Raw genomic sequence first — 89791 nt, forward strand, 5'->3', positions numbered from 1 at the left:
TTTTTTGCCACTCCCCGTACCACCACGTATGCACCGTCCACCCCGCACGGCCTGGCGGGGGGGGGGGGGGGGGTGGAGGGGGGGGGGGGGGGGGCGGGGTGGGCGGGGGGGGGGGGGGGGGGGGGGGGGCGGGGGGGTGGCCCCGCCGGACGGCGGGGCGACGGGGGCTAGCGGGTCGGCTCGATCGCCGCCATGTAACGCTCGACGAACTCTTCGAAGCTGCCCTGCTGCCCGGCTTCCAGTTCGGCCTGGGCGGCCAGCGAGGCGCTGGCGGACTGTTCGAAGACGGTCAGTTGCGCGGCGTCCAGCGGCCGGCCGCGGAACCAGGCGGCGTGGCGCTCGGACTGGCGCAGGGCGAAGGCGTGGAAGCTCAGCCGGTCCTCGCGCAGGCTCTGCAGCACCCGCGCCGACGGGGTCAGGCGGGCGTCCTCCAGCTTGGCGCGCTGGCTGGCCAGTGCCTGGCGGTGCAGGTCGTCGCCATGGGCGGCGTCGAGCAGCTCGGCGCAGGCGGCGATGCGCTCCAGCAGTTCGAGGCCCCAGTCCTTGAGGGCGATCTCCTGGCCGCGGCGGCTGAGCTGCAGGCCGGGCTTGCGACCCTGCTTGACGGTCAGGGCGAAGTTGCCGGTGCAGGCGCGGCACTCGTCGCCGGACAGCAGCGGGCTGTCCTCCAGGGCGCAGAACAGCAGGAAGGCGTCGAGGAAGCGCGCGGTGGGCAGGTCGATGCCCAGCGGCAGGAAGGGGTCGATGTCCAGGCAGCGCACCTCGACGTACTGCACGCCGCGCGCGGCGAGCGCCTGGATCGGCCGCTCGCCGCGGTTGACCACGCGCTTGGGGCGGATGCTCGAGTAGTACTCGTTCTCGATCTGCAGCACGTTGGTGTTGAGCTGCAGCCATTCGCCGTCCTGATCGTGCAGGCCGATGGCCTCGTAGGGCGGATAGGGCGTCGATACCGCCTGGCGCAGGCTGGCCAGATAGCTGTCGAGGTCGTTGTAGCAGGGGCGCAGGCTGGCCTGGGCGTTGTTCTGGTAGCCGAGGTCGCTCATGCGCAGGCTGGTGGCCCAGGGCAGGTACAGGGTGCCCTCGCCGAGCGTCTCCAGGCCGTGCTCGCGGCCCGCGAGGAAGCCGGCGTCGACTGCCGGCGAGGCGCCGAACAGGTACATCAGCAGCCAGCTGTAGCGGCGGAAGTTACGGATCAGCGCGATGTAGCGCGCCGACTGCCAGTCCTGCGCCGCACTGGTGTCGCTCTCCGCCTCCTGCAGCAGCGGCCACAGCGCCTCGGGCAGCGAGAAGTTGTAGTGGATGCCGGCGATGCACTGCATGGCCTTGCCGTAGCGCACCGCCAGGCCCTTGCGGTAGACGTGCTTGAGGCGACCGATGTGGCTCGCGCCGTATTCGGCGATGGGGATGCTCGCCTCGTCCGGCAGGTGGCAGGGCATCGAGTGGGTCCACAGCTGCTCCGCGCCCATCCGCGCGTAGGCGAAGCGGTGGATGGCGTCCAGCTCGTCGAGGGTGCGCGCCGGGTCTTCCCAGGCGGCGGTGATGAATTCCAGCAGCGCCTCGGAGTAGTCGGTGGTGATCTGCTCGTGGGTCAGCGCCGCGCCCAGCGCGGCGGGGTGCGGGGTCAGTACCAGGTGGCCGGCGGGGTCGACGCGCAGGCTCTCCTTCTCCAGGCCGTGCCGGCAGTGGCGCAGCAGGTCGAGCTGCTCGGCGCTCGCGAGCAGGGCCAGGCGGCGGGAAAGTAGGTCGCTCAAAAGTCGGATTCCTGTTGGCAAATATGCCGCACTATGGGGGCGACAGGCGGTGGTCTCAAGGGGGCAGGAGCGTGTCGCGCTGCCGGCGCAGCCCGTAGGATGGAAACTCGCGCCGCGATTTTCCACCGCTACCGCGCAGGCGGCGGGAAAGGCCTGCGGCCGTTTCCCGCCCCTACGGGAGCAGCCTAGACCAGCATGAAGGTGCCCTGGGCGCGGGCGACCAGCGCCTCGCCCTGGCGCACCTCGGCGTCCACCACCAGGGTGCGGCTGCCATGGTGGATCACCTTCGCGCTGCACAGCACCTCGCCGTCGTCGATGGCGCGCATGTAGTTGATCTTGCACTCGACCGTGACGCTCTTGCGCTCGAAGCCGTGGGCGCTGGAGCAGGCCAGGCCCATGGCGATGTCGACCAGGCTGAAGATCGCCCCGCCGTGCAGCTTGCCGGCGCGGTTGCGCAGCTCGGACTTCAGCGGCAGGCGCACCTCGGCCTCGCCGCCGTCGATGCGCACGGGCTCGCAGCCGAGCAGGTGGCTGAAGGCGCTGGTGGTCACTTCGCGGACGTCGGTCATCTCAGCGCTTCTTGATCTGCTTGGCGTTGGCGAACAGCGCGGCCATGCCGGGGTTGCTCGGCGCCGGCTTGTCCTGCCTGGAGTGGCGCTCGCTGCGCGGTGCGTTGCCGCGGTTGCCGCCGCGTGCGCCCTCGACCTTCTCGCCGGGGGTGTCGGACATGCGCATGGACAGACCGACGCGGTTGCGCGGGATGTCCACTTCCATGACCTTGACCTTGACGATGTCGCCGGCCTTGACCACCTCGTAGGGATCCTTGACGAACTTCTCCGACAGCGCGCTGATGTGCACCAGGCCGTCCTGGTGCACGCCGATGTCGACGAAGGCGCCGAAGTTGGTGACGTTGGTCACCACGCCTTCCAGCACCATGCCCGGCACCAGGTCCTTGAGGCTCTCGACACCTTCCTGGAACTCGGCGGTCCTGAACTCCGGACGCGGATCGCGGCCGGGCTTGTCCAGCTCCCTGAGGATGTCGGTGACCGTGGGCAGGCCGAAGCTCTCGTCGGTGAATTTCGCCGGGTCGAGGCGCTTGAGGAACGCCGAGTCGCCGATCAGCGAGCGGATGTCGCGGCCGGTGGCCTCGGCGATGCGCCTGACCAGCGGGTAGGTCTCCGGGTGCACCGCCGAGGCGTCCAGCGGGTTGTCGCCGTTCATCACGCGCAGGAAGCCGGCGGCCAGCTCGAAGGTCTTGTCGCCCAGGCGCGGCACCTTCTTCAGCTCGGCGCGCGACTTGAACGCGCCGTTGGCGTCGCGGAACTGCACGATGTTGCCGGCCAGGGTGGCGTTGAGGCCGGAGATGCGCGCCAGCAGGGCGGCGGAGGCGGTGTTGACGTCGACGCCGACGGCGTTCACGCAGTCCTCGACCACCGCGTCCAGCGAGCGGGCCAGCTTGAGCTGGGAGACGTCGTGCTGGTACTGGCCGACGCCGATGGCCTTGGGCTCGATCTTCACCAGTTCGGCCAGCGGGTCCTGCAGGCGGCGGGCGATGGACACCGCGCCGCGCAGCGACACGTCCAGCTCGGGGAATTCGCGGGCGGCCAGTTCGGAGGCCGAGTACACCGAGGCGCCGGCCTCGGAAACCATGATCTTGGTCAGCCTGAGTGCGGGCAGTTGCCTGATCAGGTCGGCGGCCAGCTTGTCGCTCTCGCGGCTGGCGGTGCCGTTGCCGATGGCGATCAGCTCGACCTGGTGCTTGGCGCACAGGCGGGCGAGCACGGCGAGGGTGCCGTTCCAGTCGTTCTTCGGCGCGTGCGGGTAGACGGTGGCGGTGTCGAGCAGCTTGCCGGTGGCGTCGACCACCGCCACCTTGCAGCCGGTGCGCAGACCGGGGTCCAGCGCCAGCACGCTGCGCGGGCCGGCCGGGGCAGCCAGCAGCAGGTCGTGCAGGTTGCGGGCGAACACGTTGATCGCCTCGGTCTCGGCCGCCTCGCGCAGCTCGCCGAGCAGGTCGGTCTCCAGATGGGTGTAGAGCTTGACCTTCCAGGTCCAGCGCACCACCTCGGCCAGCCAGCGGTCGGCGGCGCGGCCACGCTGCTCGAGTCCGAAGCGCTCGGCGATCATCACTTCGCACGGGTGCAGGGTGCCGGACGTAGCGACGCCCGGCAGTTCCTCGCCGACCTTGAGGCTGGCGCTCAGCACGCCCTCGTTGCGGCCGCGGAAGATCGCCAGCGCGCGGTGCGACGGCACGCCCTTGAGCGGCTCGTCGTGCTCGAAGTAGTCGCTGAACTTGGCGCCTTCCTGTTCCTTGCCGGCGACCAGGCGCGCGCTCAGGGTGGCGTTGTCCTTGAGGAAGGAGCGCAGCTTGTCGAGCAGGCTGGCGTCCTCGGCGAAGCGCTCCATGAGGATGTACTTGGCGCCGTCGAGCACCGCCTTGACGTCGGCGAAGCCTTTCTCGGCGTCGACGAAGCGTGCGGCTTCCGCCTCGGGATTCAGTTCCGGGTTGCCGAACAGCGCGTCGGCCAGCTCGCCGAGGCCGGCCTCCAGGGCGATCTGGCCCTTGGTGCGGCGCTTCTGCTTGTAGGGCAGGTAGAGGTCTTCCAGGCGCGTCTTGGTGTCGGCCAGCCTGATCTCGCGGGCCAGCTCGGGCGTCAGCTTGCCCTGTTCCTCGATGCTGGCGAGGATCGCCGTGCGCCGCTCCTCCAGCTCGCGCAGGTAGCGCAGACGCTCTTCCAGGGTGCGCAGCTGGGTGTCGTCGAGGCTGCCGGTCACCTCCTTGCGGTAGCGGGCGATGAAGGGCACGGTCGAGCCTTCGTCGAGCAGCGCCACGGCGGCGGCGACCTGCTGCGGGCGGACGCCGAGTTCCTCGGCGATGCGGGCGTTGATGCTGTCCATATGACTTCCTGCGACTGCGGGAGAAGGTGGCCGACGGGCGGCCGCAAAGGGCTGGATTATAACCATGGCGCGCGGCCGCGCAGGGGGCGCCGCCGATGGCGGTCCCTGCGCGGGTGAGGGTGTTTGCGGCATTGCAAGGGACTGGTCGTCATTTTTTCGACATCGTCTGGATCGAGCAAACAAATTGCGATTTAATGCCGGTGTTAGCGTGATGCTTTTCGCATAAAAATCGTCAATAAAGTGGCGTCTGCCGAGCGTTAGGCAGGCGGCGCAGGCCTTGCAGTCATGCGCAGCGCACGACGGTCGTTCGTGCGCGAGATGCGCCGTTTCACATTTTCATCGAGTTGCGCTGGTTTGGCGGACTTGGCGGTGCCCGTCGCGAGCAGGCGAGGGCGCACCGCCGGAGTCGGTGCAGGGAGTTTCGTGAGGGGGTTGCGGCAGTGGGCATGATGTCCCTGGCTGTTCCGGGTCTGCGGGACGAATGGATGCAGATGCGGCAGGGAGCGCTTTACTGGCTGGCGGGGGAGCGGGCGGAGGATTCCGTGCTGCTCGCCCGCCAGGTTCTGGCCGGGATGGCCGACGAGGCACAGGCGATCCTGGTGGTCTGCGGCGACTCGCCGGACGGCGTGCTCGACGGGCTGGCCGCCGACCGCGGCCCCGGCACGCTGTGGCCCTATGCCTTCGCCGAGGAGGACGCCGCCGGCGTCCTGCGCGTGCTCGGCCGCGAGCTGCGCCGCCTGCGGGCGCCGCGCGGCATGGCGATCCTGCTGCTGGCGCCGGCGAGTATCTGGGATTCCTTCGACGCCGGCCGCCTGGAAGCCTGGTGCGCCGCCCAGCATGCCTGGCTGGCCGAGCACGGCTGCACCCTGCTGGTGCTCAGCCACGCCGGCGCGCCGACGCTGTGCGAGCGGCTGCAGGGCTGCAGCGAGCCGCTGGCCGGGCTGGCGCAGCTGCTGCACAGTCGCGGCGCCCCGCATTACCAGCTGCACTACTGGCGCAACGCGCTCGGCGTCCAGGGCGCCGGCGAGATGCCGCTCGCGCGCCGGCCGGACGGCTTCGTCGCCCGGCCGGCGGCGGATGCTGCCGGTGTGCCGGCGGCGGATGCTGCCGGTGTGCCGGCGGCGGCCAGCGACCAGTACCGTCACCTGGCCCGCCGGGCGGTGCTCGAAGGCGCGCCGCCGTTGTCTGCGCACTGGCGGCTGTTCGACGACGATGCGGCGCTGCTGGCGGCCGCCGAGGGCGCCACGGCCGCCTGCGTGATCTTCAGTCTCGACGACAATGCCCGCGTCGGGGCGCTGGCCGAGCACCTCCACCACCTGCGACGGCGCCGCGGCCGGGAACTGCGCCTGGTGGTGCGCGAGATGGCGCCCTGCCTGCGCTATCTGGACGAGCAACTGCTGCTGGCCTGCGGTGCCAGCCTGATCGTGCCGTGCGGCACCAGCCTGTCGCGCTTCCTCACCCTGCTGGACAGCCTGCACGGCCACCGCTGGACGCGCACCCTGCCGGAGGATCTGCCGGCGATCCTGGCGCGCCTGCGCCCGCCAGCGCAGCGCGGCCTGCTGCCGCGCCGCGAGTTCGAGGCCCTGGTCGGCGGCATCCTCGCCGCCGAGCGGCACGGCGAGGTCAGCCACCTGCTGCTGCACCTGCGGGTGGCCGAAGGCCTGAACCTGACCCAGGTGCTCGGCCAGTGCCGTCTGCGCCGTGCCGGCGACCTGGCCTGTGCCAGCGGCGGGGACCTGTGGCTGTTCCTCTTCGGCTGCCGGCTGGACGCCCTCGAGCGCGCCCTTGGCAACCTGTTCCGCCTGCCGTGGCGCGAGCTGTTCGCCGCCCGGCGCCTGCTCGCCGGTGTCGACGAGATGGCGCCGGGCGCAGACGACGCCGAGCTCCTGCCGGCGCTGCTCGCGGCGGAGCGCGCGCCGGCGCCGGCCGCACGGCTGACGCCGGTGCGCATCGGCCGGCCGGCCCTGGAGTCGGTGGCATGAGGGCGGAGCAGCTCTGGCAGCTGCTGGGCGTCACCGCCCTGCTGAGCGTGCCGCTGGCGTTGCTGGCCTTCGTCCTGCTGCGCCGTCTCGCCGTCCGGCTGTTGCGCTTCCTGCCGTCGCGCCATCTGCGTGCCTATCCGCCGCGTCGGCGGCGGCCGGCAGGGGAGGGGCGCCGGTGAGCGGCGGCGATGTGACCACGGCGGCGCTGCGCTGGCCGGGGCTGGGGGCATGGAACCTGTATTTCCTCGGCAAGTTCGTCCTGCTCTGGCAGGGCATGCTCAACTTCCAGGTGCTGCCCAACCTGCTGCTGGCCGCCGTGCTGCTGCTGCCGCTGCCGCGCGGGGCGGCGCTGCTGCGCGCCTCGCTGGCGCTGCCGGCAGGGCTGGCGCTGCTCTACCACGACTCCTGGCTGCCGCCGGTCGGTCGGGTGCTGGAGCGCCTGCAGGCGCTGCTGGACTTCTCGCCGGCCTACCTGCTCGAGCTGGGCGGGCGCTTCCTCGACTGGCGGTCGCTGGCCGGCGTCCTGCTGGCCTTGCTGGCCTACGGGCTGCTGGCGCCCTGGCTGCGGCTGACCACCGTCAGCCTGGCCGGTCTGCTGTGGCTGGGCGCGCAGTCGCTGGCGCCGCTGTGGTCGCCGCCGGTCCGCCCGCTGCCGGCCGTCGCCGGCGCCCCCGCCGCGCCGGCGAGCGCACCGGCGCTGGCCAGCAGCGGCCCGCCGGACAACGCCACCCTCGACAACTACCTGCAGGACTTCTACCGCAGCGAGAGCGAGCGCCGGGTCGACCTGGGCGCTGCCGCCAAGGGCGCGCCCTTCGACCTGCTGCTGCTCAACGTCTGCTCGCTGGGCTGGAGCGACCTGCGTGCGGTCGGCCTGGAGCGTCATCCGTTCCTCGAGCGCATGGACATCCTGTTCGACAACTTCAACTCGGCCACCGCCTACAGCGGGCCGGCGGCCCTGCGCCTGCAGCGCGCCAGTTGCGGCCAGACCTCGCACTCGGCGCTGTACCAGCCGGCGCCGGAGCAGTGCCAGCTGTTCGACAGCCTGGCCCGCCTGGGCTATCGCGTCGACCTGGCGCTCAACCACAACGGCCGCTTCGACAACTACCTGCAGTCGATCCGCACGGCCGGCCGGTTGCCCGAGCCGCTGTTCCCGGCCGAAAGCCTGCCGCGCACCTGGGTCGGCTTCGACGCCTCGCCGATCAATCGCGACCGCGACCAGCTCGAGGCCTGGTGGCGTCTGCGCCGCGACAAGCCGGCCGAGCGGGTTTCCCTGCTCTACCAGACCATCACTCTGCACGACGGCAACCGCGAGATCCTCGCCGACGGCCGCACGCGCAGCGCCGGCTACGGGCCGCGGGCGCAGCACCTGCTGGACGACTTCGATGCCTTCATCGGCGAGCTGGAGCGCAGCGGCCGGCCGACCGTGGTGGTGCTGATCCCCGAGCACGGCGCCGCGCTGCACGGCGACCGCATGCAGATCGCCGGCATGCGCGAGATTCCCTCGCCGTCGATCACCCACATCCCGGTGGGCGTCAAGCTGGTCGGCCTGCCGCTGGACAGCGCCACGGGCCGGCAGCGGGTGAGCGCGCCGAGTAGCTACCTGGCGCTGGCCGAGCTGCTGGTGCGTCTGCACGGCGGGCCGCCGGCGGATGGTCGCGGCTTCGACCGCGCCGCGCTGGCGCGCGACCTGCCGCAGACGGCGAAGGTCGCGGAGAATTCCGGCAGCGTGCTGCTCGAATACGGCGGGAGGCCCTACGTGCGCCTGCAGGAGCGTGGCCAGTGGTTGCCCTATCCGCAGGAGGAACGCTGAACATGACCCCACCCGACGGCGCCACGGCGTTCGCCGACAACGACATCGCCGCGCTGCGCCGCAGTCTCGGTCTGGCGCAGCTCGGCTACCGCGACCTGGCGGCACGGCGCGAGCTGGAGCAGGTGCTGCAGCGTTGGCCGCTGCTGGCGGAGCTGGCCGCGCCCGTCCGGGACAGCACGGAGCAGACGCCATGACCACGCTGGGCCTGGTCGGCCTGCGCGGCGGCTGCGGCGTCAGCAGCCTGGTGGCGGCGCTCGGCCAGGCCCTGCACCGTCTCGGCCAGCGGGTGCTGCTGGTCGACCTGTGCCCGGAGAACCTGCTGCGCCTGCATGTCAGCCTGCCGTTCGCCGACGGCAGCGGCTGGGCGCGTGCGCTGCTCGATCAGCAGGGCTGGAGCGGCGCCCTGTGGCAGCTGCAGGAGGGCTTCTGCCTGCTGCCCTACGGCCGCCTGTCGGCCGACGAGCAGGAGCGCATGGAGCGCTTCCTGCGCGGCACGCCGGACTTCTGGGCGAAGCGCCGGCCTGGGCTGGCGGCGCGTTTCGACTGGCTGCTGTTCGACCTGCCGCAGCGCCTGCCCGGCCATGCCCGCACCGGCCGCCGCGACCTGACCCTGCGCGTGCTGGAGGCCGACGCCGCCTGCCATGCGCTGCTGCAGACGCCGCGCGCCGCCGACGAATGGCTGCTGGTCAACCGCTTCGATCCGACCCGCCCGCTGCAGCGCGACCTGCTGCTGCTCTGGCAGCAGACCCTCGGCCCGCGCCTGGTGCCGCAGTGCGTGCACGCCGACGAGGCGCTGGCCGAGGCGCTGGCGCACAAGTTGCCGGTGGGCCTGCATGCGCCGCACAGCCTGGCCGCCCAGGATGTGCTGAGCCTGGCCACCTGGTGTCTGGCTGCGCGCGCGGCGCGGCCAGCGTTGCACCGCGAGGTGGGTGGATGAGGCGTGCCGTGCTGGCCGCACAGACCTGGCGTACGCGGCTGTGGCCCTACCGCCGGCTGCGCCGCGTGCGCGGCGCCAGCCGGCCGACGGCGCTGCTGTTCAGCCTGCTGCAGCTGCTCGGCTGGCTGCTGCTGCGTCTGGAGAGCCCGGCCTGGCAGGCGCTGCTGAGCCGCCACGATCACTGGTATCCGCATCTGGCCGAGCGTCCGCCGCGCATCGGCGATCCGCTGCGCTACCTGACGCAGACCCTCTGGCTGCTGCTCTGGCGCGGTGCGGACGCCCGTCCGCGCCGGCTCGTCCGCCTGCACGGCTGGCTGCAGGGACGACGCGCGGCCATGCGCGCGCTGGCCGAGCGTGGCTGGACGCGGCTGAGCGCGCGCCTGCCACGCCCGCGCACGGCGCCCTGGCAGCGCGCCGAGGCCGGCCTGCTGCGCGCCGCCAGCTGGCAGCGGCGCACCCTGCTCGGGCTGGTCGGCCTGGTCGCCGGCGTGCTGGCCCTGCTGTGCATCACCGCGCCTTTCGACTACGCCGCCCAGGTGGCGTTCGTCCTGCTGCTGTGGAGCCTGGCCATGCTGGTGCGCCGGCTGCCGGGGCGCTTCGCCCTGCTGCTGCTGGTGCTGCTGTCGGTGCTCGCCTCCTGTCGCTACCTGTGGTGGCGTTACACCGCGACCCTCAACTGGAACGACGGCATCGACCTGACCTGCGGCCTGATCCTGCTGCTGGCGGAAACCTACGCCTGGCTGATCCTGATGCTCGGCTACCTGCAGACCAGCTGGCCGCTCAACCGCGAGCCGGCGCCGCTGCCGGACGATCTCGCGCGCTGGCCGACGGTGGACCTGATGATCCCCACCTATAACGAGGATCTGGCGGTGGTGCGCAACACCGTGCTCGCCGCCCTCGGCCTCGACTGGCCGGTGGACAAGCTGCGCGTGCACATCCTTGACGACGGCCGCCGCGACAGCTTCCGCCGCTTCGCCGCCGAGGTCGGCGCCGGCTACATCGTCCGCCCGGACAACCGCCACGCCAAGGCCGGTAACCTCAACCACGCGCTGACCTGCACCGACGGCGAACTGGTGGCGATCTTCGACTGCGACCACGTGCCGGTACGCTCCTTCCTGCAGCTCACCGTCGGCTGGTTCCTGCGCGATCCGCGGCTGGCGCTGGTGCAGACCCCGCACCACTTCTTCTCCCCCGATCCGTTCGAGCGCAACCTCGGCATCTTCCGCCGCCGGCCCAACGAGGGCGAGCTGTTCTACGGCCTGGTGCAGGACGGCAACGACCTGTGGAACGCGGCCTTCTTCTGCGGCTCCTGCGCCGTGCTGCGGCGCAGCGCGCTGGAGGAGGTCGGCGGGGTGGCGGTGGAGACCGTCACCGAGGATGCCCACACCGCCCTGCGCCTGCACCGCCGCGGCTGGAACTCGGCCTACCTGCGCATCCCCCAGGCCGCCGGCCTGGCCACCGAGAGCCTGTCGGCGCACATCGGCCAGCGCATCCGCTGGGCGCGCGGCATGGCGCAGATCTTCCGCACCGACAATCCGCTGCTGGGCCGCGGCCTGAGCTTCTTCCAGCGCATCTGCTACGCCAACGCCATGCTGCACTTCCTCGCCGGGCTGCCGCGGCTGGTGTTCCTCACCGCGCCGCTGGCCTTCCTGCTGCTGCACGCCTACATCATCTACGCGCCGGCGGCGATGATCCTGCTGCAGGTGCTGCCGCACATGGTCCACGCCAGCCTGGCCAACTCGCGCATGCAGGGCGCCTGGCGGCACAGCTTCTGGGGCGAGGTCTACGAGACGGTGCTGGCCTGGTACATCGCCTGGCCGACCACGGTGGCGCTGTTCGCGCCGAAGAAGGGCAAGTTCAACGTCACCGCCAAGGGCGGCCTGATGCCGGAGAACCAGTTCGACTGGCGCATCGCCCGGCCCTACCTGGTGCTCGCCGGCCTCAACCTGCTCGGCCTCGGCTTCGCCGTCTGGCGCCTGCACCACGGCCCGGCCGAGGAGGTCGGCACGGTGCTGGTCAGCGTCCTGTGGGTGCTCTACAACCTGCTGATCATCGGCGGCGCCGTGGCGGTGGCGGCCGAGGCGCGACAGCTGCGCCAGAACCACCGGGTGCCGGCACGCCTGCCCGCGGCCCTGCGCCTGCCCGACGGCCGGGTCTACGGCGGCGTGCTGGTCGACTACTCCAGCGGCGGCGCCGGCATCGAGCTGCCCCTGGAGCTGGGCCTCGACGCGCAGACGCCGGTGCGCCTGCTGCTGCGCCGCGGCGCGCGCGAGTTCGCCTTCGCCGGGCGGCTCAGCCACTGCCTCGGTCGCCACGTCGGCGTACGCTTCGAGGAGCTGTCCCTGCAGCAGCAGATCGACCTGGTGCAGTGCACCTTCGCCCGCGCCAACGCCTGGCTGGGCTGGAACGAGGGCTACCTCGAGGAGCGCCCGCTGCGCAGCTTCCTCGACGTGCTGGCGCTGGGCCTGAACGGCTACGTGCGCCTGCTCGAACACGCTCCGCCCGGCCTGCGTACCCTGCTCGGCGGCCTGCTGCGCCTGCTGCGCTGGTGCGCCAGCTTCCTGCCGCATCCGCCGCGCCCCCTTTCCCAACCTTCCGTGCGAGCCCTGTCCGTATGACCCTGTCGTTCAAGCCCTGGCTGGCTGCCCTGATCCTGTTCGCCTCGACCCGGGCCGCGCTGGCCGTCGCCGCGGCGGATGCCGGCGCGCTGCCCGCCGCCCCGCTGGAGGCGCCGGCGGCGCTCGCGCTGGCCGAACCGGTCGAGCCACCGGTGCCGGCCTGGCAGGACAGCCGGCGCTTCGCCGAGCTGGGGCGCAGCGCCGACGTGCTGCTGCTGGGCATCCGCAACAGTGAGCAGATCGAGTTCGGCCTGCGCCGCGACCGCCTGGTCACCGCCGCGCGGCTGAGCCTGGAGTACACCCCGTCGCCGGCGCTGCTGCCGACCCTGTCGCACCTGCGCGTCTACCTCAACGACCGCCTGATGGGCGTGCTGGCCATCGACCACGACCAGCCCGGCCAGCAGGTGCGCCGCGAGCTGCCGCTCGACCCGCGCCTGCTCGGCGACTTCAACCGCCTGCGCCTGGAGTTCGTCGGCCACTACGCGGAGATCTGCGAGGACCCGGCCAACAGCGCGCTGTGGCTGAGCCTCAGCCGCGACAGCGCGATCCATCTCGACGAGCAGGCGCTGAGCCTGCCCAACGATCTGGCGCACTTCCCGGCGCCGTTCTTCGATCCCCGCGACAGCGGCCCGCTGGAGCTGCCGGTGGTGTTCGCCGGCGCGCCGACGGTCGGCGAGCAGCGCGCCGCGGCGGTGCTCGCCTCGCACTTCGGCCGCCTCGCCGACTGGCGCGGCGTGCGTTTCCCGGTGCTGTTCGACCGCTTGCCGGCGGTCGCCGGGAAACGGCCGCCGCAGCCGACCCTGGTGTTCGCCACCAACGCCCGGCGGCCGGCGTTCATGGCCGACCCCGAGCGCTTCCCTGCGGTCGAGGGCCCGGTGCTGGAGCTGATCGACCACCCCGACAGCCCCTACGGCACCCTGCTGCTGGTGCGCGGGCGCGACGAGGCCGACCTGCAGCGCGCGGTCGAGGCGCTGGCGCTGGGCAGCCCGCTGCTGCGCGGCACCCGCGTGACGGTCGGCGAGCTGCCGCCGCCGACGCCGCGCCGCCCCTACGACGCGCCGAAGTGGGCGCCCACCGACCGTCCGGTGCGCCTCGCCGAGCTGCTCGACTACCCGCAGCAGCTGCAGGTCAGCGGCCTGCAGCCGGCGCCGATCAACCTCGACATCCACCTGCCGCCGGACCTGTTCGTCTGGCGCAACCAGGGCATCCCGCTGCGCACCCAGTTCCGCTACAGCGTGCCGGGCAACAGCGACGAGTCGCGGCTGGACGTCCACCTCAACGACCAGTTCATCGCCAGCCTCGCGCTGCCCGGCCGCGAGCAGCGCAGCGGCGTCGAGGAGATGCGCCTGGCGGTGACCGGCGAGGCCGAGGGCCTGCGCGAGAAGCTGCTGGTGCCCGCGCTCAAGGTCGGCGACCGCAACCGCCTGAGCTACGCCTTCAACTTCGCCAGCGTGCAGGGCAGCGCCCAGCGCGACCGCTGCCAGACCATGCTGCCGGTGGCGGTGCACGGCAGCATCGACGAGGCGTCGACCATCGACCTGTCCGGCTACCACCACTATCTGGCGATGCCCGACCTGCGCGCCTTCGCCCGCAGCGGCTTCCCGTTCAGCCGCATGGCCGACCTTTCCGAGACCCTGGTGCTGGTGCCCCGCCAGGCCAGCGAGGCGCAGGTGGCGACCCTGCTCGAGACGCTCGGCGGGCTGGGCGCGCAGATCGGCTATCCGGCCCTCGGCGTGCGCCTGAGCGACGACTGGCAGGCGGCCCGCGCGGCCGACGCCGACCTGCTGCTGCTCGGCGACTGGCCGGCGGAGCTGCGCGAGCGCGCCGACTTCGGCGTGCGTCTGGCGGCGCCCTACGACCGCCTGCTGGCCGGCCAGCCGGTGCGCGCGCAGCCCACCGGCCGGCAGGTGCTGGGCACGGTGACGCCGCAGGCGACGGTACAGATCGCCGCCAGCGCGCCGATCGCCGCGGTGGCCGGCCTGCAGTCGCCGTTCCATGCCCAGCGCAGCATCGTCGCCCTGCTCGCCAGCGGGGCCGAGGACTACGCCCTGCTGCGCGACACCCTGGCCGACCCCGGCGCGCGCGAGGGGATGGCTGGTTCGCTGGCGCTGATCCGCAGCAGCGGGGTGCACAGCCAGTTCGTCGGCGAGCCCTACTACGTCGGCGAACTGCCCTGGTGGCTGCTGCTGTGGTTCCACCTCTCCGAGCATCCGCTGCTGGTGGCGGCGCTGAGCGCGCTCAGCGTGGTGCTCGGCGCCTTCCTGGTCTGGTACCTGCTGCGCGGCGTGGCCCGCCGCCGGCGCGGGGAGGCCTGAGCATGCGGCTTCTGTTCCGTGCCCTGCTGCTCGCCGCGCTGAGCCTGCCGGCGGCCGCCGCCGATTGCGCCTGGCCGGCCTGGGACGCCTTCCGCGCGGCGCTGGTCAGCGCCGACGGCCGGGTGATCGACCCGTCCTCGCCGCGGCGCATCAGCACCTCGGAGGGCCAGGCCTACGCGCTGTTCTTCGCCCTGGTGGCCGACGATCGCGACGGCTTCGCCCGCCTGCTGCGCTGGACCGAGAACAACCTGGCCGGCGGCGACCTGCGCCGGCACCTGCCGGCCTGGCTGTGGGGCCGGGCGGACGACGGCCAGTGGCAGGTGCTCGACGCCAACAACGCCAGCGACGCCGACCTCTGGCTGGCCTACAGCCTGCTGGAGGCCGGGCGCCTGTGGCAGCGGCCGGACTACGCCCGCCTGGGCCAGGACCTGCTCTGGCGCAGCGCCGCGCAGACCCTGCAGCCGCTGCCGGGGCTCGGCCTGATGCTGCTGCCGGGCGACCAGGGCTTCGTCGAGGAGGCCGGCTGGCGGCTCAATCCCAGCTACCTGCCGCCGCAGCTGCTCGAGCGTTTCGCCGCCATCGCCCCGGTGTGGGCCGAGCTGGCCGGCAACGCCCGCCGCCTGCTGCGCGAGGGTTCCCCGCACGGGCTGGCGCCGGACTGGCTGCTGTGGCGGCGCGCACAGGGCTGGGCGGCCGACCCTGAGCACGGCCGCGAGGGCGACTACGACGCCATCCGCGTCTACCTGTGGGTCGGCATGCTGGCCGCCGACGCTCCCGGACGCGCCGAGCTGCAGCGCCATTTCGCGCCCATGGCGGCGCTGACCGCCGCGCACGGCGCGCCGCCGGAGCGCATCGACGCCGGCGACGGCCGCGCCGAGGGGCAGGGCGGTGCGGGTTTCAGCGCCGCCCTGCTGCCGCTGCTGGCCAGCCTCGATCCGGCCGCGCACGCCAGCCAGCGTGCGCGGCTGGCGCAGCAGCCGGCGGCGGCGCAGGCCTACTACGATCAGGTGCTCGGCCTGTTCGGCGGCGGCTGGGACGCCGGCCGCTTCCGCTTCGCCGCCGACGGCCGGCTGCTGCCGGCCTGGGAGCAGCGATGCGCGGATTGACGGCTCTGCTGTTGTGCGGCGCGCTGCTGCCGGGAGCGGCGGCGGCGCAGGCCCTGCCGGTCGAGCAGCAGCGCGCCTGGCTGCTCGGCCAGGTGCGCCTCGGCGAGGCGCTGGAGCGCGACGATCTGGTCAGCGGCGCCCTCGAGCGCCTGCAGCTGCTGGAGCCGGACAGCCCCGAGGCCCAGGCCGCCGCGGCGCGCCTGGCGCTGCGCCGCGGCGAGCCGCGCGCGGCCGGGCGCTATCTCAATCGCCTGTACCGCCAGGCGCCGGACTCGCCGCTCGCCCTGCAGACGCAGGTCCTGCTCAAGCTGTCGCTGGCCCAGGGCCAGCAGGCGCTGCAGGGAGCCCGTCTGCTGGCCGCCAGCGGCCGGGTGGACGAGGCGCGTGCGGCCTACGACCGCCTGCTCGGCGGAGCGCCGCCGACCCTCGAGCTGGGCCTCGAATACTGGCGCCTGCGCAGCCGTCAGGACGGCCAGCGGGCGCAGGCGATCGCCGCGCTGGATGCGCTGGCGCGCCACTATCCCGAGCACGTCGGCCTGCGCCAGACCCTCGCCGACCTGCTGTTCGACGAGGGCCGCGGCGACGAGGCGCGGCGCCTGCTGCACCAGCTGGCCGCGGAGCCGCAGGCCAGCCAGGCGGCGGCGCAGCGCGAGTTCCAGTACCTCGCCGAGCTGCCGCTGGGCCACGCCAGCGTCGCCGCCTGGCAGGAGTTCGTGCGCCGCTACCCGGACTCGCCGCTGCAGGCCGAGGCGCAGCAGACTCTCGCGGCGCAGCGCCGGCAGGTCGCCGACCCGGCCTGGCAGGCCGGCCAGCGCGGCGAGCAGCTGCTGGAGCAGGGCGATGTGGCGGGCGCCGAGGCCGCCCTGCGCCGTGCCCTGCGCGGCCGGCCCGCGGACGCCGGGCTGCACGCCACGCTGGGCCTGGCGCTGCTGCGCCAGAGCCGCCACGGCGAGGCGCTGGCCGCCTTCGCCGCGGCGCAGCGCCGCGAGCAGGATCCGCGGCGGATCGGCAAGTGGCGCGACCTGCATGAGGCCACCCGCTACTGGGCGCTGCTCGAGCAGGCCGAGGCCGCCGCCGGGGAGCGGGCCGGCCAGCTCTACCGGCAGGCGCAGCGGCTGCGCCCGGAGCGTCCGGAGGGCGCGCTCGGCCTGGCCGCGCTGGCCGAGGAGGCGGGCGACCTGGCCGAAGCCGAGCGCCAGCTGCGCCATGCCGAGCGCCTGGCGCCGGACAGCGGTGCCGTGCAGTGGGGGCTGCTCAAGCTGTATCGCCGGCAGTCGCCGGAGCGCGCGCTGGCCTATCTCGAGGCGCTGCCGGCGGCGCAGCAGCCGGCCTTCGCCGGGCCGCTGCGCGAACTGCGCGTGGCGCGCCTGCAGCAGCAGGCCGAGGCTGCCGCGCAGCACGGTGATGCGGCGGCGGCCGTGACCCTGCTGGCCAGCGCGCGGCGCCTGGCGCCGGACGATCCCTGGCTGGCCTACCGGCTGGCCGAGCGCCTGCGCGAGCAGGGCCGCACGGAGGCCGCCGACGCCGCCTTCGCCGACCTGCTCGGCCGCCGCGGAGCCGATCCGCAGGTGCGCTACGCCCATGCCCTGCACCTGTCCGCCAGCGAGCGCGACGGCGCCGCCCTGGCCAGCCTGCGGGCCTTGCCCGCCGCCGCCTGGAACGACGACATGCGCGCGCTGGCCGTGCGCCTGGAGCGCCGCCGCCTGCTGGCGCGCGCCGAGAAGCTGCGCGCCGCCGGCCGCGAGGCGCAGGCGGTCGCCCTGCTCGAAGGGCAGGCCACGCTGCCTGCCGAGGATCTGCTGCGCCTGGCGGCCTGGGCCGGCGAGCACGGCGACCATCCGCGGGCGCTGGGCTATCTGGGGCGCATCGACGCCGACGCGCCGGAGTGGCCGCAGGCCCGCCTCGGCCAGATCGAGAGCTGGCTGGCCCTCGGCCAGGCCGGACCGGCGCGCGCCGCCCTGGCGGCGCTGCCGGACTTCCCCGCCGAGCAGCGCCAGGCCCGCCGGCGGGTCGCCGCCGCCTGGCTGGCGCTGGGCGACGCGGTGCGCGCGCGCGCGCAGCTCGAGCGGCTGCTGGCCGAGGGCGGCGCGGAGGACGCGCAGCTGCTGCGCGATACGGCCCGCCTGCAGGCGGCGAACGCGCCGCAGGACGCCCTCGACCTGTATGCCCGCGGCCTGCACGCGCTCGGCGAGCTGGACGCCGGAGCGGTGGCGCCGCGCGACGACCGCGCGCTGACCCGCGCCAGTCGCCCGAGCGACGAGGACGACTGGCTGGCGCGCAGCCTGCGCGGCGAGACCGCGGCGCTGTACCAGCAGCACAACCCGAGCCTGCGCCTGCAGCACGACCATGCCTGGCGCAACGACGACGTCACCCCGGGCCTGTCCGATCTGCGCATCGACACCAGCATGCTGCACTACGCGCAGCCGCTGGCCGGCGGCCGCGCGTTCCTGCGCGTCGAGCAGGTGGCGATGGACGCCGGGCGTTTCGAGAGCGAGGACGGCGGCGGGCATGTCGAGAACTTCGGCAGCTGTGCCCTGGCTGGCGCGGCGGGCGGCTGCCCGCTCGACCGTCAGCAGGCGAGCGGCACCGCGCTGGCGCTGGGCTGGAACGACGAGCGCTGGGCCTTCGATCTCGGCCGCTCGCCCGACGGTTTCGAGATCGGCAACTGGCTGGGCGGACTGAGCCATTCCGGCGATCTGGCGGGCATCGGCTGGACGCTGACCGCCTCGCGCCGGCCGCTGTCCAACTCGCTGCTGTCCTACGCCGGCGCCGTCGATCCCGTGACCGGCATCCGCTGGGGCGGGGTCACCGCCAGCGGCGTCAGCCTCGGCCTGAGCCATGATCGCGGCGGCGACCATGGCGTGTGGGCCGACCTGGGCCTGCACCGCCTGCGCGGCGAGAATGTCGCGGACAACCGGCGCCTGCGCCTGATGGCGGGCTACTACTACCGACTGATCGAGCGCGCCGACGAGCGTCTGCGTGTCGGCCTGAACGCCATGCACTGGCGCTACGAGCGGGACCTCGGCGGCTACAGCCTCGGCCAGGGCGGCTACTACAGCCCGCAGCGCTACTCCTCCCTCGGCCTGCCGGTCAGCTACGCCTGGCGCAGCGCCGACTGGTCGCTGGCGCTGGAGGGCTCGCTGGGCTGGTCGCAGTCGCGCAGCGACGACAGCCCGGTCTACCCGCTCGGCGTGCCGGCCGCGGGCGCCGCGGTGGTGCAGCGCGGCAGCAGCGGCAGCGCCGTCGGCTACCGCCTGGGCGGGCTGCTCGAGCGGCGCCTGGGCGATCACTGGGCGCTCGGCGCCGGCTTCACCTGGCAGCAGAGCGAGGACTACGCGCCGAGCTACGCGCAGCTGCAGCTGCGCTACCTGTTCGAACCCTGGCAGGGGGCGCTGACGCTGGGCGGCGAGCCGCTGGAGCCCTACAGCGAGTTCAAGTGACCCCGAGAGGGCGGATGGCCGGGCGCCCGTTCGCGTAAAATCTGCTAACAAAGGCCGTCCGGCCGGGGGCGGCCGCTGCGTCATAATCCCCGGACATTTGCGAGGACCCCCGATGAACAGCACCGCCAGCAGCCAGCCGGAAGGCGAAAAGATCCTCATCGTCGACGACGACGTGCGCCTGCGCCGCCTGCTCGAGCGCTTCCTCGACGAGCAGGGCTACCGGGTCAAGACGGTGGAGAACGTCGAGCAGATGGACCGCCTGCTGGCGCGCGAGCTGTTCAACCTGGTGGTGCTCGACCTGATGCTGCCGGGCGAGGACGGCCTGTCCGCCTGCCACCGCCTGCGCGCGCAGGACAACCGCATCCCGATCATCATGCTCACCGCCAGGGGCGACGAGGCCAGCCGCATCCAGGGCCTGGAGCAGGGCGCCGACGACTACCTGGCCAAGCCGTTCAATCCCCGCGAGCTGCTGGCGCGCATCCGCGCCGTGCTGCGCCGCCAGGCACCGCTGGTGCCCGGTGCGCCGGGCGTCGAGGAGGAGACGGTGAGCTTCGGCGACTACGAGCTGAACCTCGGCACCCGCGAGCTCAAGCGCGGCGGCGAGGTGCACATGCTGACCACCGGCGAGTTCGCCGTGCTCAAGGCGCTGGTCCAGCACGCCCGCGAGCCGCTGACCCGCGACAAGCTGATGAGCCTGGCGCGCGGCCGCGAGTGGGATGCCCTGGAGCGCTCCATCGACGTGCAGATCTCGCGCCTGCGCCGGCTGATCGAGCCCGATCCCTCCAAGCCGCGCTACATCCAGACGGTGTGGGGCGTCGGCTACGTGTTCGTGCCGGACGGCAGCGCGCGCAAGTGAGAACCCCGGTCTGGTTCCCGCAGAGCGTGTTCGCCCGCATCCTCTGGCTGGTGCTGATCGTCGTGCTGTTCTCCAAGGCGCTGACGCTGGTCTACCTGCTGATGAACGAGGACATGCTGGTCGACCGCCAGTACAGCCACGGCACGGCGTTGACCATTCGCGCCTACTGGGCGGCCGATCCTGCCTCGCGCGAGGCGATCGCCGCCGCCGCCGGGCTGCGCCAGCTCGGGGCCGACGAGGTGCCGGCCGGCGAGTACCACTGGCCGTACACCGAGGTGCTGCAGGAGCAGATGCGCCAGGAGCTCGGCGCCGACGCCGAGCTGCGCATGCGCGCGGCCCGTTCGCCGCGCCTGTGGGTGCTGGCGCCCAGGCTCGGCCCGGACTGGGTCGAGGTGCCGCTGTATCCCTATCCGCTGAAGATCCAGCGCATCTGGAGCGTGCTCGGCTGGTTCCTCGCCATCGGCCTGCTGTCCACCGCGGCGGCCTGGCTGCTGGTGCGCCAGCTCAGCCTGCCGCTCAAGCGCCTGGTGTTCGCCGCCCGCCAGATCGGCCGTGGGCGCAGCGTGCGCCTGCCGGTGGGGGACACGCCGAGCGAGATGACCGAGCTGTACCGCGCCTTCAATCAGATGTCCGAGGACGTCGAGCAGGCCGCCCGCGAGCGCGAGCTGATGCTCGCCGGGGTGTCGCACGACCTGCGCACGCCGCTGACCCGCCTGCGCCTGTCGCTGGAACTGCTGCCGGCCGACAACGAGCTGACCGAGGACATGGTCCGCGACATCGAGGACATGGACGCCATCCTCGACCAGTTCCTCGCCTTCATCCGCGACGGCCGCGACGAGCCGCTGGAGGAGCTCGATCTCAACGAGCTGGTCCGCGAGGTGGCCGCGCCGCTCAACCAGAACCAGGAGCAGGTGCGCCTGTGCCTGGAGCCGCTGCCGGCCATGCCGCTGCGCCGGGTGTCGGTCAAGCGTCTGCTGGCCAATCTGATGGAGAACGCCCTGCGCCACGGCGGCAGCGGCGTCGAGGTGTCCTCCAGCCTGTCCGGCAGCGCGGCGGCGCCCTACGTGGTGCTCAGCGTGCTGGACCGCGGTCCGGGCATCGATCCGGCCGAACTGGACAGCATCTTCAACCCGTTCATCCGCGGCGACCGCGCGCGCAGCAGCAAGGGCACCGGCCTGGGCCTGGCCATCGTCAAGCGCATCGCCGCCCAGCACGGCGGCAGCGTCGAGCTGCGCAACCGCGCCGGCGGCGGGGTGGAGGCGCGGGTGTGCCTGCCGATCGGGTTGCTGTTGCCGCGGGATGCGGCGTAGGGCGGGTTGGCCGCGCAGCGGCGTAACCCGCCAGGGATGCCGTCAGGCATCGCCATGGCCGGCCTGGCGGCCGGTCGGTGCGGCCTGACCCACCCTACCCATGCCCGGGCGGCGCGGCCCGGCTCAGCCGCGCCCCTTGGTGCGCGTCTGGTTCGGCCGGGCGTGCTCCTCGATGTGCTGGATGATCATCGCCGCCACGTCCTGGCCGGTGGTGGTCTCGATGCCCTCCAGGCCTGGCGAGGAGTTGACCTCCATCACCAGCGGGCCGTGGTTGGAGCGCAGGATGTCGACCCCGGCCACGCCCAGACCCATGACCTTGGCGGCGCGGATCGCGGTCATGCGCTCCTCGGGGGTGATCTTGATCAGGCTGGCGGTGCCGCCGCGGTGCAGGTTGGAGCGGAACTCGCCGGGCTTGGCCTGGCGCTTCATCGCCGCGATCACCTTGTTGCCGACCACGAAGCAGCGGATGTCGGCGCCGCCGGCTTCCTTGATGTACTCCTGGACCATGATGTTCTGCTTGAGGCCCATGAACGCCTCGATCACTGACTCGGCGGCCTTTTCGGTCTCGCACAGCACCACGCCGATACCCTGGGTGCCTTCCAGCACCTTGATCACCAGCGGTGCGCCGTTGACCATCTGGATCAGGTCGGGGATGTCGTCGGGGGAGTGGGCGAAGCCGGTCACCGGCAGGCCGATGCCCTTGCGCGACAGCAGCTGCAGCGAGCGCAGCTTGTCGCGCGAGCGGCTGATCGCCACCGACTCGTTGAGCGGGAACACGCCCATCATCTCGAACTGGCGCAGCACCGCGCAGCCGTAGAAGGTCACCGAGGCGCCGATGCGCGGGATCACCGCGTCGAAGCCCTCCAGCGCCTGGCCGCGGTAGTGGATCTGCGGCTTGTGGCTGGCGATGTTCATGTAGGCGCGCAGGGTGTCGATCACCACCATCTCGTGTCCGCGCTGCTGGCCGGCCTCGACCAGGCGGCGGGTGGAATACAGGCGCGGGTTGCGCGACAGCACGGCGATCTTCATCGGACACCTGAAAGAGAGAGACTGGCGGGCAGCGGCAGTTGCGGCTTGCCCTGGACATAAGTGAGCGCGGGATTGACCACCAGTTGGCCGGCGATCAGGGCCTTGGCGCCGAGCAGCACGCGGTAGCGCATGGTCTTGCGGCAGGCCAGGGTGAATTCTACAGGCCAATGGCGGTCGCCGAGCACCAAGTTGGTGCGAATCACGTAACGGGTCTGGGTATGGCCGGTGGAGCTGCGGATGGTCTTCATGTCCACCAGCGGCGCCTCGCGCTGGCGGTGCCGGCGCTGCACCAGGCTGCCGAGGTGGGCGGTGAAGCGCACCCAGGGCTGGCCGTCGCGCTCGAAGGGCTCGATGTCGCTGGCATGCAGGGTGGAGGTGGCGGCGCCGGTGTCGATCTTGGCGCGCAGGCCGGCCAGGCCCAGCTCGGGCAGGGCGATCCACTCGCGCAGGCCGATCACGGCCAGATGGTCGAAGGTCTTCACGTCGGCTCGACTTCCCCTGGTGGAGGCCGCTGCGTGGGCGCTCAGTCGGCGCAGGTGCACTCGAGCGGCTTGATTCCCACGCGGTCGCGGCCGTGGTGCTTGGCATCGTACAGCGACTCGTCGGCGCGCTGCATCAGGCGGGCCACCGTGTCGCCGCGCAGCACCGTGGCCACCCCGGCGCTGGCGGTGAGCCGCCGCGGACAGGGGAAGACGTGCGAGCGCACCCGTTGCAGAAGACGCCCGGCCAGCAGGGCGGCCTGCTCGAGATCGGTCTCGTGGCAGATGATCAGGAACTCCTCGCCGCCCCAGCGGCATACGGTGTCGACCTCGCGCAGGCCGTCGCCGAGCAGGCGGGCGAACGCCTCGAGCACCTTGTCGCCGGTGAGATGGCCGAAGTCGTCGTTGACCAGCTTGAAGTGGTCGATGTCCAGCAGGATCACCGACAGCGGCCGGTCGTAGCGCTGGGCACGCAGGATATCCAGGGAAAATGACGGATTGAGGGCGTTGCGGTTGGGCAGCCCGGTCAGCGCGTCGGTCTCGGCCAGCGCCTTGAGCTGGCGGTTGAGCTTGCGCAGGCGGGTCATCCACAGCAGGCTGGTGCCGGCGATGGCGGTCAGCACCAGGCCGACCCACAGGGCCAGGCTGTAGTCGGTGACCACGCCGGTCACCACGTCCAGGCGCACGTGGCGGTCGACGATCTGGTGGCGTTCGCCCGGCGTGAGGGTGGCGATGCCCTTGTCGAGGATGTCGCGCAGGGTGGTTTCCGACTTGAGCACGCCCATGCGCAACTGGTTGTCGTAGCCGGGGATCTGCCCGGAGATCTTCAGGTTGAACCAGCCCTCGTGCTTGATGGTGGCGGCGGCGACGATCAGCGAGCGCAGGGTCATGTCGGCCTTGCGCTCCGACACCAGGCTGAGCGCCTCGCGTTCCGACTCGGTCGGCACGATGCGCAGCTCGGGGAAGTCGCGGGCGATGCGCTCGGCCATGGCGGTGCCGCGCGGCAGGGCGATGCTCTTGCCCTTCAGGGCGCCGATGTCGGAGACGAACGGATGCTCCTCGCGGGTGATGATCACGTTGGGGTCGACCAGCAGCGGCTCGGTGAAGATCAGCCACTGGTCGCGGTCGGGGGTGCTGTTGAGGAAGCTCAGCGCCAGACACTCGCCGCGTTGGGCGGCGGCCAGGCTTTCTTCCCAGGTGCGGGTGGCGTGCAGCCTGAGCGATGCGCCGCTGCGCTGGATCACCAGGGCGATGAGGTCGGCGGCCATGCCGACATGCTGGCCGCTCGGGTCGATCTGCTCGAACGGCCACCAGTCGGGATCCACGCACAGCGGGATCGACGATCGCGCCTGCAGGTAGGCGCGCTCCGACTCGCTCAGCTCGACGCTCGCCGCGACCGCCGCCAGCGGCAGGCAGGCGAGCAGCCCGGCGAGCAGCAGCGCTGCCAGCCGGCGCCCCAGCCCCGATGTGGCGTGGCGCGGCGAAGGGGCGTGGGCCTCGGGCATGATGAACTTCCTCATTGTTCGGCGGCGGCCGGATCGCCCGGGTGGGCATCGAACCATTATGATCAAGCCTCGGCGGGCCCGCCATCTGCCGTGACGCGGTCGACAGCGCCGCCGGGCAAGTGCGGAGCGAGGAGAGCAGGGCATGAGCGACAAAGACGACGACAGGGCGCGCCTGGACAAGTGGCTGTGGGCGGCGCGCTTCTTCAGGACCCGCGCGCTGGCCAAGGCGGCCATCGAGGGCGGCAAGGTGCATTGCCGCGGCGAGCGCTGCAAGCCGGCCCGGGAGCCGAAGGTCGGCGACGAGCTGACCATCCGCGCCGGCTTCGACGAACGCACGGTGATCGTCCGCGCGCTGTCCAGCGTGCGCCGCGGCGCGCCCGAGGCGCAGTCGCTCTACGCGGAGACCGCCGACAGCATCGCCCGCCGCGAGCAGGCCGCGGCGCTGCGCCAGGCTGGCGCGCTGGGCGTGCAGAGCGACGGGCGGCCGACCAAGAAGCAGCGTCGGCAGATCCACCAGTTCCGCGACGGCCACTGAGCATCGATAGATTCCACCCGCAGCGGCGATAGACGGGCGCCCCTTGGTGATGCCTGCCGTTTGCGCCTAAAATTGGCCCTCACGAGCGAACCCAGCGGGTCTGGCATGTCCGATTTTTCCCAACGTTTCCTGTTCGAAGACACCGATGTGCGCGGCGAACTGGTCGAGCTCGACCAGAGCTTCGCCGAGGTGCTGGCCAAGCACGCCTACCCCGAGCCGGTCGCCGAGCTGCTCGGCGAGATGCTCGCCGCGGTGACCCTGCTCAGCGACATCCTCAAGTACGACGGCCTGCTGGTGCTGCAGGCGCGCTCCAGCGGCCCGGTGCCGCTGCTGATGGTCGAGTGCTCCAGCGACCGCGAGATCCGCGGCATTGCCCGCTACGACGCCGAGGCCCTGGGCGAGGCGCACACGCTGCGCGAGCTGATGCCCGAGGGTGTGCTGGCGATGACCGTCGATCCGAAGGTCGGCAAGCGCTACCAGGGCATCGTCAGCCTCGATGGCGAGACCCTGGCCGACTGCCTGTCCGGCTACTTCGAGATGTCCCAGCAGCTGCCCAGCCGCTTCTGGCTGAATGCCGACGGCCGTCGTGCCCGCGGCCTGCTGCTGCAGCAACTGCCGGCCGACCGCCAGACCGACCCCGACGAGCGTGCGGCCAACTGGGAGCACCTGCTGACCCTGGCCGATACCCTGACCGCCGAGGAGCTGCTCGGCCTCGACAACGAGACCCTGCTGCGCCGCCTGTACCATCAGGAAACGGTGCGCGTGTTCGACGCCGAGCCGCTGCGCTTCGGCTGCAGCTGCTCGCGCGAGCGCTCGGCCAATGCCCTGGCCAGCCTGGGCGAGGCCGATGCCGTGCAACTGGTCCAGGAGCAGGGTGGATCCGTGCAGATCGACTGCCAGTTCTGCAACCACAGCTACCGTTTCGACGCCGCCGACATCGCCCAGCTGTTCGCCGGCGGCGGCAGTGCCGAGCCGTCGCCGACCCGGCACTGACTGAGTGTTTTTTGCCCAGAGGCCGTTTTCTCTGGCATAATCGCGCGCAATTTTTTCGCTGTAGCGCGCTTCAAGAACCGCTACAACAATGATTGGAGGACTCGGCCACAGGCCGACGGGGACCACATGACGCAAGCCAACACTGCCGTGTACACCGACATCAGCACCGCCGAACTGATCGAGCAGGCCATCCGCCGTGGCGAAGGCGAGCTCGCCGCCAACGGCTCGCTGGTCGTGCGTACCGGTCACCGTACCGGCCGCTCGCCGATGGACCGCTTCATCGTCCAGGAGCAGAGCACCGAGGCCAAGATCGCTTGGGGCAAGATCAACCGTCCGTTCCCGGAAGACAAGTTCGACGCCCTGTGGGATCGCGTCGAAGCCTACCTGGCCGAGCGCAGCCACTTCGTCTCCCACGTGCATGTCGGCTCCGCCGCCGAGCACTACCTGCCGGTCAAGATGACCACCGAGACCGCCTGGCACAACCTGTTCGGCCGCTGCCTGTTCATCAACCCGGAAACCTTCAATCCGGCCGGCAAGGGCGAGTGGCGCATCCTCAACGTGCCGTCCTTCGTCTGCGAGCCGGAGCGTGACGGCACCAACTCCGACGGCTGCGTGATCCTCAACTTCGCCCAGAAGAAGGTGCTGATCGCCGGCATGCGCTACGCCGGCGAGATGAAGAAGGCCATGTTCTCGGTGCAGAACTTCCTGCTGCCGGAAGCCGACGTGCTGCCGATGCACTGCGCCGCCAACATCGGCGAAGAAGGCGACGTCACCCTGTTCTTCGGTCTGTCCGGCACCGGCAAGACTACCCTGTCCGCCGACCCGAGCCGCTACCTGATCGGCGACGACGAGCACGGCTGGGGCGAGGGCGTGGTGTTCAACATCGAGGGCGGCTGCTACGCCAAGTGCATCGACCTGTCCGAGAAGAACGAGCCGGTGATCTGGAAGGCCATCCAGTTCGGCGCCGTGCTGGAGAACGTGGTGCTCGACGAGCGTTCGCGCCAGCCGGACTACGCCGACGCCAGCCTGACCCAGAACAGCCGCGCCGCCTACCCGCTGGAGCACGTCGAGAAGCGTTCCGAGAAGAACCTCGGCGGCGAGCCGAACGCGGTGATCTTCCTGACCTGCGACCTGACCGGCGTGCTGCCGCCCGTGTCGATCCTCAACAACGAGCAGGCCGCCTACCACTTCCTGTCCGGCTACACCGCGCTGGTCGGTTCCACCGAGATGGGCAGCGGCACCGGCATCAAGTCGACCTTCTCCACCTGCTTCGGCGCGCCGTTCTTCCCGCGTCCGGCCGGCGAGTACGCCGAGCTGCTGATCAAGCGCATCAAGGCGTTCGGCTCCAAGGTCTACCTGGTCAACACCGGCTGGACCGGCGGCGGCTACGGCGTCGGCAAGCGCTTCAACATCCCGACCACCCGTGCGGTGATCGCGGCGATCCAGAGCGGCGCGCTGGTCGGTGCCGAGACCGAGCACCTGCCGATCATCAACCTGGACGTGCCGAAGGCCGTGCCGGGCGTCGAGACCGAGCTGCTCAACCCGCGCAACACCTGGGCCGACAAGTCCGCCTACGACGAAGCCGCCCGCGGCCTGGCCAAGCTGTTCATCGAGAACTTCACCAAGTTCGAGGTGTCCGACGCCATCCGCGCCGCCGGCCCGCAGCTGTAATCAGCCGCGACCGTGCATGAAAAAGCCGCCTTCGGGCGGCTTTTTCGTTTCTGGCGAGGATGGGTCGGGTAGGGTGGATGGCCACGTCGAAAGCTCGTGCAGCGATTTTCTGCCGCTGCCCGCTGCCCGCTGCCCGTGCTGCCTACTCGCCGGCGCCCTCCAGGCGGGCGAGGCGCGCCTCCAGCTCGGCGATGCGGGCCTCCAGGGCAGCGAAGCGCTCGTCCTGGGCGGCGGCACCGGTCAGGGTGGCGCTCTCCTGCGGGCGGGCGGCGAGCAGCGCCTCCTGTTCGGCCGGATCGCCCAGCTGGTGGGCGTAGCGCTCCTCGCGCTGGCCGCTCTGCCGCGCCAGCTGGCGCACCAGGCCGCGGCCGGCCAGGCGCTCGAGGTGGTGGCGCACTTCCTCGGTGTCGTCGAAGGCGTGCAAGCGGCCGCTGCGCGCCAGCAGCTCGCCGAGGGTCTGCGGGCCGCGCAGCAGCAGCAGGGCGAGCAGGGCCAGCTGGGGCTGCACCAGCTCCAGCGACTTGTCGGCGCGCTGTTCCCAGCGATCGGCGCGGCTGCCCATCACCAGGCGGACCAGGCCGCGCTGCTCCAGGCTGCGCAGGGCCTGGCCGGCCTCGCCGGGCGTGAGGTTCATCAGCGGTTCGCGGCTGGTCTTCTGGTTGCAGGCCAGCTGCAGGGCGTTGAGGGTCAGCGGGTAGCTTTCCGGCGTGGTGGCCTGCTTCTCGATCAGGCAGCCGAGGGCGCGGGCCTCGGCGGCGGACAGCGGCGCGTCGGCGAACGGCGAGGGGAGGGGGGAGGATTCGCTCATGGACTGGGGCGCTCAGCGGGGAAGAGAGGGCCCTAGTGTCCCCAAGCGGCGCCGGCATTTCCAGCGGTGCGGGCGCAGCAATGCAAACGGGCGCCCTGGGGCGCCCGTTGCGTGGGGGTCAGTCGTCGTGACGATGGCGATGCTTGCGGTGGCCGTAATGGCGGCCGTTGTCATGCCAGTGCTTGCCGCGATAGCGGCGGCCGTCACGGTAACCGTCCCGGTAGTAGTCGCGCTCCCGTTCGGCCTGGCTGGCGTCGCCCATGTGGTTGCCCAGCGCGCCGCCCGCCGCACCGCCGAGGCCGGCGCCGATCAGGCCGCCGGTGGTGCCGCCGACCGTCTTGCCGATCACGTTGCCGCCGGCGGCGCCCAGACCGCCGCCGATGGCCGCTTCGGTCTTGTTGCCGCGCTTGGCGCCGACTGCGCCGCCGGCCGCGCCGCCGACGCCGGCGCCGATGGCCGCGCCGGTGCTGCCACCGACCGCCTGGCCGACCACCGAGCCCAGCACCCCACCGAGGGCGCCGCCGACGGCTGCGGTGCCATTGCCGTCGGCCGCCCAGGCGGAGCTGCCGACCAGGGTCAGGGACAACAGGAACAGGGGGGCGTATTTCATTGCGGTTATCACTCAGTGGGGATGACGGGGCCGATCCTGCTTAGGCCCGAAGGCTTTGGCAAGGCCTGTTCCGACAATCGGCAGCGTTTTGCAAAATTCTGCACGTTGCCGCCTTTTGTCCGGAACTTTGCCGGATATGCCTCGGTCAGAGGGTTCTTGCTCAGGCCGTCGGCAGGCCTGCGCAGAGCGCCAGATAGCTGTCGACGGCGGCGAACTCCTCGGTGTCCTTGGGCGTGCCGCGGCTGTCCGGCTGGCGCACGCCGAGCAGGTGGGCGATGCCGTACTGGCGGGCGCTGCGCAGGATCGGCAGGCTGTCGTCGATGAACAGGCTGCGCGCCGGGTCGAAGCCGAAGTCCTGCTGCAGGGCGAACCAGAACTGCTGGTCCTCCTTGGGGAAGCCATAGTCGTGGGAGCTGATCAGGCGGTCGAAGAACGGCGCCAGCTCGACCCGCTCCAGCTTCAGCGACAGCGAATCGCGGTGGGCGTTGGTGATCAGCGCCACGCGCTTGCCGGCGGCGCGCAGGGCGGCGAGGAAGCGGTCGGCGTCCGGGCGCAGGGCGATCAGGTGGGCGATCTCCTCCTTCAGCGCGCGCACCGGCAGCGCCAGCTCGCGGCTCCAGAAGTCCAGGCAGTACCAGCTCAGCTGGCCGGCATGCTGCTGGAACAGCGGCAGCAGCTCGGCCAGCGCGGCCTCGAGGGCGATGCCGTGCTTGTCGGCGTAGCGCTGCGGCAGGTGGTGCAGCCAGAAATGGTTGTCGAAGTGCAGGTCGAGCAGGGTGCCGTCCATGTCGAGCAGGACGGTGTCGATCTGGTTCCAGGGCAGCTGGGGCATGGGGGCGGGCGGCTCGGGCTGGGCGGCAGCCGCTGCAGCCGCCGGGCGGCGCGGCATTCTGCCGGGAGTCGAAAAAAGGGCGCGTTATGATAACGTGTCGGCCACGCCAAGGAGTCCAGCTTATGCGCCAGAAACCCGATGTTCTCGCCCGCGCCATCGTGGCCAAGAGCCGCCTGTTCACCGTCGAGGAGCTGCAGTTGCGCTTCAGCAACGGCGTCGAGCGCACCTACGAGCGGCTGCTCAGTCGCGGGCTGGGCTACGGGGCGGTGATGGTGGTGGCCATGGAGGACGCCGAGACCGTGCTGCTGATCGAGGAGTACTGCGCCGGTACCGATGGCTACGAGCTGTCGCTGCCCAAGGGGCTGATCGAGCCGGGCGAGGACGTGCTGGCGGCGGCCAACCGCGAGCTGAAGGAGGAGGCCGGCTTCGGCGCCCGCCAGCTCGAGCACATCACCGGCCTGTCGCTGTCGCCGGGCTACATGAGCCAGCGCATCCAGGTGGTGCTGGCCCGCGACCTCTATCCCGAGCGCCTGCCCGGCGACGAGCCGGAGGCGATCCGCGTCGAGCGCTTCAGCCTGCGCGACATCTCGCGCCTGGCGATGGCCGACAACTTCAGCGAGGGGCGCGCCCTGGCGGCACTGTACCTGGTGCGCGACCTGCTGACCCAGCGCGGCGACTACCAGCCGTGAGCCCGGCCATGACTCATCCGCTGCTGCCCGCCGTGGTCGAGCTGGTGCGCCAGGCCGGCGCCGCGACCCTGCTGTTCTGGCGCGACGACGTGGCCATCGAGATCAAGGCCGACGCCTCGCCGGTGACCGCCGCCGACCTGGCCGCCCACCGCCTGCTGGCCGACGGTCTGGCGCGGCTGGCGAGCGATATCCCGGTACTGTCCGAGGAAGACTGCGAGATCGGCCTGGCGGTGCGTCGCCACTGGTCGCGCTGGTGGCTGGTCGACCCGCTGGACGGCACCAAGGAGTTCATCGCCGGCAGCCCGGAGTTCACCGTCAACGTGGCGCTGGTCGAGCAGGGCCGGGTGCTGTTCGGCGTGGTCGGCGTACCCGCGCGCGGGCTGTGCTACTACGGCGGCGCCGGCCTCGGCGCCTGGCGCCGGGACGATGCCGGCGAGCAGCCGATCGGCGTGCGCATCGCCCCGCCCGAAGCCTTCACCGTGGTCGCCAGCCGCCGCCATTCCAGCCCGGCCCAGGAGCGTCTGCTCGCCGGCCTGAGCGCGCGCTTCGGCGACCTGGCGCTGGCCAGCGTCGGCAGCTCGCTGAAGTTCTGTCTGCTCGCCGAGGGCAGCGCCGACTGCTATCCGCGTCTGGCGCCCACCTCGCAGTGGGACACCGCGGCGGCGCAGGGCGTGCTGGAAGGCGCCGGCGGCGAGGTGCTCGACCTGCATGGCCGGCCGCTGGCCTACCCGGCGCGCGAGGACTACCTCAACCCGCACTTCCTCGCCCTGCCGCAGGCCGCGGAGTGGCGCGAGGAACTGCTGCAGCTGGCCCTGGCGCTGGATTGAGTGCGGGGCATCTAAGCTCATCGGTGCGCATGGCGCACCCTGCGTCGTACCGCCGCGCTGCTTAGCCGTAGGGTGCGCCATGCGCACCCAGAGCCCTGGGTTCGGGCGCTGCCTACTTGTGCAGCACGTACTCCCCATGCAGATGCACCGCCGTCTCGCCGCTCGGCGCGGGGATGCGGATGTCCAGGTACAGGCGCGCGCGGCCGCGGCGGCGGTACAGGGTCTCGAACTTCTTCCAGTCTTCCTCGGCAGGCGCTGCGCAGATCGCCACGGCCTCCTCGACCACCGGCAGCGGGTAGTCGATCTGCCCGCCCTTGATCACGATGTGGCCGTCGTCGATGCCGGCCTCGCGCAGGCGCAGGGTCAGCCAGCCCCAGCCGGCCAGCACGCTGATGCTGTACAGGCTGCCGCCGAACATGCTGCCGGTGTGGTTGCTGTTGGGCGCCAGCGGCATGGCCAGGCGCAGCTCATGGTTCTCCCAGCCGGCCACGCGCAGCTGCATGGCGCGGGTCAGCGGGATGTCGCGGTGGAGGAGGTCTTGCAGGTATTGGCAGTCGGGATGCATGTCCGGGGGGATCCAGGTGCGCTGACAACAGGTGGCCAATGATCCTGCGTCGCGGCGGCCAGTGCAATCGCGCTGCCGCTTCGGCCGGTCATCGGCTGGTGGCTGGCCGCAGATGCCAGCGTTTCCAGCGGGAGTATAGTGAACGGATGCCGGCGCCTGCAGGGCGGCGAGGCGAGTCTGCTGCCGTTGCTGCCGGGCGGGGCTGAACGTACCTGCGGAGGTACTCGCCATGAAAATGCATTCCTTCAATCAGTACTCGCACGACCTGGGGATGGCGGTTCACGACCTCTGGCTCACCGCCAGGGTGAAGTCCGCCCTGGAAATGGCCAAGCCGACCCGTGGTCAGCACATCCACGTCAGGACCCATGCCGGGGTGGTGACCCTGAGCGGTCGGGTCGAAACCCACCGGCAATGCGAGCAGGCCATCGAGCTGGCCCGTGCGGTGCACGGCGTCAGCGAGGTGGATGCCCAGCAGCTGGAAATCTGGATGGTCGCTCCCGGCCATCTGCCCGAAGCGGGCAATGCCGAGGAAGGCGCCGACCACGAGGTCGAGATCGCCAGGCGCCGGGAACGGATCCGCGGGCCTCATGGTGGCGACACGCCCTGATGAAAAAAGCCCCGCCAGCGCAAGCTGGCGGGGCTTTTTCGTGCTGCGGAGGAATTACAGACCGGCAGCGGCGCGCAGCGCCTCGGCCTTGTCGGTCTTCTCCCAGGTGAAGGCGGTGAAGGTGTCGTCGCCGACGGTCATCTCCACCGGGGTGCGGCCGAAGTGGCCGTAGGCCGCGGTCGGACGGTACATCGGGTGCAGCAGGTCGAGCATCTTGGTGATCGCGTACGGACGCAGGTCGAAGACCTCGCGGACCAGCTTGATGATGGTGTCTTCGCTGACCTTGTTGGTGCCGAAGGTGTTGATCGAGATGGAGGTCGGCTGGGCCACGCCGATGGCGTAGGACACCTGGATCTCGCAGCGCTCGGCCAGGCCGGCGGCGACGATGTTCTTGGCCACGTAGCGGCCGGCGTAGGCGGCCGAACGGTCGACCTTGGACGGATCCTTGCCGGAGAAGGCGCCGCCACCGTGGCGGGCCATGCCGCCGTAGGAGTCGACGATGATCTTGCGGCCGGTCAGGCCGCAGTCGCCCACCGGGCCGCCGATGATGAACTGACCGGTCGGGTTGATGTGGAACTGGGTGTCCTTGTGCAGCAGCTCGGCCGGCAGGGTGTGCTTGATGATCAGCTCCATCACCGCTTCCTGCAGGTCGGCCTGGCTGATCTCCGGGCTGTGCTGGGTGGACAGCACCACCGCGTCGATGCCGACCACCTTGCCGTTCTCGTAGCGGCAGGTGACCTGCGACTTGGCGTCCGGGCGCAGCCACGGCAGCAGGCCGCTCTTGCGCGCCTCGGCCTGGCGCTCGACCAGACGGTGGGAGAAGCAGATCGGCGCCGGCATCAGCACGTCGGTCTCGTTGCTGGCGTAGCCGAACATCAGGCCCTGGTCGCCGGCGCCCTGGTCTTCCGGCTTGGCGCGGTCGACGCCCTGGTTGATGTCCGGGGACTGCTTGCCGATGATGTTGACGATGCCGCAGGTGGCGCCGTCGTAGCCGACGTCGGAGCTGTTGTAGCCGATGTCGACGATCACGTCGCGCACCAGCTGCTCGAGGTCGATCCAGGCGCTGGTGGTGATCTCGCCGGCGACGATGGCCACGCCGGTCTTCACCAGGGTCTCGCAGGCCACGCGGGCGTGCTTGTCCTCGGCGATGATGGCGTCGAGCACCGCATCGGAGATCTGGTCAGCGATCTTGTCCGGATGGCCTTCGGACACGGACTCGGAGGTGAAAAGGGAATATTCGCTCATCTATCGGTTCCTGTTATTACCGGTGGGTGAGTCGGCCTCGCGGCCGTGTCATACAGCAGTGTTCAATTCTGATCCGGGCGGGCGAAGTGCCGTACCTGGATCTGGAAGCCGTTGCGCAGGCCCAGATAGAGGCTCTCGCCGCTCTCCAGCCCCGCCTCCGCGGCCCAGCGCGCCAGTTCGTCCTGGTCGAAGCCCAGCCACAGATCGCCGCACGCCTCGCGCGCCCAGCCCTGGGCATGGCTGCACAGCTCGGTCAGCAGCAGGCTGCCGCCCGGCCTGACCAGCCGCGCCAGCTGGCGCATCGCCATGGCCGGCTCGGCGAAGTGGTGCAGCACCATGTTCAGCACCACGCAGTCGGCCGGCGCCTGTTCATCATGCAGCGCGTCGGCCAGCTTCAGCTCGACGTTGGCCAGTCCCTCGGCCTGGCAGCGCTGGCGGGCCAGCTCGAGCATCGCCGGGCTGCTGTCCAGCGCGGTGACGGCGGCGAAGCGCCGCGCCAGCTCGGGCAGGAAGGCGCCGTCGCCGGGACCGACCTCCAGCGCCGTGGCGCTGGGCGGGAAGTGCAGGGCGTCGAGCAGGGCCAGCAGGCTGTCGCGGTACTGCGGCAGGCCGGCGATCAGGTCCTGCTGGGCGCGGAACTTCTCCACCGTGCGGGCGAAGAAGTCGTGCGCCGCGGCGGCGCGCTGCGCCTGCACCTCGGCGATGCGCGCCTGCACCGCGTCCGGCAGCTGCAGTTCGTCCACTTCCTCGAGCAGCGCCGCGTGCAGCGCGCTGCCGGTCTCGCCGCCGTGCGCCAGGGCGCGGCGGTAGAAGATCGCGGTGCCCTCGCGGCGGGTGGCCACCAGGCCGGCCTGGGCCAGCACCTTGAGGTGATGGCTGATCCCCGACTGGCGCATGGCGAAGATCCGCGCCAGCTCCAGCACGCCGAACGAGTCGCTGGCCAGCGCGCGCAGCACGCTCAGGCGCAGCGGGTCGCCGGCGGCCTTGCACAGGGCGGCCAGTTGCTCGCTCGGGGCGTGGCGGAAGGCGGGCTGCGTACTCATAAGGGGGCGAAGTCTAGTCGGCGCGTCGCGGTGGCGCAATGCCTGTATCAAAAAGTTTTGATATTGGCGCTCGGTCACGCTGCGGACGGTGGGCCGATTCGCGCGGATCGACCATCTGTGATTGCCCGTTCCCCCGCCTGTGGGCGAAAATGGCGGCCTTTTTTCGTCAAGCCCCCCTGCAGGAGACCAGCGATGCCCAGCCGTCGTGACCGAGCCAATGCCATTCGTGCCCTCAGCATGGATGCCGTGCAGAAAGCCAACAGCGGCCATCCCGGCGCACCCATGGGCATGGCGGACATCGCCGAAGTGCTGTGGCGCGACTTCCTCAAGCACAACCCGCAGAACCCGCAGTGGGCCGACCGCGACCGCTTCGTGCTGTCCAACGGCCACGGCTCGATGCTGATCTACTCGCTGCTGCACCTGACCGGCTACGACCTGTCGATCGACGACCTGAAGAACTTCCGCCAGCTGCACAGCCGCACCCCGGGCCACCCGGAATACGGCTACACCCCGGGCGTGGAGACCACCACCGGCCCGCTCGGCCAGGGCATCGCCAACGCCGTCGGCTTCGCCATCGCCGAGAAGGTGCTGGGCGCGCAGTTCAACCGTCCGGGCCACGACATCGTCGACCACCACACCTACGTGTTCCTCGGCGACGGCTGCATGATGGAAGGCATCAGCCACGAAGTCTGCTCGCTGGCCGGCACCCTGGGCCTGGGCAAGCTGGTCGCCTTCTACGACGACAACGGCATCTCCATCGACGGCGAGGTCGAGGGCTGGTTCACCGACGACACTCCGGCGCGCTTCGAGGCCTACGGCTGGCAGGTGATCCGCAACGTCGACGGCCACGACGCCGACGAGATCAAGATGGCCATCGAGACCGCCCGCGCCGAGACCGAGCGTCCGACCCTGATCTGCTGCAAGACCGTGATCGGCTTCGGCTCGCCGAACAAGGGCGGCAAGGAAGAGTGCCACGGCGCGCCGCTGGGCGATGCCGAGATCGCCGCCACCCGTGCCCAGCTCGGCTGGAACCATGGCCCGTTCGAAATCCCCGCCGACATCCAGGCCGAGTGGGACGCGAAAGAGGCCGGCGCTGCCCGCGAGGCCGCCTGGAACGAGCGCTTCGCCGCCTACGCCGCCGAGTTCCCGGAACTGGCCGCCGAGTTCCAGCGCCGCCTGGCCGGCGAGCTGCCCGCCGACTTCGCCGAGAAGGCCGCCGCCTACGTGGCGGAAGTCGCCGCCAAGGGCGAGACCATCGCCAGCCGCAAGGCCAGCCAGAACACCCTCAACGCCTTCGGCCCGCTGCTGCCCGAGTTCCTCGGCGGCTCGGCGGACCTGGCCGGCTCCAACCTGACCCTGTGGAAGGGCTGCAAGGGCCTGGCCCATGACGACGCCGGCGGCAACTACGTGCACTACGGCGTGCGCGAGTTCGGCATGAGCGCGATCATGAACGGCGTCGCCCTGCACGGCGGCTTCATCCCCTACGGCGCCACCTTCCTGATCTTCATGGAATACGCGCGCAACGCCGTGCGCATGTCGGCGCTGATGAAGCAGCGCGTGCTCTACGTGTTCACCCACGACTCCATCGGTCTGGGCGAGGACGGTCCGACCCACCAGCCGATCGAGCAACTGGCCAGCCTGCGCGGCACCCCGAACCTCGACTGCTGGCGCCCGGCCGACGCCGTGGAATCGGCGGTGGCCTGGAAGTACGCCATCGAGCGCAACGACGGTCCGTCGGCGCTGGTGTTCAGTCGCCAGAACCTGCCGCACCAGGCGCGCAGCGAGCAGCAGATCGCCGATATCGCCCGTGGTGGTTATGTCCTGAAGGACTGCGCCGGCGAGCCGGAACTGATCCTGATCGCCACCGGCTCGGAAGTCGGCCTGGCCGTGCAGGCCTTCGAGGCGCTGACCGCCCAGGGCCGCCAGGTGCGCGTGGTGTCGATGCCGTCGACCAACGTGTTCGACCAGCAGGACGCCGCCTGGAAGCAGGCCGTGCTGCCGCTGGAAGTGTCGGCGCGCATCGCCATCGAGGCCGCGCATGCCGACTTCTGGTACAAGTACGTCGGCCTGGAAGGCCGCATCATCGGCATGACCACCTTCGGCGAATCCGCGCCGGCCGGGCAGCTGTTCGAGGAGTTCGGCTTCACCCTCGACAACGTGCTGGCCACCGCCGAAGAGCTGCTGGAAGACTGATGCCGTCAGGGTGGATGGCTGCGGCCATCCACCGATCCTCGGGTAGGGTGCGCCGTGCGCACCGCCGGTTCGTCTGTGGTGCGCATGGCGCACCCTACGAGGTGCTCCCCCGAGCCGAGCGACAGACACTGCGAGATCCCATGCCCAACCGTCCCTACAAAGTCGCCCTCAACGGCTACGGCCGCATCGGCCGCTGCGTGCTGCGCGCCCTCTACGAGCGCGGCGCGGATGCCGGCCTGGAAATCGTCGCCCTCAACGATCTGGCCGACCAGGCCAGCATCGAGTACCTGACCCGCTTCGACTCCACCCACGGCCGCTTCCCCGGCGAGGTGAAGGTCGCCGGCGACTGCCTGCACCTCAACGGCGACTGCGTGAAGGTGCTGCGCCAGGCGACGCCGGAGGGCATCGACTGGGCCGCACTGGGCGTCGACCTGGTGCTGGAGTGCTCGGGCGTCTACCACAGCCGCGCCGACGGCGAACGCTTCCTCGCTGCCGGGGCGCCGCGGGTGCTGTTCTCGCAGCCGATGGCCAGCGAGCAGGACGTCGACGCCACCATCGTCTACGGCGTCAACCAGGCCAGCCTGAGCGGCGCCGAGCGGCTGCTGTCCAACGCCTCCTGCACCACCAACTGCAGCGTGCCGCTGCTCAAGCTGCTCGACGAGGCGGTCGGTCTCGACTACGTGACCATCACCACCATCCACTCGGCGATGAACGACCAGCCGGTGATCGACGCCTACCACCACGAGGACCTGCGCCGCACCCGCTCGGCGTTCCAGTCGGTGATCCCGGTGTCGACCGGCCTGGCCCGCGGCATCGAGCGCCTGCTCCCCGAGCTCACCGGGCGGGTCAAGGCCAAGGCGATCCGCGTGCCGACGGTCAACGTGTCCTGCCTGGACATCACCCTGCAGACCCGCCGCGACACCAGCGTGGCCGAGATCAACCGCGTGCTGCGCGAGGCCGCCGAAAGCGGCCCGCTGCAGGGCCTGGTGGCCTACACCGAGCTGCCCCACGCCAGCTGCGACTTCAACCACGATCCCCACTCGGCCATCGTCGATGGCAGCCAGACCCTGGTTTCCGGCCCGCGGCTGGTCAACCTGCTGGCCTGGTTCGACAACGAGTGGGGCTTTGCCAACCGCATGCTCGACGTGGCGGAACACTTCCTGCGCGTCGCCCATCGCCCACAGCCCATGTAAAGGACTGAGCCCATGACTGTTTTGAAGATGACCGACCTGGATCTCGCCGGCAAGCGCGTGCTGATCCGCGAAGACCTCAACGTTCCGGTGAAGGACGGCGTGGTCAAGAGCGACGCGCGCATCGTCGCCTCCCTGCCGACCATCAAGCTGGCGCTGGAGAAGGGCGCGGCGGTCATGGTCTGCTCGCACCTGGGTCGTCCGACCGAGGGCGAGTTCTCCGCCGAGAACAGCCTGCAGCCGGTCGCCGACTACCTGTCCAAGGCCCTCGGCCGCGAAGTGCCGCTGGTCAGCGACTACCTGGGCGGCGTCGACGTGCAGCCGGGCCAGGTCGTGCTGTTCGAGAACGTGCGCTTCAACAAGGGCGAGAAGAAGAACAGCGACGAGCTGGCGCAGCAGTACGCCGCGCTGTGCGACGTGTTCGTCATGGACGCCTTCGGCACCGCCCACCGCGCCGAGGGCTCGACCCACGGCGTCGCCAAGTTCGCCAAGGTCGCCGCCGCCGGCCCGCTGCTGGCCGCCGAGCTGGACGCCCTGGGCAAGGCCCTCGACAAGCCGGCCCGGCCGATGGTCGCCATCGTCGCCGGCTCCAAGGTCTCCACCAAGCTCGACGTGCTCAACTCGCTGGCCGAGATCTGCGACCAGTTGATCGTCGGCGGCGGCATCGCCAATACCTTCCTCGCCGCCGCCGGCTACAAGGTCGGCAAGTCGCTGCACGAGGCCGACCTGCTGGATACCGCCAAGGCCATCGCCGCCAAGGTCGCCGTGCCGCTGCCGGTCGACGTGGTGGTCGCCAAGGAGTTCGCCGAAACCGCCGAAGCGACGGTCAAACTGATCGGCGACGTGGCCGACGACGACATGATCCTCGACATCGGCCCGCAGACCGCCGCCATGTTCGGCGAGATGCTCAAGGCCTCGCAGACCATCCTGTGGAACGGCCCGGTCGGCGTGTTCGAGTTCGACCAGTTCGGCAACGGCACCAAGGTGCTGGCCCAGGCCATCGCCGAGAGCCCGGCGTTCTCCATCGCCGGCGGCGGCGACACCCTGGCGGCCATCGACAAGTACGGCGTGGCCGAGCGCATCTCCTACATCTCCACCGGCGGCGGCGCCTTCCTCGAGTTCGTCGAGGGCAAGGTCCTGCCGGCCGTGGCGGTGCTGGAAGAGCGCGCCAAGGCCTGATGCCTGATGGCTCCCACGCTCCGGCGTGGGAGCTGCGCCCGGGACGCTCGGCGTCCCGGTGCATGGACGCCGGAGCGTCCGGGGATGCATTGCCACGCGGGAGCGTGGCAACGATCGTCCGCCAGCATATTGCGCCCGACCTGCCCCTGCGGCAGGCTGGGCACCGATCAAACGACCCTTACTGGGAGCTACACAGATGGCACTTATCAGCATGCGCCAGCTGCTGGACCACGCCGCCGAATACGGCTACGGCGTGCCGGCCTTCAACGTCAACAACCTCGAGCAGATGCGCGCCATCATGGAAGCGGCCGACAAGACCGACTCCCCGGTGATCGTCCAGGCTTCCGCCGGCGCCCGCAAGTACGCCGGCGCGCCCTTCCTGCGCCACCTGATCCTCGCCGCCATCGAGGAATTCCCGCACATTCCGGTGTGCATGCACCAGGACCACGGCACCAGCCCGGACGTCTGCCAGCGCTCGATCCAGCTGGGCTTCAGCTCGGTGATGATGGACGGCTCGCTGATGGCCGACGGCAAGACCCCGGCCGACTACGACTACAACGTGCGCGTGACCCAGCAGACCGTGGCCATGGCCCACGCCTGCGGCGTGTCGGTGGAAGGCGAGCTGGGCTGCCTGGGCAGCCTGGAAACCGGCCAGGCCGGTGAGGAAGACGGCGTCGGCGCCGAGGGCACCCTCGACCACAGCCAGATGCTCACCGATCCGGAAGAAGCGGCGGCCTTCGTCAAGGCCACCCAGGTCGACGCCCTGGCCATCGCCATCGGCACCAGCCACGGCGCCTACAAGTTCACCAAGCCGCCGACCGGCGACGTGCTGGCCATCGAGCGCATCAAGGAAATCCACAAGCGCATCCCCAACACCCACCTGGTGATGCACGGCTCCAGCTCGGTGCCGCAGGAGTGGCTGGCGATCATCAACCAGTACGGCGGCGACATCAAGGAAACCTACGGCGTGCCGGTCGAGGAGATCGTCGAGGGCATCAAGCACGGCGTGCGCAAGGTCAACATCGACACCGACCTGCGCCTGGCCTCCACCGGCGCCATGCGCCGCATGATGGCCGAGCAGCCGAGCGAGTTCGACCCGCGCAAGTTCTTCGCCAAGACCATCGAAGCCATGCGCGACATCTGCATCGCCCGCTACGAAGCCTTCGGCACCGCCGGCAATGCCTCGAAGATCAAGCCGATCTCCCTGGAAGGCATGTTCCAGCGCTACGCCAAGGGCGAGCTGGCCGCCAAGGTCAACTGATCCGGCGCGTTCGCTTCAGCTAGTCCCACAAGGCCCGCCGCGTGCGGGCCTTGTGCTGTCTGGGCGGCTGAGTCAGAGTTCGACTGAGTAATCGAGCACGGTCAGTCTTAATCAATCAAGTTACCGGAGATACACGGAAGTGCCTGTCAAGCCACTGCGACAGTGAGGCAGGTAGCCGGCAACCATTATGCTTAGCCCCACCAGTCACGATATCGCCTGCCATTTCTGCGCCAGCCACGTTCCTGATGCAGCCAGCCCTGGCAGCCGCCTGAACAATATCCTCAGTACTCTGTATTACGGGCGTCCGCTCACGAACATGGCCAAGAGCCAGTTGCTGCAGTGGAACCTTACAGCCCTACACCAGCTGGCCAGTGGGGTGATTACCTATGAGGCTTATATCGCCGCCTTGGATCCGGGCTTAGTAGCCCGTGAGCGGGAAAGCCAGATCAGGGCAGCAGAGGATCTGGCCCGGCGAGCTGAGGCATTCGCAGAGTATCGGCGCAGGCACGTGCAAGTGAGAGAGGCACGTGCAGAGCAGACAATGCCGCGCAAGAAAACAGTGGCACCCCCTATAGATCACCGGGCAGAGGATGAGCGGCGCAAGCGTGAGCGCGATGCAGAGCAGGCTGAATTCGCCGCCCGTTTCGCCGAGCAGTGCCAACACAATCGCGCGGCTGCTGCGGCACTCTGCAAGGCACGCCTGAGCGAGTGCGGGGAGATGCCTGGCCCAGAAGAAATCGCCCGGCACTTCCACATGCAGCATGTGCCGAATGCGCTGCAGAGGCCTCTGGCCAATATCCTGGAGGTGCTCTACCGAGGGCAGCCAGTGGCCATCGCCTATCTCAACTATCTCGAGGCCAAGGGGTTTCACGGGCTGTATCAGCTCGCCATAGGGCAGACCACCTATGAGCGTTACATTGCCAATCCTTCGGCCTTCCAGATGCGCATTACAGCCAAGGAAACTGAGCGGCTTGCCAGACTCGAAGCATACAGGCGCGAGCGCGAGGAAGCCGAGGCTGCTCAGCTTGCGCAGCGCGAAGTGTACAGACGCCAGCGACAGGAAGCCGAGGCCGCCAGGATTGCCCGTGAGAACGATCCGGCCTATATCCTGCGCAGAAAGTATGGCGTGGCTGAAATCGAGCAGCCCCTGCAGCAGCGGATGATGGGTATCCTCCAGCACATCGATGCCGGCAACCGCATGGGGCAAGTCGATTTCGCTTGGTTGACTACCGAGGCCAAGGACTTTTTCAGTGAGAAGCTACGGCAGGCCTACCATCGGCTGGAGGCGGAGTTTTGCGCAGGTGAATACCGCCGTACCCAGGATCCGTGGAGTGCGGTGAATGCCAGCGGTCACTACCGCAAGTGCGATGGGCAGCATGCAGCTCTCGAGCTGCTCGACAGCGTTCCGGACGCTCGCCTGAAGCAGCCCAAGCTGAAGTCCGCCCTGCTGACCACTCGTGGCGGCGTCCTGCGTGATCTGGGGCGGAGACGCGAGGCAATGCAGCTAGGTGAGCAGGCGCATGTGCTGCAGCCGCGGAATTTCCACCCTTGCACCCTGCTCGGTGCGCTGCACATGGAGTCTGGCAACTTTGCCAAAGGACAGGAGTGGTATGCCAAGGCCGAGGAGCGCGGCGTCAGCCAGCAAAGCATCGACAGCGAGCTGCGCAGTATCTTTCTGCGTGCCAGCAAGGAGCAGAGGGAGCAGCTCCGGGCGTTCCTGCTGGCTGACGATCCCATCCGCTACCGCTGGGTGGATGGCAAGAAATCCCGGACTGCCTGAGTCGCCCGGGCTGTGCGGCGGATGGTCCGGTGCATTGGCCATCCGCCGACACTCCTCTCACTCGTCGCGGGTCAGCACTTCCAGCAGCTCGATCTCGAAGATCAGGTTGGAGTTGGGCTTGATGTGCGCGCCGATCTGCCGCTCGCCGTAGGCCAGGTGCGCCGGCACGAACAGCCTGCGCTTGCCGCCGACCTGCATGCCCATCAGCCCCTGGTCCCAGCCCTTGATCACCCGGCCGGTGCCGATCACGCACTGGAACGGGCGGCCCTTGGCGTAGGAGGAGTCGAACTCGGTGCCGTCTTCCAGCCAGCCGGTGTACTGGGTGGTGATCAGGGCGCCCTTGACCACGGCCTTGCCGTCGCCCGGCCGGATGTCCTCGATCTGCAGTTGCTCGCTCATCGCTCGTCTCTCGCTGGCTGCGCCGGTCGTGGCCGGCAGGGTGCGGCGTTTTCGCAGGAAACGCGCGGTCGCGCAAGTTCCGGGCGGGTTGCCGGCGGCCTGCCGTGGCTGCGCCAGCGCCGCGTCCGGCGCTATAGTCGGGGGCACCTCCGCCACCAGATCCGTACTCATGGATGAGTTCAATCCCTACGCCCCGCCGCGCTCGCGGGATCCCGCTCCCCTCCGCATGTCCGGCGAGCCACCCGGTTTCGCCACCTATCGGCTGCTCAATGGACTGTATGCCGGCTTCATGCTGCTGGCGCTGCTCATTCTGCTGCTCAACGGCACGTTGCAGGCGGAGTTCTCCGACCTGCTGGTGCTGGCGATTTTTCTCGCGCCGCTGCTGAGCTTCGCCCTGGTCCTCGGCCGGCGCCGGCAGGCCTTTCGGCGCTGGCGCTGGTTCCAGACGGCCGGCAGTGGCGTCCTGCTGCTGTTCTGTCTGCAGGACATCGTCGGCAGCGGGGGGCTCAATCGCGCCGGCCTGTTCATGACCCTGGCCAACCTGTTCTCCCTGGGCGCCGGCCAGTACTTCCTGGCGCGGCGGCTGTCGCCCGGCGCGGCTGGCGAGGCGGCGGGCTGAGCGCAACGGGGCCGGGCAGCGGGTAGAATGCCGACTGTTCTTCCGTCCAGAGCCGCCCGATGACCCCGCTCAAATACCTCGCCGCCTACCCGCCCCACCTGCAGGAGCAGGTGCGCCGGCTGATCGCCGAAGAGCGCCTCGGCGACTACCTGGCCAAGCGCTACCCCGAGCGCCATGCGGTGCAGAGCGACAAGGCGCTGTACGCCTACGTGATGGAGCGCAAGCAGCGCTTCCTGCGCAACGCGCCGGGGATCGACAAGGTGCTCTACGACAGCAAGCTCGACGTGGTGCGCAACGCCCTCGGCCTGCACACCGCGGTCTCGCGGGTGCAGGGCGGCAAGCTCAAGGCGAAGAAGGAGATCCGCGTGGCCGCGCTGTTCCGCGACGCGGCGCCCGAGTTCCTCGACATGATCGTGGTCCACGAGCTGGCGCACCTGCGCGAGTTCGACCACAACAAGGCGTTCTACCAGCTCTGCGAGCACATGCTGCCGGGCTACCAGCAGCTGGAGTTCGACCTGCGCCTGTACCTGACCTGGCGCGAGCTGGGCTGAGACAGGCCGCGCTTACTGCGCGGCCATCACCACCTTCAGCACCTTCTTGAAGGCCTCGAGGTCCTCGGCGCTGACTCCGGCGAACACCGCCTCCTGCTGGCGGCGGGAAATCTCCCACAGCGCCTCGGTCTGCGTGCGGCCGGCCTCGGTCAGCGCGTGGCCGGCCGCGCTCTCGCTCACCAGGCCCTTCTGCCGCAGGTTGGCCAGCGCCTCCTTGATCTCGCGGGTCGGCATCGCCACCTCGCGCTGCAGGGCGACCAGGTCGAGCTGGGCACTGTCCTCCAGCACCATCAGCATGCGTGCCTCGCTGGTGCTCAGGCCGGTGGACAGCTGCTTGGGCGCGTAGCTGGCCTGGTAGGCGTTGACCGCCTGGATCATCAGGTAGAACAGGTTGCTGCCCATCAGCCGGCCGTGCATCGCCGGCGCCGGCGCGGCGTTCGGGTCGCTCCTGCGCGGCGCGCGCGGGTGGGGCAGGACCATCGAGTAGGCGCCCTGGTGGTAGAGCAGCGGCGAGCGGCCGAAGTCGTCGAAGGCCACCACCTTGCCGATCAGGATCCAGTGGTCGCCGCCGTCCACCTGCTGGTGGCACTCGCACTGGAAGCGGGCCGCGCAGTCGGGCAGCAGCGGCGCGCCGCCGAGGCCCGCCTCGTAGCTGATCCCGGCGAACTTGTCCTCCTGCGGGCGGGCGAAGTGGTTGGACAGCTCGATCTGGTCGGCGGCGAGGATGTTCACCGTGAAGTGGCTGGCGGCCTCGAACACCGCGTGGCTGGCGGAGCGCTTGTCGATGCTCCAGAGAATCAGCGGCGGGTCGAGCGATACCGAGTTGAAGCTGTTGGCGGTGACGCCGACCTGCTCGCCGCTCGGGCTGCGCGCGGTGACTATGGTGACGCCGGTGGCGAAGTTGCCCAGCGCGCGGCGGAACACGCGGGGGTCGAAGGCGGTTTCACTGCTGGTGGTCATCGCGGACTCTCCGGTCGTGGCGTCTGGGGCGCGCCCGCGGGCGCGTGTGGAATTCAGTCTAGGGCGGCTGGGCGGGCAGGACCAGCGGGCGGGGGCCTCAGGGCGCCGGCGGGGCCTGCTCCGGCGCCGGCGCGTGGCGCGGGCGGGACGTGCCGAACAGGCGCAGGGCGGCGACCAGCAGCGGCAGGTAGGGGCGGACCTCGCGCAGCCAGCGGCCCACGCGCCTGCCGCCGGTGCCGCCGAGAAAGCCGAGCAGGGAGGCGCCGGCCAGCCCCCACAGCGGCGCATGCGGCAGGTCCAGCCGCTCCGGCCAGGCGCGCATCTGCTGCAGCGGCTGGGTCAGGCGCAGGCTTTCGTAGCGCAGCTCCTGGCGGTGCAGCTCCAGACGCATGCGCACCAGCGCCTTGCGCATCTGCTGCGGCGAGGCGTGTCCGGGCGGCTGCGGCGGGGTCATGGCAGCAGTTGCTCGCGGTCGCGCGCCAGCTCTTCGAGGCTGGCGCTGAAGGGCGGGGGCTGGCGGTGCAGGGCGGTGCGCAGGCGCCAGAGCGCCAGCAGGCAGCCCGCGCCGTGAAACAGGCACAGGGCGACGATCGCCTGCAGGCGGTGGCTGTCCCAGCACAGCAGCAGGACCAGCACGCTGAGGGCGAACAGCAGGAGCAGGCCGAACACCAGGGCCAGGCCGGCGCACAGCAGCTGGTGCAGGCCGGCGGCCTTCTGCTCCTGCAGTTCGATGCCCAGCAGCTCGAGGTGGCCATGCAGCAGGCCGAGGGCGGCGGCTCCTGCGCCGCGCAGGGCCGAGCTGCCGGCGTCGGTGGCGGGGGCGTCCTGCGTGCCCGCGCTCATGGGCTCAGCGCCGCGCTACCAGCAGACCGAGGAGAAAGCCAAGGCCGGCGCACAGGCCCAGCGACTGCAGGGGGTGTGCCTGCACGTAGTGCTCGGTCGCCTCGACGCCGGCCTTGCAGCACTGCTCCAGCGACTCCTCGTTGGCCTGCAGGCTGCGGCGCGCGCGGCCCAGGCTGGCCTGCAGCTGCGCGCGCAGCCCTTCGGCCTGTTCGCCGGCCAGGCTGGCCGACTGCTGCAGCAGTTTCTCGGTGTCCTGAACCAGCGCCTGGAAGTCGGCCAGCAGCGGATCCATGGAGGGGTTTTTACGGGCCATGGACGGCTCTCCTCGGGTGGGTGAGTCCTGAGTGTAGGACGCCAGCGCGGAATTCTCCCGGGTCGCCCTTCAGGCCGCCGCGGGTCGTGCGTCCTCGCCCGGGCGCAGCAGGCGCGCCGCCAGGTCTCGCAGCGGCTGGAGTTGGCGGCAGATCAGCGCCAGCTCGGTACGCAGCAGGCGCTGGCGTTCGTCGCCGTCCTCCGGCAGCTGCTCCAGCTCGCGGGCCAGCGCCTCCTCGTCGCGCGTTGCGGGCTCGGGCGGCTGGCGCGCCTGCAACCCGCGGGCGATGCTCTCGAGGCTGTCGGCCAGGAGGGCGGCAGCCTGTTCGACCAGGCTGCCGCGCAGTTCGAGGGGCTCGCCGGGGCGATGCGCGCCGAGTGCCGACAGGTAGCCGAGCAGGGTGTGCGACAGCGCCAGGCCACGAAAGCCCACGTCCGCCTCGCGGCGGAAGTGGCCCGGCTCCAGGCGCATGCTGGCCAGGCAGGCGGCCAGCGCGGCGTCGGCGTTGTGCGCGTTGCGCCGGGCCAGGCGGTAGGCGAGGTCGTCGCGCTTGCCGCCGGCGTACTGCTGGAGGATCTGCCGCAGGTAGCTGGCATGGCTGTGCAGGGTGCTGGCCATCACGCTTGGCAGGCGGCGGCCCTGCCAGTCGGGGAGGATCAGGAACACCGCGAGGCCGGCGATCAGGCTGCCGAGCAGGGTGTCGACCAGCCGCGGCCAGATCAGCCCGTAGCCGTCGCCGACCTGGTTGAAGCAGAACAGCACCATCAGGGTGATCGCCGCGGTGGCCAGGGTGTAGCGGCTGGCGCGGGTGGCGAAGAACACCACTCCGGCGGCCACCGCGATCAGCGACTGCACCAGCGCGCCGGGGAACAGGTCGAACAGCGCCCAGCCGGCCAGCAGGCCCAGCATGGTGCCGCCGATGCGCTGGACCAGCTTGGTGCGCGTGGCGCCGTAGCTCGGCTGGCAGACGAACACGGTGGTCAGCAGGATCCAGTAGCCCTGGGTCGGATGGATGGCGTGCAGCACGCCGTAGCCGGCGGCCAGCGCCGCGGCCAGGCGCAGGGCGTGGCGGAACAGCAGGGCGGTGGGGGTGAGCTGCAGGCGCAGGCGCTGCCAGACCTCGGCGAGGCTGTGCGGGTCGCGGTCGTGCAGGGTGCTGTCCTGCTCCTCGGCCAGGGTATCCGGGTCGCTCGCCGCGCCGAGCAGGCGCTCGAGGGTGCCGAGGTTGTCGGCCAGCGCGCGCAGGGCGCGCAGCAGCTCGCGCCACTGCGGGTTGTCCTGCGCCTGCAGGTAGGCCAGCGAGGCCTCGAGGTCGTCGCGGGCCTGGGCGCTGGCGCGCTGGTACTCGAACGGCTGGCGCAGCTCGATGGCGCGGGCCAGCGCCCGGCAGGCCTTGCCCTGCTGGCGCAGCAGCAGGCGGCAGCGGAACAGCACGTCGCTGTGGAAGAACGCCTCGGCCAGCGCGGTATAGGGGTAGTGCGAAGAGCTGGCGCGTTCGTGGATGTCCTGGGCGAGGAAGTACAGCTTCAGGTAGCGGCTGACCTGCGGGTTGGCGCGGCCCTTGCCGACGCGGTGCAGGATGATCTCCTTGGCCGCGTTGAGCGCCGCCACCAGGCGGCCGTTCTGCTGCGCCAGTTCCAGGCGCCGGCGCTCGACGTCCAGCTCGCGCACCGGCTCGAACAGCGCCGCCTTCAGGCGCAGGTACTGGTCTAGCTCGCGGAACACCCGGGCCAACGCCTGCTGCACCGGCTGCTGGCTGAACAGCGCCTGCCAGAGCACCGAGAGCGCGCCGTACCAGGCGGCGCCGGCCACCAGCAGCAGCGGCTCGCGCCACAGGTCGGCGACCTCGCCGCCGCGCTGGTCGACGCCGATCATGGTGTAGATGGACAGGATCAGGGTGGCCGAGGCGATGGTGCCGTAGCGCTCGCCGACCGCGCCGAGCATGGTCAGGGCGAAGGTCGACAGCGCCAGGGCGGCGACGAACAGCCAGGGATAGGGGAACAGCAGCTCGACGGCGAAGGCCGCCGTGGCGAAGCACGCCAGGGTCACCAGCAGCGCGCGCAGGCGGCCGCGCCAGCTGTCGTCGGTCTCGGCCAGGGCACTGGCGACGATGCCGAGGAACAGCGGGATGAGCAGCTCCATGCGCCCGAGGGTCCAGCACAGCGCCATGCTGCCGGTGAGGGCGACGAACACCCGCAGGCTGTAGCTGAACTTGTCCAGCGCCCACAGGCGGCGCAGGGAGTGGCGGAGCGAGGTGGCGGGCATGGAGCGTCCTGCAGGCAAGGGGCGGGCGCGGAACCGGCCGGGCCGGCGACCGCTTGGCGAGCATTCTAAACACAGCCGCCCGTCGCGGTGCAGCTCCGGCCCGGCCGGGGGGCGTTCACAGCTCGTCGGGCGCCGCCGGCTCGTCCAGCGTCTCGCCCTCGGCCAGCCGGCGCCCTAGGTGCATGCAGTTGCGTCCGGCGGCCTTGGCCCGGTACATGGCCTGGTCGGCCTCGCGCAGCAGGTCCTCGCAGCACTGGCAGCCGAGGCCGAAGCTGATGCCGATGCTGGCGCCGATGCGGATCTCCACGCCGTCGAGGCGGAAGGGCCGGGCCAGTTCCTCGAGGATGCGCCCGGCCAGTTGCTCGGCCTGCAGTTCGCTGCCGATGCCCTCGCAGACCAGCACGAACTCGTCGCCGCCCAGGCGCGCCACCAGGTCGCTGCTGCGCGCGCTGGCCTGCAGGCGGTGAGCGACCTGGACCAGCAGCCGGTCGCCGGTCTCGTGGCCGTGGCAGTCGTTGACCGGCTTGAAGCCGTCGAGGTCGAGGAGGATCAGCGCGAGCATCTCGCGGCGCCGGCGCGCGCGCTGCCAGGCCTGCTCGAGGTGCTGGCGCATGGCCGTGCGGTTGGCCAGGCCGGTGAGCGGGTCCTGCAGCGCCAGCTCGCGCAGGCGTTCGTTGGCGGCGGCCAGCGCCTCGGTGCGCTCGGCCACCCGCTGCTCGAGGATCCGCTCCTGCTCCTGCAGGGCGCGCAGGTCCTGCTGCTGGGCGTCGAGGGTGACGGCGGCCTGGCGCTGGCGCAGCACGCTGAGGCGCTGCGCGAGGCCGAAGGACAGCAGCAGCAGCTCCAGCGCCGAGCCGAGCAGCAGGGCGTTGACGGTGAAGGCGTTGGACGCCGCCACGCCGAAGTTGCGCAGCGCCAGCAGCAGCGAACCGCCCAGCAGCATCAGCCCGGCGGCGACGAACACCCGCGCCGCCGGCACCTGGCGGCGCGCACAGGCCAGGCCGCAGCCGAGCAGCAGGACGATGTTGGCCAGGCTGGCGTGGGCCAGCACCTGCAGCATCAGCGGGGCGGCGAGCAGCAGGGTGGCGAGGGTGATCGGCAGCTGCACGGCGAGGGCGATGTTCAGCAGGCGATGCCAGCGTGGCACATGACGTGCGCTGTCGAGGAAGCTGCGGCTGAACAGGATGGCGCCGAGGTTGGCCAGGCCGAGGAAGCAGGGCAGGGCGCGAGTGCCCCAGGCGCCGCCCTGCGGCCACAGGTACTGGGCGCCGAGGCCGGTGAGGGCGAGCATGGCCAGGCCGCCGCTGGCGGCGAACAGCACGTAGAGCAGGAAGCTGCGCTCGCGCAGGGCGAGGAACAGCAGCAGGTTGTAGCCGGCCAGACCCAGCAGGGTGCCGAAGTACAGGGCCAGCAGCAGGCTGGCGTTCTGGTTGTCGTGCAGGAAGGCTGCCGCCGTCCACAGGCGGGCATCGAGGGACAGGCTGCCCGAACTGTGCGCCAGGAAGTACAGGGTGCGCCGCTCGCCGGGCGCCAGGTGCACGGCGAACAGCGGCGCGCGATGGTCGAGGCTGCGTTGCGTGCGCGGCAGGCTGTCGCCGGCGCTCTGCCGCTGCAGGCCGTCCGCGCCCAGGCTGAACAGCTCGATGCGATCGAGCGCCGGATAGCTGAAGGCGATGCGCCACTCGGCGGGCTGCGCGGCCTGCGACTGCAGCTCCAGGCGCAGCCAGACGCGGTCCGCGGTGTAGCCGAGGTTGAGCTCGCTGCGCCGGAGCAGCGGCTGGAAGTGCGCCTGCAGCGGCGGCGCCGGGTCGCCCGGCCGGACATCGTCGGTCGTGCGGTACAGGGCGAGGTAGGGGTACAGGTCGAGGGCCCGCTCGTGGCCGTCGAGGCGCAGCAGCGGCCTGGCCTCTTCGGCGCGCACCGCCAGGGCGAACAGTGTCAGCAGGGCGAGCAGCAGGACCCGCGCCGCGACCGTGCCGCGGGCAGCCCGCCGCGTTGCCTGCACGCGGTGCCGGCTGGAGTCCTGTGGCATGGGAGCCTCGCGAATTCCGTGGACAGTCGCCCGCGTGCCTGGCTGGCACGCGGCCGTCTTCCAACTGTAGCCACTGGCGGCGCGGCCGGCCGCGGGCAGGGGTGCCGTCAGTCGGCTGGCGCGGGCGTCCGCCGGCGCCTGCGCCTCAGAGGATCCGCGCCTTGAAGTGGCGGCCCTTGACCTTGCGTTCGCTCAGGCGCTGCAGCGCCTCGCGGGCCAGCTCGCGCTCCACCGCCACGTAGGCGTTGTAGTCGTAGAGGGCGATCTTGCCGATGCGTGCGCCCGGCAGGCCGTCTTCGCCGGTGAGGGCGCCGAGGATGTCGCCGGGGCGCAGCTTGTCCTTGCGCCCGCCGTTGATGCACAGGGTGGTCATCGGTGGCAGCAGGCGCGCGTCGTCCAGCGGCTTGAGGTTGTCCAGCCTGGCCCAGTTCAGCGGCGTCTGCTGCAGCGCTTCGATGGCGCTGGCGCGGCTGGCCTCGCTCGGCGCCACCAGCGACAGCGCCAGGCCCTTGGCGCCGGCGCGGCCGCTGCGGCCGATGCGGTGGATGTGCACCTGCGGGTCGCGGGTCAGCTCGAAGTTGATCACCGCCTCCACGGTGTCGATGTCCAGCCCGCGTGCGGCCACGTCGGTGGCTACCAGCACGCAGCAGCTCTGGTTGGCGAACATCGCCAGCACCTGGTCGCGCTCGCGCTGCTCCAGGTCGCCGTGCAGGGCCAGCGCGGAGATCTTGCGCGCGTTGAGCGCGGCCGCGACTTCCTGGCACTGCGCCTTGGTCTGGCAGAACACCACGCTGGAGGCCGGGCGGAAGTGCAGCAGCAGGCGCGCCACCGCGTCCAGGCGCTGGGCGGGATCGACCTCGTAGAAGCGCTGTTCGATCTGGCTGTCGTCGTGCAGCGCCTCCACCTCGACCCGCTGCGGCTGGCGCAGGAAGCGCGCGGCCAGTTGCTCGATGCCCTCGGGATAGGTGGCGGAGAACAGCAGGGTCTGCCGGCGCGCCGGGGTCTGCTCGATGATCGCGGCGATGGCGTCGACGAAGCCCATGTCGAGCATGCGGTCGGCCTCGTCGAGGACCAGGCGGTTGAGGCCGTCGAGCCTGAGGCTGCCGCGGTTGAGGTGCTCGAGCACCCGCCCCGGCGTGCCGACCACGATGTGCGCGCCGTGCTCCAGCGAGCCGATCTGCGGGCCGAAGGGCACGCCGCCGCACAGGGTCAGCACCTTGACGTTGTCCAGGCCGCGGGCCAGCAGGCGGATTTCCTTGGCCACCTGGTCGGCCAGTTCGCGGGTCGGGCACAGCACCAGCGCCTGGCAGCCGAAGTAGCGCGGGTTGAGCGGGGCCAGCAGGCCGAGGGCGAAGGCGCAGGTCTTGCCGCTGCCGGTCTTGGCCTGGGCGATCAGGTCGCCCCCGGCGAGGATGATCGGCAGGCTGTGCGCCTGGATCGGCGTCATCTGCCGGTAGCCGAGGGCATCCAGGCTGGCGAGCAGGGGGGCGGGCAGGGGCAGGGTGGCGAAGGCGTCGGTCACGGGGCGGGCCTGGGTGGAAACAAGGCCGGACAGTCTAGCAGGTTGGCGTGTGGGTGCCGCAGAGCGCCGGTTGAGTGGCTCTTGCATCGGGTCCAATGCCGGTTTCGCTGTCGTGCCTGCGGCTGTCGCGATCCGCTCGTTCGGTTGCCGGTGTGCGCAGTCGTGAATGAAAAGATTCTTTCCTGAGCCGAAAGGGTGCCGTCGGAGCAGGGGACTTTCGGCACGCTGATTTGTCGCCAAATATTGCTGTGGCTGCCCTGGCATCCAGCACACTCGGCCTATCCGCCGGGCCTGAAATCGGGATTGCCGTTTCCATCGCCGGGGATTGCCGGGGCCGGCGCGACGCCCGCGCCTTGCCGCTGATCCCGGGTGCGGAGGTTTGCCGCTGCGGCAAGCCCGGGAGCCTGGCGGGATGTGCCGGGAGTTGCGCTTGTCGAGCACATGCCCCGGACAACGCACCATGACCTGTCCGTCCGCGCCGGTCGAGGGGCTCGCCATCGCCGTGAGCCGGCGGAGCGGGAGGCGTCTGGGACGGGCTTCAGACTAAAGTCGGGGATTACTTTTGTCGCAGCCCCTTTGTTAGATTCAGGATGTGGTTCTTTCACCTGCAATAAAAACAATACGGAGAAAGGTAATGGCAGACGATAAGAGCAATTCTGCTGCGTACTGGAAGGCAAACGTTCGCCTTATCACATGGAGCCTGGTGGTCTGGGCTCTGGCTTCATATGGTATCGGCATTCTTCTACGCCCGGTGCTGATGGGTATTTCAGTCGGCGGAGCGGACCTGGGCTTCTGGTTCGCTCAGCAGGGATCCATCATCACGTTCATCGCGCTCATCTTCCACTACGCGTGGAGGCTGAACAGGCTGGACAAAGAATTCGGCGTCGAGGAGTAAGCCAGCATGAGCCAATTTGTAATCAATATGCTGTTCGTAGGGGCGTCCTTCGCTCTCTACTTCGGTATCGCGGTCTGGGCTCGCGCCGGATCGACCAAGGAGTTCTACGTCGCCGGCGGTGGCGTGCATCCGGTAACCAACGGCATGGCCACGGCGGCTGACTGGATGTCCGCGGCTTCCTTCATTTCCATGGCTGGTCTGATCGCTGCCGGCGGCTACTCCACCTCGGTCTACCTGATGGGCTGGACCGGTGGCTACGTGCTGCTGGCCATGCTGCTGGCGCCCTACCTGCGCAAGTTCGGCAAGTTCACCGTACCGGACTTCATCGGTGACCGCTTCTACAGCCGTGGCGCGCGCCTGGTGGCGGTGATCAGCCTGCTGCTGATCTCCCTGACCTACGTGATCGGCCAGATGGCCGGTGCCGGTATCGCCTTCTCCCGCTTCCTCGAAGTGAGCAACTCGGCCGGTATCTGGATCGCCGCTGGCGTGGTGTTCGCCTATGCGGTATTCGGCGGCATGAAGGGCATCACCTACACCCAGGTGGCCCAGTACGTGGTGCTGATCATCGCCTACACCATCCCGGCGGTGTTCATCGCCTTCCAGCTGACCGGCAACCCGATTCCGTCGCTGGGCATGATCGGTACCCACGTCGAGTCCGGCATGCCGCTGCTGGCCAAGCTGGATGCCGTGGTCACCGATCTGGGCTTCGCCGCCTATACCGCCGACGCCAGCAACAAGCTGAACATGATCCTGTTCACCCTGTCGCTGATGATCGGTACCGCCGGTCTGCCGCACGTCATCATCCGCTTCTTCACCGTGCCGAAGGTGGCCGATGCCCGCTGGTCCGCCGGCTGGACCCTGATCTTCATCGCCCTGCTGTACCTCACCGCTCCGGCCGTGGCTTCCATGGCGCGCCTGAACCTGATGACCACCGTGTATCCGCAGGGTACCGAGGCTCCGGCCCTGTCCTATGAAGAGCGTCCGCAGTGGGTGAAGACCTGGGAAGAAACCGGTCTGATCAAGTGGGAAGACAAGAACAGCGATGGCCGCGTGCAGTTCTACAACGACGCCAACGCCCAGTTCACCCCGACCGCTACCGAGCGCGGCTGGAACGGCAACGAGCTGACCGTCAACAACGACATCATCGTGCTGGCCAACCCGGAAATCGCCAACCTGCCGTCCTGGGTCATCGGTCTGATCGCCGCGGGCGCCATCGCCGCTGCGCTGTCCACCGCTGCCGGTCTGCTGCTGGCCATCTCTTCCGCCGTGAGTCATGACCTGATCAAGACCCTGATCAATCCGAAGATCAGCGAAGCGAATGAAATGAAGGCCGCACGGATCTCCATGGCGGTATCGATCCTGCTGGCCACCTGGCTGGGTCTGAATCCTCCGGGCTTCGCGGCACAGGTAGTGGCACTGGCATTCGGTCTGGCGGCAGCGACCCTGTTCCCGGTCCTGATGATGGGTATCTTCTCCAAGCGCGTGAACGACAAGGGCGCGATCGCAGGCATGGTCGTCGGCCTGCTGGTCACCATCGTCTACATCTTCATGTACCTGGGCTGGTTCTTCATTCCGGGCACCGCGACCTTCGCCAACACTCCGGACAACTGGCTGTTCGGCATCTCCCCGCAGGCCTTCGGTTCGGTGGGTGCGATCATCAACTTCGCCGTGGCCTACGCCGTGTCGCTGGCTACCGAGGCTCCGCCGAAGGCAGTCCAGGATCTGGTGGAGAGCGTGCGTACTCCGAAGGGTGCTGGTGCCGCACTCAGCCACTAAGCAATAATGCGACCAGAAGCCAGATTAATAATCTGAGCCATGGTTGAAGCAAACATCGGGCTTCCATTTGGAGGCCCGATGTTTTTTGAGGAGGCTATATATGATCTGGCATCTGATTGCCGCAATCTGCGCAGCCCTGGCGGGTGCGGGAATCGCATTGGTATTACGCAGCCTGACGCGCAAGCGGCTGCCGAAGTGGATCATTCCGGCATTCGCGGGTCTGGGGATGCTTTCCTATACCATCCACTATGAATACACCTGGTTCGATGCCAAGCAGGTGCGCCTGCCGGAAGGTTCCGTGATCGTCTCGAGCGAAAAGGGCGACATGCTCTGGCGCCCCTGGACGGCCCTGTTCCCGATGCCGCTGGCCTATACGGTGCTGGATTCCGCCAATGCGCAGATCGAGGAGACCAGTCGCGGGCGCATGGGCCGTTTCGTGCTGTATCGCTTCGAGAAGCAGCACCTGATGTCCACCGTGACCAGCGCCACCTATCAGCTGCTATGCAGCGAGCAGGCGATGTTCAGGCTCAATGAGGCCGGTCAGGCGAAGTTCGAAACCATGACCAGGCTGGAGCAGGACGCGCCGCTGTATCGGGCCATCTGTGCCGCCAACGGCTGAGCGGCCGCTGCGGACTTCGCGCCCCCGGTCGAATCGATGCATCCGGGGACCGGGCTTGCCGCTTCGAGCGTCTGACAGGAACAACAATCAGGACGGAGAGCTTGTCATGTCGGTTTCGTTCAAGATGGATAACCTGCCCTTCAGTCTGCTGGATGCGCGGGAGCAGGCCTTGCTGAGCGACAGCCTGGAGATTGCCAGCTTCCACAAGGGCGAGGCGATCATCGAGGCGGGCAAGCCGCCGCAGGGCGTATTCGTCATCGCCAGAGGCCGCGTCGCGGAAAGCGATGTGGCCGAGCCGGATGCCGATGGCAAGCCGCTGGCCAGCCACGTTTTCGTGCATTACGAGGACGAGGACTATTTTGGCGGCTGGTCCGCGATCAATGGCGTGGCGATCCACAACTTCATCGCGGTCGAGGAAACCATCGGCCATGTGCTGCCGACCAGGATCCTGCTGGAGCTGATGGCCAGCAACCCGCGGTTTGCCGACTACTTCCAGCAGAGCCTGGCGGCCAAGCGGGAGATCGTCGCGCAGCACGGGCAGAGCCAGGACATGACCGAGTTCATGCTGGCTCGGATCAGCGATGGCATGGTGCGCGAGCCGCCGATCGTGGCGGGCGGCACCAGTCTGCACGAGGCGACCCGTCTGATGCGCGAGATGAAGTCGGACTGCCTGCTGGCGAGGAAGGGCAACCGCTACGGCATGGTGACCCGCACCGACCTGCTCGATGCGGTGGTGCTGAAGGGGATGCCGCTGGCCACGGATGTCGCCGAGATCGCCAGCTACCGCCTGGTCACCGCGGAGCCCGACGACTACCTGTTCAATGCACTGATCCTGATGACCCAGCATCAGATCGAGCGGGTCGTGGTCATGGGCGAGGACGGCGCCCTGGTCGGGGTCGTCGAGCTGACCGATGTGCTCAGCCACTTCTCCAGCCATTCCCACGTCATCGGCCTGCGCGTCGAGCGCGCCAACACCGTCGAGGAACTGCGCGAGGCGGCGCTGGGGCTCACCGACCTGATCCGCGCGCTGATCTCCACCGGGGTGAAGATCCGCTTCACCATGGAGCTGCTGGCCGCCATGAACGGACGGATCATTTCCAGGCTGTTCGATCTGCTCATTCCCCAGGACATGCGCCCGCACGTCTGCCTGATCGTGATGGGCTCCGAGGGGCGCGGCGAGCAGATCATGAAGACCGACCAGGACAATGCGCTGCTGGTGCGCGACGGGCTGGAATGGCCCGGGATGATGGACACCATGCGCCACTTCAGCGAGACCCTGATCAGCTTCGGCTTCCCGCCCTGCCCGGGCAACATCATGGTGTCCAATCCCGAGTGGGTGAACTCGATCGACGAGTGGGCGCGCAAGCTGACGCACTGGAGCCACAGCTACGATGGCGCGTCGGTGATGAACCTGGCCATCGCCGTGGATAGCAAGCCGATCGCCGGCAACATCGCCCTGTTCAAGGTGGCGAGGAACGCCTTCCTGCGCCGGGTGCAGAGCAACGACATCTTCTTCTCGCACTTCGCCAAGGCCGCGCTGAACTTCGATACGCCGCTGACCATCTTCGGCAACCTGCGCGACAAGGAGCAGCTGGACATCAAGAAGGGCGGCATCTTCCCCATCGTCCACGGGGTCAGGACCATGGCGCTGGAGCAGCGCATCCTGGAGACCAACACCTTCAGGCGCATCGAGGCGCTGGTGGCGATGGGCCGGATGGACAAGGCCATGGGCGAGAACCTCGGCGAGGCCCTGTCGATCTTCATCCAGTTGCGCCTGAACCAGCAGATGCAGCGTATCGAGGCCAGCGCGAAGGGCCAGGACCGGACCCCCAACCTCATCGACCTGCAGAAGCTGAACAAGCTCGAGCGCGACCTGCTGCGCGATGCCCTGCACGTGGTGAAGGACTTCAAGAAGCTGTTCGCGTTGCGTTACCACATCAACGCCTGAGGCGCGCCCGCGAGGCCGCGCTCAGATGGAGCGCTGCGCGGCCTCGCGGGCGCGCTGCCAGTACCTGACCCGCTCGGCCAGTTCGTCGACCCGCTCGATGCCCATGCGCCGGGCGCGGTTGAACAGGATCAGGGCGATTTCCGCAGTGGCCAGGGCATCCGCCGAGGCGTGGTGGCGCTGGGCGATGTCGAGGCCGAAGTAGTCCATCCAGAAATCCAGGCTGCCGCGCCGGGTCAGCACCTCGGGGAACAGCATGGGCGCCAGATCGGCGACGTCGAGGAAGGGGTTCTCCAGGCTGTAGCCCAGTTCGTGCTTCAGCGCGCGGGCCAGCATGCGCTGGTCGAAGGGCGCGTGGAAGGCCAGCATCACGCTGTCGGCGGCGAACTCCATGAAGCTGAGCAGGGCCTCGGCCGGCGGCTGGCCGGCGGCCAGCTCGCTGGGCGCGATGCCGTGGATCAGCACGGCCTCGTTGACCTTGACCTGGCGGCGCAGGGTGCATTCGAACTGCTGCGCCATGTCGATGGCGCCACCGTCGATGGCGACCGCGCCGATCGAGATGACGATGTCGCGGCTGAGGTTCAGGCCGGTGGTTTCCAGGTCGAGCACCACGAAGCGCTGCCGGTGCAGCGGGGTCGCCAGCGCGGGCGGCGGAGGCGGCGGCAGCGCCCGCAGACGCTGGCGCTGCTGGTCGTCGAGTTCCAGGTGGCGGCGCTGCAGGCGGGACAACAGGGCGCGGATCGGATTCATAGCTGGTAGCGCACGCTCAGGCTGCTCTGCAGGCGCTGGGCCTGGCGGAAGGACTCGCGCAGGATGCGCCGGTCCAGTTGATTGAGGGTGTCGGGATCGAGGCGGTTGCTCAGCGGCTGGCCGGCGCGCTCCTGGCGCTGGTGCAGCTGCATGCGCGTCATCTGGATGAAGTGGTAGGCCTCCTCGTAGGCGGCGGCGTCCTGGGCCTTGAGCACGCCGCGCGCGCCCAGCTGGCGCAGGCGTTCGAGGGTGTTGCACTCGCCGATGCCATGGGCGAGGGCGAGGATGCGCACCCCTTCGACGAAGGGCATCAGGCCTTCCACCTTGATGTCCAGGGTGTCCTTGTCGTCACCACGGCTGGCGACGATGAAGTCGCGGAAGCGGCCGATGGGTGGCGGATGGCGCAGGGCGTTGGCCGCCATCATGTGCTGGAACAGGCTGTTGCCCTCGATCATCCCGAGCAGCGCTTCCTGGAGCTGCCGGCAGCCTTCGCTCGGCCCCCAGACCGGGCGCAGGTCGAAGAAGATCGACGAGTGCATCAGGTTGTCGCGGGTCGGACTCTGGATCATCCCGCTGAAGCGGCGCAGCCACTCCTGGCGCGACAGGCACAGCTCCGGGTTGCCGGCCATGATGTTGCCGTTGCACAGGGCGAAGCCGCAGCGGTCCAGCGCGGCGTTGATCGCTCGGGCCAGCGGCAGCAGGCGCCCCTCGCTGCCGAACACCAGCCAGGTGAAGGGCACGCCGGGATCGCCGTGCGCCTCGATCATCAGCTCGATGACCCGCGCCACGGTGTGGTCGTTGAGCAGGGTGATGATGTGGGTCAGCTGCTCCGGGTTGGCGCCATGGGCGAGCATGTTGTCGATCAGGTGGGCGATTTCCTCGCGCAGCTCGACCAGGGTGTCGATATGCGGCGCCGCGCTGATGGTGCGCGCCAGATGCACCAGGTCGACGCGCTGCAGGGAGAACAGGTCGCGCTCGGACAGCACGCCGACCAGCCGGCCCATCTCCACCACGCAGATGTGGGCGATGCGCCGCCGGGTCATGGTCAGCGCCGCCTCGAAGGCGGTGGCGGTCGGCGGCAGGTGGATGGGATCGGGGGTCATCAGCTCGTCGAGCGGCTGCTGCAGGTCGCCGCTGCCGTCGGCGATCACCCGGCGCAGGTCGCGCAGGGTGAAGATGCCGATGGGGTAGTGGCGGTCGTCGATCATGATCAGGCTGCCGACGTGCTTCTCGTGCATCAGCTTCACCGCATCGCGCAGGCTGATGCCGCTGCGGCAGGTCACCGGCTCGGGGGCGGCGAGGATGTTCAGGCGGGTCTCCAGCGAATAGCGGGCGCCGAGGCTTTCCGCAGCCTGCATCTGCACCTGCTGCTGCACCTGGCCGACCAGGCTGCTGACCCCGCGCAGGGCGAAGTCGCGGAAGGCCTCCGACTGGTTGTAGGTGTGGACGAAGGCGGCGCGGCCGAGCTGCAGGCAGAAGGTGTCCTCGGCGGCGATGTAGTGACTGCGGGTGGCGCGCTCGCTGACCATGGCCGCCACCGGGAAGCATTCGCCCGGGGCGATCTCCTGGGTGGTCTCCATGCCGTCGCCGCTGAGGGTCGGCCGCTGGCCGAGCACCAGCCCCTGCTTGACGATGTAGACATCCTCGATCTTGCCGTCGCTCGGGCCGACGATCGGATCGCCGGCGGCGTAGAAGCGCAGGCGGCACTGCTCGACCATCTGCGCCAGGTGGCTGAGTTCCATCTGGTTGAACGGGGCATAGCGCAGCAGGAAGTGCATGGTGCCCTGGATGTTCTGCAGGACGGCGGTCTTGCCGACCTCCGCGAAACCATCGTTCTTGCTCATCTTGCGGTTCTCCGGGGGCGTCCGTTGATGATTCGCGCGGCACCCTGGCGCAGCCCCTGATCTGCGCCAGGCTGGCTGCACTCAGGGCTGCGACGCGATGGCCTGTTCCACGGCCGCGAGCAGTTTCGCATCATCCGGTCCGGTCATGCTGGAGAAACTGGCCACCACCTTGCCCTGGCGGTCGATCACGTACTTGTAGAAGTTCCAGCGCGGCGGCCCGCTCTGCGCGGCGAGGTTGCGGAACAGCGGGATGGCCTCCTGGCCGGTGACCTTCTGCACGGCGCTCATGCTGAAGGTGACGCCGTAGTTGACGTAGCAGACCGTGGCGGTTTCCGCGGCGTCGTCGGCCTCCTGGCGGAAGTCGTCGGACGGCACGCCGAGCACCTCGAGGCCCTGGCCACGGTAGCGCTGGTAGAGCGCCTCCAGGCCCTTGAACTGGCCGGTGAAGCCGCAGTGGCTGGCGGTGTTGACCACCAGCAGCGGCTTGCCGGCGAAGCGGCACAGGTCGATGGGTTCCTTGCCGCGCAGGGGCGGCAGGCTGCCTTGCAGCAGCGGGCCGCAGTCGGCGGCCTGGACACCGAGGCCGCCCAGCAGCAGGGGCAGGCCGAGGAGAAAACGTAAACGGCGCATGGCTGTCTCCGGAGTGGGTCTGTCAGGTACCCATCGGGCCACGCTAACCGCCCGTCGTGTCGCTGGCAATCGGCCATTGGCCGTGTCCGGCCGGTTTTTGCCGGGCCACAACGCACGACGCGCCGCCTCCCGGGGGAGCGCGGCGCGTCGTGGACGGGAGCGCAGGACACTCCCGGGTTGCCGGCAGGCCGGCGGGGTATTACTGGGCGTTGCGAGCCTTGAACTCGCGACGACGGCGGTGCAGCACCGGCTCGGTGTAGCCGTTGGGCTGCCTGGTGCCTTCGATGCACAGTTCCAGGGCGGCCTGGAAGGCGATGTTGTCGTCGAAGTTCGGCGCCATCGGCCGGTACAGCGGGTCGTTGGCGTTCTGGCGGTCCACCACCAGGGCCATGCGCTCGAAGGTCTCGCGTACCTGGGCCTCGGAGCACACGCCGTGGCGCAGCCAGTTGGCGATGTGCTGGCTGGAGATGCGCAGGGTGGCGCGGTCTTCCATCAGGCCGATGTCGTTGATGTCCGGCACCTTGGAGCAGCCGACGCCCTGGTCGATCCAGCGCACCACGTAGCCGAGGATGCCCTGGGCGTTGTTGTCCAGCTCGTTCTGGATCTCCTCGGCGCTCCAGCTGATGCTCGGCGCCAGCGGGATGGTCAGGATGTCGTCCAGCGAGGCGCGCTCGCGCTTGGCCAGCTCCTGCTGGCGGGCGAACACGTCGACCTTGTGGTAGTGCAGGGCGTGCAGCGCGGCGGCGGTCGGCGACGGTACCCAGGCGGTGTTGGCGCCGGCCATCGGGTGGACGATCTTCTGCTCGAGCATGCCGGCCATCAGGTCGGGCATGGCCCACATGCCCTTGCCGATCTGCGCGCGACCGGACAGGCCGGTGGCCAGGCCGATGTCGACGTTCCAGTTCTCGTAGGCCTTGATCCAGGCGGCGTTCTTGATGTCGCCCTTGCGGATGAAGGCGCCGGCCTCCATGGAGGTGTGCAGCTCGTCACCGGTGCGGTCGAGGAAGCCGGTGTTGATGAACACCACGCGCTCGCGGGCGGCCTTGATGCACGCCTTGAGGTTGACGGTGGTGCGGCGCTCCTCGTCCATGATGCCGACCTTGAGGGTGTTGCGCGCCAGGCCGAGGACGTCCTCGATGCGGCCGAACAGCTCGTTGGTGAAGGCGGCTTCTTCCGGGCCGTGCATCTTCGGCTTGACGATGTACACGCTGCCGGTACGGCTGTTCTTGCGGCTGGTGTTGCCGCTGAGGTTGTGGATGGCGATCAGGCTGGTGACCAGGCCGTCCATGATGCCTTCCGGCACCTCGTTGCCGTCCTTGTCGAGGATCGCGTCGTTGGTCATCAGGTGACCGACGTTGCGCACGAACAGCAGGGAACGGCCGTGCAGGGTCAGCTCGCCGCCATTGGCCGCGGTGTAGACGCGGTCCGGGTTCATGGTGCGGGTGAAGGTGGTGCCGCCCTTGGCCACTTCCTCGGCCAGGTCGCCCTTCATCAGGCCCAGCCAGTTCTTGTAGGCGATGACCTTGTCTTCGGCATCGACCGCGGCGACCGAGTCCTCGCAGTCCATGATGGTGGTCAGCGCGGCTTCCATCAGCACGTCCTTCACGCCCGCCGCGTCGGTCTTGCCGATCTGGCTGTTGCGGTCGATCTGGATCTCGAAGTGGATGCCGTTGTTCTTCAGCAGCACGGCCTTGGGCGCCGCGGCCTCGCCCTGGAAGCCGATCAGCTGGGCCGGGTTCTGCAGGCCGGTGCTGCCATTGGCCAGGCTGACGACCAGCTTGCCGCCGTCGATGGCGTAGCCGGTGGCGTCGACGTGGGAGGCGCCTTCCAGCGGCGCGGCCTCGTCGAGGAAGGCGCGGGCGAAGGCGATGACCTTGGCGCCGCGCAGCGGGTTGTAGCCGGCAGTCTTCTCGGCGCCGTCGGTTTCCGGGATGGCGTCGGTGCCGTACAGGGCGTCGTACAGCGAGCCCCAGCGGGCGTTGGCGGCGTTCAGGGCGAAGCGCGCGTTCATCACCGGCACCACCAGCTGCGGGCCAGCCATGCGGGCGATCTCGTCGTCGACGTTCTCGGTGGTGGCCTGGAAGTCTTCGGCTTCCGGCAGCAGGTAGCCGATTTCCTGCAGGAAGGCCTTGTAGGCCACGGCGTCGTGGCCCTGGCCGGCGCGGGCCTGGTGCCAGGCGTCGATCTTGGCCTGCAGCTCGTCACGCTTGGCCAGCAGGGCGCGGTTCTTCGGCGCCAGGTCGTGGATCACGCTGTCGGCGCCAGCCCAGAACTGGTCGGCGCTGACGCCGGTACCGGGAATGGCTTCGTTGGTGACGAAGTCGTAAAGGGCTTTGGCGACCTGCAGGCCACCGACTTGCACGCGTTCAGTCATTGCTTGCCTCACTCTGCTTGGCAGCCGCCTGGGACTGCGGCCACGCCGTTCATGTAGTGCTCGGTCGCTGGATACTACATGAAGCCGGATGAGAAATGTATGAAGGGCAGGGCGCACTTCGACAAAAGTCGTGGAAAACCGCGACCCAAGGCCGATGCCGGGTGGTTGTCCACAGCGTCGGCGGGGCTGTGGCCGGAGGTGCCCGGCGCTTGTCCCCGTTTGGCGTGGATGGGGCTGTGGACAAGCATGGGGCACAGTGCTGCAGGCCAGGCGTGGCGCGGTCTGCAGGCGATCGATCGATTCTTGATCAGCGCCGCCGGGGTTATGCACGGCGGACGTGGATGCGCCTGTGGACAACCTCTGGAGCGCTGGCTGCAGCCCAGTGCTGGCGGGCCCTGGCGGCGTCTGGCTGTTTTTTGAGCAGGATTTTTTCCACAAGCTGTGGAAAAGCCTTCCTCGCGGCCCTGTGCACAGGCCGTTGTTGTCCACACGGGAGGTGGATCAGGGTGTGGACAAGCTGCGCGCAGCTGTCTGCAGGCCACGGCTGGCGTGGCCTGCAGGTGGTTGGTCGAATCTTGAGCAGCAGCCGGCGAGCGCGTCGGCACGGGGTTTTCCACAGTGGCGGGGGATCAGCCTGTGGATAAGCTCGGGATGGATCGCCAGGCCGCGCCAGCCGCGGGCTGCGCAGGGGGGCTGGCGATTTTCTGCACAGCCCGGCCGGCGGCGCTTGTGCACAGTGGAGGTGAACCACCCTGTGGACAACCTCGGGGCAGTCGGCTGCAGGCCGCGGTTGGCGCGGCCTGCAGGGAGTTGATCGAAAAACGATCAGGCGGGGCTGGTGGCGCGGCGCAGCCCGCGCAGGCTGTCGAGGCTGAACACGGCGAGACCCAGCCAGATGCAGGCGAAGGCCAGCAGTTGCGGGCCCTGCAGCGGCTCGCCGAACAGCAGTACCGCCTGCAGCAGAACCAGGGTCGGCGCCAGGTACTGCAGGAAGCCGAGGCTGGCGTAGGACATGTGCCGCGCGGCGGCGTTGAAGCAGACCAGCGGGATCAGCGTCACCGGCCCGGCGGCGGCCAGCCACAGGGCGTCGCTGCCGCTCCAGAAGCCGGGCTGGGCGCTCTGCGCGGCCGGATGCAGCAGCAGCCAGCCGAGCGCCGCCGGCAGCATCAGCCAGGTCTCCACCACCAGGCCGGGCAGCGCCGCCACCGGCGCCTGCTTGCGGATCAGGCCGTAGAAGGCGAACGACAGCGCCAGCAGCAGGGAGATCCACGGCAGGCTGCCGAGCTGCCAGACCTGCTGGGCCACCCCGGCGGCGGCGAGCAGCACCGCCAGCCACTGCAGCGGGCGCAGGCGCTCGCCGAGCAGCAGCATGGCCAGCAGCACGTTGAGCAGCGGATTGATGTAGTAGCCGAGGCTGGCCTCGACCATGTGGCCGTTGTTCACCGCCCACACGTAGGTCAGCCAGTTGGTGGCGATCAGCGCGCCGCTGGCGGCGAGGATGCCCAGCCGGCGCGGATTGTCGCGCAGCTCGCGCCACCAGCCGGGATGCTTCCAGGCCAGCAGCAGCAGGCTGCCGCACAGCGCCGACCAGAGCACGCGGTGGACGATGATCTCGAGGGCGGGGATCTGTTCGATGGCCTTGAAGTACAGCGGGAACAGGCCCCAGATGAGGTAGGCGGTGAGGCCCAGGACAAGCCCCCGGCGCGGGGTGGCGGTGCTCATGGCGGCTCCAATTCTTAGGAAGCTAAGTAAATGAGTGCACCATTCTAGGGCCTGGCCGGGTGGCTGTCTGTGGCGGCGGCGTGCCGGCACGGGCCGCCCGGCACGCCGCCGTCAGCTTTTCCTGACAGTTCAGTACAGGCGCAGCGGTTCCTCGTCGAGTGCCGCCAGCTGCTCGCGCAGGATCAGCACCTGCTCGCCCCAGTAGCGCTCGCTGCCGAACCAGGAAAAGCTCATGGGAAACGCCGGGTCGTCCCAGCGCCGCGCCAGCCAGGCGCTGTAGTGGATCAGGCGCAGGCTGCGCAGGCCCTCGATCAGCGCCAGCTCGCGCGGGGCGAAGTCGTGGAACTCCTGGTAGCCGTCGATCAGCTCGCTGATCTGGCGCAGGCGCTCCTGGCGCTCGCCGGCCAGCAGCATCCACAGGTCCTGCACCGCCGGGCCCATGCGGCAGTCGTCGAGGTCGACGATGTGGAAGCGCTCGTCGCGGTACAGCAGGTTGCCGGGGTGGCAGTCGCCGTGCAGGCGGATCGCCTGGTAGGGCGTGGCGGCGAACAGCGCATCCAGGCGCGCCAGCAGGTCGCGCGCCACGGACTCGTAGGCCGGCAGCAGGCTGCGCGGGATGAAGTTGCCGTCGAGCAGGGTGGCCAGCGACTCGTGGCCGAAGTTGGCCACCGTCAGCGCCTCGCGATGCTGGAACGGCCGGCTGGCGCCGATGGCGTGCAGGCGGCCGAGCAGCTGGCCGAAGCGGTACAGCTGGTCCAGATCGCCCGGCTCCGGGGCATGGCCGCCGCGGCGCGGGAACAGGGCGAAGCGGAAGCCGGCGTGCTCGAACAGGCTGTCGCCGCCGACCAGCAGCGGCGCCACCACCGGCGCCTCGTGGGCTTCCAGCTCGAAACTGAAGGCGTGCTCCTCGCGGATCGCCGCATCGCTCCAGCGCCCGGGGCGGTAGAACTTGGCGATCAGCGGCACCTCGCCCTCGATGCCGACCTGGTAGACGCGGTTCTCGTAGCTGTTCAGCGCCAGCACGCGGGCGTCGCTGAGGAAGCCGAGGCTTTCCACGGCGTCCAGCACCAGGTCGGGGGTGAGGGCGGAGAAGGGGTGGCTCATGGCGGGCTCCAGTCGGTGAGCCCGCAGTGTACCCCCTGCCGGTCGAGTCAACCGCCGATGAAGTTGAACAGGGCGTACATGAGAGCGCCGAGGATCACGAAGAACAGGCAGTACTTGGCGAGCAGCAGCAGCTTGCCCTCGCCGGGGATCTCCGCGTTGCAGTGCGGGCAGCGGCGGGCATGGCGCTCGACTTCCCGGTGACACTCGCGGCAGTGGGCGATGCTCATGGCTTTTGTTCCCCCGACCTGATGTGGTTGATGCGTTCCCTCTGCACACAGCGTAGCCCTTCAGTCCGGCGCCGGGGTGCGCGCCAGGCAGTAGACGTCGACCCGCGTCGCGCCGGCCCGGCGCAGCAGGCGCGCCAGCGCCTCGGCGGTGGCGCCGGTGGTCAGCACGTCGTCGACCAGGGCGACATGGCGGCCGGCGACGAGCTGCGCCTCGGCCACGGTAAAGGCGCCGCGCAGGTTGCGCCGGCGCGCCGCGGCGTCCAGGCCCTGCTGGGCCGCGGTGTCCTGCGGGCGCAGCACGAGATCCTCGCGCACCTCGATGCGCAGGGCCTCGCCCAGCCAGCGGGCCAGCAGCGCCGCCTGATTGAAGCCGCGCCGGCGCAGGCGCGCACGGGCCAGCGGCACCGGCAGCAGCAGCTCGGGGCGCGGCAGGCCTTCCAGATGGGCGTGGCGCAGGTGCTCGGCGAGCAGTGCGCCGAGCAGGCGGCCGAAGGGCCAGGCGCTCTGGTGCTTGAAGCGGGTGACCAGCGCGTCGACCGGGAAGGCGTAGCGCCATGGCGCCTCGACCCGCGCGAAGCTCGGTGGACGCCGCAGGCAGGCGGCGCAGGTCAGGCCCGCCGCCGGCAGCGGCAGGGCGCAGACGCTGCAGTGCGGCCCCAGCCAGGGCAGCTCGTCCTGGCAGGCGCTGCACAGGGCGTGGGTGGTGTCGGCGGGGCCGTCGCAGAGCAGGCAGGCGCCGGGGCGGCGCAGGGCGGCAGCCTGGCTCTGCAGGATCTGTATGAATTTCGTCCAGATGTAAACCATGCCTTTCCCTGCGGTTGACAGCCTCTCCGCTACCCGGAGAAGATGCGGCATCCGTGCCGCCCCGCCACTCTAGCAGGGGTGTGCTGTCCCCATAACAAGGAACACCGCCCGATGAGTGCCAACGCTTCCCTGCGCCACGACTGGACCCTCGACGAGGTCCGCGCCCTGTTCACCCAGCCGTTCAACGACCTGATCTTCCAGGCCCAGGGCGTGCACCGCCAGCACTTCAATGCCAACGAGGTGCAGGTGTCGACCCTGCTGTCGATCAAGACCGGCGCCTGCCCGGAAGACTGCAAGTACTGCCCGCAGTCCGGCCACTACAACACCGGCCTGGACAAGGAAAAGCTGATGGAGGTGCAGAAGGTCCTGCAGGCCGCCGCCGAGGCCAAGGCCATCGGCTCGACCCGCTTCTGCATGGGCGCGGCGTGGAAGCACCCGAGCGCCAAGGACATGCCCTACGTGCTGGAGATGGTCAAGGGCGTCAAGGCGCTGGGCCTGGAGACCTGCATGACCCTCGGCACCCTCGACCAGGAGCAGACCATGGCCCTGGCCGACGCCGGCCTCGACTACTACAACCACAACCTCGACACCTCGCCGGAGTTCTACGGCAACATCATCACCACCCGCACCTACAGCGAGCGCCTGCAGACCCTGTCCTACGTGCGCGAGGCGGGGATGAAGATCTGCTCCGGCGGCATCCTCGGCATGGGCGAGTCGCTGGACGACCGCCTGGGCCTGCTGATCCAGCTGGCCAACCTGCCGGAGCACCCGGAGTCGGTGCCGATCAACATGCTGGTCAAGGTCCAGGGCACCCCGCTGGCCGAGGCCGAGGACGTCGATCCGTTCGACTTCATCCGCACCCTGGCGGTGGCGCGCATCCTCATGCCGCAGTCGCACGTGCGCCTGTCCGCCGGCCGCGAGCAGATGAACGAGCAGATGCAGGCCCTGGCCTTCCTCGCCGGCGCCAACTCGATCTTCTACGGCGAGAAGCTCTTGACCACCGGCAACCCCGAGGCCGAGCGCGACATGCGCCTGTTCCAGCGCCTGGGCATCAAGCCCGAGGCCCGCGAGGAGCACGCCGACGAGGTGCACCAGGCCGCCATCGAGCAGGCGCTGGTCGAGCAGCGCAATTCGCAGCTGTTCACCGACGCCGCCGCTTCCGTCTGATTCTGTAGGGGCGAATTCATTCGCCTGGGCGCGCCCTGGGCGAATGAATTCGCCCCTGCATGCCGTTTGTCGCCTGGAGCCACGCCGTGCCCTTCGACCTCGCCGCCCGTCTCGCCGCCCGCCGCGCCGACAACCTGTTCCGCCAGCGCCCGCTGCTCGAAAGCCCGCAGGGCCCGGAGGTGGTGGTCGACGGCCAGAAGCTGCTGGCCTTCTGCTCCAACGACTACCTCGGCCTGGCCAATCACCCCGAGGTGATCCGCGCGCTGCAGCAGGGTGCGGAAAAGTGGGGCGTCGGCGGCGGCGCCTCGCACCTGGTGATCGGCCACAGCCAGCCGCACCATGAACTCGAAGAGGCGCTCGCCGAGTTCACCGGCCGGCCGCGCGCACTGCTGTTCTCCACCGGCTACATGGCCAACCTGGCCGCGGTCACCGCGCTGGTCGGCCAGGGCGATAGCGTGCTGGAGGATCGCCTCAACCACGCCTCGCTGCTCGACGCCGGCCTGCTGTCCGGCGCGCGCTTCTCGCGCTACCTGCACAACGACGCCGCCAGCCTGGCCAGCCGCCTCGCCAAGGCGAGCGGCAACAGCCTGGTGGTGACCGACGGCGTGTTCAGCATGGACGGCGATCTCGCCGACCTGCCGGCGCTGTGCGCCGCGGCGAAGCAGAAGGGCGCCTGGCTGATGGTCGACGACGCCCACGGCTTCGGCCCGCTGGGCGCCAGCGGCGGCGGCATCGTCGAGCACTTCGGCCTGGGGCTGGACGACGTGCCGGTGCTGGTCGGCACCCTCGGCAAGGCGTTCGGCACCGCCGGCGCCTTCGTCGCCGGCAGCGAGGAGCTGATCGAGACGCTGATCCAGTTCGCCCGCCCGTACATCTACACCACCAGCCAGCCGCCGGCGGTGGCCTGCGCCACGCTGAAAAGCCTCGAACTGCTGCGCACCGAGGGCTGGCGCCGCGAACACCTGAGTGCGCTGATCGCCCGCTTCCGCGCCGGCGCCGCCGAACTGGGCCTGACCCTGATGGACAGCCCGACGCCGATCCAGCCGCTGCTGATCGGCGACAGCGCGCGCGCCGTCGAGTTTTCCCGCCTGCTGCGCGAGCGCGGCCTGATGGTCGGCGCCATCCGCCCGCCCACCGTGCCGGCCGGCACCGCGCGGCTGCGGGTGACCCTGTCCGCCGCGCACAGCTTCGCGCAGCTCGAGCGCCTGCTCGAAGCGCTGGGCGAATGTCAGGCGCTGCTGCCGCCGCTGGAGAAATGAACGCCATGACCCGACTGATCCTGCTGCCCGGCTGGGGCCTCGGCCCGGCCGCGCTGCAACCGCTGGTGGCCGCCCTGAACGAGCTGGGCCTGCCCACCGAACTGGCCGAGCTGCCGGCGCTGGAATCCGCCGATCCCCAGGCCTGGCTGGACGAGCTGGACGCGCGCCTGCCCGCCGACTGCTGGCTGGGCGGTTGGTCGCTGGGCGGCATGCTCGCCGGCGCGCTGGCCGCACGGCGCGGCGCGCGCTGCAAGGGCCTGCTGACCCTGGCCAGCAACGCCTGCTTCGTCGCCCGCGCCGACTGGCCGGGCGCCATGGCCGCGGCGACCTTCGCCGCCTTCCGCGCCGGCTGCGCGGCGGATGCCGCCGCCACCCTCAAGCGCTTCGCCATGCTCTGCGCCCAGGGCGGCGCGGAGGCCCGCGCGCTGGCCCGCCAGCTGCAGCAGGGCCTGCCGGCGCAGACGGCGGCGCAGCTGCTGGCCGGCCTCGACGTGCTGGCCGCGCTGGACAACCGCGTGGCGCTGGCGAGCTTCGCCGGCCCGCAGCTGCACCTGCTGGCCGAGGCCGATGCCCTGGTGCCGGCCGAGGCGGCCGCGGCCCTGCTGGCGCTGCTGCCGGCCGGCGAGGTCGACCTGCTGGAGGGCAGCGGCCATGCCTGCGTCCTCGAGCAGCCGCAGGCGCTGGCCGAGATGCTCGCCGAATTCGTCCGCGAGGCCAGCGATGACTGACGCCGCCCTGCCCGACAAGCGCCAGGTCGCCGCCTCCTTCTCGCGCGCCGCGGCCAGCTACGACAGCGTCGCCGAGCTGCAGCGCGCGGTCGGCGCCGAGCTGCTGGCGCGCCTGCCGGCCGATTTCGTGCCGCAACGCTGGCTCGACCTGGGCAGCGGCACCGGCCACTTCAGCCGCGCGCTGGCCGCGCGCTTCCCGCAGGCCAGCGGCACCGCGGTGGACATCGCCGAGGGCATGCTGCGCCACGCCCGCCCGCTCGGTGGCGCGACCCAGTTCGTCTGCGGCGACGCCGAGCGCCTGCCGCTGGCCTCCGCCAGCCAGCAGATGATCTTCTCCAGCCTGGCCCTGCAGTGGTGCGCGGACTTCGCCGCCGTGCTGGGCGAGGCGCGCCGCGTGCTGGCGCCGGGCGGAGTCTTCGCCTTCAGCAGCCTGTGCGTCGGCACCCTGCAGGAGCTGCGCGACAGCTGGCAGGCGGTGGACGGCTTCGTCCACGTCAACCGCTTCCGCCGCTTCGAGGACTACCGGGCGCTGTGTGCCGCCAGCGGTCTTGAAGTGGTCGAGTTGGCGACGGAGCGCCGCGTGCTGCACTACGCCGACCTGCGCCAGCTGACCCACGAGCTCAAGGCCCTCGGCGCCCACAACCTCAACCCCGGCCGCCCCGGCGGCCTCACCGGCCGCGCGCGGGTGCGCGCACTGGTCGAGGCTTACGAGCGCTTCCGCGACGACCACGGCCTGCCGGCCAGTTGGCAGGTGGTGTACGGGGTGCTGCGGCGGGTGTGATGCATGATGGCTCCCACGCGCCTGCGTGGGAGCCAGACTCTACGGATGCTCCGGCGTCCGGGACGCGGGAGCGTCTCTGGCTGCGTGCCCACGCAGGAGCGTGGGCACGCTCACTACCGAGGACCACCACCATGACCGCCGCCTTCTTCATCGCCGGCACCGACACCGAGATCGGCAAGACCACCATCGCCGCCGGCCTGCTGCACGCTGCCCGCTCGCGCGGGCTGTCCACCGCGGCGGCCAAGCCGGTGGCCTCCGGCTGCGAGCGCACCCTCGCGGGGCTGCGCAACGGCGACGCGCTGGCGCTGCTCGGCGAGTGCTCGCTGGCGCTCGACTACGCCGAGGTCAACCCGTTCGCCTTCGAACCGGCCATCGCCCCGCACCTGGCGGCGCGCGAGGTCGGCGTCGAGCTGACTGTCGATGCGCTGCTGCCGCCGGTGCGCCAGGTGCTGGCGCGCGGCGCCGACTTCGCCCTGGTCGAGGGTGCGGGCGGCTGGCGGGTGCCGCTGGCCGGTCGCGAGAGCCTGTCCGATCTGGCCGTGGCCCTGCGGCTGCCGGTGATCCTGGTGGTCGGCGTGCGCCTGGGCTGCATCAATCACGCCGTGCTGACGGCCGAGGCGATCGCCCGCGACGGACTGACCCTGGCCGGCTGGGTGGCCAACCTGGTCGATCCGGCCACCTCGCGGCTGGAGGAAAACCTCGCCACGCTGGCCGAGCGCCTGCCGGCACCCTGCCTGGGCCGCGTGCCGCGTCTGGCCGAGGCCTCGCCGGCGGCGGTCGCCGCGCATCTCGACCTGGCGCCGCTGCGGCTCTGAGTCGTCAGCGCGCCGGCACCTGCTGGCGCTGGATCTCGCGGCGCTTCATCTGCAGGTAGTCGTCCAGTGCGGGCTCCTGCAGCTGGCGCGGATAGCGGCTGACTCCGGCGTGCCACAGCTGCAGGCGCCGCTCGGCCTGCACGGCCGGCGGCGCTGCCAGGGCATCGAGGTAGGCTTCGATGGCCAGGTAGTAGCGCATCACGTTGCGCTCGACCACGCCGCGCAGGCCGTCGACGTGGATCGGCTGGCCGTGCTCGTCGCGGCCGACGACGCTGAAACCCAGCTTGTCGCGGCCGAGGGTCATCAGGTAGCCCTGCATGGCCAGGCGCGCGCGCAGGCCGTAGGCATGGGCGTAGGACAGGTGCAGGAAGCTGCGCTGTGCGTCGAGGGCCGCCAGCTCCACGCGCATGCGGTGCTCGCTGGTGCCCAGCGGCCCGCTGTCGGCATCCAGCGCCAGCGCCAGGTAGTCGGGGCGCGCGCTCAGCACGCGGAAGCGGAAAGCGAACGGCTGGGTGTCGTCCAGCGGCTGCTCGAACTTGCGCCCGAGGTTGAGTTCGAGCCGATCGCCGGGCCGCACCCGGCAGCCCTTGACGTTGGGATGCAGGATGAGGATGTCGCACCAGTGGCCGACGTCCTGCAGCGCCGCGCCGAGCACGGCGAAGGGCTGCCCGAAGCGGGCGTGGACGTCGCCCTGCAGGGTGCCGTCGCCGACCTGCGAGGCGATGTGCAGCGGGCGCCGGTACGGGTTGCTGTCCAGCTGCTCGCGCAGGGCGGCATGGCGCGCCTGCAGGCTGGCGGCATCCTGCGCCGCCGCCAGCGAGGCGAACAGCAGGGCGACCAGCAGCGCCAGCCACCGTTTGTCGGCGCCCCCGCGAGGCGCCCGGTCCGCGACCATGGGTGTGCCTCCCCCGCGCCGTGCCGCCCGGAAAGCATAGGTGCCCGCCGCGGCCGGAGCGGCCGCCGGCGCCGAACGGCTTGCCGAGCGGGGCGATCGGCCATACTGTCGAGCAACGACAGACGGTTTCAGAGGACGATCACCATGCCCGACTACAAGGCCCCCCTGCGCGACTTGCGCTTCGTCCGCGACGAGCTGCTCGGCTACCCGCAGCACTACCAGAGCCTGCCCGCCTGCCAGGACGCCACTCCCGACGTGGTCGACGCCATCCTCGAGCAGACCGCGCAGTTCTGCGAGGAGGTGCTGGCGCCGCTCAACCGCGTCGGCGACCTCGAGGGCTGCACCTGGACGGCGGAGGGGGTGAAGACCCCGAGCGGCTTCAGGGAGGCCTACCGCCAGTATGTCGCGCTGGGCATGCCGAGCCTGGCCCACGAGCCGGAGCACGGCGGCCAGGGCCTGCCGGAGTCGCTCGGCCTGGTGGTCAGCGAGCTGGTCGGCGAGGCCAACTGGGCCTGGGGCATGTACCCGGGGCTGGCCCACGGGGCGATGAACACCCTGTCGGCGCACGGCACGGAAGAGCAGAAGGCGGCCTACCTGCCCAGGCTGGTGAGCGGCGAGTGGACCGGCACCATGTGCCTGACCGAGCCGCACTGCGGCTCCGACCTCGGCCTGTTGCGCACCCGCGCCGAGCCGCAGGCCGACGGCACTTACAAGATCAGCGGCACCAAGATCTTCATCTCCGCCGGCGAGCACGATCTGGCCGACAACATCGTGCACATCGTCCTCGCCCGCTTGCCCGATGCGCCGCCTGGGACTAAAGGTATTTCGTTGTTTATCGTGCCCAAGTTCCTGCCCGCGGCGGATGGCGGAATCGGCCCGCGCAACGCGCTGTCCTGCGGCTCGCTGGAACACAAGATGGGCATCCACGGCAACGCCACCTGCGTGATGAACTTCGACGGCGCCACCGGCTGGCTGATCGGCCCGGCCAACGAGGGCCTCAAGTGCATGTTCACCTTCATGAACACCGCCCGCATCGGCACCGCCCTGCAGGGCTTGGCGCACGCCGAGGTGGCCTTCCAGGGCGCGGTGAGGTACGCCCGCGAGCGCCTGCAGATGCGCGCGCTGAGCGGACCCAAGGCGCCCGACAAGCCGGCCGACCCGATCATCGTCCACCCCGACGTGCGGCGCATGCTGCTGACCATCAGGGCTTTCGCCGAGGGCAACCGCGCGCTGATCTACTACGCCGCCAGACTGGTCGACGTGGTGCGCTACAGCAGCGACGAGGCGGCGCGCAAGGAGGCGGACACCCTGCTGGCCTTCGTCACCCCGATCGCCAAGGCCTTCGCCACCGAGACCGGCTTCGAGAGCGCCAGCCTCGGCATGCAGGTGTTCGGCGGCCACGGCTACATCGCCGAATGGGGCATGGAGCAGAACGCCCGCGACAGCCGCATCGCGCTGATGTACGAGGGCACCACCGGCATCCAGGCCCTCGACCTGCTGGGGCGCAAGGTGCTGCTGACCCAGGGCGAGACGCTCAAGGCGTTCACCAGGGTCGTCCACAGGTTCTGCAAGGCCCACGAGGGCGATGCGGCGCTCGCCGAGTTCGTCGCCCCGCTGGCCCAGCTCAACCGGGAGTGGGGCGAGCTGACCCTGCAGATCGGCATGAAGGCTGCGCAGGACCGCGAGGAGGTCGGCGCGGCGGCGGTGGACTACCTGATGTACTCCGGCTACGCCTGCCTGGCGTACTTCTGGGCCGACATGGCGCGCGTGGCGCAGGAGCAGCTGGCCGCCGGCACGGAGGAGGCCGCCTTCTACCGCGCCAAGCTGCACACCGCGCGCTTCTACTTCCAGCGCATCCTGCCGCGCACCCGCAGCCACGTGGCCTGCATCCAGGCCGGCGCCGGCAGCCTGATGGCGATGGCCGAGGAGGAGTTCGAACTCGGCCATTGAGCATCGCCCGGCCGCTGCGCCGGTCGATGCTGGCCATGCGTAAGCATAGGCTTACACAACGTGGGGGCTAACCGCCCTAGGAACTCCCCGGCCCGGCAACTAACCTAAGCACATCTGGACTTGGCGCAGGAAGCGCGAATCAGAACATGGATAACAGGGATCCCATCAGGATGGTGGGGCGATCACGGATGTCAGGACACGGTCTGCAAGAACCCCGCTTCGGCGGGGTTTTCTTTTGCCCGCGATTTTTCCGCCCGCCGCCTCTGCGCCTGCCGCTGCACCCGCTGCTGCACCCGCTGCTGCACTCGCTGCTGCACCCGCGCGGAGCGTCGGCAGGACGTCTCAGATCCCGCCTTCCAGCACCGAGCGCAGCAGCTCCAGGGTCGCCTGCTGGCGCTGCGCGTCGCGATACACCAGGCCCACCTGCAGCGGAATGCGCGGCTCGCTGAGCGGCTTCCACAGCAGTTGCTCGTGGCCCTGCACCTGGCGTGCGCGGCCGGGCAGCACCGAGGCCAGCCGGGTGTGCGCCAGGCTGTCGAGGATGCCGCCCATCTGGTTCAGCTCGGCCTGCACCCGCGGCCGGCGGCCGATGGCGCTGAGCTGCTCCTGCCAGATCTGGCGGATGCGGAATTCCTCGCCGAGCAGCAGCATCGGCAGCTCGGCGGCCTGGGCCAGCGACACCTTGCGGAACTCGCGCAGCGGATGGTCGGCGGCGATCACCAGCTGCAGCTCGTCCTCGTACAGCAGCAGGCTGTGCAGCCCCGGCTGGCGCGGCGGCAGGAAGCCGATGCCGACGTCCAGGCTGCCGGTGAGCAGGCGCCGCTCGATGTCGATCCCCGACAGCTCGTAGATCTGCACCACCAGCTGCGGCTGCAGGGCGCGCAGGCGCTCCAGCAGCAGCGGCACCAGGCTGGCGTTGACCGTCTGCAGCACGCCGATGGCCAGGCTGCGCGGCGCCTGGCCGCGGAAGGCGCGCATGGCTTCGCGGCAGCGCTCCAGGCCGTCGAGCAGCGGCAGTGCGTGGTGGTAGAGGGTGTGCGCCGCCGGCGCCGGCAGCAGGCGCTTGCCGCCGCGCTGGAACAGCGCCACCTCCAGCTCACCCTCCAGCTGGCGGATCTGCTGCGACAGCGCCGGCTGGGAGATGCTCAGGCGCTCGGCGGCGCGGCCGACATGGCCCTCCTCGTAGACCGCGACGAAGTAGCGAAGCTGGCGGAAATCCATAAGGAAAACCTATTTCAAATGCTGGCAAATCGAAATGGCCCGCAGGCCGGCCGAGCCCTAGTCTAGCGTCCATCAAGCGCCAACAGGGGATTGCAGGACCATGCACAGCCTGCGGATTCGGGAAGTTTTCATAGGCAAAGTCGAAGAGGCTTCCAGCAGCACCGAGGTGCGCCGGCTGGACGGCGAATGCTGGCTGGCCGGCGACGGCCTGCCGGGCGACGAGCTGGCGCGCCGCCGCCACCCCGGCGCGGCCGATTGCGCCCTGCTGCACTACCCGGCCGAGCACTACCGCCACTGGCGCAAGCGCTTCCCGCTGCACAAGTGGCGCCCGGCGGCCTGCGGCGAGAACTTTTCCACCTTCGGCGTCGGCGAGGCCGAGATCTGCATCGGCGACCTGGTGCGCTGGGGCGAGGCGCTGCTGGAGGTCAGCCAGCCGTGCCTGCCCGACTATCGCCTGGCGCAGCGCTGGAACCTGGCCGAGCTGCCGCCCCTGCTGCAGGACAGCGGGCGCTGCGGCTGGTTCTACCGGGTGCGGCGCCCCGGCCTGATCGACACCCGGGCGCCGCTGCAGCTGGTGCAGCGCCACTACCCGGAACTCAGCGTGGCGCGGCTGCTCGCCTGGTTCGTCCACGAACCGCTGCAGCGCAGCGCCCTGCGCCAGATGCTGGCCTGCGACGCGCTGGGCAGCGAGTGGCGGCGGATCGCCGCGCGGCGCCTGGCCAGCGGCGAGCTGGAGGACTGGCAGCCGCGCCTGTACGGCCGCGCCAGCGCGCAGCCGGCCGCCGAGGGCGCCGACCATGCGTGACGATGCCCTCGCCAGCCTGCGCCTGATGCCCAGCGTGGTGCGTCCCGAGCAGGTCTTCGTGCGCGGCCAGGGCTCCTGGCTGTGGGACAGCGAGGGCCGCGCCTACCTCGACTTCACCCAGGGCTGGGCGGCCAACAGCCTCGGCCACAGCCCGAGCGTGGTGGTCGAGGCGCTCAAGCGCCAGGCCGAGCGGCTGCTCAACAGCGGTTCGGCCTTCCAGCATCCCGGTCTGCTCAAGCTGGCCGGCCGCCTGTGCGAGGCCACCGGCAGCGACCAGGCCTACTTCGTGGGCAGCGGCGCCGAGGCCTGCGAGGGGGCGATCAAGCTGGCACGCAAGTGGGGCCAGCGCCACCGCGACGGCGCCTTCACCATAGTCACCGCCCGGCACAGCTTCCACGGCCGTACCCTCGGCGCCATGTCCGCCTCCGGCAAGCCGGCCTTCCAGCAGCTGTTCGAGCCCAAGCTGCCGGGCTTCGAGAAGGTGCCCTACAACGACCTGGAGGCGCTGGCCCAAGCGGTCGATGCGCATACCGTGGCGGTGATGCTGGAGCCGGTGCAGGGCGAGGCCGGGGTGATCCCGGCGACCCTCGACTACCTGCAGGGCGCCGAGCGCCTGTGCCGCGCGCGCGGCGTGCTGCTGATCCTCGACGAGGTGCAGACCGGCATGGGCCGCTGCGGCGCGCTGCTCGCCGAGGAGCTGTACGGCGTGCGCGCCGACATCGTCACCCTCGGCAAGGGCCTGGGGGGCGGCGTGCCGCTGGCCGCCGTGCTGGCGCGCGGCAACGCCTGCTGCCTGGAGCCGGGCGAGCAGGGCGGCACCCACCACGGCAACGCGCTGATGCTGGCGGCGGGCCTGGCGGTGCTGAAGACCCTGCTGGAGCCGGGCTTCCTCGAGCAGGTGCGCGAGCTGGGCGAGCACCTGCGCGACGGCCTGGCGCAGCTGGCGCGCCGCCATGGCCACGGCCCGCTGCGCGGCCAGGGCCTGCTCTGGGGGCTGCCGCTGCAGCGCCTGGCGGCGCCGGCGGTGGTGCGCGCGGCGCTGGATGAGGGCCTGCTGCTCAACGCGCCGCAGTCGCACGTGCTGCGCTTCTCGCCGGCGCTGACGGTCAGCCACGCCAACATCGACGAGATGCTGCGCCGCCTGGAACGCGCGCTGGTGCGGGTCAGCCAGGCGCGCCTGCGCGAGGAGCTGGCGAGCGCCTGACCACGAGCTTTCCCTGAAGGGGCTCCGCGCGGGCTCCTGTTCGCCCGGCACCCGCCCTGTGCCGGGTGATTTTTATTCCCGCCCGGCGCTCAGTGCGTGGTCTGGCGCTGTAGCCGGTAGTCCTTGGGCGACAGCTCGAACTGCTTCTTGAACGCGCGGCTGAAGTGCGCCGAGTCGGCGAAGCCCCACTTGAAGGCGATCTGGGTGATCGACTCGTGGCGCAGCTGGGGGTTGCCGAGGTCCTCGGCGCTGCGCTGCAGGCGCTGGCGCTGGATGTAGCGGCAGACGCTGTCGCCCTGTTCCTCGAACAGCCGGTACAGCTGGCGGATGGAGATGTGCAGGCGCTCGGCCAGGTACTGCGGGGAGAGCTGCGCCTCCTGCAGCAGCTGGCCGATCAGGCGCTGCGCCTGGTCGCGCAGCAGCGCGGCGTGCGGCGTCTCGCCCAGCTCGCTGCGCGCCGGCGCGCTGCCGCGCAGGGTCGGCAGCAGCAGGGCGATCAGCGCTTCCTGGAGGGCGCTGCCCTCGTCGGCGGCGGTCTGCCCGCTGTCGTCGGCGAGGATCTGTCCGGCCAGGCTGGCCAGCAGGCGGCCGCTGGTCGAGCCGAGGTCGAGCTTGCCGAACAGCCGCTGGTTGGGCGCGAAGTGGCGGCACAGCGTCTCGCGCGACAGGTGGAAGGACACGTGGTCGATCAGGTCGCCGCTGGTGATCTCGCTGGCGCGGGTCGAATCGAACAGCGCCATGTCGCCGGGCGCCAGCTGGATGCGGCCGTTGTCCTGGCGCACCTCGGAGTGGCCGCTGCGGTTGACCACCAGGAAGCAGTGGCGGTCGTCGCCGCGGTCGCTGCGGCACTGCTGGCGGGCGATGCGCCCCGCGTTGGTGCGGATGTGCGCCAGCTCCAGGCCGCCGTGGTCGTGGCGGGCGATCTCGCCGACGAAGCGCTCGCCGCGCCCGGGCGGGCTGGCCTCGAAGTGGCCGCACACGCGGTGCAGGTCCTGCAGCCAGTGGTCGAACGTCGCTGATGTGCTGTGGAAGCCGTTCACGCTGCACCTCATGGGGACTGTGGGCGGTGGCCGCCACTCGGGATGGTTGGCGGTAACATTGTTAACATGTTAGCCATTTTCGTGCCAACGCCCGGTCAGCATCCTTTGGTATGGGGCAAAGCCGCGTCCCAGAGCCGTTGCCGAGGTCTTCACGGAAGCGTGCGAAAACGCGAAGGGCGCCCGCGGGCGCCCTTCGGTAACACTTTCTGGGGTGTGGCGACTCAGCCCCTGGGCATCTCCGGCTGGAACAGCCCGCGCTTCATCACCAGCTTGACCCACAGCGCGGCGATCGCGCCGACGATCAGCAGCACCACGCCGGTCAGGCTGTAGACGGTCTGGGTCATCTCCGGCGACGGCGAGTTGTTCAGCGCCACGTAGCCCATGCCGAGGATGCCGAGCAGCTGCGGCAGCGGGTAGAACGGCGTGCGGAACGGCCGCGCCAGGTCGGGCTGGCGGCGGCGCAGGACGATCACGTCGAGGTGGGCGATGATGTAGGCCAGCAGCCAGCTGGTCGAGGCGGCGATCAGCAGCGGGATGATCGAGTCGATGCCCAGCAGCAGGAACGGCAGGGCGATGATCGCGGCCATGAACAGGATCGCCACCCACGGCGTGTTGAAGCGCGGGTGCAGGCGCTTGAGCTGCGGGAACGACTGGCCGTTGAGCGCCATGCCGTGCAGCATGCGCGGCACCGAGGCGAGCACGGTGTTGACCGTGCTGCAGGTGGCGGTCACCGCCATCACGGTGGCGACGATCAGCCCGGCCTTGCCGAACACCGCGTCGACGTAGTCGAGGTAGGGCAGCGGCGAGGTGGTCAGGGTGTCCAGCGTCAGGTAGCGGCTGGCGCCCCAGCAGAACAGCAGGAAGATGGCGAAGATCAGGCACAGCGACAGCATCATCGCCCGCGGCACGTTGCGCTCGGGGTTGCGCACTTCCCCGATCAGCGGGCAGATGAACTCGACGCCGACCAGCAGCCACATGGCCAGGGCCACCAGGCCGAGGAAGCTGCCGTCGAGGATGCCGTCCCAGCTCCACTGCACCGCACCGGGGAGTTCGGCCGGCGCCGGGTTGGCGCTGCCGGTGACCGCGGTCAGGCCGACCAGCAGCAGGGCGGCGACCATGGCGAAGGTGAAGACGTTCTGCAAGCGGGCGAACACGTCGGTGCCGAGGATGTTGAGCAGGGTCAGCACGCCGAGAATGCCCAGCGGCACCACCATCTCCGGCACCATCCCCGGGAACAGCTGGCCGATCACCGCATCGACCAACAGCAGCTCGGCCGACAGGCCGAACATCGCCACCACCACGTAGCCGGCGTACACCGCGACTATCGCCGGGAACGGGCCGAGCGCCGCCTCGGTGTAGCTGCCGAGGGTGCCGCCGGCGCGCGGGAACATCAGCGACAGCTCGGCGAAGCTCAGCGCGTTGCACTGGGCGAGCAGGAAGGCGACCACGGCGGCGGCGAGGAAACCGGCGCCGCCGAAGCCGATGCCCTGCAGGGCGCTGACCATGCTGCCCTGCACCACCACCACGCCGATGCAGATGGCGATCATGGTGGCGAAGCCGAGGCCGCGTTTCAGTGCCGGGCTGCCGGCTGCGTCGGGGAGAAGAGTGTCTGAGGCACTCGCGGTGCTCTTGTTCATGTGCGTATCTCGTTCCGGGTGAGGGGGCGGCGCCTGGCGCCGGTCGTGTCCCGTCGGCCGCGTTGCTGCATCGCTGCAGACGGTGGGGTCGAACGAAGTCGGATCGATCATTGAGCAGCACCGGGCGGGCCGTCTTGCCCCTGCCTGCCGAGCTTCTTGACTGTGCTTGCCGGACGGGCGCGCTGGCAGTCTCGGGCAAGAAATCTGGCAGCGCCGGGCAAGACGCCCGGGTGGGCGGGCGGCCTAATAGGTTCACGAAACGAGGCGGCAATCCGGATGCGCGATCCCAGCGCTCCGGGCCGGCAATCCCAACGCCCCCTGGTAATGCGCCATGATCAACATCGAAACGCCGACCTACTACACGGCGACCAAGAAATACGACCTGAGCTTCCCGTCGCTGGCGGCCGATCTCGACGCGGACGTGGTGGTGATCGGCGGCGGCTTCTCCGGCATCAACACCGCGCTCGAGCTGGCGGAAAAAGGCATCAGGAACATCGTCGTGCTGGAAGGCCGCTACATCGGCTTCGGCGGCTCCGGACGCAACGGCGGCCAGGTGATGGCCGGCATCGGCCACGATCTGGAGGCGATCAAGGCGGACGTCGGCGAGGATGGCCTGCGCCGCATCTTCGAGATCAGCGACCAGGGCGCGCAGATCATCAAGGCGCGCATCGACAAGTACGGCATCGACGCCGACTTCCGCCACGGCTACGGCTACATGGGCTTCAACGCCCGCCAGGAGAAGACCCTGCGCGCCTGGGAAAGCGAGTTCAGGAAACTCGCCCCGCACCAGGAGATCGGCCTGCTCACTGGCAGCGAGGTCAGGCGCATCGTCGGCTCCGACGCCTACAGCTGCGGCCTGCTGCACATGGGCGGCGGCCACGTGCACTCGCTCAACCTGCTGCTCGGCGAGGCCCAGGCGCTGGCCGGGCACGGCGTGAAGATCTTCGAATACAGCCCGGTGCTGGAGGTCCGCTACGGCGAGCGCATCGAAGTGCGCACCGCCAAGGGCTCGGTCAGGGCGAGCAAGCTGCTGTGGGCCTGCGACAGCTTCCTCAACCAGCTGGAGCCGGAACTGCACCGCAGCACCATCAACACCTACGCCTTCCAGATCATGACCGAGCCGCTGTCCGACGAGCTGATCGAGCGCATCAGCCCGATCCGCGGCGCCTACAGTGACATCCGCCCGGTGATCGACTACTACCGGGTGACCAACGAGAACCGCCTGCTGTTCGGCTCGGCCACCCCGCTGGTCGAGCATATCCCCAGCGACCTCAAGGCCTGGAACCGCAACCTGATGCTGAAGATCTTCCCCTACCTCAAGGACGTGAAGATCGACCTGGCCTGGGGCGGGCCGATGGCCTGCAGCGCCAACCTGTTCCCGCAGATCGGCGCGCTGCCGGGGCGGCCCAACGCCTTCTTCGTGCAGGGCTACTCGGGCTTCGGCGTCACCCCCAGCCACATCGTCTGCAAGGTGCTGGCCGAGGGCATGAGCGAGGGCTCGGCGCGCTACGACCTGATCAGCTCGGTGCGCCGACCGAGCATTCCCGGCAAGGACCGCTTCCGTTCCCTGCTGCTGACCGGCGGCAAGTGCTGGCACCAGGCCTCCGGCTACTGGACCGGCCGCCGCTGACAGTTGAACCATTCATTGTGTGAGGACCGACTGATGTATCCGATCAAGCAAGGCACCACCATCGCCGAACTGGACGCCTGGGGCACCGTGGCCGACCTCGGCTCGGAGATTCTCGAGGGCGAGGGCAAGGCCTTCGGCAAGATGACCTTCGGCGCGCCGACCGACCCGGTCAGCTCCGCCTACTTCGGCGTGACCAGGAGCAAGTTCCGCATGGTCTACCCGTTCAACGAGCAGGCCACCGTGGTCAGCGGCGAGGTGACCCTGACCGACGAGGCCAGCGGCAAGACCACCACCTACAAGGCCGGCGACAGCTGGTTCGTCGAGAAGGGCACCCCGGTGCTGTGGGACGTGACCAGCGAGGCCTTCGTCAAGCACTACCTCGCGGTGGTCTGAGCCATCCCGGGCCGTCCGCGCGGGCGGCCCGTTTCCTGTTCGCCGGGGAGGACGCCATGACTCCCAGCACCTTCGGCCTGCACTGCCTGCAGGCCGTGCAGGCCGTGCCGGCGCGCTGCGCCGTGTTCTACCGCATCGACGGCGACTTCCTGTTGCAGGGCATGCACGCGCCGATGCAGATGGCCGCCGCGACCCTGCCCGGCGTGCCGGCGGACGAACCGCCCCAGCTCACCGCCCGCGAGCGGCAGATCGCCCTGCTGCTGCGCGACGGCGCCAGCAACAAGCTGCTGGCGCGGCAACTGGGCATCGGCCTGCCGACGGTGAAGACCCATCTGCTCAACCTGTTCCGCAAGGTCGGCGCACGCAACCGCACCGAGCTGGTCGCCCGGCTGTTCCTCTAGGCGCGACTCAACCATCCGGTTGATGTCGCGCGGGCGAACGCTCCGCCAGCATGGCGACGTCCTTCGCCCACCGAGGCAACCTCCCATGAGCAGCAACTCCGACTGGATCACCGTAGGCGCCCTGGCCGAGGGCTTCGCCCCCGAGGCCTTCATCCTCCCCGCCCTGGCCGACCTGGCCGGCCGGCGCCTGACCCTGAACTTCGCCAACGGCTGGACGATCGAGCACCGCTTCGAGACCGACCGCCTGCACTGGCACGCCGCCGACGGCCACTCTTGCCAGGGCGCCCTGGCACGCTCAGCAAAGTCTGCTGGCAGGGAGGTGCAAGCTGGCGTAGCGCGAGCATGGGTTAATGGCATCGTGCAGGGATAACGCGAACCCGCAGCGAAGTGCTTCGAGGTCCATGCCTGGGGACCGGGAGGGATTTCCGTGCAAGCGACGCTGGGCATTTTAACAATAAGAACAGAGGTAAGCATGATCATGGGCAAGGGCCTGCACGGCTCGCTACTGGCCGCGGCGATCGCCATGGCGTCGGTCGGCGCGTCGGCCTACGAACTGCACTCCGCCGACGGCCTGACCGTCAATCTCAACGTCCAGGGCGCTTTCGGCGTGTTCCACAGCGACGAGAGCTACAACCAGGGCGGGCCCATCGCGCCGGGTTCGGTTAGCTGGCAGGAGGGCTTCCTGCGCTACGGCCTGAGCGGCGAGCAGCGCTTCGCCGGCGCCGCCGACTCCTCGCTGTACGGCGAGTTCAACGTGGTGAGCAACGCCACCTGGGGGCGGGGCGATGCCGCCGGCTACACCGACGGCAGCGAGCGGCGCACCGCGGTGGACCGGGCCTACGCCGGCTGGCGCTCGGGCGAGCTGTTCCCGGCGCTCGGCAAGGACGGCATCGACTTCTCCGCCGGCAGCCAGAAGGTCAAGGTCGGCGATGGCTTCATCATCAACGGCGACGGCCTGAGCGTCGGCAAGAACTTCGGCGACGGCAGCCGCGATCGCGGCGGCGCCTACTACCTGACCGCGCGCAACGCCTTCGATCAGACTGCCTGGCTGCGCCTGGGCGGCAAGCAGGGCTGGCGCGGCGACCTGATCTGGATCCAGTCGGACAACGAGGTGAAGGCCAAGCCGGAGCTGGGCGTGGCGGTGCTCGAGCACGTCGCCGAGGCCGGCACCCTGGGCCTCACCTACGTCAAGGGCCTGGACGTCGACGACAAGCTGGCCAACCCGTTCAGCGCCCAGCGCGACGGCCTGGAGGTGGTCAGCCTGCGCGGCCAGGGTAACGCCGGGGTCAAGGACCTGTTCCTCTCCGGCGAGTACGCCCGCCAGGACAAGAAGCTGGGCGACGAGAGCGCCTGGTACCTCGAGGGCGGCTGGACCTTCTCCGATGTCGCCTGGCAGCCGCGCGTCGGCTACCGCTACACCCGCTACTCGGAAGGCTACGACCCGCTGTTCAGCGGCTTCAGTCGCGGCTACGGCACCTGGTTCCAGGGCGAGGTGGCCGGCAACTACGCCGGTCCGTTCCAGCGCAACGCCGGCATCCACATGCTCAGCCTGGGCCTGACCCCGCGCCCCAACGTGGCCATGGGCCTGCTGTACTTCGACTTCGACACCCTCGACCGCAGCCAGGGCGACCTGCGCGGCAAGGAGCTGGACCTCTACCTGGACTGGACCGTCGGCCACTTCACCATCAGCCCGCTGGTCGGCCTGTACCAGCCGGAGAAGAGCGACGCCGAGGGCGGCTCGCAGCAGGGCAGCGACGACCTCAACCTGTACAGCCAGCTGGTCGTGTCCTTCGGCTTCTGAGCCCGCGCCGCCGGCAGAACCGCCGGCGGCCTGCCGCCCCCACATCCCCAGTGCTCTTCCCATTCGCAGGAGACGCCAAGATGCGCAAACCACTGTCCGCCCTCGCGCTGGCCGTAGCGCTCGCCATTCCCGTGCTTTCGCTCAGCCTGCCCGCGCAGGCCGCTTCCACCGATCCCGCCCGCCCCAACATCCTGCTGATCGTCGCCGACGACATGGGCCAGGCCGACCTGGGCAGCTTCGGCGGCGAGATCGACACCCCCAACCTCGACTCCCTGGCCGCCTCGGGCGTGCGCATGAGCAACTTCCAGGCCGCGCCTGCCTGCTCGCCGACCCGCGCCGCGCTGCTCACCGGCGTCGACCCGCACCTGGCCGGGCTCGGCAACATGGCCGAGGAACTGGCGCCCAACCAGGAGGGCAAGCCGGGCTACGAGGGGCACCTCAACGAGCGGGTGGTCACCGTCGCCTCGCTGCTCAAGGACGCCGGCTACAACACCTACCTGGCCGGCAAGTGGCACCTCGGCAAGAGCGAGGACACCGGCCCCGACGACCGCGGCTTCGAGCGCTCCTTCACCCTGCTCAGCGGCGGGGCCAGCCACTGGCCGGACATGCGTCCCGCCTACGCGCCGACTCCGGACGCCAAGGCGCCCTATGCCGAAGACGGCAAGATGCTCGACAGGCTGCCGGATAACTTCGAGTACTCGTCGCAGTTCTACGCCGACAAGATCATCGACTACATCGCCGCCGACAAGGACAGCGGCAAGCCGTTCTTCGGCATGCTCAGCTTCACCGCGCCGCACTGGCCGCTGGCGGCGCCGGACGAGGCGATCGCCAAGTATCGCGGGCGCTACGACGCCGGCTACGACGCCCTGTTCGCCCAGCGCCTGCAGAAGCAGAAGGAGCTGGGCCTGATCCCCGCCGATGCCGAAGGCGCGGCGCGGCCGCCCAAGGGACAGGCGTGGGACAGCCTGACGCCGGAGCAGAAGAAGGTCGAGGCGCGGGCGATGGAGGTCTACGCGGCGATGATCGACCAGATGGACGCGCATACCGGGCGGGTCTTCGACTACCTGAAGAAGAACGGCCTGTACGACAACACCATCGTGGTGTTCATCTCCGACAACGGTGCGGAAGGCCACGACCTCGACGAGACCTGGCCGGCCGAGCTGTTCCCGCAGATCCGCAAGGTGGTCGACGAGACCCACGACTTCAGCTACGCGCAGATGGGCCGTCCCGGTTCCTACACCCTGTACGGCCCCAACTGGGCGCGGGTGTCCGCCCCGGCGCTCAGCCTGCACAAGGGCTTCGCCACCGAGGGCGGCACCCGCACCGCCGGCATCCTGCGCATCCCCGGCGTGACCCGTAGCGGGCAGGTCGTGCGCGAGCTGGTCACCGTCAAGGACTTCACGCCGACCCTGCTGGAGCTGGCCGGCGTCAGGCATCCGGGCAACCGCTACCAGGGGCGCGCGGTCGAGCCGATGTCGGGGGTGTCGATCCTGCCGCTGCTCAAGGGCGAGAAGGTCGCCGAGCGGGTGCACGGCGGCGAACTGTTCGGCAAGCGTTTCGTCCGCCAGGGCGACTGGAAACTGGTGCACATGCCCAAGCCCTGGGGCAGCGGCGACTGGCAGCTGTTCGATCTGCGCAGCGACCTGGCCGAGCGCCACGACCTGAGCGGCAAGCACCCGGAAAAGGTGGCCGAGCTGCAGCAGCTGTGGGCACAGTACGCCCGCGACAACAACGTGATCCTGCCCGACCAGGTCAGCGGTTACTGAGGGCGGCCAGCCGAGCGGGGCGTTGCCGGCCCGCTCGGCTGAAGAACAAGAGAGAGGAGCGATGCTCGCGCGGACTAACCCGAGACCCGGCTGGCGGGAACAGTGGCTCGGCCTGCTGTTGCTGCTGTTGCCGCTGCTGACGCTGGCCGCGCCACAGCCGCAGCTGGCCGACGGCTACGTCGAGCAGGCGCGCTGCAGCGCCTGCCATGCCGAGGCGGCCAAGGCCTGGGCCGGCTCGCACCACAGCTGGTCGCTGCGCGCGGCCACGGCCGGCAACGTGCTCGGCGACTTCGCCGACGCCGAATACCGCGACGAGGCCGGGGTGAGCATGCGCTTCTTCCGCCGCGGCGAGCGCTTCTTCGTCAATGCCGAGGGCGAGGACGGCCAGCGCGCCGACTTCCCCATCGCCTACACCTTCGGTTTCGCTCCGCTGCAGCAGTACCTGATCGAACGTCCCGGCGGTCGCCTGCAGAGCCTCACCGTGGCCTGGGACAGCCGCCCGCGCGAGGCCGGCGGGCAGCGCTGGTTCTCCCTGTACCCCGGCCAGCGCTTCACCCCCGACGACGCCCTGCACTGGACCGGGCGCTACCAGAACTGGAACGCCATGTGCGCCGACTGCCACTCCGGCAATCTGAAGAAGGGCTACGACCCCGCCGCCGACAGCTTCCGCACCACCTGGAGCGAGATGGCGGTGGGCTGCCAGAGCTGCCACGGGCCGGGCGAGCAACATGTCGCCTGGGCCGAGCGGCGCGGCGCGCAGCCGGCGGCCGGGCTCAAGGCCGCCGACATGGGCCTGGCGGTCGACTTCCGCGGCGGCGGCCACGGCTACGAGGTGGAGCAGTGCGCGCGCTGCCACAGCCGGCGCGAGAGCCTGGGGGTCGGCAGCGCACCGGGGCGGCCGCTGCTCGACGCCATGCGCCCGACCACGCTGTCCGCCGGCCTCTACCATGCCGACGGGCAGATCCTCGACGAGGTGTTCGAGTACGGCTCCTTCGTGCAGAGCAGGATGTTCGCCATGGGCGTGACCTGCCGCGACTGCCACGAGCCGCACTCCGCCACCCTGCGTGCCGAGGGCAACGCGCTGTGCGCCGGCTGCCACAACCCGCAGGGCAACCCGCGCTTCCCCAGCCTGCAGAAGAAGCGCTACGACGATCCGTTCCACCACTTCCACCCGGCCGGCAGTCCCGGCGCGCAGTGCGTCAACTGCCACGCCCCGGCGCGCAACTACATGGTGGTGGACGCCCGCCGCGACCACGGCTTCCGCATCCCGCGACCCGATCTGGCCGCCAGCAGCGCTGCGCCGGATGCCTGCACGGCCTGCCACCAGGAGCGTGACCCGGCCTGGGCGGCGCAGGTGATCGAGGCGAAGTTCGGCCAGCCCAAGCGCCCGCCGCATTACGGCACGGTGCTCGCCGCCGCGCGCCGCCACGACCCGCAGGTGACCGGCGAGCTGGCCCGGCTGATCGAGGACCGCACCCGCCCGGCCATCGTCCGCGCCAGCGCCGCCGAGCTGGCCGCCGGCTACGGCGCGCCGCTGGTCGACAGCCTGCAGCGCGCGCTGGACGACGCCGATGCCCAGGTGCGCATGCTCGCGCTGCGCGGCCTGGAGAGCCTGCCGGCCGAGCAGCGCCTGGCACGTCTGGCGCCGCTGCTCGACGACCCCAGCCTGGCGGTGCGCGACCAGGCCGCCCGCGCCCTTGCCGACCTGCGCGGTGTCCCGCTGGCCGATGACGTGCATGCGCGCCTCGACGCCCGGCTCGCCGACCTGGAGCGGCGCCTGGCGGCCAATGCCGACCTGCCCGGCGCGCGCCTCAACCTGGCCGTGCTGCGCGAGCGTCTCGGGCGTCCGGCCGAGGCCGAAGCCGACTACCGCATGGCCCTGCGCCAGGACGCCCGCCTCGCCCCGGCGCGGCTCAACCTGGCGCAGCTGCTGGCCGGTCAGCAGCGCCTGGCGGAGGCCGAGCCCCTGCTGCGCGCCGGTCTGGCCCTGGAGCCGCAAGGCGACGCCCTGGCCGACCAGGCCTACGCCCTCGGCCTGCTGCTGGCGCAGCGCGGCCAGGGCGCGGAGGCGGCCGACTGGCTGCGCCGCGCCGCCGAGGCCGCGCCGCAGCGGGCGCGCGTCCACTACAACCTCGGCCTGCTGCTCGGCCGCCTGGGACGCATCGACGAGGCCAATGCCGCGCTGCTGCGCGGTCTCGACCTGGCCGGCGAGGATCGCGACCTGCTCTACGCGCTGGCCCATCTCAACTACCGCGCCGGGCGCTATCCGCTGGCGCTCGGCTACAGCGAGCGGCTGCTGCGCCTGCAGCCGCAGGAGGCCGCCTACCGGCGCCTGCACCAGCGCATCCTGCTCGAGTCGCGGCAGGCGGCGCCATGAGTTGGCAGTCAGGGGCAATCGCTTGGCAGTCAGGCACAAGACCGCCGGTCGGCGGGCATGGGATTAATGTCACCGACGCCGGCCGCCCGTAGCCGGCACCGACCCAGAAGAACAACGGAGTCTGCCCCCGATGATTTCCACCCGACACGGATCGCGCCGCGCGCCGCTCGCCCTGGCGCTGGCGAGCGCCTTCGCCGCCCTGGCCGCCGTCCCGGCCAGCGCCTACGAGCTGTACAACCAGGATGGCAGCGTGCTGAACGCCGACCTCGAGGCGGTGTTCGGCCTGATGCACAGCGAGGAAAGCTACGAGCTGGGCTTCGGCAACCGCAGCGCCGGCAGCTCGAGCTGGCGCGAGGGCTACGTCAAGTACGGCCTGAGCGGCAGCCAGGCCCTGGGCGGCGCCGGCAGCCTGTACGGCGCGGTCAACCTGGTCAGCTCCGGCACCTGGGGCGACGGCGACGCCGCCGGCTTCAGCCTGGGCAGCGAGCGCATGACCGACATCGAGGACGCCTACCTCGGCTGGCGCTCGGGCGACCTGTTCCCGGCGCTCGGCGAGAACGGCGTGGACATTTCCGGTGGCCGGCAGAAGGTGGTGGTCGGCGACGGCTTCCTGATCAACGGCGACTCGCTGAACTTCGGCGACGTCGACCTCGGTGCCGACTACGACCGTGGCGGCGCCTACTACATCGCCGCGCGCAAGGCCTTCGACCAGACCGCGGTGCTGCGCCTGGGCGGCGAGCAGGGTCTGCGCGGCGACCTGATGTGGCTGAAATCCGACAACCGCGCCCAGGCCGAGACCGAGCTGGCCATCGCCACCCTCGAGCACGTCGGCGCACCGGGCACCCTGGGCCTGACCTGGATTCGCGGCCTGGACGTCAACGAGCGCTACGCCAGCCCGGCGCAGCTCGAGCGCGACGGCATGGACACCGTCAGCCTGCGCGGCGCGGGCGGGCTGGGCGTGGAGAACCTCAACCTGGCCTTCGAGTACGCCAGCCAGGACAAGGACAGCGGCACCGAGAACGCCTGGTATGTGGAAGGCAGCTGGACCTTCGCCGGCCTGCCGTGGTCGCCGACCGCCACCTACCGCTACAGCCGCTTCTCGGAGACCTTCGACCCGCTGTTCTACGGTTTCAACCGCGGCTACGGCACCTGGTTCCAGGGTGAGGTGGCGGCCAACTACGCCGGCCCGTTCAACAGCAACACCCGCGTCCACCACGTCGGCCTCAAGGCCGCGCCGCTGGAGAACGTCACCGTCGGCGCGCTGTACTTCGACTTCGACACCCTCGACACCGATCTCGGCAACCTGGGCGGCCGCGAGCTGGACCTGTACGCCGAGTGGATGGTCAACGACCACCTGATGATCAGTCCGGTGGTCGGCTTCTACCAGCCCGAGCGCAGCGCCGCCGAGGGCGGCACCCAGCTCGGCGGCGACGACACCAACCTGTACAGCCAGCTGATGTTCGTCACCTTCTTCTGATCCCCTGTCACCCTCCGGCCGGCCCGACCCGCGGCAACGGGCGGGCCGGCCTTTTTCTTGGTTCATCGCATTTTCCCGGGGAAGGCGGCCTTGATTTTCAGGAAAAAGTAATCGGCGTCCCTGAAGCCATAGGCCATGCGCTTGATCACCTTGATCCGGTTGTTCACCCCCTCCAGCAGGCTGGTG

Annotated in this window: 75 protein-coding genes and 2 pseudogenes; 44 read left to right on the forward strand and 33 right to left on the reverse strand. The window is 70.3% G+C overall.

The genetic code is table 11. The features are described from left to right. Positions 1–167: 167 nt before the first annotated feature. The 3 genes from gshA to RA210_RS10545 all read right to left on the reverse strand — a co-directional run bounded on the left by gshA (position 168) and on the right by RA210_RS10545 (position 4649). Positions 168–1751, reverse strand: a complete 1584-nt coding sequence (gene gshA / locus RA210_RS10535; RefSeq protein WP_201486400.1) for a glutamate--cysteine ligase — start codon at positions 1749–1751, stop codon at positions 168–170. Between the two features lie 185 nt (positions 1752–1936). After that, a complete protein-coding gene (locus RA210_RS10540) occupies positions 1937–2320 on the reverse strand; it encodes a PaaI family thioesterase (protein ID WP_136489803.1) in 384 nt (127 codons plus the stop codon). A 1-nt stretch (position 2321) separates the two neighbouring features. Continuing rightward, positions 2322–4649 carry a Tex family protein gene (locus tag RA210_RS10545; RefSeq protein ID WP_201486401.1) on the reverse strand — a complete coding sequence of 776 codons (2328 nt, stop codon included), beginning with the start codon at positions 4647–4649 and terminating at the stop codon, positions 2322–2324. A gap of 449 nt (positions 4650–5098) precedes the next feature. Between RA210_RS10545 and bcsE the strand changes: the two genes are divergently transcribed. The 11 genes from bcsE to RA210_RS10600 all read left to right on the forward strand — a co-directional run bounded on the left by bcsE (position 5099) and on the right by RA210_RS10600 (position 21023). Beyond that, positions 5099–6631 carry a cellulose biosynthesis protein BcsE gene (bcsE, locus tag RA210_RS10550; RefSeq protein ID WP_268932782.1) on the forward strand — a complete coding sequence of 511 codons (1533 nt, stop codon included), beginning with the start codon at positions 5099–5101 and terminating at the stop codon, positions 6629–6631. Continuing rightward, positions 6628–6810 carry a cellulose biosynthesis protein BcsF gene (locus RA210_RS10555; RefSeq protein WP_201486403.1) on the forward strand — a complete coding sequence of 61 codons (183 nt, stop codon included), beginning with the start codon at positions 6628–6630 and terminating at the stop codon, positions 6808–6810. The genes bcsE and RA210_RS10555 overlap by 4 nt, the downstream gene beginning before the upstream one ends. Continuing rightward, positions 6807–8441, forward strand: coding sequence for a cellulose biosynthesis protein BcsG (bcsG, locus tag RA210_RS10560; protein WP_201486404.1), 1635 nt, complete (start codon positions 6807–6809; stop codon positions 8439–8441). Before RA210_RS10555 ends, bcsG begins: the two co-directional genes overlap by 4 nt. 2 nt (positions 8442–8443) lie before the next feature. Next, positions 8444–8635 (forward strand): cellulose biosynthesis protein BcsR, encoded by a 192-nt coding sequence (gene bcsR, locus RA210_RS10565; RefSeq protein WP_201486405.1) that lies wholly within the window; start codon positions 8444–8446, stop codon positions 8633–8635. After that, positions 8632–9378: a cellulose biosynthesis protein BcsQ gene (gene bcsQ / locus RA210_RS10570; RefSeq protein ID WP_201486406.1), complete on the forward strand. Its 747-nt coding sequence runs from the start codon at positions 8632–8634 to the stop codon at positions 9376–9378. The genes bcsR and bcsQ overlap by 4 nt, the downstream gene beginning before the upstream one ends. Next, a complete protein-coding gene (gene bcsA, locus RA210_RS10575; RefSeq protein ID WP_201486407.1) occupies positions 9375–11996 on the forward strand; it encodes a UDP-forming cellulose synthase catalytic subunit in 2622 nt (873 codons plus the stop codon). The genes bcsQ and bcsA overlap by 4 nt, the downstream gene beginning before the upstream one ends. Continuing rightward, positions 11993–14311: a cellulose biosynthesis cyclic di-GMP-binding regulatory protein BcsB gene (gene bcsB, locus RA210_RS10580; RefSeq protein WP_201486408.1), complete on the forward strand. Its 2319-nt coding sequence runs from the start codon at positions 11993–11995 to the stop codon at positions 14309–14311. The genes bcsA and bcsB overlap by 4 nt, the downstream gene beginning before the upstream one ends. Before the next feature lie 2 nt (positions 14312–14313). Further along, entirely contained in the window at positions 14314–15417 is a 1104-nt protein-coding gene (gene bcsZ, locus RA210_RS10585) for a cellulose synthase complex periplasmic endoglucanase BcsZ (protein WP_201486409.1), read from the forward strand. After that, positions 15405–18857: a cellulose synthase complex outer membrane protein BcsC gene (bcsC, locus tag RA210_RS10590; protein WP_201486410.1), complete on the forward strand. Its 3453-nt coding sequence runs from the start codon at positions 15405–15407 to the stop codon at positions 18855–18857. Before bcsZ ends, bcsC begins: the two co-directional genes overlap by 13 nt. 112 nt (positions 18858–18969) lie before the next feature. Further along, the gene (gene ompR, locus RA210_RS10595) at positions 18970–19713 is read left to right on the forward strand and encodes an osmolarity response regulator transcription factor OmpR (protein ID WP_136491367.1); all 744 of its coding nucleotides are present in this window, start codon (positions 18970–18972) and stop codon (positions 19711–19713) included. Continuing rightward, complete coding sequence (locus RA210_RS10600; protein WP_201486411.1) at positions 19710–21023, forward strand: ATP-binding protein; 1314 nt, start codon at positions 19710–19712, stop codon at positions 21021–21023. The genes ompR and RA210_RS10600 overlap by 4 nt, the downstream gene beginning before the upstream one ends. Positions 21024–21146: 123 nt before the next feature. Here the strand turns inward: RA210_RS10600 and rimK are convergent, their stop codons facing one another. Genes rimK through RA210_RS10615 form a run of 3 tightly spaced genes read right to left on the reverse strand, consistent with a single transcriptional unit; the run spans position 21147 to position 24036 of the window. Further along, complete coding sequence (gene rimK / locus RA210_RS10605; protein ID WP_201486412.1) at positions 21147–22052, reverse strand: 30S ribosomal protein S6--L-glutamate ligase; 906 nt, start codon at positions 22050–22052, stop codon at positions 21147–21149. Continuing rightward, positions 22049–22534: a retropepsin-like aspartic endopeptidase RimB gene (rimB, locus tag RA210_RS10610; RefSeq protein ID WP_136491363.1), complete on the reverse strand. Its 486-nt coding sequence runs from the start codon at positions 22532–22534 to the stop codon at positions 22049–22051. Before rimB ends, rimK begins: the two co-directional genes overlap by 4 nt. Positions 22535–22575: 41 nt before the next feature. Beyond that, positions 22576–24036, reverse strand: coding sequence for a diguanylate cyclase (locus RA210_RS10615; RefSeq protein WP_201486413.1), 1461 nt, complete (start codon positions 24034–24036; stop codon positions 22576–22578). Positions 24037–24178: 142 nt separating this feature from the next. On the opposite strand from RA210_RS10615, the gene RA210_RS10620 reads away from it, so the two are divergent. The 3 genes from RA210_RS10620 to RA210_RS10630 all read left to right on the forward strand — a co-directional run bounded on the left by RA210_RS10620 (position 24179) and on the right by RA210_RS10630 (position 27235). Next, the gene (locus tag RA210_RS10620; RefSeq protein WP_136491361.1) at positions 24179–24571 is read left to right on the forward strand and encodes an RNA-binding S4 domain-containing protein; all 393 of its coding nucleotides are present in this window, start codon (positions 24179–24181) and stop codon (positions 24569–24571) included. Between the two features lie 105 nt (positions 24572–24676). Further along, positions 24677–25564: an Hsp33 family molecular chaperone HslO gene (gene hslO / locus RA210_RS10625; RefSeq protein WP_201486414.1), complete on the forward strand. Its 888-nt coding sequence runs from the start codon at positions 24677–24679 to the stop codon at positions 25562–25564. Positions 25565–25690: 126 nt separating this feature from the next. Beyond that, positions 25691–27235, forward strand: a complete 1545-nt coding sequence (locus RA210_RS10630; protein WP_136491359.1) for a phosphoenolpyruvate carboxykinase — start codon at positions 25691–25693, stop codon at positions 27233–27235. A gap of 142 nt (positions 27236–27377) precedes the next feature. Here RA210_RS10630 and RA210_RS10635 read toward each other — a convergent pair whose 3' ends face one another. The 3 genes from RA210_RS10635 to yrfG all read right to left on the reverse strand — a co-directional run bounded on the left by RA210_RS10635 (position 27378) and on the right by yrfG (position 29485). Beyond that, positions 27378–28043: a YceH family protein gene (locus RA210_RS10635; protein WP_201486415.1), complete on the reverse strand. Its 666-nt coding sequence runs from the start codon at positions 28041–28043 to the stop codon at positions 27378–27380. A gap of 118 nt (positions 28044–28161) precedes the next feature. Continuing rightward, positions 28162–28653 (reverse strand): glycine zipper domain-containing protein, encoded by a 492-nt coding sequence (locus RA210_RS10640; protein WP_201486416.1) that lies wholly within the window; start codon positions 28651–28653, stop codon positions 28162–28164. 160 nt (positions 28654–28813) lie between these two features. Further along, positions 28814–29485: a GMP/IMP nucleotidase gene (yrfG, locus tag RA210_RS10645; RefSeq protein WP_201486417.1), complete on the reverse strand. Its 672-nt coding sequence runs from the start codon at positions 29483–29485 to the stop codon at positions 28814–28816. Positions 29486–29607: 122 nt separating this feature from the next. On the opposite strand from yrfG, the gene nudE reads away from it, so the two are divergent. Beyond that, entirely contained in the window at positions 29608–30174 is a 567-nt protein-coding gene (nudE, locus tag RA210_RS10650; protein WP_136489403.1) for an ADP compounds hydrolase NudE, read from the forward strand. Between the two features lie 8 nt (positions 30175–30182). Next, positions 30183–31001, forward strand: coding sequence for a 3'(2'),5'-bisphosphate nucleotidase CysQ (gene cysQ, locus RA210_RS10655; RefSeq protein ID WP_201486418.1), 819 nt, complete (start codon positions 30183–30185; stop codon positions 30999–31001). A gap of 112 nt (positions 31002–31113) precedes the next feature. Here the strand turns inward: cysQ and RA210_RS10660 are convergent, their stop codons facing one another. After that, positions 31114–31566, reverse strand: a complete 453-nt coding sequence (locus tag RA210_RS10660) for a thioesterase domain-containing protein (protein WP_201486419.1) — start codon at positions 31564–31566, stop codon at positions 31114–31116. A 229-nt stretch (positions 31567–31795) separates the two neighbouring features. Between RA210_RS10660 and RA210_RS10665 the strand changes: the two genes are divergently transcribed. Next, positions 31796–32173 carry a BON domain-containing protein gene (locus tag RA210_RS10665; RefSeq protein ID WP_201486420.1) on the forward strand — a complete coding sequence of 126 codons (378 nt, stop codon included), beginning with the start codon at positions 31796–31798 and terminating at the stop codon, positions 32171–32173. Positions 32174–32227: 54 nt separating this feature from the next. Here RA210_RS10665 and metK read toward each other — a convergent pair whose 3' ends face one another. Next, positions 32228–33418 carry a methionine adenosyltransferase gene (metK, locus tag RA210_RS10670; RefSeq protein WP_201486421.1) on the reverse strand — a complete coding sequence of 397 codons (1191 nt, stop codon included), beginning with the start codon at positions 33416–33418 and terminating at the stop codon, positions 32228–32230. A gap of 62 nt (positions 33419–33480) precedes the next feature. Further along, positions 33481–34461 carry an ArsR/SmtB family transcription factor gene (locus RA210_RS10675; protein WP_201486422.1) on the reverse strand — a complete coding sequence of 327 codons (981 nt, stop codon included), beginning with the start codon at positions 34459–34461 and terminating at the stop codon, positions 33481–33483. A 192-nt stretch (positions 34462–34653) separates the two neighbouring features. Here RA210_RS10675 and tkt point away from each other — a divergent pair, with 192 nt between their 5' ends. From tkt to RA210_RS10700, 5 genes are all read left to right on the forward strand, one after another. Further along, a complete protein-coding gene (tkt, locus tag RA210_RS10680; protein ID WP_136489397.1) occupies positions 34654–36654 on the forward strand; it encodes a transketolase in 2001 nt (666 codons plus the stop codon). Between the two features lie 140 nt (positions 36655–36794). Beyond that, complete coding sequence (gene epd, locus RA210_RS10685) at positions 36795–37847, forward strand: erythrose-4-phosphate dehydrogenase (protein WP_136489396.1); 1053 nt, start codon at positions 36795–36797, stop codon at positions 37845–37847. Positions 37848–37859: 12 nt separating this feature from the next. Further along, positions 37860–39023, forward strand: a complete 1164-nt coding sequence (locus tag RA210_RS10690; protein ID WP_136489395.1) for a phosphoglycerate kinase — start codon at positions 37860–37862, stop codon at positions 39021–39023. A 196-nt stretch (positions 39024–39219) separates the two neighbouring features. Then, positions 39220–40284, forward strand: coding sequence for a class II fructose-bisphosphate aldolase (gene fba / locus RA210_RS10695; RefSeq protein ID WP_136489394.1), 1065 nt, complete (start codon positions 39220–39222; stop codon positions 40282–40284). Between the two features lie 187 nt (positions 40285–40471). Next, positions 40472–42064 carry a hypothetical protein gene (locus RA210_RS10700; protein ID WP_201486423.1) on the forward strand — a complete coding sequence of 531 codons (1593 nt, stop codon included), beginning with the start codon at positions 40472–40474 and terminating at the stop codon, positions 42062–42064. Positions 42065–42121: 57 nt separating this feature from the next. Here RA210_RS10700 and RA210_RS10705 read toward each other — a convergent pair whose 3' ends face one another. Continuing rightward, positions 42122–42463, reverse strand: coding sequence for an FKBP-type peptidyl-prolyl cis-trans isomerase (locus tag RA210_RS10705; RefSeq protein ID WP_201486424.1), 342 nt, complete (start codon positions 42461–42463; stop codon positions 42122–42124). Positions 42464–42632: 169 nt separating this feature from the next. On the opposite strand from RA210_RS10705, the gene RA210_RS10710 reads away from it, so the two are divergent. Both RA210_RS10710 and RA210_RS10715 read left to right on the forward strand, forming a co-directional pair. Continuing rightward, positions 42633–43082, forward strand: a complete 450-nt coding sequence (locus RA210_RS10710) for a hypothetical protein (RefSeq protein WP_201486425.1) — start codon at positions 42633–42635, stop codon at positions 43080–43082. A 59-nt stretch (positions 43083–43141) separates the two neighbouring features. After that, positions 43142–43633, forward strand: coding sequence for a M48 metallopeptidase family protein (locus RA210_RS10715; RefSeq protein WP_201486426.1), 492 nt, complete (start codon positions 43142–43144; stop codon positions 43631–43633). 12 nt (positions 43634–43645) lie between these two features. Here the strand turns inward: RA210_RS10715 and RA210_RS10720 are convergent, their stop codons facing one another. From RA210_RS10720 to dbpA, 7 genes are all read right to left on the reverse strand, one after another. Further along, positions 43646–44593, reverse strand: coding sequence for a p-hydroxyphenylacetate 3-hydroxylase reductase component (locus tag RA210_RS10720; RefSeq protein ID WP_201486427.1), 948 nt, complete (start codon positions 44591–44593; stop codon positions 43646–43648). A gap of 97 nt (positions 44594–44690) precedes the next feature. After that, a complete protein-coding gene (locus RA210_RS10725; RefSeq protein ID WP_201486428.1) occupies positions 44691–45047 on the reverse strand; it encodes a hypothetical protein in 357 nt (118 codons plus the stop codon). Further along, positions 45044–45436 carry a phage holin family protein gene (locus tag RA210_RS10730; RefSeq protein ID WP_201486429.1) on the reverse strand — a complete coding sequence of 131 codons (393 nt, stop codon included), beginning with the start codon at positions 45434–45436 and terminating at the stop codon, positions 45044–45046. Before RA210_RS10730 ends, RA210_RS10725 begins: the two co-directional genes overlap by 4 nt. Before the next feature lie 4 nt (positions 45437–45440). Then, entirely contained in the window at positions 45441–45749 is a 309-nt protein-coding gene (locus RA210_RS10735; RefSeq protein WP_201486430.1) for a DUF883 family protein, read from the reverse strand. Positions 45750–45818: 69 nt separating this feature from the next. Next, positions 45819–48014 (reverse strand): YccS family putative transporter, encoded by a 2196-nt coding sequence (gene yccS / locus RA210_RS10740; protein ID WP_201486431.1) that lies wholly within the window; start codon positions 48012–48014, stop codon positions 45819–45821. 115 nt (positions 48015–48129) lie between these two features. After that, positions 48130–50046 (reverse strand): diguanylate cyclase, encoded by a 1917-nt coding sequence (locus RA210_RS10745; protein ID WP_201486432.1) that lies wholly within the window; start codon positions 50044–50046, stop codon positions 48130–48132. A 145-nt stretch (positions 50047–50191) separates the two neighbouring features. After that, a complete protein-coding gene (gene dbpA, locus RA210_RS10750) occupies positions 50192–51655 on the reverse strand; it encodes an ATP-dependent RNA helicase DbpA (RefSeq protein WP_201486433.1) in 1464 nt (487 codons plus the stop codon). Positions 51656–52202: 547 nt separating this feature from the next. Between dbpA and RA210_RS10755 the strand changes: the two genes are divergently transcribed. The 4 genes from RA210_RS10755 to RA210_RS10770 all read left to right on the forward strand — a co-directional run bounded on the left by RA210_RS10755 (position 52203) and on the right by RA210_RS10770 (position 56806). Continuing rightward, complete coding sequence (locus RA210_RS10755; protein WP_201486434.1) at positions 52203–52463, forward strand: DUF4212 domain-containing protein; 261 nt, start codon at positions 52203–52205, stop codon at positions 52461–52463. A gap of 6 nt (positions 52464–52469) precedes the next feature. Continuing rightward, complete coding sequence (locus tag RA210_RS10760) at positions 52470–54239, forward strand: sodium:solute symporter family protein (RefSeq protein WP_201486435.1); 1770 nt, start codon at positions 52470–52472, stop codon at positions 54237–54239. A 100-nt stretch (positions 54240–54339) separates the two neighbouring features. After that, positions 54340–54858 (forward strand): hypothetical protein, encoded by a 519-nt coding sequence (locus RA210_RS10765; protein ID WP_136489381.1) that lies wholly within the window; start codon positions 54340–54342, stop codon positions 54856–54858. A 106-nt stretch (positions 54859–54964) separates the two neighbouring features. After that, positions 54965–56806, forward strand: coding sequence for a putative nucleotidyltransferase substrate binding domain-containing protein (locus tag RA210_RS10770; RefSeq protein WP_201486436.1), 1842 nt, complete (start codon positions 54965–54967; stop codon positions 56804–56806). A gap of 21 nt (positions 56807–56827) precedes the next feature. On the opposite strand, the gene RA210_RS10775 is transcribed toward RA210_RS10770, so the two are convergent. The 8 genes from RA210_RS10775 to RA210_RS10810 form a co-directional block, all read right to left on the reverse strand. Beyond that, a complete protein-coding gene (locus RA210_RS10775; protein ID WP_201486437.1) occupies positions 56828–57553 on the reverse strand; it encodes a 3'-5' exonuclease in 726 nt (241 codons plus the stop codon). After that, on the reverse strand, positions 57550–59397 hold the full coding sequence (locus tag RA210_RS10780; protein ID WP_201486438.1) for a putative nucleotidyltransferase substrate binding domain-containing protein: 1848 nt from the start codon (positions 59395–59397) through the stop codon (positions 57550–57552). The genes RA210_RS10775 and RA210_RS10780 overlap by 4 nt, the downstream gene beginning before the upstream one ends. Positions 59398–59478: 81 nt before the next feature. Next, positions 59479–60027 (reverse strand): glutathione peroxidase, encoded by a 549-nt coding sequence (locus RA210_RS10785; protein WP_201486439.1) that lies wholly within the window; start codon positions 60025–60027, stop codon positions 59479–59481. 199 nt (positions 60028–60226) lie between these two features. Continuing rightward, entirely contained in the window at positions 60227–62401 is a 2175-nt protein-coding gene (locus RA210_RS10790; RefSeq protein ID WP_201486440.1) for a malate synthase G, read from the reverse strand. Between the two features lie 825 nt (positions 62402–63226). Then, a complete protein-coding gene (rarD, locus tag RA210_RS10795) occupies positions 63227–64123 on the reverse strand; it encodes an EamA family transporter RarD (protein ID WP_201486441.1) in 897 nt (298 codons plus the stop codon). 129 nt (positions 64124–64252) lie between these two features. Further along, a complete protein-coding gene (locus tag RA210_RS10800) occupies positions 64253–65227 on the reverse strand; it encodes a serine/threonine protein kinase (RefSeq protein ID WP_201486442.1) in 975 nt (324 codons plus the stop codon). Positions 65228–65274: 47 nt separating this feature from the next. Beyond that, positions 65275–65454 (reverse strand): hypothetical protein, encoded by a 180-nt coding sequence (locus RA210_RS10805; protein ID WP_136489373.1) that lies wholly within the window; start codon positions 65452–65454, stop codon positions 65275–65277. A 60-nt stretch (positions 65455–65514) separates the two neighbouring features. After that, entirely contained in the window at positions 65515–66258 is a 744-nt protein-coding gene (locus RA210_RS10810) for a ComF family protein (protein WP_201486443.1), read from the reverse strand. Between the two features lie 111 nt (positions 66259–66369). On the opposite strand from RA210_RS10810, the gene bioB reads away from it, so the two are divergent. The 5 genes from bioB to bioD all read left to right on the forward strand — a co-directional run bounded on the left by bioB (position 66370) and on the right by bioD (position 71008). Next, positions 66370–67425: a biotin synthase BioB gene (bioB, locus tag RA210_RS10815; RefSeq protein WP_201486444.1), complete on the forward strand. Its 1056-nt coding sequence runs from the start codon at positions 66370–66372 to the stop codon at positions 67423–67425. Positions 67426–67511: 86 nt separating this feature from the next. Continuing rightward, on the forward strand, positions 67512–68684 hold the full coding sequence (gene bioF, locus RA210_RS10820; protein ID WP_201486459.1) for an 8-amino-7-oxononanoate synthase: 1173 nt from the start codon (positions 67512–67514) through the stop codon (positions 68682–68684). 5 nt (positions 68685–68689) lie between these two features. Next, on the forward strand, positions 68690–69412 hold the full coding sequence (locus tag RA210_RS10825; protein WP_201486445.1) for an alpha/beta fold hydrolase: 723 nt from the start codon (positions 68690–68692) through the stop codon (positions 69410–69412). Further along, complete coding sequence (bioC, locus tag RA210_RS10830; RefSeq protein ID WP_201486446.1) at positions 69405–70193, forward strand: malonyl-ACP O-methyltransferase BioC; 789 nt, start codon at positions 69405–69407, stop codon at positions 70191–70193. Before RA210_RS10825 ends, bioC begins: the two co-directional genes overlap by 8 nt. Before the next feature lie 131 nt (positions 70194–70324). Next, positions 70325–71008: a dethiobiotin synthase gene (gene bioD / locus RA210_RS10835; RefSeq protein ID WP_201486447.1), complete on the forward strand. Its 684-nt coding sequence runs from the start codon at positions 70325–70327 to the stop codon at positions 71006–71008. A 4-nt stretch (positions 71009–71012) separates the two neighbouring features. On the opposite strand, the gene RA210_RS10840 is transcribed toward bioD, so the two are convergent. Continuing rightward, entirely contained in the window at positions 71013–71903 is an 891-nt protein-coding gene (locus RA210_RS10840) for a hypothetical protein (protein WP_201486448.1), read from the reverse strand. A 144-nt stretch (positions 71904–72047) separates the two neighbouring features. Between RA210_RS10840 and RA210_RS10845 the strand changes: the two genes are divergently transcribed. Continuing rightward, a complete protein-coding gene (locus RA210_RS10845; protein WP_201486449.1) occupies positions 72048–73853 on the forward strand; it encodes an acyl-CoA dehydrogenase C-terminal domain-containing protein in 1806 nt (601 codons plus the stop codon). Positions 73854–74195: 342 nt separating this feature from the next. Here the strand turns inward: RA210_RS10845 and RA210_RS10850 are convergent, their stop codons facing one another. Then, positions 74196–75074 carry a LysR family transcriptional regulator gene (locus RA210_RS10850; protein ID WP_201486450.1) on the reverse strand — a complete coding sequence of 293 codons (879 nt, stop codon included), beginning with the start codon at positions 75072–75074 and terminating at the stop codon, positions 74196–74198. Between the two features lie 100 nt (positions 75075–75174). Between RA210_RS10850 and RA210_RS10855 the strand changes: the two genes are divergently transcribed. Beyond that, complete coding sequence (locus RA210_RS10855; protein ID WP_201486451.1) at positions 75175–75879, forward strand: MOSC domain-containing protein; 705 nt, start codon at positions 75175–75177, stop codon at positions 75877–75879. After that, positions 75872–77083: an aspartate aminotransferase family protein gene (locus tag RA210_RS10860; protein WP_201486452.1), complete on the forward strand. Its 1212-nt coding sequence runs from the start codon at positions 75872–75874 to the stop codon at positions 77081–77083. Before RA210_RS10855 ends, RA210_RS10860 begins: the two co-directional genes overlap by 8 nt. A gap of 89 nt (positions 77084–77172) precedes the next feature. Here the strand turns inward: RA210_RS10860 and feaR are convergent, their stop codons facing one another. After that, positions 77173–78123, reverse strand: a complete 951-nt coding sequence (gene feaR / locus RA210_RS10865; RefSeq protein WP_236574705.1) for a transcriptional regulator FeaR — start codon at positions 78121–78123, stop codon at positions 77173–77175. A 221-nt stretch (positions 78124–78344) separates the two neighbouring features. Continuing rightward, positions 78345–79760, reverse strand: a complete 1416-nt coding sequence (locus RA210_RS10870) for an APC family permease (protein ID WP_201486454.1) — start codon at positions 79758–79760, stop codon at positions 78345–78347. Between the two features lie 331 nt (positions 79761–80091). On the opposite strand from RA210_RS10870, the gene RA210_RS10875 reads away from it, so the two are divergent. From RA210_RS10875 to RA210_RS10910, 8 genes and pseudogenes are all read left to right on the forward strand, one after another. Further along, positions 80092–81390 (forward strand): NAD(P)/FAD-dependent oxidoreductase, encoded by a 1299-nt coding sequence (locus RA210_RS10875; RefSeq protein ID WP_201486455.1) that lies wholly within the window; start codon positions 80092–80094, stop codon positions 81388–81390. Between the two features lie 33 nt (positions 81391–81423). Continuing rightward, entirely contained in the window at positions 81424–81783 is a 360-nt protein-coding gene (locus RA210_RS10880) for a cupin domain-containing protein (RefSeq protein WP_136489359.1), read from the forward strand. A gap of 227 nt (positions 81784–82010) precedes the next feature. Then, positions 82011–82184: pseudogene (locus tag RA210_RS10885) on the forward strand (helix-turn-helix domain-containing protein); the annotation flags it as partial. 85 nt (positions 82185–82269) lie between these two features. Further along, positions 82270–82482: pseudogene (locus RA210_RS10890) on the forward strand (MoaF N-terminal domain-containing protein); the annotation flags it as partial. 174 nt (positions 82483–82656) lie between these two features. Next, the gene (locus RA210_RS10895; protein ID WP_442963395.1) at positions 82657–83985 is read left to right on the forward strand and encodes a hypothetical protein; all 1329 of its coding nucleotides are present in this window, start codon (positions 82657–82659) and stop codon (positions 83983–83985) included. An 80-nt stretch (positions 83986–84065) separates the two neighbouring features. Next, positions 84066–85751: an arylsulfatase gene (locus tag RA210_RS10900; RefSeq protein WP_201486456.1), complete on the forward strand. Its 1686-nt coding sequence runs from the start codon at positions 84066–84068 to the stop codon at positions 85749–85751. A 61-nt stretch (positions 85752–85812) separates the two neighbouring features. Next, complete coding sequence (locus RA210_RS10905) at positions 85813–88128, forward strand: cytochrome c3 family protein (RefSeq protein WP_201486457.1); 2316 nt, start codon at positions 85813–85815, stop codon at positions 88126–88128. Between the two features lie 130 nt (positions 88129–88258). Then, positions 88259–89605 carry a hypothetical protein gene (locus RA210_RS10910; protein ID WP_201486458.1) on the forward strand — a complete coding sequence of 449 codons (1347 nt, stop codon included), beginning with the start codon at positions 88259–88261 and terminating at the stop codon, positions 89603–89605. Positions 89606–89667: 62 nt separating this feature from the next. Here the strand turns inward: RA210_RS10910 and RA210_RS10915 are convergent. Beyond that, positions 89668–89791: transposase (locus RA210_RS10915; RefSeq protein WP_201485414.1), on the reverse strand; the 124-nt coding region annotated here is incomplete at its 5' end.

Source organism: Pseudomonas sp. OF001 (assembly GCF_904426495.1).
GTDB lineage: Bacteria > Pseudomonadota > Gammaproteobacteria > Pseudomonadales > Pseudomonadaceae > Geopseudomonas.

Bases quoted from the DNA above. Each gene is read 5' to 3' on its own strand.
- metK (WP_201486421.1), bottom strand. From the start codon at position 33,418: ATGAGCGAATATTCCCTTTTCACCTCCGAGTCCGTGTCCGAAGGCCAT.
- RA210_RS10540 (WP_136489803.1), bottom strand. From the start codon at position 2,320: ATGACCGACGTCCGCGAAGTGACCACCAGCGCCTTCAGCCACCTGCTC.
- cysQ (WP_201486418.1), top strand. From the start codon at position 30,183: ATGACTCATCCGCTGCTGCCCGCCGTGGTCGAGCTGGTGCGCCAGGCC.
- ompR (WP_136491367.1), top strand. From the start codon at position 18,970: ATGAACAGCACCGCCAGCAGCCAGCCGGAAGGCGAAAAGATCCTCATC.
- RA210_RS10900 (WP_201486456.1), top strand. From the start codon at position 84,066: ATGCGCAAACCACTGTCCGCCCTCGCGCTGGCCGTAGCGCTCGCCATT.
- bcsC (WP_201486410.1), top strand. From the start codon at position 15,405: ATGCGCGGATTGACGGCTCTGCTGTTGTGCGGCGCGCTGCTGCCGGGA.
- RA210_RS10665 (WP_201486420.1), top strand. From the start codon at position 31,796: ATGAAAATGCATTCCTTCAATCAGTACTCGCACGACCTGGGGATGGCG.
- dbpA (WP_201486433.1), bottom strand. From the start codon at position 51,655: ATGCAAGAGCCACTCAACCGGCGCTCTGCGGCACCCACACGCCAACCT.
- RA210_RS10895 (WP_442963395.1), top strand. From the start codon at position 82,657: ATGATCATGGGCAAGGGCCTGCACGGCTCGCTACTGGCCGCGGCGATC.
- RA210_RS10705 (WP_201486424.1), bottom strand. From the start codon at position 42,463: ATGAGCGAGCAACTGCAGATCGAGGACATCCGGCCGGGCGACGGCAAG.
- RA210_RS10785 (WP_201486439.1), bottom strand. From the start codon at position 60,027: ATGCGCCGTTTACGTTTTCTCCTCGGCCTGCCCCTGCTGCTGGGCGGC.
- RA210_RS10760 (WP_201486435.1), top strand. From the start codon at position 52,470: ATGAGCCAATTTGTAATCAATATGCTGTTCGTAGGGGCGTCCTTCGCT.
- RA210_RS10875 (WP_201486455.1), top strand. From the start codon at position 80,092: ATGATCAACATCGAAACGCCGACCTACTACACGGCGACCAAGAAATAC.
- epd (WP_136489396.1), top strand. From the start codon at position 36,795: ATGCCCAACCGTCCCTACAAAGTCGCCCTCAACGGCTACGGCCGCATC.
- rimK (WP_201486412.1), bottom strand. From the start codon at position 22,052: ATGAAGATCGCCGTGCTGTCGCGCAACCCGCGCCTGTATTCCACCCGC.
- bcsQ (WP_201486406.1), top strand. From the start codon at position 8,632: ATGACCACGCTGGGCCTGGTCGGCCTGCGCGGCGGCTGCGGCGTCAGC.
- RA210_RS10850 (WP_201486450.1), bottom strand. From the start codon at position 75,074: ATGGATTTCCGCCAGCTTCGCTACTTCGTCGCGGTCTACGAGGAGGGC.
- RA210_RS10620 (WP_136491361.1), top strand. From the start codon at position 24,179: ATGAGCGACAAAGACGACGACAGGGCGCGCCTGGACAAGTGGCTGTGG.
- yccS (WP_201486431.1), bottom strand. From the start codon at position 48,014: ATGCCCGCCACCTCGCTCCGCCACTCCCTGCGCCGCCTGTGGGCGCTG.
- bcsE (WP_268932782.1), top strand. From the start codon at position 5,099: ATGTCCCTGGCTGTTCCGGGTCTGCGGGACGAATGGATGCAGATGCGG.
- RA210_RS10660 (WP_201486419.1), bottom strand. From the start codon at position 31,566: ATGCATCCCGACTGCCAATACCTGCAAGACCTCCTCCACCGCGACATC.
- RA210_RS10690 (WP_136489395.1), top strand. From the start codon at position 37,860: ATGACTGTTTTGAAGATGACCGACCTGGATCTCGCCGGCAAGCGCGTG.
- RA210_RS10765 (WP_136489381.1), top strand. From the start codon at position 54,340: ATGATCTGGCATCTGATTGCCGCAATCTGCGCAGCCCTGGCGGGTGCG.
- RA210_RS10800 (WP_201486442.1), bottom strand. From the start codon at position 65,227: ATGAGCCACCCCTTCTCCGCCCTCACCCCCGACCTGGTGCTGGACGCC.
- fba (WP_136489394.1), top strand. From the start codon at position 39,220: ATGGCACTTATCAGCATGCGCCAGCTGCTGGACCACGCCGCCGAATAC.
- bioC (WP_201486446.1), top strand. From the start codon at position 69,405: ATGACTGACGCCGCCCTGCCCGACAAGCGCCAGGTCGCCGCCTCCTTC.
- RA210_RS10880 (WP_136489359.1), top strand. From the start codon at position 81,424: ATGTATCCGATCAAGCAAGGCACCACCATCGCCGAACTGGACGCCTGG.
- RA210_RS10745 (WP_201486432.1), bottom strand. From the start codon at position 50,046: ATGCCACAGGACTCCAGCCGGCACCGCGTGCAGGCAACGCGGCGGGCT.
- RA210_RS10825 (WP_201486445.1), top strand. From the start codon at position 68,690: ATGACCCGACTGATCCTGCTGCCCGGCTGGGGCCTCGGCCCGGCCGCG.
- RA210_RS10770 (WP_201486436.1), top strand. From the start codon at position 54,965: ATGTCGGTTTCGTTCAAGATGGATAACCTGCCCTTCAGTCTGCTGGAT.
- tkt (WP_136489397.1), top strand. From the start codon at position 34,654: ATGCCCAGCCGTCGTGACCGAGCCAATGCCATTCGTGCCCTCAGCATG.
- RA210_RS10615 (WP_201486413.1), bottom strand. From the start codon at position 24,036: ATGCCCGAGGCCCACGCCCCTTCGCCGCGCCACGCCACATCGGGGCTG.
- RA210_RS10790 (WP_201486440.1), bottom strand. From the start codon at position 62,401: ATGACTGAACGCGTGCAAGTCGGTGGCCTGCAGGTCGCCAAAGCCCTT.
- RA210_RS10805 (WP_136489373.1), bottom strand. From the start codon at position 65,454: ATGAGCATCGCCCACTGCCGCGAGTGTCACCGGGAAGTCGAGCGCCAT.
- RA210_RS10905 (WP_201486457.1), top strand. From the start codon at position 85,813: ATGCTCGCGCGGACTAACCCGAGACCCGGCTGGCGGGAACAGTGGCTC.
- RA210_RS10810 (WP_201486443.1), bottom strand. From the start codon at position 66,258: ATGGTTTACATCTGGACGAAATTCATACAGATCCTGCAGAGCCAGGCT.
- RA210_RS10730 (WP_201486429.1), bottom strand. From the start codon at position 45,436: ATGAGCGCGGGCACGCAGGACGCCCCCGCCACCGACGCCGGCAGCTCG.
- yrfG (WP_201486417.1), bottom strand. From the start codon at position 29,485: ATGCCCCAGCTGCCCTGGAACCAGATCGACACCGTCCTGCTCGACATG.
- bcsZ (WP_201486409.1), top strand. From the start codon at position 14,314: ATGCGGCTTCTGTTCCGTGCCCTGCTGCTCGCCGCGCTGAGCCTGCCG.
- RA210_RS10775 (WP_201486437.1), bottom strand. From the start codon at position 57,553: ATGAATCCGATCCGCGCCCTGTTGTCCCGCCTGCAGCGCCGCCACCTG.
- RA210_RS10675 (WP_201486422.1), bottom strand. From the start codon at position 34,461: ATGAGTACGCAGCCCGCCTTCCGCCACGCCCCGAGCGAGCAACTGGCC.
- RA210_RS10870 (WP_201486454.1), bottom strand. From the start codon at position 79,760: ATGAACAAGAGCACCGCGAGTGCCTCAGACACTCTTCTCCCCGACGCA.
- RA210_RS10735 (WP_201486430.1), bottom strand. From the start codon at position 45,749: ATGGCCCGTAAAAACCCCTCCATGGATCCGCTGCTGGCCGACTTCCAG.
- RA210_RS10910 (WP_201486458.1), top strand. From the start codon at position 88,259: ATGATTTCCACCCGACACGGATCGCGCCGCGCGCCGCTCGCCCTGGCG.
- RA210_RS10780 (WP_201486438.1), bottom strand. From the start codon at position 59,397: ATGAGCAAGAACGATGGTTTCGCGGAGGTCGGCAAGACCGCCGTCCTG.
- bcsB (WP_201486408.1), top strand. From the start codon at position 11,993: ATGACCCTGTCGTTCAAGCCCTGGCTGGCTGCCCTGATCCTGTTCGCC.
- RA210_RS10840 (WP_201486448.1), bottom strand. From the start codon at position 71,903: ATGGTCGCGGACCGGGCGCCTCGCGGGGGCGCCGACAAACGGTGGCTG.
- RA210_RS10635 (WP_201486415.1), bottom strand. From the start codon at position 28,043: ATGAGCGAATCCTCCCCCCTCCCCTCGCCGTTCGCCGACGCGCCGCTG.
- RA210_RS10755 (WP_201486434.1), top strand. From the start codon at position 52,203: ATGGCAGACGATAAGAGCAATTCTGCTGCGTACTGGAAGGCAAACGTT.
- nudE (WP_136489403.1), top strand. From the start codon at position 29,608: ATGCGCCAGAAACCCGATGTTCTCGCCCGCGCCATCGTGGCCAAGAGC.
- RA210_RS10700 (WP_201486423.1), top strand. From the start codon at position 40,472: ATGCTTAGCCCCACCAGTCACGATATCGCCTGCCATTTCTGCGCCAGC.
- bcsA (WP_201486407.1), top strand. From the start codon at position 9,375: ATGAGGCGTGCCGTGCTGGCCGCACAGACCTGGCGTACGCGGCTGTGG.
- RA210_RS10860 (WP_201486452.1), top strand. From the start codon at position 75,872: ATGCGTGACGATGCCCTCGCCAGCCTGCGCCTGATGCCCAGCGTGGTG.
- RA210_RS10640 (WP_201486416.1), bottom strand. From the start codon at position 28,653: ATGAAATACGCCCCCCTGTTCCTGTTGTCCCTGACCCTGGTCGGCAGC.
- RA210_RS10545 (WP_201486401.1), bottom strand. From the start codon at position 4,649: ATGGACAGCATCAACGCCCGCATCGCCGAGGAACTCGGCGTCCGCCCG.
- RA210_RS10855 (WP_201486451.1), top strand. From the start codon at position 75,175: ATGCACAGCCTGCGGATTCGGGAAGTTTTCATAGGCAAAGTCGAAGAG.
- RA210_RS10710 (WP_201486425.1), top strand. From the start codon at position 42,633: ATGGATGAGTTCAATCCCTACGCCCCGCCGCGCTCGCGGGATCCCGCT.
- RA210_RS10555 (WP_201486403.1), top strand. From the start codon at position 6,628: ATGAGGGCGGAGCAGCTCTGGCAGCTGCTGGGCGTCACCGCCCTGCTG.
- bioB (WP_201486444.1), top strand. From the start codon at position 66,370: ATGAGTGCCAACGCTTCCCTGCGCCACGACTGGACCCTCGACGAGGTC.
- rarD (WP_201486441.1), bottom strand. From the start codon at position 64,123: ATGAGCACCGCCACCCCGCGCCGGGGGCTTGTCCTGGGCCTCACCGCC.
- RA210_RS10720 (WP_201486427.1), bottom strand. From the start codon at position 44,593: ATGACCACCAGCAGTGAAACCGCCTTCGACCCCCGCGTGTTCCGCCGC.
- RA210_RS10845 (WP_201486449.1), top strand. From the start codon at position 72,048: ATGCCCGACTACAAGGCCCCCCTGCGCGACTTGCGCTTCGTCCGCGAC.
- RA210_RS10715 (WP_201486426.1), top strand. From the start codon at position 43,142: ATGACCCCGCTCAAATACCTCGCCGCCTACCCGCCCCACCTGCAGGAG.
- RA210_RS10630 (WP_136491359.1), top strand. From the start codon at position 25,691: ATGACGCAAGCCAACACTGCCGTGTACACCGACATCAGCACCGCCGAA.
- bcsR (WP_201486405.1), top strand. From the start codon at position 8,444: ATGACCCCACCCGACGGCGCCACGGCGTTCGCCGACAACGACATCGCC.
- RA210_RS10725 (WP_201486428.1), bottom strand. From the start codon at position 45,047: ATGACCCCGCCGCAGCCGCCCGGACACGCCTCGCCGCAGCAGATGCGC.
- hslO (WP_201486414.1), top strand. From the start codon at position 24,677: ATGTCCGATTTTTCCCAACGTTTCCTGTTCGAAGACACCGATGTGCGC.
- bioD (WP_201486447.1), top strand. From the start codon at position 70,325: ATGACCGCCGCCTTCTTCATCGCCGGCACCGACACCGAGATCGGCAAG.